The 115,343-nt window shown below is 59.4% G+C and carries 101 protein-coding genes and 2 tRNA genes (2 of these 103 cut by a window edge); 51 read left to right on the forward strand and 52 right to left on the reverse strand.

Features of this window, described 5'->3' with window-relative positions:
* The 5 genes from fis to ACP3TY_RS22305 form a co-directional block, all read left to right on the forward strand.
* Positions 1–54, forward strand: the 3' end of a protein-coding gene (gene fis / locus ACP3TY_RS22285) for a DNA-binding transcriptional regulator Fis (RefSeq protein ID WP_003221275.1). Its footprint begins 267 nt before the window's first position; the window shows 54 of its 321 coding nt (coding positions 268–321); the start codon falls outside the window, past its left edge; the stop codon is at positions 52–54.
* Positions 55–137: 83 nt separating this feature from the next.
* Positions 138–1,745 carry a bifunctional phosphoribosylaminoimidazolecarboxamide formyltransferase/IMP cyclohydrolase gene (gene purH / locus ACP3TY_RS22290; protein ID WP_053116902.1) on the forward strand — a complete coding sequence of 536 codons (1,608 nt, stop codon included), beginning with the start codon at positions 138–140 and terminating at the stop codon, positions 1,743–1,745.
* Positions 1,746–1,914: 169 nt separating this feature from the next.
* Positions 1,915–3,210, forward strand: a complete 1,296-nt coding sequence (gene purD / locus ACP3TY_RS22295; protein WP_426618501.1) for a phosphoribosylamine--glycine ligase — start codon at positions 1,915–1,917, stop codon at positions 3,208–3,210.
* Positions 3,211–3,309: 99 nt separating this feature from the next.
* A complete protein-coding gene (locus tag ACP3TY_RS22300) occupies positions 3,310–6,087 on the forward strand; it encodes a response regulator (RefSeq protein ID WP_426618502.1) in 2,778 nt (925 codons plus the stop codon).
* A 47-nt stretch (positions 6,088–6,134) separates the two neighbouring features.
* Positions 6,135–6,731 carry a MarC family protein gene (locus ACP3TY_RS22305; protein ID WP_400647980.1) on the forward strand — a complete coding sequence of 199 codons (597 nt, stop codon included), beginning with the start codon at positions 6,135–6,137 and terminating at the stop codon, positions 6,729–6,731.
* Between the two features lie 59 nt (positions 6,732–6,790).
* On the opposite strand, the gene cobJ is transcribed toward ACP3TY_RS22305, so the two are convergent.
* The 7 genes from cobJ to ACP3TY_RS22340 form a co-directional block, all read right to left on the reverse strand.
* Positions 6,791–8,491 (reverse strand): precorrin-3B C(17)-methyltransferase, encoded by a 1,701-nt coding sequence (cobJ, locus tag ACP3TY_RS22310; RefSeq protein ID WP_426618503.1) that lies wholly within the window; start codon positions 8,489–8,491, stop codon positions 6,791–6,793.
* The gene (locus tag ACP3TY_RS22315) at positions 8,491–9,225 is read right to left on the reverse strand and encodes a precorrin-2 C(20)-methyltransferase (protein ID WP_370872600.1); all 735 of its coding nucleotides are present in this window, start codon (positions 9,223–9,225) and stop codon (positions 8,491–8,493) included. Before ACP3TY_RS22315 ends, cobJ begins: the two co-directional genes overlap by 1 nt.
* Positions 9,222–9,848, reverse strand: coding sequence for a precorrin-8X methylmutase (locus ACP3TY_RS22320; protein ID WP_426618504.1), 627 nt, complete (start codon positions 9,846–9,848; stop codon positions 9,222–9,224). The genes ACP3TY_RS22315 and ACP3TY_RS22320 overlap by 4 nt, the downstream gene beginning before the upstream one ends.
* A complete protein-coding gene (gene cobG / locus ACP3TY_RS22325) occupies positions 9,841–11,139 on the reverse strand; it encodes a precorrin-3B synthase (RefSeq protein ID WP_426618505.1) in 1,299 nt (432 codons plus the stop codon). The genes ACP3TY_RS22320 and cobG overlap by 8 nt, the downstream gene beginning before the upstream one ends.
* Before the next feature lie 136 nt (positions 11,140–11,275).
* A complete protein-coding gene (locus tag ACP3TY_RS22330) occupies positions 11,276–11,932 on the reverse strand; it encodes a hypothetical protein (RefSeq protein ID WP_426618506.1) in 657 nt (218 codons plus the stop codon).
* 50 nt (positions 11,933–11,982) lie between these two features.
* Positions 11,983–12,801, reverse strand: coding sequence for a hypothetical protein (locus tag ACP3TY_RS22335; protein ID WP_426618507.1), 819 nt, complete (start codon positions 12,799–12,801; stop codon positions 11,983–11,985).
* A 146-nt stretch (positions 12,802–12,947) separates the two neighbouring features.
* On the reverse strand, positions 12,948–13,613 hold the full coding sequence (locus ACP3TY_RS22340) for a hypothetical protein (RefSeq protein ID WP_400647998.1): 666 nt from the start codon (positions 13,611–13,613) through the stop codon (positions 12,948–12,950).
* 229 nt (positions 13,614–13,842) lie between these two features.
* On the opposite strand from ACP3TY_RS22340, the gene cbiE reads away from it, so the two are divergent.
* From cbiE to ureC, 22 genes are all read left to right on the forward strand, one after another.
* A complete protein-coding gene (gene cbiE / locus ACP3TY_RS22345; protein ID WP_426618508.1) occupies positions 13,843–15,054 on the forward strand; it encodes a precorrin-6y C5,15-methyltransferase (decarboxylating) subunit CbiE in 1,212 nt (403 codons plus the stop codon).
* Complete coding sequence (locus tag ACP3TY_RS22350; RefSeq protein ID WP_426618509.1) at positions 15,047–15,778, forward strand: cobalt-precorrin-6A reductase; 732 nt, start codon at positions 15,047–15,049, stop codon at positions 15,776–15,778. The genes cbiE and ACP3TY_RS22350 overlap by 8 nt, the downstream gene beginning before the upstream one ends.
* Positions 15,779–16,037: 259 nt before the next feature.
* Complete coding sequence (locus ACP3TY_RS22355; RefSeq protein WP_426618510.1) at positions 16,038–16,436, forward strand: DUF2946 domain-containing protein; 399 nt, start codon at positions 16,038–16,040, stop codon at positions 16,434–16,436.
* Positions 16,437–16,484: 48 nt separating this feature from the next.
* Positions 16,485–16,964, forward strand: coding sequence for a copper chaperone PCu(A)C (locus tag ACP3TY_RS22360; RefSeq protein WP_426618511.1), 480 nt, complete (start codon positions 16,485–16,487; stop codon positions 16,962–16,964).
* Positions 16,965–16,985: 21 nt separating this feature from the next.
* Entirely contained in the window at positions 16,986–17,432 is a 447-nt protein-coding gene (locus ACP3TY_RS22365) for a DUF2946 domain-containing protein (protein WP_212544939.1), read from the forward strand.
* 84 nt (positions 17,433–17,516) lie between these two features.
* Positions 17,517–19,637: a TonB-dependent copper receptor gene (locus tag ACP3TY_RS22370; protein WP_426618512.1), complete on the forward strand. Its 2,121-nt coding sequence runs from the start codon at positions 17,517–17,519 to the stop codon at positions 19,635–19,637.
* Positions 19,638–19,738: 101 nt separating this feature from the next.
* On the forward strand, positions 19,739–21,118 hold the full coding sequence (locus ACP3TY_RS22375; protein ID WP_426618513.1) for a PepSY-associated TM helix domain-containing protein: 1,380 nt from the start codon (positions 19,739–19,741) through the stop codon (positions 21,116–21,118).
* A gap of 151 nt (positions 21,119–21,269) precedes the next feature.
* Positions 21,270–23,393, forward strand: a complete 2,124-nt coding sequence (locus tag ACP3TY_RS22380) for a TonB-dependent receptor (RefSeq protein WP_426618514.1) — start codon at positions 21,270–21,272, stop codon at positions 23,391–23,393.
* A gap of 223 nt (positions 23,394–23,616) precedes the next feature.
* A complete protein-coding gene (locus ACP3TY_RS22385) occupies positions 23,617–24,405 on the forward strand; it encodes an ABC transporter ATP-binding protein (RefSeq protein ID WP_426618515.1) in 789 nt (262 codons plus the stop codon).
* On the forward strand, positions 24,402–25,349 hold the full coding sequence (locus ACP3TY_RS22390) for an ABC transporter substrate-binding protein (protein WP_426618516.1): 948 nt from the start codon (positions 24,402–24,404) through the stop codon (positions 25,347–25,349). Before ACP3TY_RS22385 ends, ACP3TY_RS22390 begins: the two co-directional genes overlap by 4 nt.
* The gene (locus ACP3TY_RS22395; RefSeq protein ID WP_426618517.1) at positions 25,346–26,356 is read left to right on the forward strand and encodes a FecCD family ABC transporter permease; all 1,011 of its coding nucleotides are present in this window, start codon (positions 25,346–25,348) and stop codon (positions 26,354–26,356) included. The genes ACP3TY_RS22390 and ACP3TY_RS22395 overlap by 4 nt, the downstream gene beginning before the upstream one ends.
* A 356-nt stretch (positions 26,357–26,712) precedes the next feature.
* Complete coding sequence (gene urtA / locus ACP3TY_RS22400; protein WP_053116878.1) at positions 26,713–27,978, forward strand: urea ABC transporter substrate-binding protein; 1,266 nt, start codon at positions 26,713–26,715, stop codon at positions 27,976–27,978.
* 143 nt (positions 27,979–28,121) lie between these two features.
* A complete protein-coding gene (gene urtB / locus ACP3TY_RS22405) occupies positions 28,122–29,624 on the forward strand; it encodes an urea ABC transporter permease subunit UrtB (RefSeq protein ID WP_159813565.1) in 1,503 nt (500 codons plus the stop codon).
* Positions 29,624–30,703, forward strand: coding sequence for an urea ABC transporter permease subunit UrtC (gene urtC / locus ACP3TY_RS22410; RefSeq protein ID WP_159813567.1), 1,080 nt, complete (start codon positions 29,624–29,626; stop codon positions 30,701–30,703). Before urtB ends, urtC begins: the two co-directional genes overlap by 1 nt.
* Positions 30,700–31,569 carry an urea ABC transporter ATP-binding protein UrtD gene (gene urtD, locus ACP3TY_RS22415; RefSeq protein WP_008078129.1) on the forward strand — a complete coding sequence of 290 codons (870 nt, stop codon included), beginning with the start codon at positions 30,700–30,702 and terminating at the stop codon, positions 31,567–31,569. Before urtC ends, urtD begins: the two co-directional genes overlap by 4 nt.
* Positions 31,570–31,708: 139 nt before the next feature.
* A complete protein-coding gene (urtE, locus tag ACP3TY_RS22420; RefSeq protein ID WP_053116875.1) occupies positions 31,709–32,407 on the forward strand; it encodes an urea ABC transporter ATP-binding subunit UrtE in 699 nt (232 codons plus the stop codon).
* 43 nt (positions 32,408–32,450) lie between these two features.
* A complete protein-coding gene (locus ACP3TY_RS22425) occupies positions 32,451–33,290 on the forward strand; it encodes an urease accessory protein UreD (protein WP_426618518.1) in 840 nt (279 codons plus the stop codon).
* Positions 33,291–33,431: 141 nt separating this feature from the next.
* Positions 33,432–33,734 carry an urease subunit gamma gene (gene ureA, locus ACP3TY_RS22430; protein WP_008085431.1) on the forward strand — a complete coding sequence of 101 codons (303 nt, stop codon included), beginning with the start codon at positions 33,432–33,434 and terminating at the stop codon, positions 33,732–33,734.
* A gap of 9 nt (positions 33,735–33,743) precedes the next feature.
* A complete protein-coding gene (locus tag ACP3TY_RS22435; protein WP_053116840.1) occupies positions 33,744–34,277 on the forward strand; it encodes a GNAT family N-acetyltransferase in 534 nt (177 codons plus the stop codon).
* 5 nt (positions 34,278–34,282) lie between these two features.
* A complete protein-coding gene (locus ACP3TY_RS22440) occupies positions 34,283–34,816 on the forward strand; it encodes a GNAT family N-acetyltransferase (RefSeq protein ID WP_053116839.1) in 534 nt (177 codons plus the stop codon).
* Positions 34,816–35,121: an urease subunit beta gene (locus ACP3TY_RS22445; protein ID WP_212544928.1), complete on the forward strand. Its 306-nt coding sequence runs from the start codon at positions 34,816–34,818 to the stop codon at positions 35,119–35,121. Before ACP3TY_RS22440 ends, ACP3TY_RS22445 begins: the two co-directional genes overlap by 1 nt.
* Positions 35,122–35,277: 156 nt before the next feature.
* Entirely contained in the window at positions 35,278–36,978 is a 1,701-nt protein-coding gene (gene ureC, locus ACP3TY_RS22450; RefSeq protein ID WP_053116837.1) for an urease subunit alpha, read from the forward strand.
* 51 nt (positions 36,979–37,029) lie between these two features.
* Here the strand turns inward: ureC and ACP3TY_RS22455 are convergent, their stop codons facing one another.
* Positions 37,030–41,964 (reverse strand): dermonecrotic toxin domain-containing protein, encoded by a 4,935-nt coding sequence (locus tag ACP3TY_RS22455; RefSeq protein WP_426618519.1) that lies wholly within the window; start codon positions 41,962–41,964, stop codon positions 37,030–37,032.
* Positions 41,965–42,346: 382 nt separating this feature from the next.
* Between ACP3TY_RS22455 and ACP3TY_RS22460 the strand changes: the two genes are divergently transcribed.
* Positions 42,347–43,474 (forward strand): sensor histidine kinase, encoded by a 1,128-nt coding sequence (locus ACP3TY_RS22460; protein WP_426618520.1) that lies wholly within the window; start codon positions 42,347–42,349, stop codon positions 43,472–43,474.
* A gap of 121 nt (positions 43,475–43,595) precedes the next feature.
* On the opposite strand, the gene ACP3TY_RS22465 is transcribed toward ACP3TY_RS22460, so the two are convergent.
* The 3 genes from ACP3TY_RS22465 to ACP3TY_RS22475 all read right to left on the reverse strand — a co-directional run bounded on the left by ACP3TY_RS22465 (position 43,596) and on the right by ACP3TY_RS22475 (position 45,169).
* Positions 43,596–43,901 carry a chaperone modulator CbpM gene (locus ACP3TY_RS22465; protein ID WP_016984795.1) on the reverse strand — a complete coding sequence of 102 codons (306 nt, stop codon included), beginning with the start codon at positions 43,899–43,901 and terminating at the stop codon, positions 43,596–43,598.
* 23 nt (positions 43,902–43,924) lie between these two features.
* Positions 43,925–44,875: a DnaJ C-terminal domain-containing protein gene (locus ACP3TY_RS22470; protein ID WP_053116833.1), complete on the reverse strand. Its 951-nt coding sequence runs from the start codon at positions 44,873–44,875 to the stop codon at positions 43,925–43,927.
* Between the two features lie 78 nt (positions 44,876–44,953).
* Positions 44,954–45,169 carry a hypothetical protein gene (locus tag ACP3TY_RS22475; RefSeq protein WP_053116832.1) on the reverse strand — a complete coding sequence of 72 codons (216 nt, stop codon included), beginning with the start codon at positions 45,167–45,169 and terminating at the stop codon, positions 44,954–44,956.
* On the opposite strand from ACP3TY_RS22475, the gene ACP3TY_RS22480 reads away from it, so the two are divergent.
* On the forward strand, positions 45,168–46,436 hold the full coding sequence (locus ACP3TY_RS22480; protein ID WP_426618521.1) for an Hsp70 family protein: 1,269 nt from the start codon (positions 45,168–45,170) through the stop codon (positions 46,434–46,436). The genes ACP3TY_RS22475 and ACP3TY_RS22480 overlap by 2 nt on opposite strands.
* Positions 46,437–46,556: 120 nt before the next feature.
* On the opposite strand, the gene ACP3TY_RS22485 is transcribed toward ACP3TY_RS22480, so the two are convergent.
* The 3 genes from ACP3TY_RS22485 to ACP3TY_RS22495 all read right to left on the reverse strand — a co-directional run bounded on the left by ACP3TY_RS22485 (position 46,557) and on the right by ACP3TY_RS22495 (position 48,903).
* On the reverse strand, positions 46,557–47,570 hold the full coding sequence (locus ACP3TY_RS22485) for an AI-2E family transporter (protein WP_008084262.1): 1,014 nt from the start codon (positions 47,568–47,570) through the stop codon (positions 46,557–46,559).
* A gap of 169 nt (positions 47,571–47,739) precedes the next feature.
* A complete protein-coding gene (locus tag ACP3TY_RS22490) occupies positions 47,740–48,045 on the reverse strand; it encodes a PsiF family protein (protein ID WP_053116829.1) in 306 nt (101 codons plus the stop codon).
* Positions 48,046–48,108: 63 nt separating this feature from the next.
* Positions 48,109–48,903 carry an AraC family transcriptional regulator gene (locus ACP3TY_RS22495; RefSeq protein ID WP_426618522.1) on the reverse strand — a complete coding sequence of 265 codons (795 nt, stop codon included), beginning with the start codon at positions 48,901–48,903 and terminating at the stop codon, positions 48,109–48,111.
* 96 nt (positions 48,904–48,999) lie between these two features.
* Between ACP3TY_RS22495 and ACP3TY_RS22500 the strand changes: the two genes are divergently transcribed.
* Positions 49,000–49,887: a DMT family transporter gene (locus ACP3TY_RS22500; protein ID WP_426618523.1), complete on the forward strand. Its 888-nt coding sequence runs from the start codon at positions 49,000–49,002 to the stop codon at positions 49,885–49,887.
* A gap of 122 nt (positions 49,888–50,009) precedes the next feature.
* Here ACP3TY_RS22500 and ACP3TY_RS22505 read toward each other — a convergent pair whose 3' ends face one another.
* The 3 genes from ACP3TY_RS22505 to ACP3TY_RS22515 all read right to left on the reverse strand — a co-directional run bounded on the left by ACP3TY_RS22505 (position 50,010) and on the right by ACP3TY_RS22515 (position 51,924).
* Positions 50,010–50,888 carry an esterase/lipase family protein gene (locus tag ACP3TY_RS22505; RefSeq protein WP_426618524.1) on the reverse strand — a complete coding sequence of 293 codons (879 nt, stop codon included), beginning with the start codon at positions 50,886–50,888 and terminating at the stop codon, positions 50,010–50,012.
* A 91-nt stretch (positions 50,889–50,979) separates the two neighbouring features.
* The gene (locus tag ACP3TY_RS22510) at positions 50,980–51,285 is read right to left on the reverse strand and encodes a DMT family transporter (protein ID WP_053116824.1); all 306 of its coding nucleotides are present in this window, start codon (positions 51,283–51,285) and stop codon (positions 50,980–50,982) included.
* Positions 51,286–51,924 (reverse strand): FMN-dependent NADH-azoreductase, encoded by a 639-nt coding sequence (locus ACP3TY_RS22515; RefSeq protein ID WP_159815238.1) that lies wholly within the window; start codon positions 51,922–51,924, stop codon positions 51,286–51,288.
* Positions 51,925–52,033: 109 nt separating this feature from the next.
* Here ACP3TY_RS22515 and ACP3TY_RS22520 point away from each other — a divergent pair, with 109 nt between their 5' ends.
* On the forward strand, positions 52,034–52,963 hold the full coding sequence (locus ACP3TY_RS22520; RefSeq protein WP_426618525.1) for a LysR substrate-binding domain-containing protein: 930 nt from the start codon (positions 52,034–52,036) through the stop codon (positions 52,961–52,963).
* Positions 52,964–53,053: 90 nt separating this feature from the next.
* Positions 53,054–53,587: a ferritin-like domain-containing protein gene (locus tag ACP3TY_RS22525; protein ID WP_053116821.1), complete on the forward strand. Its 534-nt coding sequence runs from the start codon at positions 53,054–53,056 to the stop codon at positions 53,585–53,587.
* Positions 53,588–53,885: 298 nt separating this feature from the next.
* Here ACP3TY_RS22525 and ACP3TY_RS22530 read toward each other — a convergent pair whose 3' ends face one another.
* Entirely contained in the window at positions 53,886–55,961 is a 2,076-nt protein-coding gene (locus tag ACP3TY_RS22530; protein WP_282358888.1) for an AsmA family protein, read from the reverse strand.
* A gap of 385 nt (positions 55,962–56,346) precedes the next feature.
* Between ACP3TY_RS22530 and ACP3TY_RS22535 the strand changes: the two genes are divergently transcribed.
* The 7 genes from ACP3TY_RS22535 (at position 56,347) to ACP3TY_RS22565 (ending at position 61,509) form a co-directional block, all read left to right on the forward strand.
* Complete coding sequence (locus ACP3TY_RS22535) at positions 56,347–56,763, forward strand: hypothetical protein (protein WP_426618526.1); 417 nt, start codon at positions 56,347–56,349, stop codon at positions 56,761–56,763.
* Between the two features lie 169 nt (positions 56,764–56,932).
* On the forward strand, positions 56,933–57,565 hold the full coding sequence (locus ACP3TY_RS22540; RefSeq protein WP_053116818.1) for a TetR family transcriptional regulator: 633 nt from the start codon (positions 56,933–56,935) through the stop codon (positions 57,563–57,565).
* A 249-nt stretch (positions 57,566–57,814) separates the two neighbouring features.
* Positions 57,815–58,315, forward strand: a complete 501-nt coding sequence (gene ureE / locus ACP3TY_RS22545) for an urease accessory protein UreE (RefSeq protein WP_400648074.1) — start codon at positions 57,815–57,817, stop codon at positions 58,313–58,315.
* Positions 58,312–58,986, forward strand: a complete 675-nt coding sequence (locus ACP3TY_RS22550) for an urease accessory protein UreF (protein WP_426618527.1) — start codon at positions 58,312–58,314, stop codon at positions 58,984–58,986. The genes ureE and ACP3TY_RS22550 overlap by 4 nt, the downstream gene beginning before the upstream one ends.
* A gap of 11 nt (positions 58,987–58,997) precedes the next feature.
* Complete coding sequence (gene ureG, locus ACP3TY_RS22555; RefSeq protein WP_053116815.1) at positions 58,998–59,612, forward strand: urease accessory protein UreG; 615 nt, start codon at positions 58,998–59,000, stop codon at positions 59,610–59,612.
* Between the two features lie 27 nt (positions 59,613–59,639).
* Positions 59,640–60,212, forward strand: coding sequence for a HupE/UreJ family protein (locus ACP3TY_RS22560; protein WP_426618528.1), 573 nt, complete (start codon positions 59,640–59,642; stop codon positions 60,210–60,212).
* A 163-nt stretch (positions 60,213–60,375) separates the two neighbouring features.
* Complete coding sequence (locus ACP3TY_RS22565) at positions 60,376–61,509, forward strand: AGE family epimerase/isomerase (RefSeq protein WP_426618529.1); 1,134 nt, start codon at positions 60,376–60,378, stop codon at positions 61,507–61,509.
* 239 nt (positions 61,510–61,748) lie between these two features.
* Here the strand turns inward: ACP3TY_RS22565 and ACP3TY_RS22570 are convergent, their stop codons facing one another.
* The 9 genes from ACP3TY_RS22570 to amaB all read right to left on the reverse strand — a co-directional run bounded on the left by ACP3TY_RS22570 (position 61,749) and on the right by amaB (position 72,962).
* The gene (locus ACP3TY_RS22570) at positions 61,749–62,654 is read right to left on the reverse strand and encodes a cation diffusion facilitator family transporter (RefSeq protein WP_282358704.1); all 906 of its coding nucleotides are present in this window, start codon (positions 62,652–62,654) and stop codon (positions 61,749–61,751) included.
* A 175-nt stretch (positions 62,655–62,829) separates the two neighbouring features.
* A complete protein-coding gene (locus ACP3TY_RS22575; protein ID WP_426618530.1) occupies positions 62,830–63,594 on the reverse strand; it encodes an SDR family oxidoreductase in 765 nt (254 codons plus the stop codon).
* Positions 63,595–64,496: 902 nt separating this feature from the next.
* Positions 64,497–65,213, reverse strand: a complete 717-nt coding sequence (locus tag ACP3TY_RS22580; protein ID WP_053116799.1) for an ABC transporter ATP-binding protein — start codon at positions 65,211–65,213, stop codon at positions 64,497–64,499.
* Complete coding sequence (locus ACP3TY_RS22585) at positions 65,210–66,082, reverse strand: ABC transporter ATP-binding protein (protein WP_053116798.1); 873 nt, start codon at positions 66,080–66,082, stop codon at positions 65,210–65,212. Before ACP3TY_RS22585 ends, ACP3TY_RS22580 begins: the two co-directional genes overlap by 4 nt.
* On the reverse strand, positions 66,079–67,380 hold the full coding sequence (livM, locus tag ACP3TY_RS22590) for a high-affinity branched-chain amino acid ABC transporter permease LivM (RefSeq protein ID WP_426618531.1): 1,302 nt from the start codon (positions 67,378–67,380) through the stop codon (positions 66,079–66,081). Before livM ends, ACP3TY_RS22585 begins: the two co-directional genes overlap by 4 nt.
* Positions 67,381–67,383: 3 nt before the next feature.
* Positions 67,384–68,298 (reverse strand): ABC transporter permease subunit, encoded by a 915-nt coding sequence (locus ACP3TY_RS22595; RefSeq protein WP_053116796.1) that lies wholly within the window; start codon positions 68,296–68,298, stop codon positions 67,384–67,386.
* Between the two features lie 240 nt (positions 68,299–68,538).
* Entirely contained in the window at positions 68,539–69,672 is a 1,134-nt protein-coding gene (locus ACP3TY_RS22600; protein WP_053116795.1) for an ABC transporter substrate-binding protein, read from the reverse strand.
* A gap of 368 nt (positions 69,673–70,040) precedes the next feature.
* On the reverse strand, positions 70,041–71,324 hold the full coding sequence (gene amaA, locus ACP3TY_RS22605; RefSeq protein WP_053116794.1) for an L-pipecolate oxidase: 1,284 nt from the start codon (positions 71,322–71,324) through the stop codon (positions 70,041–70,043).
* A gap of 147 nt (positions 71,325–71,471) precedes the next feature.
* Entirely contained in the window at positions 71,472–72,962 is a 1,491-nt protein-coding gene (gene amaB, locus ACP3TY_RS22610; protein ID WP_426618532.1) for an L-piperidine-6-carboxylate dehydrogenase, read from the reverse strand.
* Between the two features lie 163 nt (positions 72,963–73,125).
* Here amaB and ACP3TY_RS22615 point away from each other — a divergent pair, with 163 nt between their 5' ends.
* Positions 73,126–74,025 (forward strand): LysR family transcriptional regulator, encoded by a 900-nt coding sequence (locus ACP3TY_RS22615; RefSeq protein WP_053116792.1) that lies wholly within the window; start codon positions 73,126–73,128, stop codon positions 74,023–74,025.
* Positions 74,026–74,107: 82 nt separating this feature from the next.
* Here ACP3TY_RS22615 and ACP3TY_RS22620 read toward each other — a convergent pair whose 3' ends face one another.
* On the reverse strand, positions 74,108–74,917 hold the full coding sequence (locus ACP3TY_RS22620; RefSeq protein WP_426618533.1) for a helix-turn-helix domain-containing protein: 810 nt from the start codon (positions 74,915–74,917) through the stop codon (positions 74,108–74,110).
* Between the two features lie 173 nt (positions 74,918–75,090).
* Between ACP3TY_RS22620 and ACP3TY_RS22625 the strand changes: the two genes are divergently transcribed.
* From ACP3TY_RS22625 to nadE, 5 genes are all read left to right on the forward strand, one after another.
* Positions 75,091–76,557: an alanine/glycine:cation symporter family protein gene (locus ACP3TY_RS22625; protein WP_426618534.1), complete on the forward strand. Its 1,467-nt coding sequence runs from the start codon at positions 75,091–75,093 to the stop codon at positions 76,555–76,557.
* A gap of 133 nt (positions 76,558–76,690) precedes the next feature.
* A complete protein-coding gene (locus ACP3TY_RS22630; RefSeq protein WP_053116789.1) occupies positions 76,691–76,960 on the forward strand; it encodes a hypothetical protein in 270 nt (89 codons plus the stop codon).
* Complete coding sequence (locus ACP3TY_RS22635; RefSeq protein WP_053116788.1) at positions 76,953–77,207, forward strand: hypothetical protein; 255 nt, start codon at positions 76,953–76,955, stop codon at positions 77,205–77,207. The genes ACP3TY_RS22630 and ACP3TY_RS22635 overlap by 8 nt, the downstream gene beginning before the upstream one ends.
* Before the next feature lie 49 nt (positions 77,208–77,256).
* Positions 77,257–78,480: a nicotinate phosphoribosyltransferase gene (gene pncB / locus ACP3TY_RS22640; RefSeq protein WP_053116787.1), complete on the forward strand. Its 1,224-nt coding sequence runs from the start codon at positions 77,257–77,259 to the stop codon at positions 78,478–78,480.
* 4 nt (positions 78,481–78,484) lie between these two features.
* Complete coding sequence (nadE, locus tag ACP3TY_RS22645; RefSeq protein WP_053116786.1) at positions 78,485–79,312, forward strand: ammonia-dependent NAD(+) synthetase; 828 nt, start codon at positions 78,485–78,487, stop codon at positions 79,310–79,312.
* 152 nt (positions 79,313–79,464) lie between these two features.
* On the opposite strand, the gene azu is transcribed toward nadE, so the two are convergent.
* On the reverse strand, positions 79,465–79,911 hold the full coding sequence (gene azu, locus ACP3TY_RS22650) for an azurin (RefSeq protein WP_426618535.1): 447 nt from the start codon (positions 79,909–79,911) through the stop codon (positions 79,465–79,467).
* Positions 79,912–80,251: 340 nt separating this feature from the next.
* Between azu and ACP3TY_RS22655 the strand changes: the two genes are divergently transcribed.
* Positions 80,252–80,839, forward strand: a complete 588-nt coding sequence (locus ACP3TY_RS22655; protein ID WP_053116783.1) for a TIGR00730 family Rossman fold protein — start codon at positions 80,252–80,254, stop codon at positions 80,837–80,839.
* Between the two features lie 67 nt (positions 80,840–80,906).
* The gene (locus tag ACP3TY_RS22660; protein ID WP_158836123.1) at positions 80,907–81,095 is read left to right on the forward strand and encodes a hypothetical protein; all 189 of its coding nucleotides are present in this window, start codon (positions 80,907–80,909) and stop codon (positions 81,093–81,095) included.
* Between the two features lie 209 nt (positions 81,096–81,304).
* Here ACP3TY_RS22660 and ACP3TY_RS22665 read toward each other — a convergent pair whose 3' ends face one another.
* The 11 genes from ACP3TY_RS22665 to rnr form a co-directional block, all read right to left on the reverse strand.
* The gene (locus ACP3TY_RS22665; protein WP_400648118.1) at positions 81,305–82,195 is read right to left on the reverse strand and encodes a transglutaminase family protein; all 891 of its coding nucleotides are present in this window, start codon (positions 82,193–82,195) and stop codon (positions 81,305–81,307) included.
* The gene (locus tag ACP3TY_RS22670; protein ID WP_426618536.1) at positions 82,195–84,681 is read right to left on the reverse strand and encodes a circularly permuted type 2 ATP-grasp protein; all 2,487 of its coding nucleotides are present in this window, start codon (positions 84,679–84,681) and stop codon (positions 82,195–82,197) included. The genes ACP3TY_RS22665 and ACP3TY_RS22670 overlap by 1 nt, the downstream gene beginning before the upstream one ends.
* A 70-nt stretch (positions 84,682–84,751) precedes the next feature.
* Entirely contained in the window at positions 84,752–88,045 is a 3,294-nt protein-coding gene (locus ACP3TY_RS22675) for a DUF2126 domain-containing protein (RefSeq protein WP_426618537.1), read from the reverse strand.
* Between the two features lie 278 nt (positions 88,046–88,323).
* Positions 88,324–90,636, reverse strand: a complete 2,313-nt coding sequence (locus ACP3TY_RS22680; RefSeq protein WP_426618538.1) for a YgiQ family radical SAM protein — start codon at positions 90,634–90,636, stop codon at positions 88,324–88,326.
* A 190-nt stretch (positions 90,637–90,826) separates the two neighbouring features.
* Entirely contained in the window at positions 90,827–92,224 is a 1,398-nt protein-coding gene (gene dnaB / locus ACP3TY_RS22685; RefSeq protein WP_053116810.1) for a replicative DNA helicase, read from the reverse strand.
* Between the two features lie 120 nt (positions 92,225–92,344).
* Positions 92,345–92,791 (reverse strand): 50S ribosomal protein L9, encoded by a 447-nt coding sequence (rplI, locus tag ACP3TY_RS22690; protein WP_042557398.1) that lies wholly within the window; start codon positions 92,789–92,791, stop codon positions 92,345–92,347.
* Positions 92,792–92,809: 18 nt separating this feature from the next.
* Positions 92,810–93,703, reverse strand: a complete 894-nt coding sequence (locus tag ACP3TY_RS22695; protein WP_212544907.1) for a hypothetical protein — start codon at positions 93,701–93,703, stop codon at positions 92,810–92,812.
* A gap of 36 nt (positions 93,704–93,739) precedes the next feature.
* A complete protein-coding gene (rpsR, locus tag ACP3TY_RS22700; RefSeq protein ID WP_002551829.1) occupies positions 93,740–93,970 on the reverse strand; it encodes a 30S ribosomal protein S18 in 231 nt (76 codons plus the stop codon).
* A gap of 28 nt (positions 93,971–93,998) precedes the next feature.
* Positions 93,999–94,421 carry a 30S ribosomal protein S6 gene (gene rpsF / locus ACP3TY_RS22705; protein WP_003217491.1) on the reverse strand — a complete coding sequence of 141 codons (423 nt, stop codon included), beginning with the start codon at positions 94,419–94,421 and terminating at the stop codon, positions 93,999–94,001.
* 276 nt (positions 94,422–94,697) lie between these two features.
* A complete protein-coding gene (gene rlmB / locus ACP3TY_RS22710; protein ID WP_008078316.1) occupies positions 94,698–95,462 on the reverse strand; it encodes a 23S rRNA (guanosine(2251)-2'-O)-methyltransferase RlmB in 765 nt (254 codons plus the stop codon).
* Positions 95,459–98,089 carry a ribonuclease R gene (gene rnr / locus ACP3TY_RS22715; protein ID WP_426618539.1) on the reverse strand — a complete coding sequence of 877 codons (2,631 nt, stop codon included), beginning with the start codon at positions 98,087–98,089 and terminating at the stop codon, positions 95,459–95,461. Before rnr ends, rlmB begins: the two co-directional genes overlap by 4 nt.
* A gap of 225 nt (positions 98,090–98,314) precedes the next feature.
* Here rnr and ACP3TY_RS22720 point away from each other — a divergent pair.
* From ACP3TY_RS22720 to ACP3TY_RS22735, 4 genes are all read left to right on the forward strand, one after another.
* Positions 98,315–98,401: transfer RNA gene (locus ACP3TY_RS22720), tRNA-Leu, on the forward strand.
* A 181-nt stretch (positions 98,402–98,582) separates the two neighbouring features.
* Positions 98,583–98,669: transfer RNA gene (locus tag ACP3TY_RS22725), tRNA-Leu, on the forward strand.
* A 292-nt stretch (positions 98,670–98,961) separates the two neighbouring features.
* Positions 98,962–99,972 carry an extracellular solute-binding protein gene (locus ACP3TY_RS22730; RefSeq protein ID WP_282356812.1) on the forward strand — a complete coding sequence of 337 codons (1,011 nt, stop codon included), beginning with the start codon at positions 98,962–98,964 and terminating at the stop codon, positions 99,970–99,972.
* Positions 99,972–101,537 carry an ABC transporter permease gene (locus tag ACP3TY_RS22735; RefSeq protein ID WP_426618540.1) on the forward strand — a complete coding sequence of 522 codons (1,566 nt, stop codon included), beginning with the start codon at positions 99,972–99,974 and terminating at the stop codon, positions 101,535–101,537. The genes ACP3TY_RS22730 and ACP3TY_RS22735 overlap by 1 nt, the downstream gene beginning before the upstream one ends.
* Before the next feature lie 71 nt (positions 101,538–101,608).
* Here ACP3TY_RS22735 and ACP3TY_RS22740 read toward each other — a convergent pair whose 3' ends face one another.
* The 12 genes from ACP3TY_RS22740 to ACP3TY_RS22795 form a co-directional block, all read right to left on the reverse strand.
* Complete coding sequence (locus ACP3TY_RS22740; RefSeq protein WP_159815251.1) at positions 101,609–103,543, reverse strand: methyl-accepting chemotaxis protein; 1,935 nt, start codon at positions 103,541–103,543, stop codon at positions 101,609–101,611.
* Positions 103,544–103,682: 139 nt separating this feature from the next.
* Positions 103,683–104,972: an adenylosuccinate synthase gene (locus tag ACP3TY_RS22745; protein ID WP_027921980.1), complete on the reverse strand. Its 1,290-nt coding sequence runs from the start codon at positions 104,970–104,972 to the stop codon at positions 103,683–103,685.
* 54 nt (positions 104,973–105,026) lie between these two features.
* On the reverse strand, positions 105,027–106,214 hold the full coding sequence (locus ACP3TY_RS22750) for an ATP phosphoribosyltransferase regulatory subunit (RefSeq protein WP_426618541.1): 1,188 nt from the start codon (positions 106,212–106,214) through the stop codon (positions 105,027–105,029).
* 313 nt (positions 106,215–106,527) lie between these two features.
* On the reverse strand, positions 106,528–107,397 hold the full coding sequence (gene hflC, locus ACP3TY_RS22755; protein WP_053116774.1) for a protease modulator HflC: 870 nt from the start codon (positions 107,395–107,397) through the stop codon (positions 106,528–106,530).
* Complete coding sequence (hflK, locus tag ACP3TY_RS22760) at positions 107,397–108,569, reverse strand: FtsH protease activity modulator HflK (RefSeq protein WP_053116773.1); 1,173 nt, start codon at positions 108,567–108,569, stop codon at positions 107,397–107,399. The genes hflC and hflK overlap by 1 nt, the downstream gene beginning before the upstream one ends.
* A 96-nt stretch (positions 108,570–108,665) precedes the next feature.
* Positions 108,666–109,967: a ribosome rescue GTPase HflX gene (gene hflX, locus ACP3TY_RS22765; protein WP_053116772.1), complete on the reverse strand. Its 1,302-nt coding sequence runs from the start codon at positions 109,965–109,967 to the stop codon at positions 108,666–108,668.
* A gap of 12 nt (positions 109,968–109,979) precedes the next feature.
* Complete coding sequence (hfq, locus tag ACP3TY_RS22770) at positions 109,980–110,240, reverse strand: RNA chaperone Hfq (RefSeq protein ID WP_007902656.1); 261 nt, start codon at positions 110,238–110,240, stop codon at positions 109,980–109,982.
* A gap of 95 nt (positions 110,241–110,335) precedes the next feature.
* Positions 110,336–111,307, reverse strand: coding sequence for a tRNA (adenosine(37)-N6)-dimethylallyltransferase MiaA (miaA, locus tag ACP3TY_RS22775; RefSeq protein ID WP_053116771.1), 972 nt, complete (start codon positions 111,305–111,307; stop codon positions 110,336–110,338).
* Entirely contained in the window at positions 111,307–113,208 is a 1,902-nt protein-coding gene (mutL, locus tag ACP3TY_RS22780; RefSeq protein ID WP_172680066.1) for a DNA mismatch repair endonuclease MutL, read from the reverse strand. Before mutL ends, miaA begins: the two co-directional genes overlap by 1 nt.
* An 8-nt stretch (positions 113,209–113,216) precedes the next feature.
* Positions 113,217–114,650: an N-acetylmuramoyl-L-alanine amidase gene (locus ACP3TY_RS22785; protein WP_218586048.1), complete on the reverse strand. Its 1,434-nt coding sequence runs from the start codon at positions 114,648–114,650 to the stop codon at positions 113,217–113,219.
* Between the two features lie 3 nt (positions 114,651–114,653).
* Complete coding sequence (gene tsaE, locus ACP3TY_RS22790; protein ID WP_053116768.1) at positions 114,654–115,124, reverse strand: tRNA (adenosine(37)-N6)-threonylcarbamoyltransferase complex ATPase subunit type 1 TsaE; 471 nt, start codon at positions 115,122–115,124, stop codon at positions 114,654–114,656.
* Positions 115,112–115,343, reverse strand: partial view of an NAD(P)H-hydrate dehydratase gene (locus ACP3TY_RS22795; RefSeq protein WP_426618542.1) — the 3' end only. It continues 1,268 nt past the right edge of the window; only the last 232 of its 1,500 coding nucleotides appear in the window; the start codon falls outside the window, past its right edge; it ends in the stop codon at positions 115,112–115,114. Before ACP3TY_RS22795 ends, tsaE begins: the two co-directional genes overlap by 13 nt.

The raw sequence follows: 115,343 nt of genomic DNA on the forward strand, positions 1-115,343 counted from the left end.
GGTCTCAACCGAGGCACGCTGCGCAAGAAACTCAAGCAGTACGATCTGCTGTAAGCATTCAATCAAACCAGAAAGGCGCCCGCGTAAAAAACGGTCGCCTTTTTTGCTGACTTCCTTTGCTTTTGATGGAAATTGAGATGACCGACCAGACTACCCGCCTGCCGATCCGCCGCGCCTTGATCAGCGTTTCCGACAAGACCGGGATCCTCGAATTCGCCAAGGAGCTTGAAGCTCTGGGCGTCGAGATCCTCTCCACCGGCGGAACGTTCAAGCTGCTGCGCGACAACGGTGTTGCCGCAGTGGAAGTCGCGGATTACACCGGTTTCGCCGAGATGATGGACGGTCGGGTGAAAACCCTGCACCCGAAAATCCACGGCGGCATCCTCGGTCGTCGCGGTATCGATGACGCGATCATGAACGAGCACGGCATCAAGCCGATCGATCTGGTTGCCGTTAACCTCTACCCGTTCGAAGCCACCATCAACAAGCCAGGTTGCGACCTGCCGACCGCGATCGAAAACATCGATATCGGCGGCCCGACCATGGTGCGTTCGGCAGCGAAAAACCACAAAGACGTCGCGATCGTGGTGAATGCCAGCGATTACGCCAGCGTGCTGGAAGGCCTCAAAGCCGGTGGCCTGACCTACGCTCAGCGCTTCGATCTGATGCTCAAAGCCTTCGAACACACCGCTGCCTACGACGGCATGATCGCCAACTACATGGGCACCGTGAATCAGGCCGCTGAAACCCTGAGCACCGAAGGCCGCAGCGAATTCCCGCGCACCTTCAACAGCCAGTTCATCAAGGCCCAGGAAATGCGCTACGGCGAGAACCCGCACCAGAGCGCGGCGTTCTACGTTGAAGCCAAACCCGCCGAAGTCGGCATCGCCACCGCGACCCAACTGCAAGGCAAAGAACTCTCGTACAACAACGTGGCCGACACCGACGCCGCGCTGGAATGCGTGAAGAGCTTCGTCAAACCCGCCTGCGTCATCGTCAAGCACGCCAACCCGTGCGGCGTGGCCGTCAGCCCGGACGCTGAAGGCGGCATCCGTCAGGCCTACGAACTGGCATACGCCACCGACACCGAGTCGGCGTTCGGCGGCATCATCGCCTTCAACCGTGAACTGGATGCCGAGACCGCCAAGGCGATCGTCGAGCGTCAGTTCGTTGAAGTGATCATCGCCCCAAGCGTCAGCGAAGAAGCCCGCGCCATTGTTGCGGCGAAAGCCAACGTGCGCCTGCTGGCCTGCGGCGAGTGGTCGGCTGACCGCGCTGCAGCGTGGGACTACAAGCGCGTCAACGGCGGCCTGCTGGTACAGAGCCGCGACATCGGCATGATCAGCGCCGATGACCTGAAAGTCGTGACCAAACGTGCGCCGACCGAGCAGGAAATCCACGACCTGATCTTCGCCTGGAAAGTTGCCAAATACGTTAAATCCAACGCCATCGTCTACGCCAAGAACCGTCAGACCATCGGTGTCGGCGCGGGCCAGATGAGCCGCGTAAACTCGGCGCGTATCGCTGCGATCAAGGCTGAGCACGCTGGTCTGCAAGTCGCCGGTTCGGTGATGGCCTCGGACGCGTTCTTCCCGTTCCGCGACGGTCTGGATAACGCAGCCAAGGTCGGTATCACTGCGGTGATCCAGCCGGGCGGCTCGATGCGTGACGCTGAAGTGATTGCCGCCGCTGACGAAGCCGGCATCGCTATGGTCTTCACCGGCATGCGCCACTTCCGTCACTGATTTTTCGCTCCCTCTGCATGCTGGAGTCATGTAGGAGCTGCCGCAGGCTGCGATCTTTTGATCTTGTCTTTTAAAAGAGCAACATCAAAAGATCGCAGCCTGCGGCAGCTCCTACAGGGTTTGAATGCTGAGGTCTGGTAGCGCCCCACAGTTTTTTGAGGTTTTTGAAATGAATGTTTTGATCATTGGCAGCGGTGGCCGTGAACACGCTCTGGCCTGGAAAGTGGCTCAGGATCCGCGCGTGCAGAAGGTTTTTGTTGCACCGGGCAACGCTGGCACCGCCATTGAAGCCAAGTGCGAAAACGTCGCCATCGACGTGCTGGCCCTTGAGCAACTGGCCGACTTCGCCGAGAAAAACGTTTCCCTGACCATCGTCGGCCCGGAAGTGCCGCTGGTGGCTGGCGTCGTTGACCTTTTCCGCTCGCGTGGTCTGGATTGCTTCGGCCCGACTGCCGGCGCTGCACAGCTGGAAGGCTCGAAAGCCTTCACCAAGGATTTCCTCGCCCGTCACAAGATCCCGACGGCCGACTACCAGAATTTCACCGAGATCGAGCCGGCCCTGGCTTATCTGCGTGAAAAAGGCGCACCGATCGTGATCAAGGCCGATGGCCTGGCCGCCGGTAAAGGCGTGATCGTCGCCATGACCCTGGCCGAAGCCGAAGACGCCGTGCGCGACATGCTCGCTGGCAACGCTTTCGGTGACGCCGGTTCGCGCGTGGTGATCGAAGAGTTCCTCGACGGCGAAGAAGCGTCGTTCATCGTCATGGTCGACGGCAAAAACGTGCTGCCGATGGCCACCAGCCAGGATCACAAACGTGTGGGCGACGGCGACAGCGGCCCGAACACGGGCGGCATGGGTGCTTACTCCCCTGCCCCGGTGGTCACTGCCGACGTGCACAAGCGCGTGATGGATCTGGTGATCTGGCCGACCGTGCGAGGCATGGCTGAGGAAGGCAACGTCTACACCGGTTTCCTTTATGCCGGTCTGATGATCGACAAGGCCGGTAACCCGAAAGTCATCGAGTTCAACTGCCGCTTCGGCGACCCGGAAACCCAACCGGTGATGCTGCGCCTGCAATCGAGCCTGGTGCTGTTGGTCGAAGCCGCGCTGGCGCAAGCGCTGGACAAGGTTGAAGCACAGTGGGATCCACGCCCGAGCGTCGGCATCGTGCTGGCCGCTGGCGGCTACCCGGGCGACTACGCCAAGGGCGCGGCGATCAACGGTCTCGACGCAGCGGCGAAGCTGGAAGGCAAAGTCTTCCACGCCGGTACTGCGCTGAAGGATGGCCAGGTTGTCACCGCCGGTGGTCGCGTACTCTGCGCCACTGCAATGGGCGCAAGCGTCGGTGAAGCGCAGCAGCAAGCGTACAAGCTGGCAGCAGCCATCGACTGGGAAGGCAGCTTCTACCGCAAGGACATTGGCTACCGCGCCATTGCCCGTGAACGTGGCGAAACCCAGGAATAAGCTGTTCATCAAGTCCGGCGAGGGATACCGTTCCTCGCCGGGCTGTTCCGCCGCGGCGCATCGTTATATTCTGGCATCAACCTACGAAGGGATTTCGCCGTGCGCTGGCTCAGGATTGCCATAAGCTTCACCGTCACGATGCTGACCTTGCTCTGCATGCTTCCGGCCCAGGCCGCACAAGGCAGTGGCTGGTCGGTATTGCTCGACGATCAGGGCAATCTGCAACTGAGCGACATCCGCTCCGCTCGCTATACCAATCAATTCAGCCCCATCGACCTTGAGCGCCTCACCGCGTCCGAGCCCGATGGTGCACTGTGGCTGCGCTTCAGACTGGCGCCGGGCAAGCACGAACAAGTGCTGCGCATCTTCGCCCCTGACCTGTCACAGCTCAGTCTTTACGTGCTCGACGGCGACCAGTTGATCGAGCAACGCAACACCGGCACCGAGCAACCGCAGGCCGAACGACCGTTGCCCAGCAGCGACTTCATGCTCGCCCTGCCGCAAAGCGACAAACCCCTCGACGTTTATTTACGGATGGTCTCCGACCATCAATTGCGTCCGCACATCACCCTGCAATCGGCCGTGATGAGCGCGGCCAATCAAAACCATTCGCTGATTTTCGGTTTGCTGTTCGGCTGCCTCGCCATGCTCCTGCTGCATAACGTGGTGCGTTACAGCTATTCGCGTTCACGCAGCAGCTTGTGGCTGGCGGTTTGCGAAGGTCTGCTGGGCCTGAGCCTGTTGCTGCTGCTCAATCTGCTCGGGCCCTGGCTGCCGAACTGGCACGCGATCCAGACACCGGGCGCTTATCTGGCGCTGCTGCTGACCGCACCCGCCGGTTTGATGTTTGCTTATCGCTTCTTCGGCCCCCTCGGCCCGCACCCGCTGAACAAGCTGCTGATGGCCGACATCCTGTTCATTGTCATCTGCAGCCTGCTGCTGTTGTTCGTCAATACACTGCCGCTGAACATCATCACCTACGCATTGGTGGCACTCGCCGGTCTGAGCATGTTGTTCGTCGGCGTCTATCACTGGCAAAAAGGTTATCGCCCGGCGCGCCTGTTCGTGGCGGCCATGGTGGTGTTCAACATCGGCACGCTGATTATTCTGCCGGCGCTGCTGGGACTGACACTGGTGTCGCCGCAAGGCTTGATCATGACGCTGATGGCGTTCATCTGCGTCAGCGGTCTGTTGATGAGCATCGCCCTCGGCGAACGTCAGCGCAGCATCACCGAGAGCCGTTTCAGCGTCAGCCGCGACCTCGCCGCGAGCAACGCCGAGATCAACGCCAAAGCCGAATTCCTCGCCAAGATCAGCCACGAAATCCGCACGCCGATGAACGGCGTGCTGGGCATGACCGAACTGCTGCTGGGCACGCCGCTGTCGGTCAAGCAACGCGACTACGTGCAAACCATCCACAGCGCCGGCAACGAGCTGCTGACATTGATCAACGAGATCCTCGACATCTCCAAACTCGAGTCAGGGCAGATTGAACTCGATGACGTGCAGTTCGACCTCAATGCGTTGATCGACGATTGCCTGAGCATCTACCGCGCTAAAGCCGAACAGCAGAACGTCGAACTGATCAGTTTCATCCAGCCGCAAGTCCCGCGCGTCATCAGCGGCGATCCGACCCGCTTGCGCCAGACCTTGCTCAGCCTGCTGGAAAACGCCCTGAAGAAAACCGAAGAAGGCGAAGTGCTGATCGTCGTCGCCCTCGACGAGCGCAGCACCAAACCGCGTCTGCGCATCGCCGTGCAGGACAGCGGCGCGCCGATGGAGCAGGAAGAACGCGATGCGCTGATGCACGCCGAACTGCACAGCAAGCATTTCCTCTCGGCGAATCGTCTGGGCGGCAATCTCGGGCTGGTCATCGCGCGGCAACTGATTCGTTTGATGCAGGGTGAATTCGGCATCAAGAGCGGCGCTACGCAGGGCAGCACGTTGTGGCTGACTTTGCCGCTGGATCCGGATCGTCTCGAACACCCGACCTCCGATCTCGACAGCCCACTGCAAGGCGCGCGCGTATTGGTGGTCGACGACAACGACACCTGCCGCAAAGTGCTGGTGCAGCAATGCAGCGCCTGGGGCTTGAATGTCAGCGCCGTGCCGTCGGGCAAGGAAGCGCTGGCCCTGCTGCGCACCAAAGCGCACCTGCGCGATTATTTCGATGTGGTGTTGCTCGATCAGAACATGCCCGGCATGACCGGCATGCAGCTCGCGGCGAAGATCAAGGAAGACCCGAGCCTCAATCACGACATTCTGCTGATCATGCTCACCGGCATCAGCAACGCGCCGAGCAAGATCATTGCGCGCAACTCGGGAATCAAACGCATTCTGGCCAAACCGGTGGCCGGCTACACCCTCAAGACCACGCTGGCGGACGAACTCAACCAGCGCAACAAAGGTCAGGTGGTGTTCCAGCCGCAAGTGGTCACCGCGGCCACGGCGGCGAAAGTGCCGAGCGATTTCCGCATCCTCGTCGCCGAAGACAACACGATTTCGACCAAAGTGATTCGCGGCATGCTCGGTAAACTCAACCTGCAACCGGACACCGCCAGCAACGGCGAAGAAGCCCTGCAGGCGATGAAAGCGCAGCGGTACGATCTGGTGCTGATGGACTGCGAAATGCCGATTCTCGATGGCTTCTCGGCGACGCAACAATTGCGCGCCTGGGAAGTCAGCAATCAGCGCATCCGCACGCCAATCGTCGCGCTGACCGCGCACATTCTTGCCGAACACAAAGAGCGCGCGCGTCAGGCCGGCATGGACGGGCACATGTCCAAACCGGTGGAATTGTCGCAGTTGCGCGAGTTGATCGAGCATTGGGTGGCTGAGCGTGATCAGCAGAATCGCGCGACAACCCAACCGTCGTAACGCCTGTTAGACTCCCCCACGACTACCCTCGCCAGTGAGCCAGCACCATGCTCCACGTGTTGTTCAGCGTTTACCTGAAGATGCTGGTGCTTTACAGCCCGTTCTTCGTGTTGTCGTGCTTCATTACCCTGACCCGTGGCTACTCGCGCAAGGAACAACGGCGCCTGGCCTGGAAAGTCGCCGCCGCCACGCTGATTTCCAGCGTCTTGCTGTACCTGTTTGGGCGAGTGATTTTCGATGTCTTCGGCATTACCGTGGATGCGTTCCGCATCGGCGCCGGCAGCGTGCTGTTTATCTCGGCACTGGGCATGGCGCAGGGCAAATCTGCGGTGCAGGCAGACAATGTCCAGCAGGACGTGACCATCGTGCCGCTGACCATCCCGATCACCGTCGGCCCCGGCACCATCGGTGCCCTGCTGGTCATGGGCGTGAGCCAGCCGCACTGGGACGACAAACTCACGGCGATTCTCAGCATCATTCTGGCCAGCTTCACGGTTGGCGTGGTGCTTTATCTGTCGAACCGCATCGAGCGAATTCTGGGTGATCAGGGTTTGCAGATTGTCAGCCGCTTGATGGGGCTATTTGTTTGCGCACTGGCGGCGCAAATCATCTTCACCGGGGTGAAAGGCTATCTGGTGCCCTGATCTGAATCCTTGGTAAACGCAGAAATAAAAAGCGGCTCCGTAGAGCCGCTTTTTTTGCATCAGCCTTTTGGCTTCTCGCCATACCAGCGCGGCGTGTAAACCCAATCACCCCCAGTTGCGCGAGGAAAGGTGCACGTGGTGGACGAACCGATCAGCACCATCGTGCGCATGTCCACCTGATCCGGTGTCAGCGCGCCCAATGTGGTGGTGCGCAATGTTTGCCCAGGCCGGCCAACATCCCGCCCCAACACCACTGGCGTTTCTGACGTGCGATGTTGTGCGACGATTTCCAGCGCTCGCCCCAACTGCCATGGCCGCGCCTTGGAAATAGGATTGTAGAACGCCAGCGCCAGATCCGCTTCCGCCGCGAGATCCAGACGTTTCTCGATAATCGACCACGGCTTGAGGTTGTCCGACAGCGACATCACGCAGAAGTCGTGCCCCAGCGGCGCACCGGCCTGTGCGGCGGTGGCCAGCGATGCGGAAACGCCGGGAAGAATTTCCAGATCGACGCTGTGCCACGAGGGATCATCCGACTCGTGCAGCGCTTCGAGCACCGCCGCTGCCATGGCGAACACGCCGGGATCGCCCGAAGAAACGACGATCACCGAACGGCCTTCGGCGGCCAGTCGGAAAGCGTGACGGGCGCGCTGCATTTCTTCGCGGTTGTCGGTGCAATGCTGCACTTGATCGTCGCGGAACGGGCCGGCCATGCGCACATAGGTTTCGTAGCCGAGCACATCGGTACAACGCGCCAGTTCGGCTTTGACGGCGGGAACCATCAGTTCGGCTGCGCCGGGGCCAAGACCGATGACGGCGAGACGACCGCGTGGGCGGCCGACATGAGCAACGTCCAGCGGCTGCTCGGCAATCGCGATGGCGAGGTTGTTTGCGGTCACGATGCTCGCTGAAGGTACGGCATTAAGTGCCAATGCTTCGAGATCAGTTTGCGCAGCGACAAACCGCAGCGGCACGCCCAGGTCAAGCGCTGCATCACGCAAGTTCGCCGAAGCCATTTGACTGTCAGCGGCGACCAGACACGCCAGCGATTGCAGCGCAATTTTTGCTTGCTGCAATGCTTTGCGAACGGCGCTCGGTAGATCGGCAACGTCGGCAGTGACCGCCACCGCCACACTGCGCGGATAAATCAGTAATTCGTTGGCGCTGACTTCACGCTCAGCACTGCTGACATGAATCGAACGCTGCGCCTGCGGATCTTCCTGCAGTTGCGCCTGATCCAGCCACGGCGCCTCGCCTTCAATACGCACGCTGTGCCCGGCTAGCAGGTCGGAGACAAAACGCTTGCCCAGTTCCAGATCGGCGAGCGCATAACCGCTCGGTGGATTGAGCAGGCAGGTGCCGAAACGCAATTCGCCACTGGTGGTGATTGCCGCCGTCACTTGCAGCCCGGCAGCGATTTCCCGCGCCATGACATTCACCCCGCCGAGGCCGCCGAGCAGCGGCACCACCGCGCTGCCATCTTCAGCCACTGCGAGCACGGCAGGTTCGGCGCCCTTCTCCAGCAACAGCGGCGCCAGTGTGCGGATGACAATGCCCGCAGCGCACAGGGCAATGATCGGCGTGTTGTGCTGATACAGATCGCGCAAGGTCGCGCCGAATTCCTGATAGCTGCAATCGGCGCCTTCAACGCGCCCGGCGAGGCCGTGGATCTGCGCCGCCGGATAGACCTGCTGAATGCGACGGGCCGTGGCCAGGCTGGCCTGACCGAGAATGACGATGGCGGGTGTGGAGTGAGTCATCAGCCCTGCCACCGTTCGCCCGGCACGATGATCAGCGAGAAGTACGGCGAGGACATCGGCTCGACCTGATCCATCGGCACGATCTTCTGATTGGCCATGGTCGCGCGCTCAACGTACAACGCACGCTCGGCCAGACCGAGTTCTTCCAGTACCTGACGCACTTTCGGGAAGTTGCGGCCCAGCTTCATGATCACAGCGGCGTCAGCATCGGCCAGACGTCGCTTCAATTCTTCATGGGGCAACACGCCGGAGAGCACCGACAAACTTTGATTGCGATACACCAACGGCGCGCCCAGCACCGAAGCGCCACCGAGCATCGAGCAAACGCCCGGCACCACTTGCGCTTCATAGCGCGTGGCGAGGCGATCGTGCAGGTACATGTAGGAGCCGTAGAAGAACGGATCACCTTCGCAAATCACCGCGACATCACGACCTGCATCGAGATGCGCGGCGACGGTTTCGGCGGCTTCATCGTAGAAATCGCTGATGACTTGTTCGTAAGAAAGCGGCGCCGGCAATGCTTCGGTAGTCACCGGATACACCAACGGCAGCAGGTTCTGCGCTTCTTGCAGGTGCGCTTCGATGATGCCGAACGCGTTGCCCTTTTTGCCCTTGGCGACGAAGTACGCAACCACTGGCGATTCGCGCAGCAAGCGCAGCGCTTTGACGGTAATCAGTTCCGGATCACCGGGGCCGACGCCCAGGCCAATCAAACGTCCTTTAGCCTGCATCATTCAATCTCCGTGGCGAGGGCATTGACGGCGGCGGCGGCCATGGCGCTGCCACCGAGGCGGCCTTGCATGATCACGAACGGCACGCCACGGCTGTCGGCGGCCAGTGCCGCTTTCGATTCGGCGGCGCCGACGAAACCGACCGGGAAGCCCAGAATCAGCGCCGGTTTTGGTGCGCCAGCGTCGAGCATTTCCAGCAGATAGAACAGCGCAGTCGGCGCGTTGCCGATCACCACCACACTGCCTTCAAGGTGCGGACGCCACAGTTCCAGCGCAGCGGCGGAACGAGTGTTGCCCAGCTCGCGCGCCAGCTCCGGCACGCTGTCGTCGCGCAAGGTGCAGATCACTTTGTTGTTGGCCGGCAGGCGCGCGCGGGTCACGCCTTCGGAGACCATTCGCGCATCACACAGAATCGGCGCACCGGCGGCCAGCGCCTCGCGCCCGGCCTTGCCCGCGCCTTCGGAAAATTGCAGACCGTCGATGGCCTCGACCATGCCGCAGGCGTGAATCACCCGCACCGCGAGTTTTTCCAGATCGGCCGGGATTCGCGCGAGGTTGGCTTCGCTGCGAATGATCGCGAAGGAGTTGCGATAGATCTCCTGACCGTCGCGGATGTAATCAAGCATCAAGGGGGCTCCGGGAGCGGGCGTCGAGCAAAATCGCGGCCGCTTCAATAGTAAAATTGCGTGCGTGCAACGCGCCGAAACCCGGCAGCGTTGCATCGCGAAAATAGAGGTCGTAATGACCGGGGCTGACCGCCAGCAACGTCACCGGCGCACGGTGCGCCGCGGCGCAGGAACGCGAGCAACCGGACAGGTGCACGCTGAGCGCCGAGGGCAGCAGCGTCGCCAGATGGCGGGCGTCCTGTTTGGTGTCGGCGAGGCCTTTGCCGCAGCCGTTGGAACCGGTGCAGGCGATCAGGCGCGACAGCGGTTGACTCGGCTCGGTCAGCAGGTTGAGTTGCTTGAGGCCTTGCAGCACCTCGGCGGCGTCAGTGATTTTGACGTCGGGTAGCAACAGGCTTTGCCACGGGGTGAAACGCAGGTGGCCGTTGCCGAACTGGCGAGCCAGTTGTGCAACACCGCGCAGCATTGTCGGATCGAGACGACCGAGCGCTGGTACGGCGCCGATGTACACCAAATCCGAGGTATTTTGCGGATGAACGCCGATGTGCAGATTGTCCGCTGCCGGCGGGCGCTGCCAATCGCTGACAGCTTGCAGGGTGACCCGCTGAGCGAGTTTTTCAAGAAACAGCTCAGGCGTCATTTCGCTGAGCAAATGGCGCATCCGCGTTTGCTCAGGGCGCGCCAGATCAAGGAACAATTCGAGCACCGCGACCACCTGCGCATGGCCGTTGTCCAGTGCCACCGCACCAAGCGCACGATCCGTCGGGCAGCCGGCCAGACCGAATGCCAGCAATGTCTCGCCGTCCCTTTTGAAGGCTGATAACCACAGATCATGCGGGTGTTCGAGCATCGCCAAGGCTTCAGCGCCGTCCAGTTGCACGGCGAACTTGGCGCTCAATTCATGAAAGCGCGGATGGTTTTGCAGGGTGTCGAGGATCTGTTCGGCGAGCGGACGAGTGTCGAATTGCATCTGCTGGTCGATCCCGGCAGCCGGGCTGAGCATCAGGTTGCGCACGTCGTCGCCGGCTGCGGATCGCGGGCCGAGGCCGGCAGCCAACAGGCTGTCGATCAATGCAGAGGACTGCGCGCCGATCCCGCGAATCTGCAGATTGGCGCGGTTGGTCGCCTCGATGGCGCCGCTGGCGAACTGTTGTGCCGCATCCGCCACCGCATCTGCCTGATCGGCGCTGAGCGAGCCACCGTTGAGTTTGATCCGACAAATCCCGCCATCCAATGCCTGAACGATACGCAGCAACCCCGGACAAGCCGAGGGGCGTATGGCAGTGGACATCGGGCGTTCGTTCAAGGGGCGAACCGGTTGCGAGGGAAAGGCGCGGTATTATGCCTGCTTTGTTCACCGGCATGAAAAGTCTGCCCGTCGGTTTTGCAAGACATATCCCTCGACGGGCATTGCCCTCGCGGGCATTTCAGGCCAACGCGATGATTTGCTCTTGGCGGCGCTCGCCCAGTAACGAGATAACCTTGGCCCGGGAAAAACCATAATCCTCGGGATCGATCAGCGCTTTGTAGCCTTCGACAAACACGCGGCCCTGGATATTTTTGTTATTGAAACGATGATAAAGCACATTATCGACGACGATTTCTGCAACTTCAAAAGACACGACCACAGTCGATACCGCTGTCCCGGAAGAAACAACGCCCAACATAAATCTGATGCAATTCCCCTCCAACAAAACATGTGGCTGGATACTCTGATTAGCCACCGCAGCGGAGACTTGCTTCAACTGCACCTCGATCGCTGAAGCGCACACGCGTGTGACCGTCGCGGGAATCCAGCTGTGCAGAAGTCTGGTTGCCAACTCCAACACGGTAAAGCTTTCAGGTAAAGGCGCCGGAAAATTTACGCCTGGGTTGTCCAGCAACAGGGCACCGGTGGCTCTCAATGCCATTTTATTAGCGTGGGCCCATGATTCAACGTCGCGGCCATCGGAAACTTTATGGGCGGCGACTGTTTGAGCATACAGCAGGGCATCAAGGCTATCGGATCGGTCTGCTGCGGATAATTCGTCCGCCACCAGAATGACCGCGCCGGCGCAGACGAAAGTTTTAAATCCTGTGTTCATTTTCAGCTTCCTGGAAAGCCAGAGACTCGCGTCTCTGGCTTTATTTAAACTCAGGCCTTCGTACCGAACTCATAGCTCAGCGCTCTTTCACGCTGCTCGGTCAGCGCTTTGACAATCAGCGGCTCGACCATCAAGTAATCCTCTTCATCCATGTGCATGGTGGCCGCGCCGTTATAGATTTCAACTGCCGAAGTGGCCCACTCGATAAACAACACTTTGGTCGGTTGTGCAGTGGCGAGGTATTGCACGGCTGCAACGGCCAGGGTAATGCCACCGTCGGTATCTTCCAGGGCACTGGACATGCAGAAGTTGCCACCTTCGGCTTTCTTCGAGTTGTTTTCAAAAAGCTTCAATGCTTCAGGCTCGTTCTTCAGTGCATCCATTGTTGCATCGGCGACAGTCGACAGTACCTTCAATGCTGTCTGGCCTTGGCCAATGGCTGCACCCACTGCCGCATGAATAATGGTCAAGGCAACATTGTCCATCGTGAGCTTTTGCGAAGAAGCACTGTAGCGATTATACGGCTGGCTGAAGGCGAACCATCCGGTCAATTTCATCAGTCGCATGAACTCGTTGTATCGCTGTTCTTTCTGACTGGCCGCCGGAAATTTGAGCAAGGCCACCAGGTCGGCATACATGTACGTATTCTTGACGATACGCTTGCTGCGCTTGGACATGCTCGCATCAAAACCTGCGATACCCGACCCCATGATGGCGGCGTTCAGTTCATCCTTGTCAATGGGCAAGTTCGCAGCGGCCCGAACGGTGCGCGCATGCATTACTGGTTGTGCCGCGACAAACTCATTGCACTCCGTAATTAATGCAACACGTTGAGCAGCAGAAGTTACCTGTTCATTTAATTCATTCATTACTATTGATTCCCTGCAATTATTTAAACGCCGTCTTGGCGTAAAACCAAATTAGCCCCACGTTTAAAATTAATCAACTTTCGTTCCATTCAATTCATTTCAGCTGTCACGCCAACACTAAAAATCGTTCCATCACCAGCCACGATTTAACGCGTCAGTTCAATTTCCGCCGTACGCATTTCAAGCACCGCTTCGCTTAACCGTGCGCGATACTCTTCCATCTGTCGCGGTTTGATTGCAAAGCGCCTGGACTGGATATCAAGTTGCGCACCGGTGTGCTGTACCGTCCAGAATAGATAATTCGAACTCCAGTCAGTTTGCAGAAAACGCACGTTGCTAATCACGATCTCCAACTCTTTTTGCGCATTGTATTGTGCTGGGGAAAAACGAAAGTCTGCCCATGCGCGCGCGCCATCGGATAACACATCGATTCCAGCCGGGCTAACCTCAAGTAACTGAAAGGTCTCTTTCATTGCGGCAATTTTTGATCGACTTATCAGCGTCGACACCGATTTCGCCCACTTGTCCAACAAGTTTCCCGTGAATTTTTTGTCGGCAACAATTACCGGTTCGTATTCCAACCCCCAGCCAACAGACCACAGGACGCCAGAGTAAAATTCGAACCATGCTGCAGGTTCATGTTTTCTGTTATGGCGTTGATCCGCTCTAAACTCCGCCCAGCGCATACTGTCTTTAATAAACCGTTGATCTGCCTTGGCCACACCCGAGAGAAACGACAGTAAATTGCCTCCCATTACGACTGAAGCACCGCCATCAGTCAAAGTACTTGCAGCCCGCTGTATCTCACTCATATCTACACTCCTGTATATTTAACGCACCTTGCTTGGCACTCATTATCACTGCCTGTTCATCTATAAACGGCAGTTCATTGCACTGAGAATAACAACCTCAAAACAATTCCAACAAAAGCAACTAAAACAATTAGTGTCCGTTCGCCAATTAACAGATTGAAAGCAGTCAGTTGGCAGCCATCGCGCTATCATGTCGCCGGATAATGGCAAGCACACGATTGAGGAAGGTATGGCCCCTTGGCTGACGGTTGTAGGCATCGCTGAAGATGGCTTTAAAGGCCTTGGTAAAAACGCCCGGCGCGCCCTGATGAACGCCTCGCGGATTATCGGTGGCCAACGCCAACTGGATTTACTGCCGGTGTGCATTCGCGGCGAACGCCAGTTGTGGCCGAGCCCGTTTTCTCTCGCGCCGGTGCTTGAGCAGCGCGGCGAAGCGGTCTGTGTGTTGGCCAGCGGCGATCCGATGTTCTATGGCGTCGGCGCCAGCCTGGCGCGGCAGGTGCCGAGTGATGAAATGCTGATTCTGCCCGCACCGTCGTCATGCTCGCTGGCGGCGGCAAGGCTGGGCTGGCCGTTGCAGGAAGTGAGCATCGTGTCGTTGGTGGCGCGGCCACTGGCAGCGCTCAATGCGCAGTTGTTCAGCGGCGTGCGGTTGCTGCTGTTGAGCAATGACGGACAGAGCCCGGCGGCGGTTGCTCAATTGCTGCGTGAACGCGGCTTTGGTTCGAGTCGCATGAGCGTGTTCGAACACTTGGGTGGCGATGCCGAGCAACGGATCGACGCCAGCGCCCACGACTGGAACCTTGCCTCGACTGCCGACCTCAACGTGATCGCCATCGAATGCCTCGCCGACGCCAACACGCCACGCTTGTCGCGCCTTGCCGGCCTGCCGGACTCGGCGTTCAAACATGACGGCCAACTGACCAAACGCGACGTGCGCGCCATCACCCTCGCCCGCCTCGCCCCGACGCCCGGTGAATTGCTTTGGGACGTCGGCGCCGGCAGCGGCTCGATCGGCATCGAATGGATGCGCGCACATCCGAGCTGCCGCGCGTTGGCCATCGAAGCCGATGACGGTCGTCAGCAATTGATCGAGCTCAACCGAGATGCGTTGGGCGTGCCCGGTTTGCAGTTGATTCGCGGCAAGGCTCCCCAAGCGCTGCAAGGTCTGGAGCGCCCGGATGCGATTTTCATCGGCGGCGGCGTCACCCGTGAGGGCGTGCTTGAAACGTGCTGGGAACGGCTCAAACCCGGCGGGCGTCTAGTGGCCAACGCCGTCACCCTGCAAAGTGAAGTCACCCTGATGAGCTGGCGCGAACGTTTCGGCGGTGAGCTGACGCGCATTCATGTCGCGCAGGCGCAGCCGCTGGGCGAGTTTGATACGTGGCGACAAGCGTTGCCGATCACTTTGCTTGATCTGGTTAAACCCTTCGATGCGTAAACGAATCCTGTTGCTCGGCGGCGTCACCGAAGCCCTCGCGATCGCCCGTACGCTGGGGCCGGAGCACATTTACAGCCTCGCCGGTGTCGGTCGTGTGCCGACCGATCTGATCTGTCAGGTGCGCGTCGGCGGTTATGGTGGTGCCGAAGGTCTGGCGCAATTTATTCGCGCCGAAGGCATCGACCTGCTGCTCGACGCCACGCACCCCTACGCCGCACAAATCAGCCAAAACGCCACCACCGCTGCGCATCTGACCGGCATCCCCTGCTGGGCCCTGCGCCGCCCGGCGTGGCAGCCGCAAGCGGGCGATGACTGGCGCGAAGTCAGCGACTGGGCGGAGCTGATCAATGCCCTCAAACCATTCCGTCGTCCGCTGTTTACCCTTGGCCGAGAACCATTGCAGCACCTCGACGAAATCCCCGCCGAGCAATTCTGGACACTGCGCGCCCTTGACGTTTATCCCGGCAATGAGCGCTGCGAAGTCATCGGCGCACGCGGGCCGTTTCTGCTCGACGATGAACGCGCCTTGTTCGAACGCCGGCAGATCGATGTGCTGATCAGCAAAAACAGCGGCAGCACCGCCACCGAGCCGAAACTGGAAGTGGCGCGCGAGCGTGGAGTGCCGGTGCTGGTGTTGAAGCGGCCGGTGTTGCCGGGGGTTGATAGGGAGTTTGGGTCGGCGTCTGAAGTCCTCGCGGCCCTCACGACTGAAGGCCTGGTTTGAAAGGTTAGAAACCTTGAGGACGCCTTCGCGGGCAAGCCCGCTCCCACAGGGTTCGCGGCGTTCGCATTTTCTGCGTACGCCATCAATCACTGTGGGAGCGAGCTTGCTCGCGAAGGCGGCCTGACTGGCGTCGCGATTCGCAACCGCTACACTCTTTGAAAAACGCTGCGACACCAAACCGCACGACGCTTTTTTACTTATCGGCCCTGATCAGGCTAAATAGCCCGCGCCTGATCGCCCACCCAAATGGATCTCTCCCATGAACCGACAACGGCTAGCATTTGCCTGGATCGCCTGCTTTGCAGTGCTGTTCAACATGCTCGCCATGCCGATGACGGGGGCGATAGCGCAGGCGGCCAATTCACCGGCCGAACAGTTGCTGTGGAGCAGTTTCTGCACCGGCAGCGGGACGAAGATGGTCGCGATCAACATCGGTTCCCCCGAGCAGAAGGCGCCGGCCAACGACACGCATTCCAACATGCAGCATTGCTGGTGTTGCTCGGGTTCTGCGCCATTGGTGGCGTTGCCGGGCCATTCGCCGCAGCTGTATTTCGCCCGCTATGAAAGCAATCACAGCGTCGCGCCGCTCTCACTGCAAACCCCTACTCCGCGCCAGCAATGGCCGAGCCTCAATCCCCGCGCCTCTCCTCTGGTTTGATTTGTTCTCGCAATTGACCTGCGTTTCAAATCGTTCTGGAGAACTGCCATGTTGAACAAACTCATCGTCATCGCTGCGCTGTTGCTGCCCGCGTGCTTCGCCAATGCCCACGAATACAAGGCTGGCGAGATTGAAATCGCCCACCCGTGGTCGCAGGAATTGCCGCCGAATGCGCCGACCGTTGCGGCGTATTTCGTGATTCACAATGGCGGTAAAACGGCTGACCGCTTGCTCAGCGTCGTCTCGCCGATCGCCCCCGAAGCGCAGTTGCATGAGCATGTGATGCAGGGCGATCTGATGAAGATGCAGCAGGTGCCGAGCGTGGAAATCCCTGCTGGCGGCAACGTGATATTTGCGCCGATGGCCTATCACGTGATGCTGCTCAACCCGACTGATCGCAGCCTGCTCACGGACGGCAAGCAATTCCCGCTGACGCTGCATTTCGAGAAGGCCGGCGACGTCACCGTCGAAGTTTCGGTGCAGAAGAAGCCCCCGGAAACCACGCAGGCTCACGCGCACGCTCAGTAAGCCTTCCGGCAGATTCCGCCCATGCGCCCGCTGAGCGCCAGGCCCTCCGCGCCACGCCGTCAGACTGAACACCTGACTCGCGGCAGCTGGATCGCCCTGTTCGCCATGTTGATGATCTTCATCGGCCCACTGATTTCTCAGTCGATGCCGATGGATCAGCACGCCTCGACCTCCCTGCCAATGAGCATGGACATGTCGATGGACATGCCGGGGATGGATCACTCCGGACACGACGCGAAACCCAGCGCCGAACACTGCCCGCCACAATCCTCGCACCACGTGCTGTGGGAAAAATGCGGCTATTGCAGCCTGCTGTTCAATTGCCCGGCACTGACCGGCGGCGGCGATTTCGTCGCCTTCAACATCCCGCCACTCAACACTTTCACTCCGCCCTCCCCGCGCCTGGGCCACGCCCGGCAAACCTTCTTCCCCGGCGCCCGCAGCCGCGCACCACCCATCGCAGCGTAAACACGCACCTTTGATTGCACACGGTTGAGAAGACAGCTTCAGGCTGCCGGCCGTGTCGTTTACGACTGTTTGATGGAAATTGTCATGTCCAGGTTTGCTGCTGTTTCACGCTCGGGTTCCGCCCCGGCGTCCTTCGCTTTGAACGAATCACGGATTCGTTTCAGGCACGCTAGCGCCGTCCTTTGCGGCGTCCTGCTGTCCCCGTTGGTGTTGGCCGATGATCACACCGGCCACAACGAAGAACTGAGTCCAACGGTGATCACCGCGATCGCGCCGAGCTCACCGCTGACCATCGTTACCAACCCAAAAGATCCACGCCAACCAGTGCCGGCGAGTGACGGCGGCGATTATCTGAAAACCATTCCGGGTTTTGCGCTGGTGCGCAATGGCGGCACCAACGGCGATCCGGTATTGCGCGGCATGTTCGGCTCGCGTCTGAATATCCTCACCAACGGCAGCATGCTGCTCGGCGCTTGCCCCGGCCGGATGGACGCGCCGACCTCGTACATCTCGCCGGAAACCTACGACAAACTCACCGTGATCAAAGGCCCGCAAACCGTGCTTTACGGCCCGGGCGCCTCGGCGGGCACAGTGTTGTTTGATCGTGAACCGGAGAGCTTCGGCGAACTCGGCACGCGGGTGAACGCCAGCGTTCTGGCCGGTTCTCACGGACGCTTCGACAAGGTTGTCGACGCAGCTGCCGGTGGCCCGTTGGGTTACGTGCGGGTGATCGGCAACACCGCGCATTCCGACGATTACCGCGACGGCAACAACGACATCGTCGCCTCGCGCTACGACAAGTGGAACGGCGACGTCGCGGTCGGCTGGACGCCGGATGCCGACACCCTGATCGAACTCACCGCCGGTAAGGGCGACGGCGAAGCGCGCTACGCTGGGCGCGGCATGGACGGCTCGCAATTCCTGCGTGAAAGCCTCGGCCTGCGTTTCGAAAAATCCAACATCACCGACGTGCTGGAGAAACTCGAAGCGCAGGTCTACTACAACTACGCCGACCACGTGATGGACAACTACACGCTGCGCACGCCGTCCGGCACCGGGATGATGGCCGGGCCCATGGCGTCCAACGTCGACCGCCGCACCCTCGGTGCGCGGATCAAAGCGACCTGGCGTTGGGCCGACATTCAACTGATCACCGGCCTCGACGCGCAGACCAACGAGCATCGCCAGCGCAGTTCAATGGGCGTCGACACCTACAAAGATCTGCCCTACACCAAGGACGCCGATTTCCATAACTACGGCGTGTTCAGTGAAATGACCTGGTACGCCGCCGACCGCGATCGGCTGATCACCGGCGCCCGCGTCGACCGCGCCTCGGCCAAGGATTATCGGCAAACCAGCGGTTCGGGAATGATGACCCGCCCCAATCCGACCGCCGACGACACCCGCGCCGACACCCTGCCCAGCGGCTTCGTGCGCTACGAGCATGACCTCGCTGGCAGCCCGACCACGCTCTACGCCGGCCTCGGTCACGCGCAGCGCTTTCCGGATTACTGGGAGCTGTTCTCGGCGAGCAGCGGCCCGGTCGGTTCGCTCAACGCGTTCGATTCGATCAAACCGGAGAAAACCACGCAGTTCGATTTCGGCGTGAACTACAAGAGCGCCGATCTGGAAGCCTGGGCCTCGGGCTACATCGGCGTGGTGCGCGATTACATCCTCTTCGATTACACCCCGGGAATGATGGGCATGAGCACCTCGCGCGCCGAGAACATCGACGCGCGAATCATGGGCGGTGAACTCGGTGCCGCGTATCAACTCACCGACAACTGGAAGACCGATGCGACCCTGGCCTACGCCTGGGGCAAGAACAGCAGCGACGGTTCGGCCCTGCCGCAAATGCCGCCGCTGGATGCACGCTTCGGTCTGACCTATACCAAAGACAACTGGAGCGCCGGCGCACTGTGGAGGGTGGTTGCTGCGCAAAACCGTATCGACCAGAACAAGGGCAACGTGGTCGGCAAGGATTACGACAAGAGTTCGGGCTTCGGCGTGTTCTCACTCAACGGTGCCTACCGGATCAACAAAAACTGGAAGGTCAGCAGCGGCGTCGACAACCTGTTCGGCAAGGCTTACGCCGAACACCTGAACCTGGCGGGCAACGCCGGATTCGGCTACCCGGCCAACGACCCGCAAGCCATCAACGAACCGGGGCGCACGCTCTGGACCAAGGTGGACATGAGTTTCTAAAAAGAAAGTCAAAAGATCGCAGCCCGCATGTACCCCTGTAGGAGCTGCCGAAGGCTGCGATCTCTTGATCTAAAAAAAATTCGCCCAGCGGAGCACACGTGATGAATCAGCCCAAACCGAATTTCTACAACCTCGCCTGGCGTTGGCATTTTTACGCCGGGCTCTTCGTCGCCCCTTTCATGGTGATGCTGGCCCTGACCGGCATGATTTACCTGTTCAAACCGCAACTCGATTCATTGATGTACAGCAGCCTGCTCAACGTCCCCGCCGGTCATCACAGCGTCCCGGCCGATGACTTGCTGCAACGGGTAAAAAGCGCTTATCCACAAGGCCAGGTCACCCAATACCTGCCGCCGGTCAACGCCGAACGCAGCGCGCAATTTGTGGTGACCAACGCCGGTCACGAACTCAATGTGTTCGTCGACCCGTACCACGGCGACATCCTCGGCGAACAAGACGCCAAGCAAAACCTGCAAGCCATCGCCCGCGCGATTCACGGCGAATTGATGATCGGCACCGTCGGTGACCGTCTCATCGAAATGGCCGCCGGTTGGGGCGTGGTGTTAGTGGTGTCCGGGTTGTTCCTGTGGTGGCCGCGCGGTCAGGCCGCAGGCATTTTGTGGCCTCGGCTGAACAGTCGCGGTCGTGTGTTGTGGCGGGATCTGCACGCGGTCACCGGGTTCTGGGGCGCGACATTGCTGCTGGTGATGCTGCTCAGCGGCATGACCTGGACCGGTTTCTGGGGCAAGCAATACGCGCAAGTGTGGAACGTGTTCCCGGCAGCGATGTGGGACAACGTGCCGACCTCCGATGTTGAAGCGCGAACCCTGAACAGCGCCACCCGCCAGACCGTGCCTTGGGCAATGGAAAACACGCCGATGCCGATGTCCGGCGACCACGCCGAACACATGGCCCACGGCGGCGCCAACGCTGGCCCGGCGGCACCGAGCATCAGCCTGCAAGACGTGCAAAACATCGCCACCGCGCGCAAGGTCGAACCGGGTTACAGCATCACCCTGCCGACCACCGCCACCGGCGTGCTCACCATCGCCGTGTTCGCCGACGATCCGCGCAACGACGCCACCCTGCACGTCGACCAATACACCGGCAAAGTCCTCGCCGATGTGCGTTTCGAACAATACGGCACGGTTGCCCGCGCCACCGAAATCGGCGTGATGCTCCACGAAGGCAAGATGTTCGGCACCTTCAATCAGATCGTCGTGTTGCTGATCTGCCTGATGATTCTGCTCAGTGCCGTCAGCGGTGTGGTGATCTGGTGGAAGCGTCGGCCACAGGGCAAATTCGGCGTGCCACCGCTGCGGCATGACCTGCCGAAATGGAAAACCGGCGTGGTCATCATGCTCGCGCTGGCGGTGATTTTTCCGCTGGTGGGCGCTTCGCTGGTGGTGGTGTGGTTGCTGGATCGACTGCTGCTGTCGCGGTTTGGTCGCCAACCTGAATCTGCCTCAACTTCATCATGAAGCAGGCGAGATGCGCGATTTAGACAGCTCTATAGACTGCCGGGGCTTATATGCCGGCAATTTTTAGTGTTACTGTATAACGCGAATTTGCCATTCTGCCCACGACCACAAGTCGTGGGCTTTTCATTTGATGAAGTGATTCACCGTACCGATGAACAAGTACCTCTTGTCCAGCCTCTGCCTGTTCGCCATGAACAATGCCCACGCCGACAGCGCCCCCCTGACGTTGCCCACCGGCACCATCAGCGCGCCCGCCGTTGACGATGCAACCGTCAGCCTCACCACGCCGACCACCGCCGGTTCGCGGCTGAACCTCAGCGCCATGCAAACCCCGGCCAGCGTTGAAAGCCTCAGCGGCGAGCAAGTCCGCGCACGCGGCGATCGCAGCGTGCAGGACGCGGTGTCGCGCAGCACTGGCATCAGCCGCACCGGGACGCCGGGCGATGGCGGCACATCGTTGCAGGCGCGCGGTTTCACCGGGCAGAGTTCGGTGATGCAGTTGTATGACGGCAACCGCATGTACACCGGCATGGGCACCGTCACGTTCCCGGTCGACACTTGGTCGGTGGAGCGTGTCGATGTGCTGCGTGGCCCGGCGTCGGTGTTGTACGGCGAAGGCGCGACCGGCGCAGTGGTCAACGTTATTCCGAAGAAGCCATTCGAGGGCGACATCGAAAATCATCTGCGCGTCGGTTACGGCTCTTACGACAGCCAACAGCAGGCCTTCGACAGCGGCGGTTCACTGAGCGATACGTTGAGCTATCGCCTCAATCTCAATCGTCTGCGCAGCAACGGCTGGATCGATCGCGGCGACGCCTCCAGCGACTTCATCAGCGCCGCCCTGCGCTGGCAGGCCAGCGAAGATCTGGCGTTTACCCTCGCCCACGATTACGGCGATCAGCGCCCGCAAAACTACTTCGGCACGCCGTTGATCAATGGCCATTTGCAGGACAGTTTGCGCAACAAAAACTACAACGTGCGCGACGACAAACAGCACTACAACGATCAGTGGACGCGTCTGACCAGCGACTGGCAGATCAACGACTCGGTCAGCGCCAGCAACGAGCTGTATTACCTCAAGGCCCAGCGCCGCTGGCAGAACGCCGAGAACTACAACTTCGACGCGGGCAGGCAGCAACTCAGTCGCAGCGGTTATTTCGGCATCGGCCATAAACAAGAACAGGTTGGCGACCGTCAGACCTTCACCTTCAAACACTCGCTGTTCGGCCTCGACAGCCAGACCGTCAGCGGCGTCGAGTACAACCGCATCCGCTTCCAGCTCAACAGCAACTCGCCGTTCAACGACGTGTTGCCGAACGGCCAGGCCGTGGATCTGTATCACCCGCAAGCTGGCACTTTCGAGAGCGCCGACCCTTATCGCGATCAGTTCGACAGCACCACCAAACAGATGTCGGTGTTCGCCGAGAACCGCACGCAACTGAGTGAGCGCTGGTCGCTGGTGACCGGTGTGCGCCGCGATTACGTGCACGTCGATCGCAATAATCTGCTCGATGGCAGTCAGAGCGACAAGACCCTGACCGGCAACAACTGGAAGGCCGGGCTGGTGTTTGCGTTGACGCCGGACACCTCGTTCTACGGCCAGATGGCGACCAGCACCGACGGTATTGGCGGGCTGATTTCTCTGAGCCCGAGCCAGCAGCAGTACGATCTGTCGACGGCACGCCAGACTGAAGTCGGCATGAAGCAGTTGTTCTGGGATCAGCGCGGCGAGTTCACCTTGGCGGCGTATCGCATCGTCAAGAAAAAGCTGCTGACCGATGATCCGGGCAACCCGACGCTCAAGCAGCAGGTGGGTCAGCAGTCGTCTAACGGTCTGGAAGCGAGCCTCGATCTGCAACTGCCGCATGCCTGGCAACTGCAAGCGAACGCGGCGATCGTGAAGGCCAAGTACGACGATTTCTCGGAGGTGGTGAACGGCCAGACGCTGTCGTATAACGGCAATCGTCCGGTGGACGTACCAAGGCGTACGGCCAACCTTTGGTTGAACAAAGCGCTCAGCGATGATCTCAAGGCCGGCGCCGGTGTGCGGTATGTTGATGCGCGTTACGCCGACATGACCAACCGCAACGAGCTGCCGAGTTACACCGTGGTCGATGCGACGTTGTCGTGGCAAGCGCTGCGCAACACGACGCTGGGCTTGCAGGTGAACAACCTGTTTGACCGCCGGTATGCGCAAAGCCAATACAATGAGGGGCAGCAGTGGATCCTTGGCGAACCGCGCTCGTTTTTTGTCAGCGCTGATTACACCTTTTGATTGAAAAGCCTTGCCCTCACCCTAGCCCTCTCCCAGAGGTAGAGGGGACTGACCGAGGTGTTTGGGCAAGTTGCACCGACTTGAAATACCGAGTCGAACTCAGGGTTTGAACAGCATGAAGATCGGCTCCCTTTCCCCCTCTACCCCTTGGGGGAGAGGGTTGGGGTGAGGGGGAAAAAATCTCACTGAACCACCACAATCATCGACATCACACCGGACCCGCATGACCTCACTCACCCTCACCGACCTCGCTTGGACACCGCTGGGCCACGGCCACTGTCATCACCAGTTCCAGCTGCGTGACGCCTCGTTGCAGGTGGCCGCCGGTGAGTTCGTCGGGTTGATCGGCCCCAACGGCAGCGGCAAAACCAGTCTGCTGCGCTGTGCCTATCGCTTCAGCGCGCCGGAAAGCGGTGAGGTCAGACTTGATCACCACAACGTCTGGAAACAATCCTCACGCTGGTGCGCGCAACGCATCGCCGTGGTCTTGCAGGAATTCCCCGATGCCTTCGGCCTGACCGTCGAAGAAGTCGTCGCCATGGGCCGCTCGCCGCACAAACGTCTGTTCGACGGTGACACCCGGGAAGACCGCGATCTGGCCACTCAGGCCCTTAAATCCGTCGGCCTCGATGGCTTCGAAGACCACGCCTTCGCCACCCTCTCCGGCGGTGAAAAGCAGCGAGTGATTCTCGCCCGCGCCCTGACTCAACAACCGCAACTGCTGATCCTCGACGAGCCGACCAATCACCTCGACCCGCGCTATCAGCTCGAATTGCTGCAACTGGTCAAACGCCTGAACATCGGCACCCTCGCCAGCATCCACGACTTGAATCTGGCCGCCGCGTTCTGCGACCGTTTGTACGTGATCGATCACGGCCGCATCGTCGCCAGCGGCACGCCGCAAGAAGTCCTCACTGAACAATTGCTGCGCGAGGTGTTTGGCGTCGAGGCGTTGATCGACGCGCATCCCCTCCACGGCTACCCGCGAATCACCTGGATAACCCGACCATGACCCTGCGTTCCCTGCTTTGCGTCGCTCTTCTGTTGTGCAGTGCCGAGGCGTTGGCCGAAGCGACCAAATACCCGCTGACCGTGCACAGCTGCAACCGCGACGTGACCTTCAAGGAAGCGCCGAAACACGCAGTCAGCCACGATATCAACATGACCCAGATGATGCTCGCCCTCGGCCTCAAATCGCGGATGGCCGGTTACAGCGGCGTCAGTGGCTGGAAGTCGGTGACACCCGAGATGCAATCGCTGCTCGACGGTTTGCCGGAGCTCGCGGCGAAGTACCCGTCGGTGGAAACCCTGCTCAACGCCAACGTCGATTTCTTCTTCGCCGGTTGGGATTACGGCATGCGCGTCGGCGGCGACCTGACGCCGCAAACCCTGCAACCGCTGGGCATCAATGTCTACGAGTTGACCGAGTCCTGCGCTTTCGTGATGAAGCGCCCGGCGGCGACGCTGGAGGACACTTACAACGACCTGCGCAACCTCGGCAAAATCTTCGACGTGCAGGATCGCGCCAATGCCTTGATCGCCGACATGCAGGCGCAAGTCGCTGCCGTGCGCAAAGACCTGCCAGCAGAAAAGCCGCGTGTGTTCCTTTATGACAGCGGCGAAGACCGCGCGATGACCTCTGGCCGCCTCGGCATGCCGCAAGCGCTGATCGATGCGGCGGGCGGGCGCAATATTCTCGATGACGTCGACGCGAGCTGGACGCGGGTCAACTGGGAAACCGTGGTCGAGCACAATCCACAGGTGATCGTGATCGTCGACTACAGCGAAATCACCGCAGATCAGAAAATCCAGTTCCTGCTCGATAACCAAGCGCTGCAATCGGTCGATGCGATCAAGAACCAACGCTTCATCGTCATTCCGTATGTGCAGGCCACGCCGGGCATCGACAACGTGTTGGCCGTTGAAACCCTGGCCAAAGGTTTCCACGGCGAATGATCAACCGTCGCTATGCCTTGCTGCTGCTCGCCCTCGGCGCCGTGTTGCTGGTGTCGTGCGTGGTCTCGCTCGGCTTCGGCCCGGCGCGGGTGCCGGTGGACGTGGTGTGGCGGATTTTGCTGCACAAGGCCTTCGGTGTTGGCGAGGTGAACTGGAGCGCCGGACAGGAACATATCGTCTGGCTGATCCGCGTGCCGCGCATGCTCCTCGGCGCGCTGGTCGGTGCCGGGCTGGCGCTGATCGGCGCGGTGCTGCAAGCGGTGACGCGCAATCCGCTGGCCGATCCGCATCTGCTCGGCGTCACCTCCGGGGCCACGCTGGGCGCGGTGATTGTGGTGCTGCATGTCGGCGAAATTGTCGGGCTGCTGACCTTGCCGATCGCCGCGTTCATCGGCGCGCTGTTGAGCATGCTGGTGGTGCTGGCGATTGCCAGTCGCCATGGCCGGCTCGACAGTGACCGCTTGCTGCTGTGTGGCGTGGCGGTGTCGTTCGTGATGATGGCGATCGCCAATCTGCTGCTGTTCATGGGCGACCACCGCGCCAGTTCGGCGGTGATGTTCTGGATGCTCGGCGGCCTCGGGCTGGCGCGCTGGGAGTTGCTCGCGGTGCCAGCGGCCAGCGTGCTGCTCGGGTTGATGTTGCTGCTGGGCATGGCGCGACCGTTGAACGCATTGATGGCCGGCGAGCAGACCGCCGTGACCCTCGGTTTGAATGCGCGCGCGGTGCGTTTGCGGGTGTTCGTCATCGCCTCGTTGATGACCGGTGTGCTGGTATCGATCAGCGGCTCGATCGGTTTTGTCGGGCTGATGGTGCCGCACATCGCGCGGCGCCTGGTCGGTGCCGAGCATCGGCGTTTGCTGCCGGCGTGCGTGCTGCTTGGCAGCATCTTTCTGGTCTGGGTCGATGTCGCAGCGCGCACGTTGATCGCGCCGGAAGACTTGCCGATCGGCATCGCCACTGCTGCCATCGGCGGCCTCTTCTTCATCGGCCTGATGCGCCGCCGCTGACCCTCCACAGATTTCTCCTCCCTGTAGGAGCTGCCGAAGGCTGCGATCTTTTGATCTTTGGACGCGGAGCGTCCACGGCTGCATTCCCACGCAGAGCGTGGGAACGATCAAGAGCAAGATCAAAAGATCGCAGCCTTCGGCAGCTCCTACACATGATTTTTCGCGCCCCAAAGTGGCGCGACCGCATGCACCAACGCGCCCTGCGCGTCCCTTCGTGGTGCAGCGCAAAACCGCGCAAGCGCTCTAACACGACATTTTCCTGCCTGAACCCGACCGGGCACAGCCCTTGCAAAACAGCCTTCAGTCGTCCGCATCTGCCAACCAAAAAAACTTCAAATGTTCATGGAGATCGCACAATGAAGCGTCGCAGTTTGATCAAGGCTTTCACACTCACGGCATCGATTGCCGCGATGGGCATGACCTGGACTGTCCAGGCCGCCGAGACCATCAAGGTCGGGATTCTGCATTCGTTGTCCGGCACCATGGCGATCTCCGAAACGTCGCTCAAAGACATGGCGCTAATGACCATCGACGAGATCAACGCCAAGGGCGGCGTCAACGGCAAGATGCTTGAGCCGGTCGTGGTTGACCCGGCATCGAACTGGCCGCTGTTCGCCGAGAAAGGCCGGCAGTTGCTGACCCAGGACAAGGTCGCCGTGGTGTTCGGCTGCTGGACTTCCGTGTCACGTAAATCGGTGTTGCCGGTGTTCGAAGAGCTCAACGGTCTGCTGTTCTACCCGGTGCAATACGAAGGCGAAGAGATGTCGCCGAACGTCTTCTACACCGGCGCCGCGCCGAACCAGCAAGCGATCCCGGCGGTGGAATATTTGATGAGCGAAGAAGGCGGCAGCGCCAAGCGCTACTTCCTGCTCGGCACCGACTACGTCTACCCGCGCACCACCAACAAAATCCTCCGTTCGTTCCTGCATTCCAAAGGTGTGGCCGACAAGGACATCGAAGAGGTCTACACGCCGTTCGGTCACAGCGACTATCAAACCATCGTCGCCAACATCAAAAAATTCTCGGCCGGTGGCAAGACTGCGGTCATCTCGACCGTCAACGGCGACTCCAACGTGCCGTTCTATAAAGAACTGGCCAACCAGGGTTTGAAAGCCACCGACGTACCAGTCGTGGCGTTCTCGGTCGGCGAAGAAGAACTGCGCGGCATCGACACCAAACCACTGGTGGGCAACCTCGCGGCGTGGAACTACTTCGAATCCGTCGAGAACCCGGCGAACAAGAAATTCGTCGCTGACTGGAAAGCCTACGCGAAGAAACACAACCTGCCGGGCGCGGACAAAGCCGTGACCAACGACCCGATGGAAGCCACTTACGTCGGTATCCACATGTGGGCTCAGGCGGTTGAGAAAGCCAAATCCACTGACGTCGACAAAGTACGTGAAGCGCTGGCCGGGCAGACCTTTGCGGCGCCATCGGGCTACACGCTGACCATGGACAAGACCAACCACCACCTGCACAAACCGGTGATGATCGGCGAGATTCAGGCCGATGGTCAGTTCAACGTCGTGTGGCAGACCGAAGGGCCGATCCGTGCGCAACCGTGGAGCCCGTTCATTCAGGGCAACGACAAGAAGCCGGATTATGCGGTGAAGAGCAACTGAGTTATCCCGCTCAACCTGATCGTTCCCACGCTCTGCGTGGGCATGCCTCAACGGACGCTCTGCGTCCGCTTTGGGGACGCGGAGCGTCCCGGGCTGCATTCCCACGCGGAGCGTGGGAACGATCACTACGCAAGGCCACGCATATGCGCACTGCCATACACCGCTTGCTTCTCGCCATCGCACTGTTGCTGCCAATGCTGGCCCACGCCGGCGATGCCGAAGACTTCGTCGCGGCCAATCCCGTGCAACAGGCCAAGCTCCTCGAAACCTGGGCCGCGCAGCCCGATCCGGCGCGTATCGAACTGATCAACGCCCTGCAACAAGGCGAGTTGACCATCGATGGCCAGCCAAAAACCCTGCGGTTGAACAATCGCCTGCGAGGTCTGATCGACACCGCGATGGCCAGCCATCAATTGCTCGCCGCCGACGCCAAAATCCGTCTGACTGCCGCGCAGCAATTGCAGAAAAGCGCGAAACCCGCGCAGCTGAAATTCCTCGACCAGCAACTCGCTGGCGAAAAAGATGACAGCGTCCACGCCGCCCTGAGCCTGGCGCTGGCCAATCTGCAACTGGTCGACACTGACCCCGCCGTGCGCCTCGCCGCCGTGCGATTGCTCGGCGAAACCGGCGATCCACTGGCCCGTACGCGCCTCGAAGGTTTGCTCGAACCCGGCGTCGAAGCTGATGCCACGGTGCGCACCGCCGCCGAAACCAGCCTTGCCCAGGTCAAACGCAAACTGCTGATCGGCGAGATCCTCGGTCAGGCCTTCAGCGGCATGTCCCTCGGTTCGATTCTGTTGTTGGCCGCGCTCGGTCTGGCCATCACCTTCGGCCTTCTCGGCGTGATCAACATGGCCCACGGCGAGATGTTGATGCTCGGCGCCTACTCGACCTACGTGGTGCAGTTGATGTTCCAGCGCTACGCACCGCAAGCCATCGAGTTTTATCCGTTGATCGCATTGCCGGTGGCGTTCTTCGTTACCGCCGCAATCGGCATGGCACTGGAGCGCACGGTGATTCGTCACCTCTACGGCCGCCCACTGGAAACATTGCTCGCCACGTGGGGCATCAGCCTGATGCTGATTCAACTGGTGCGCCTGTTGTTCGGCGCGCAGAACGTTGAAGTCGCCAACCCGGCGTGGCTGTCCGGCGGTATTCAAGTGCTGCCGAATCTGGTGCTGCCGTACAACCGCATCGTCATTATCGCTTTCGCACTGTTCGTGGTGGTGCTGACGTGGCTGCTGCTGAACAAAACCCGCCTCGGTCTCAACGTTCGCGCCGTCACCCAGAACCGCAACATGGCGGCTTGCTGCGGCGTGCCGACCGGTCGTGTCGACATGCTCGCTTTCGGTCTCGGCTCGGGCATCGCCGGCCTCGGCGGCGTGGCGCTGAGCCAGATCGGCAACGTCGGCCCCGACCTCGGTCAGAGCTACATCATCGACTCGTTCCTGGTGGTGGTGCTCGGCGGCGTTGGCCAATTGGCCGGCAGCGTGCTCGCAGCATTCGGCCTGGGCATCGCCAACAAGATTCTCGAACCGCAGATCGGTGCGGTGCTCGGCAAGATCCTGATCCTCGCGCTGATCATTCTGTTTATCCAGAAACGTCCGCAAGGCCTCTTCGCACTGAAAGGACGGGTGATCGACTGATGAACCAGCCTCTGTTAGTCACGGCCACGCAAAAGGCCGGGCCGAAAGTCACCATTGCCATCGGTGCGGTAATCCTCGCCCTGCTGATCGCCCTGCCGCTGCTGTCGTTGTTGTCGCCCGACAATGCGCTGCACATCTCGGCGTACACGCTGACGCTGGTCGGCAAAATCCTCTGTTACGCCATCGTCGCGCTGGCACTGGATCTGGTCTGGGGTTACGCCGGTTTGCTCTCGCTAGGCCACGGTCTGTTCTTCGCCCTTGGCGGTTATGCGATGGGCATGTACCTGATGCGTCAGGCTGCCGGCGATGGTCTGCCGGCGTTCATGACCTTCCTGTCGTGGAGCGAATTGCCGTGGTACTGGACCGGCACCAGCAGCTTCGTCTGGGCGATGTGTCTGGTGGTGTTGGCGCCGGGTTTGCTGGCGCTGGTGTTCGGTTTCTTCGCCTTCCGTTCGCGGATCAAAGGCGTGTATTTCTCGATCATGACCCAGGCCCTGACCTTCGCCGGCATGCTCCTGTTTTTCCGCAACGAGACCGGGTTCGGCGGCAACAATGGTTTCACCAATTTCCGCACGATTCTCGGTTTCGGCATCACTGAACCGGGCACCCGCGCGGTGCTGTTTCTGGCCACGGTGTTGCTGCTGGTGGCGAGCCTGTTCATCGGCTGGCGCCTGGCGCAGAGCAAGTTTGGCCGCGTGCTGACGGCATTGCGTGATGCGGAAAACCGCTTGATGTTCTGTGGCTACGACCCGCGCGGTTTCAAGTTGTTCGTGTGGGTGTTGAGTGCGGTGTTGTGTGGTCTGGCCGGTGCGTTGTATGTGCCGCAAGTCGGGATCATCAACCCGAGCGAAATGTCGCCGACCAACTCGATTGAAGCGGCGGTTTGGGTTGCCCTTGGCGGGCGCGGCACACTGATCGGCCCGTTGCTCGGTGCCGGGGTGGTCAACGGCATGAAGAGCTGGTTCACCGTGGCGTTCCCGGAATACTGGCTGTTCTTCCTCGGCGCGTTGTTCATCGTCGTGACGCTGTACCTGCCCAAAGGCGTAATCGGCCTGCTGAAGAAACGAGGTGAACAATGAGAGTCACAGCGAGCGCTGAATTCATGTTGGAACCAGCCTTTTTTCCCGTCGAACCGAACAAGGACGCCGGCACCAGCCGCGACTCGATCGGCCTCGGTCAACGCGTCGGCCCGGGCCTCGACACGCGTCACGGCACCATCCTCACACTGGAAGACATCAGCGTCAGCTTCGATGGCTTTCGCGCACTGAACAATCTGAATCTGTACATCGGCGTCGGCGAGTTGCGCTGCATCATCGGCCCCAACGGTGCGGGCAAGACCACGCTGATGGACGTGATCACCGGCAAGACTCGCCCGAGTCACGGCAAGGCGTGGTTTGGCGAAACGCTGGATCTGACACAAATGAGCGAAGTGCAAATCGCTCAGGCCGGCATCGGTCGCAAGTTTCAGAAGCCGACAGTGTTCGAGGCTTTGAGCGTGTTTGAAAACCTTGAACTGGCGCAGAAAACCGACAAGTCGGTCTGGGCCAGTTTGCGTGCGCGGTTAAGTGGTGAGCAGAAGGATCGCATCAGCGAAGTGCTGGAGACGATTCGCCTGACCACCTCGGTCAATCGCCCGGCAGGGTTGTTGTCCCACGGGCAGAAGCAGTTTCTCGAGATCGGCATGTTGCTGATGCAGGATCCGCAATTGCTCCTGCTCGATGAGCCGGTGGCGGGGATGACCGATGCGGAAACCGAGTTTACCGCTGAGTTGTTCAAGAGTCTGGCGGGCAAGCATTCGCTGATGGTGGTGGAGCATGACATGGGGTTTGTCGGCTCGATTGCTGACCATGTGACCGTGTTGCACCAGGGCAGCGTGCTGGCGGAAGGCTCGCTTGAGCAAGTGCAGGAAAACGAGCGCGTGATCGAGGTTTACCTCGGCCGCTAAGGTTTGCGAATAGATCGTTCCCACGCTCTGCGTGGGAATGCCGCCATGGACGCTCTGCGTCCGCCGTTATGTGACGCGGAGCGTCACGGGATGCGTTCCCACGCAGAGCGTGGGAACGATCACCGGGGAGATTTTGGACATGCTGCAAGTCGACAAGCTGCACCAGTACTACGGCGGTAGCCACATCCTGCGCGGTCTCTCGTTCGACGTGAAAGTCGGCGAAGTCACCTGCCTGCTCGGGCGCAACGGCGTCGGCAAAACCACCCTGCTCAAATGCCTGATGGGCCTGCTGCCCGCCAAAGAAGGCGCAGTGAATTGGGAAGGCAAACCGATCACCACGTTCAAGCCGCATCAACGCGTTCACGCCGGAATCGCTTACGTGCCGCAAGGTCGGGAAATCTTCGGCCGCCTGACCGTTGAGGAAAATCTGTTGATGGGCCTGTCGCGGTTTCCCGGCAGTGAAGCCAAAGAAGTGCCAAGTTTCATTTATGAATTGTTCCCGGTGCTGCTACAAATGAAGCAGCGTCGCGGCGGTGACCTCTCCGGCGGTCAGCAACAGCAATTGGCGATTGGTCGCGCATTGGCCAGCCGTCCGCGTTTACTGATCCTCGATGAGCCCACCGAAGGCATTCAACCCTCGGTGATCAAGGAGATCGGCGCGGTGATCAAGAAACTCGCGGCGCGCGGCGACATGGCGATTTTGCTGGTCGAGCAGTTCTACGACTTCGCGGCGGAGCTGGCCGATCAGTACCTGGTGATGTCCCGGGGCGAGATCGTGCAGCAGGGTCGCGGCGAAAATATGGAGGCCGAAGGCGTGCGCGGGCTGGTCACGATCTAAGGCAACGATCTAATCTGTAGCTTCCTAACGATAATTACAAACCATGAATTCGACTGTTTCACCTGCCCTGTTTACCCCGAGCTGGCACGCCGAGCTGGAACTCGCTTACGCCCGTTTCGGCGATTGCACACGTCCGGTTCAGCGCCGGCACCTCGGCCCGCTGCGCGTGCAAAAGCACCTGTACGCCGAAGGCCCCGAGGTCTGCCAGCACATCATCGTCCACCCGCCAGGCGGGATTGCTGGCGGTGATCGCCTCGACATCAGCGTGCGCATCGAGCAACAGGCCTGGGCGCAGATCACCAGCCCAGGCGCGGCCAAGTGGTATCGCGCCGGTGGCCCGGCTTATCAGAAACTCGACTTTAAAGTGGCGGCCGGCGCGACGCTGGAATGGCTGCCGCAGGAAACCATCGTCTACAGCGCCGCCCAGGCTGAACTGAGCACTTCGATTGATCTTGAAGGTGACGCGCGGTTGTTTTATTGGGACGTGGTGGCGTTGGGTCGTCCGGCCAGTGGCGAGCGTTTTGATCGCGGGCATTTTCAGGCGCATCTGGATATCCGCCGCGACGGCCGATTGCTCTGGCATGAGCGCCAGCGCATTGTCGGTGACGACGGTTTGCTTGATTCGCCGATCGGGCTGGATGGTCATCCGGTGTTTGCGACGTTGTTGGTCACCGGTGAGATTGATGCTGAATTGCTGGAGCGTTGTCGTTCGCTGGGGCATGACGTGCGCGGGGATTTGACGCAATTGCCCGGCCTGTTGGTGGCTCGGTGTCTGGCTAACGAAGCATTGCTCGCCCGTGCGTGGCTGATCGATTTATGGCGCTTGCTACGCCCGGTGCTGCTGGACCGCGAAGCCCAGCCACCCCGAATCTGGAACACCTGAAATGCATTCCCCTGTAGGAGCTGCCGCAGGCTGCGATCTTTTGATCTTGTTTTTAAAGATCAAGATCAAAAGATCGCAGCCTTCGGCAGCTCCTGCAGGGTGTACGACATCATTTTTAACTGCCGATATTGGATTCCCACAATGGACCTGACCCCACGCGAAAAAGACAAGCTGCTGATCTTCACCGCCGGCCTCGTCGCCGAGCGGCGTTTGGCGCGCGGCGTGAAACTCAATTACCCGGAAGCCATGGCCTACATCTCCGCTGCGCTGCTCGAAGGCGCGCGTGACGGTCGGACAGTGGCCGAGTTGATGCACTTCGGCACTACCCTGCTCAGCCGCGAACAAGTGATGGAAGGCATCCCGGAAATGATCCCGGAGATTCAGGTCGAAGCGACGTTCCCCGACGGCACCAAACTGGTCACCGTCCACCAACCGATCGTCTGAGGCCGCGCCATGACTTACTCCATTCGCGACGCCGTTCACGCCGATCTGCCGGCGATCCGCGACATCTACAACGACGCCGTGCTCAACACCACGGCGATCTGGAATGAACAAGCCGTCGACCTCGGCAACCGCCAGGCGTGGTTCAGCGCGCGTCAGGCACAGGCCTATCCGATTCTGGTGATCGTCGACGCCGACAACACTGTGCTCGGCTACGCTTCGTTCGGTGACTGGCGGCCGTTCGACGGTTTCCGCCACACCGTCGAGCACTCGGTGTATGTGCGCAGCGACCAACGCGGCAACGGCCTCGGCCCGCAACTGATGACTGTGCTGATCGAACGGGCGAAGACCTGCGACAAGCACGTGATGGTCGCCGCCATCGAAAGCGGCAACGCTGCTTCGATTCGTCTGCACGAGCGCGCCGGATTCATCACCACCGGGCAGATGCCGCAAGTCGGCACCAAGTTCGGTCGCTGGCTCGACCTGACATTCATGCAACTGACCCTCAATCCTGGCGCGGAGCCGCCTGAAACCATCAAGGAGTGACACCGATGAACGCCGCCCAACTGCGCCGCGTCAATGCTGAAAGTTTTGCCCACTACCGTCAGGGCCTGATCGATTTGCTGCTCGACGCAGTGGGTTATGGCGCCAGCGTCGGTTTCATGGCCGACCTCGATGCGGTGCAGGCGCGCGCATATTTCGATGAGGTTCAGGACAACGTCAACAAGGGCAGCGTGCTGCTCTGGGTGGTGGTCAAAGACGAAGAAGTGCTGGCCAGTGTGCAGCTGGGTCTGTGTCAGAAGGCCAACGGTTTGAACCGCGCCGAGGTGCAAAAACTGCTGGTGCGCGAAGACGCGCGGCGTCGCGGCCTCGGTCAGCAATTGATGAGCGCGCTGGAACTCGAAGCGCCGAAGCACAAGCGCGGCATGCTCTACCTCGACACCGAAGCGGGCTCGCCCGCCGAAAATTTCTATCAGGCATTGGGTTACACCCGCGCGGGTGCCATCCCCGATTACGCCTGCGACCCGAACGGCACCTATCGGCCGACCGCCCTCTATTACAAGATTCTGCAAGGAGCCCAGTGATGATTCCTGGCGAGTACCAGATCCAGCCCGGCGACATCGAACTCAACGTCGATCGCCGCACCATCAGCCTGAAAGTCGCCAACAGCGGCGACCGGCCGATTCAGGTGGGGTCGCACTATCACTTTTTTGAAACCAACGACGCGCTGGCGTTTGACCGCGCAGCCAGCCGTGGCATGCGCCTGAATATTCCTGCGGGGACGGCGGTGCGTTTTGAGCCGGGGCAGAGTCGTGAGGTTGAGTTGGTGGATTATGCGGGGCATCGGCGGGTGTTTGGGTTTGCCGGACGAATCATGGGTGATCTCTGACATCTGCGTGCACCGCTGCCCCTCACCCCAGCCCTTTCCCGAGGGAGAGGGAGCCGATCACCGATAGCCGACCCACCGCGAACAGTCCCCTCTCCCTCTGGGAGAGGGCTAGGGTGAGGGTCTATGGCTCACCACTATTTTCCTGAAGGACGCCGCATGAAGATTTCCCGTCAAGCCTACGCCGACATGTTCGGCCCCACCGTCGGCGACAAGGTGCGCCTGGCCGATACAGAGCTGTGGATCGAGGTCGAAAAAGACTTCACCACCTACGGCGAAGAAGTGAAATTCGGTGGCGGCAAAGTCATCCGCGACGGCCAGGGCCAGAGCCAATTGCTGGCCGCCGAAGTCGTCGACACGCTGATCACCAACGCGCTGATCATCGACCACTGGGGCATCGTCAAAGCCGACGTCGGCCTCAAGGATGGGCGCATCGCCGCGATCGGCAAGGCCGGTAACCCGGACGTGCAGCCCAACGTGACCATCGCCATCGGCGCCGGCACCGAAGTCATCGCCGGTGAAGGCATGATCCTCACCGCCGGTGGCATCGACACGCACATCCACTTCATCTGCCCACAGCAAATCGAAGAGGCGCTGATGAGCGGCGTTACCACCATGATCGGCGGCGGCACCGGCCCGGCCACGGGCACCAACGCCACAACGTGCACATCGGGCCCTTGGCACCTGGCTCGCATGCTTCAGGCCGCCGACGCCTTCCCGATGAACATCGGCCTCACCGGCAAGGGCAACGCCAGCCTGCCGGAACCGCTGATCGAGCAGGTCAAGGCCGGCGCCATCGGCCTCAAGTTGCACGAAGACTGGGGCACCACCCCGGCGAGCATCGACAACTGCCTGACCGTCGCCGACCAGTTCGACGTGCAGGTGGCGATCCACACCGACACCCTCAACGAATCCGGTTTCGTCGAAACCACCCTTGGCGCATTCAAGGGTCGCACCATCCACACCTACCACACCGAAGGTGCCGGTGGCGGTCACGCGCCGGACATCATCAAGGCCTGCGGTTTCCCCAACGTGCTGCCGAGCTCGACCAACCCGACCCGACCGTTTACGCGCAACACCATCGACGAACACCTCGACATGTTGATGGTCTGCCACCACCTCGACCCGAGCATTGCCGAAGACGTCGCGTTCGCCGAAAGCCGCATCCGTCGCGAAACGATTGCCGCCGAAGACATCCTTCACGACCTCGGCGCGTTCTCGATGATCAGCTCCGACAGTCAAGCCATGGGCCGCGTCGGCGAAGTCATCACGCGCACCTGGCAGACCGCCGACAAAATGAAAAAACAGCGCGGCCCACTGCCGCAGGACGGCGCAGGCAACGATAACTTCCGCGCCAAACGCTACATCGCCAAGTACACGATCAACCCGGCGATCACCCATGGCATCAGCCACGAAGTCGGCTCGATTGAAGTCGGCAAATGGGCCGACCTGGTGCTCTGGCGTCCGGCGTTTTTCGGCGTGAAACCAACGTTGATTCTCAAGGGTGGTGCGATTGCCGCCAGTTTGATGGGCGACGCCAACGCTTCGATTCCGACGCCGCAACCGGTGCACTACCGCCCGATGTTCGCCAGTTACGGTGGCTCGCTGCACGCCACCAGCCTGACCTTCATCAGCCAGGCTGCACACGACGCCGGGTTGCCCGAAGCGCTGGGCTTGAAGAAAAAAATCGCTGTGGTCAAAGGTTGTCGCGATGTGCAGAAAACCGATCTGATCCACAACGATTACCTGCCGAACATCGACGTCGACCCGCAGACGTATCAGGTCAAGGCCGACGGCGTATTGCTATGGTGTGAACCGGCGGAAACGCTGCCGATGGCGCAGCGTTACTTTCTGTTTTAAGCCACAGCAGCAAAAAAAAGCCTGGAGGCGTTATCGCGCCTCCAGGCCTGTTTACGGTTTCACCGTGAACGGCGGATAAACCGTCTGCAGCTTCGCCCGATCTATCGCTTTTTGCGTCAGGGTTTTCTCCAGCGTTTGCAACGCTTCAAATTGCGCCATATCGTCCTCATCCTTGAGCGACAGCAGCAGTTCATCGAACTCTTTGCGATAAGTACGCTTGAGGAAGCGCTGCCACAAGGGCTGTTCAAGAATCCGTGGCGCCAGCAGTTCACCTTCCTCCAAGGCGATCACTCGCTGATAAGCGTCCTCGATCATCTGCTCAGTGACCCCGGCGATTTTTCGGAACAACATTCCGCGTGATTGCCACGGTAAATCCAGTCGTTCCGCCAGATCGGTCATATAGGCCAGATGAACCTCTACTTCATCGATGGTGCCGGTAACACCGTCAGCGTTTTCGCGACGGAAGGTCTCCCCCGCTTTCAAACGATCCGCCACCCGTTGTCGGGCGATCTGAGCCAATTCATCGAGCCGTGATTTGCCACGGGCCAACGCGACGAGTTCGGCCTCCACCAGATCGGTATTGATCAGCCCGTACGCTTCGTGAATCAGTACCTCGACGCCCATAGCATTGAAAAACTGCGCGCCGGCATCGGCACAGGTAGTGGATGCAACGGCCTCGGCGAAAATCTTCTCGCGCAGCAGGGTGTTCTCGTTCATGGCGAAGATCATTCGCCAGACCTTGGCGGTAAGGTCGGTTCTGTAGCCGAGATCGGCGGCCCGGAAATCGGCGGAAGCGGTCAGTTTGCGCAACTCGTTAAAAAAGGGTTCCGAGCCGAACTCGTCCTCAACCTCGTCCCAGAATGGCTGATAGGCATTCCATTGCGCCTCGGTGATACCGACATCCCAGAGCGAGCTGTCGATGGTACCCCGCGACGGATACGGGCGGTCGGGGTCGAGCCCGACAGACTCAATGTACTGTTTGAGCTTTTCGAGATTCTCCGCAGACAAATGGAAAACGTCACGACTGACATTCGTGCGCGCGATCAATTCGGCATACACCGAACCCGGCGCGACCTCTGGAAGCTCGCTGATCTGGTTAAAGCGCAAATCCAGATACAGGTTACGCGGGCGTTGTCTGGCAAACAGGCCGATGGGCCAGGTATCGATGCCAGTGCTGTCCAGCGTCAGTATCAACAACGCCGGCATCTGACTGATGTCCGGCACCCGTCCAAGCGGATTGCCATCCAGTTTCAGCACATGCAACCGGCTCATCGCCCGCAGCCGCGCAGCACTTTCGGCCGTCAATGCGATCTGGTTATCCGAGAGCGTCAGCACACGCAAGTAAGGCATGTGGCTGATGACTTCGGGCAAGTCGCTCAAGCGGTTCTTCCACAGATCGAGATCGCGCAACTGGCGGAAGCTACCCAGAAAATCTTGCTGATCACTTAATAGCTGGCCATTTTGCAGGCTCAATGAGGTGACATGGTCGAAACTGGCGCTGAGCCGGGGCATGCGCAGTAAATGACGATCCATTGGCACGCCGTTCAGGTTCAACGCCTGCGCCCGGATGATCCCGGGGGCCGGGGGCCCGAGTGGCCCGGTACGTTGCCAACATTGACGAAGCAGGTGGTAGACCTTGTTGCGCGACGTCCACTCCGCCACGCCTTCGGGGCTGAAACGGTAGGCAAGGCTCATATCATTCAACCAGCGCTGAAAGGCCAGGTTGAACGTACTGAACTCGCGCTCGAGCGCCGCAATACGCTGGCCCACTACGTTTTCGCCAAAACTGTTGAGCATCGTTTCCACCTCTGCATCGGTGAAGGCGGGATACAACGAGCCAATGCGCCGCTGGAAACCCGACCACCCTTGAGGGCGCATCGGATAACCCTGCATGCCGCCACGCAGGCGCATGTTTTCCGGATCGTAAGCCGGCTTGCGCAGCGGGTTGTCCAACAGAACTTTCTCGAACTGTGCATGGCTCAGCGGTGAACGCTGAATGGCCTGTTTGAGCAATTCACCCTGAGTGATTTCGTAACCCAGTGCCTGACGCTGCGCATCGGGCAACGCATGCAGTACAGCGCTGTAGATATTTTCTGCGCCGTGCAAATGCAGCCCCTGGTCATCGCGCGCACTGAACAGACCGTTCTCATCAACGATCAATACTTTGCGGATTGGTGCATCCGGCGCTCCAACGCTGGATTGAAGCGGGCCAGTGAACGACAGCTCACGAACTTCAATGCGCACCTCTGACAACCAGCCCGGCAGGCTCTCCATCGAGCACAACGCCAATCGACGGCTGTCGGCATTTTCCAGGTGTTCGAGATAAAGGCCTTCGTAGGCACGATTCAGTCGAACCCTGCCGCCTGCGGCACGCAGTTGCTGACGCAGCTTGAGCGTAATTTGCCCGCTCTCTTCAAAGACCCGCACATTTTGCGGATCCGCCTCCTTGAGCACTTGTTCGATCACAATGCACGGCAGGTCGGGATAATCGCTTTGCAACCTGCGCGCACGGAAATCAGCAGAGACATCAGACGTTTTGTACTGCGACTCGAACACCCGCGAACTGCGTTTGCTCGCTCGCAGCGCCAATGCTTCGCGCAATGCCTGAACGCGTACGATCTTGTTGGTGGAGATGGCACGGCCAAGTAATGCTTCTGTTTCCGTTTCGCTCAGAAAATCCAGCACCCGAGTTTCAAATCTACCAGTCTGCAATTCTTCTTGAGTGATAGTCAGTGTGTCGGTTGGCGTGGCGGTGGAACTGCCATAGGTGACCGCTGCCCGGTCAGTCGGCAACGGGTCTTTCAGCGTGATGGCTTTTGTCTCGGGCCAGTGCGGGAGTTCCGTCACCAACCCCGGCAAATAACCGGTCAGATGGTTGCTGACATGGCCACTGCGGATCTGCTCGCCAAACCGACTGATCGAGACGTAAAGATCGAAACGATTCAGAGTATCGGTCAACAATGCGGGTGGCAGCTCGTGCTCTACATGCAGCCGGCGCAGCACGTCTTCTTCGATGCCGCTGACCTTTATAACTCGCTCCAGCGCCGGCTCGCTGAACGTCGCGGCCAGCGGGTTGAGTCGGCGCAATAGTTGTGTTTTTTCCCATTCGAGGGGCTGCTCCACTTCGCTTTTCCAGGCACCCGCACCATTGTGTTCAATCGTCGGCGCATAAGCGTCGGCGCGGGTCGGGTGTTGCAGACGGAAACGGCCATTCAGCGGATCTTCTTTCACCACATATTGCTTACCCTCCAGGTGCAGAACCCGCTTGCCTTGATGTGGATACAAACCCGATTCATCAGCAAAGTTTCCCTCAGCCAACGCGAGCTTGTGCTCGTAAGGCGCGAGATCAGGGTTCCACATTTTTTTGCTGCCATCTGCCAAAGCAACTGCTTTGAGCTTGTCGATAAACGGCGAGGGTTTGATCGCGACTGGGCTTTTGGGCAAAACATGCCCGGCACTCATCAGCGCCAATTGCGCAAAGTTGAGGATGACGCTGTTGATGTGCGCGCAAGCCTCTTCTTTGTCGCCATGACTCCAGTCTTCGATGCCCTCGGCAAACTCTGCCAACAATTGCGCGACCATCACGCCGAGCATCACCTCGCCCACGCCGGGCACTAACATTACGGCGAAGTTGAAAACGTTCCAGCCGACGTCCAGGTAACTGAGCAGTCGGTTCCAGCGGGTTTTCGCGTCTTCGTCGCCCGTAGGCACCGCGACCACGCGTGCATCACTGATCGCCTTGTCACGCTTGCGAAGGAACAGATGCTCCCAAATATCGTCCTGAATCGGCACGGTAATGGGCTCGGCATCGGGATTTTCAACCGCTGTTTCCCGCCACCACGGCCCCATGTCCAGAGGTTCGCGCTGGTGCCATGTGATTTCCTTGAGACGCTCATTGACGCGCCTGAAGAATTTCGGCTGGTCTTTTTGTGCGACAAATCTGCTGAAAAACTGCTGATACGATTGACCAAGCAGTTGCGTCGCCAACGCTTTCATGAAGACCGTCAGCGAAGCATATTCTTTTAGCGGCTTGACCGGATCTTCGGGAATGTAGGCAATCAACGGCCCGGTCAGAATACTTTGATCATAGAAATCATTACGCCGTGAAATCTCATCGGTCAGAGCGCCCGGCCCATTGGCAAATACATCACTTAGAACTTTATATTTCTCATACAGGTTGTCGTTTAACCCGGGGATACGTCTCGACCAATCGAACAGGAACTGAAGCTCTTCCGGGATTAACCCCAACAGAAACTTTTCTGTTTCGCTTTTTTCCGCCACGGCGCTGAAAAGTACAATCCCTGACAACTCCATGCCCATCAGCCGCAGGCGATGGGTTTGCAGCGGGCGATCGTGAAAGTTGATGCGGGGTTGCCCATTGAGCACATCGCTGACGACCGCTTGACCATGAATGCTCAGATCGCCGTTCATGCCGGCAATCGACGCAGCCACTTCAAATGCCGATTTCTCGGCCGCCACCGATTGCATCCTTAGAGTCGATCGCTTGTCCGCCTCGTCAGGCAGCAACAATGCCTTGAGATGTCGCTGGTACTGCGCGCCGATGTCCAGCGAGCGACAAAGGCTGGCGAACTCGCCGACCGTAATCGCATGCTGCACCGGTGCGCCATCAGCGTCAGCGACGTACACACCGGAGCCGCTGCGAAAGTAGCCGGCAACCGTCTCGGCCTGCTCGAAATTATGCAGCGCCGCGGCAAGCAAGGACGAGTGTCGAGATCGCGTTGCACCGCGGTCGATGCCGAAGATAATTTTGTCCGGGACGTACAGCCTGAGCATCGCCTGGTCGACATCCAGATCAATGTTCATCTGGTTTTTCAGTGCCTGGGTCAGCAAAGGTCGGGCGAAGTCTTCGATGTTCTGTTGGAGCGTATTCAACGTCGAATCGACTTCACGCTGATTTCGCCAATGTGCATCGACCTGTTGTTTCAAAAGTTTGCGCCCCGCCAGCGGCCATGACGCCAACGACACTGCAACATTCAGATTTGCTTCAAGTGCTTGAAGCCGATGGGGCGGCGCTTGTGTTATCGCATCGGGGATAAGCGCGGTTATTACGGCGTGGTGCGGGCCATTATTTATCGGCAAATTATTCGTTGGAGCATCCATTTTCACAATCTCGTCATCCAGTAACCTGGGCTCAGATTACGGATGACAAGAAAAAACAAAAAACCAAAATACTGCTCAACAACGCGCTGAAAAACCCATAACTGCACAGTAATTGAAGAGCCGAAAATACATATGTACCGCACCCAAAAAAATACCCCGGGAGCCGGGCATCAGCGGGGGTGTAATTCTCGCCAGAGGGGCTAATATTCGAATCGCCGTCCATCGATTCATGCTCAGGTAACCGCTCATGCGTCTTTCCGAGTTCATCGTGTGCAACGTGGATCCCATCGTCGCGGAGTGGGAGCAGTTCGCCGCCACCATCACGCCCGCTGCCGAGTACATGGACGCCGAAGGATTGCGTGACCACGCCAAAGCCATTTTGCTGGCTGCCGCTCGTGACATGAACAAACCGCAAAGTCCCGACGAACAGGCTGCCAAAGCCAAGGGCGACGGCCCGGAGAAAACCCCAAGCCTCGATCAGGCCGGCGCCAGCCATGGTGAATTGCGCCACACTGTCGGTTTTGATCTGGTGCAGATGACCTCGGAGTTTCGTCATTTGCGCGCCTGCGTGATCCGTCGCTGGGTCGACAGCCTCGAAGCACCGGACATGACCTACTTTCAGGACATGATTCGTTTCAATGAAGCCATCGATGAAGCATTGGCCGAATCGACGGCGGCCTACGCAGAACAGGTCAATCGTTCGCGGGACATCTTTCTGGCGATTCTCGGCCACGACCTGCGCGCGCCGCTGCAGGCGGTGAGCATGTCCACCGAATTACTGTTGCGCAAAGCCACGCTCGAAGGCGATGCGCTGGCCTGCGCCCACAACATCAAGCGCGGCGCCCGGCACATGGCGGCGATGGTCAGTGATTTGCTGGAGCTGGTGCGCAGTCGTCTAGGTAAAGGTCTGCCGATCGAACCGGCCCCGATGGATCTGGCCGAGGCGGCGCGGGCGGCGATTGCCGAGGCGTGTGCCGGCAACCCGAATTGCTCGCCGGTTTTGCACATTGACGGTGATACCCGAGGTGTGTGGGACGCGGGGCGCATTGATCAACTGCTGCAAAACCTGATCGGCAATGCGCTGCAGCATGGATCGAACACGCAACAGGTGACGCTGACCCTGCAGGATGAGGCGGACGCGGTGTGCCTGTCGGTGCATAACTTCGGCACGCCGATTCCGGAGGATGCCTTAGGGACAATTTTCGATCCGCTGGTGCGCAGCGCCGATGAAGAACTGGGGCAGCCTTCGACCAGTCTCGGATTGGGCCTGTTTATTGTCAGGGAAGTGGTTAATGCCCATGGCGGGACGATTGAAGTCAGCTCGAGTGAGGCTGACGGCACGCGGTTTAGCGTAGTGTTACCGAGGCGGGTTTAATCAACGATACCGCGTTATCGTTCTTCGCGAGCAGGCTCGCTCCCACAGGGAAATGCATTCCAAATGTGGGAGCGAGCCTGCTCGCGAAGAGGCCCGATCAGCCAATACACATCCTTCAGAATTACTCGACCACAAGCCGCCCCAACCGCTGCCGCAACATGCGGTTCTCGGCGCGCAATTCGCGAACCTCTTCCAGCAGATCCAGCGCCAGCGCGACGCCCTCCCACTCCAGTTCCAGGTCGCGCCGCAACTTGGCGGCGCGCTTGGCCAGGGCCAGTTCGTAGTCGGTGAAGCGCCATTCCCGGGGCTGCGCGCCCTGAGGTTCGAGGATGCCGTGTTCGACGATTTCGATCACGTAGACGTCCGACAGATCGGCCGCCTCACAGAATTCTGCCAGGTCCAGTTGAACGATCAGGGGGCTGCTCATGATGGGCTACTCCGTCGTCGAATTTAGAAGTTCTCTCGCGGATTGAAGGCGGCTTTGTTCGCCAGTTCCTGCCACAGCGCTTTGACCTCGTCATCGGACGCTTTCGGCATCACCGCTTTGAGCTGCACAAACAGGAAACCGCGTTCGCCAGCCTTGTTTTTCAGACCGTGTCCTTTGGCGCGCATGCGCTGGCCATTCTGACTGCCGGCCGGCACCTTGAGGTTGATCTTGCCGGTCAGGGTCGGCACGGCCACTTCGGTGCCCAGCGCCAGCTCCCACGGTGCCAGCGGCAGCGTGATGATCAGGTTGTCGCCTTCGACATCGAATTTCGGGTGCGGCGCAAAACGAATGGTCAGGTACAGATCGCCATTCGCCCCGCCACCGGCGCCCGGTGCGCCCTGGCCTTTAAGGCGGATACGCTCGCCGTCGGTCACGCCCGCCGGAATCTTCACGTTCAGGCTCTTCGTGGTGTTGCTGACGTGCTGGCCGTTGGCGTTGTATTGCGGCACCTGGAAGGTGACTTTCTTCGACTCGTTCGACAGCGTCTCCTCGAGGAAGATCGGCAGTTCCATTTCCACGTCTTGCCCTCGGCGCCCTGCACTGCGTTGTTGCCGACCTTCACCGCCACCGAAACCGGGGCCGCGATTGCCGAAGATCGAACTGAAAAAGTCCGAGAAGTCGCCGGTGTCCTGACCGCCGCCACCAAAGCCGCCACGGCTCTGCCAGCCCGGTGGCCCCTGGAACGGCTGACCGTGCTGGCCATAACGACGCAGCTCGTCGTACTCGGCACGTTTGTCGGCGCTTTTCAGCGCTTCATAGGCTTCCGACGCGTCCTTAAATTTCTCTTCGGCGTCTTTTTCCTTGCTGACATCGGGGTGGTATTTGCGCGCCAGCTTGCGATAGGCCGCCTTGATTGCCTTGTCGTCTGCTGTCGGCTCCACGCCGAGGATCTTGTAATAGTCTTTGAAGTCCATTGAAGGAATCACCATCCGTTATCGATTTCGCGCCGTTGCCAAGCATGCGCCGATTCGCGCGTGCCAGGTTGACCGATCTCAAAGTTGTGACCGGGTGGCGCAGCAGAAGTTTATCGGCAGTGGACGGCGGTTCTTGTGACCGCCGGTGGTTCTGCCGGCCCATGCCAGCAAGTTTGGGGCGAAGCTGCGATTTTCAACCAGTTTAGTCGCGAAATAGCTGATGACCGGCCTTCGATTCTGGCGCGCACTGACATACACTGCGCGGCCGTTTTTTTGACCGGAACCGAAAGACATGAAAGACGCCTCTCCAGCCCGTGCCTGCGGCATCGACTTCGGCACGTCCAACTCCACCGTCGGCTGGCTGCGCCCCGGCATGGAAACGATGATCGCGCTGGAAGACGACAAGATCACCCTGCCGTCGGTGGTCTTCTTCAACATCGAGGAACGCCGCCCGGTTTACGGTCGTCTGGCGCTGCACGAGTACCTGGAAGGCTATGAAGGCCGACTGATGCGCTCGTTGAAAAGCCTGCTCGGTTCCAAGCTGATCAAGCACGACACCAGCGTTCTCGGCACGGCGATGCCGTTCAAGGACTTGCTCGGCCTGTTTATCGGTCAGTTGAAGAGCCGCGCCGAAACTGCCGCTGGTCGGGAATTCGAGCAAGTGGTGCTGGGTCGTCCGGTGTTCTTCGTCGATGACGATCCGCTGGCTGACCAGGAAGCTGAAGACACTTTGGTCGACGTAGCCAAAAAGATCGGTTTCAAGGAAGTGTCGTTCCAGTACGAACCAATCGCTGCGGCCTTCGACTACGAGTCGACCATCGAAAAAGAAGAGCTGGTGCTGATCGTCGACATCGGCGGTGGTACCTCTGACTTCTCGCTGGTGCGCCTGTCGCCCGAGCGTCGCGGTTTCGATAACCGTCACGACGACATCCTCGCCACTGGTGGCGTGCACATCGGCGGTACCGACTTCGACAAACAGCTGAGCTTGCAAGGCCTGATGCCGCTGTTCGGCTACGGCAGCCGGATGAAGAGCGGCGCCTACATGCCAACCAGCCACCACATGAACCTGGCGACCTGGCACACCATCAACTCGGTGTATTCGCAGAAATCCAGCCTGGCGCTGGGCAGCATGCGATACGACATCGAAGACACCGGCGGTATCGATCGCCTGTTCAAGTTGATCGAACAACGCGCCGGCCACTGGTTGGCGATGGAAGTCGAAGAAACCAAGATCCAGCTGACCCACACCGACAGTCGCCATGTGCCGCTGGATCGAATCGAGGCCGGGTTGAGCGTGGAACTGAGCCGCGCGCTGTTTGAATCGGCGATCGATGCGCTGCTGGAGCGGGTACGCGGCAGTGTTACGCAGCTGTTGAACGATGCCGGAGTGGCGGTCGATCAGGTCGATACGGTGTTCTTCACGGGTGGTTCGAGCGGGATTCCGGCGCTGCGCAACAGCGTCTCGGCAATGCTGCCGAATGCGCGGCATGTTGAAGGGAATATCTTTGGCAGCATTGGTAGTGGTTTGGCGATTGAAGCCCGCAAACGCTATGGCGTTTAACGGCAGCTGCAAGCTTTAAGCGGCAAGCGGCAAGCGGCAAGTAAGAGCAAAAGCAAGAGCCTCTGCGGCTCTGGCTTCTGCTTTTACTTGTAGCTTGAAGCTTGCAACTCGAAGCTGCTGTTAAACCATCCCACCCAGCTTCAACTCACTCTTCAAATACGCGTAATAAATCGGCCCCGCCACCACCCCCGGCAGGCCGAACGCGGCCTCGAACACCAGCATCGCCAGCAGCAACTCCCACGACTTGGCACTGATCTGCCCGCCGACAATGCGCGCATTCAGGAAGTATTCGAGCTTGTGGATAACGATCAGATAACCCAACGCCGCCACCGCCACCCAGATCGACAGCGACAGGCCGACGATGGTGATCAGCGTGTTGGAAATCAGATTGCCGATCACCGGCAGCAGACCGAGCAGGAAGGTCAGCACGATCAGGGTTTTGGTCAACGGCAGCTTCACGCCGAACATCGGCAGGATCACCGCGAGGAAGATCCCGGTGAAGAAGGTGTTGAGCAAGGCGATCTTGATCTGCGCGAAGACGATATTGCGAAACGCTTGAACCAGCAGGTGCAGACGGTCGAACAGCGCCGCCGCCAGCGGTTTGCGTTTGGTGACGTCCGGCACGCGCTGCAGGGCGATGATCGCGCCGAGCACCATGCCGATCAGCAGCGTCACGAACATGTGCGCGGCGTCTTTACCGACCAGTTGCAGTTCGGAGAGATGCTTGCTCAGCCATTCGCCGATCGCTACACGGAATTCACCGGCACTAGCGGGCAGATAGGCGTCGATGAACGGCGGCAATTGCCCGCGCGCACGATCAACCACGCCCATGAATTTATCCAGTGAGGCACCGGGGTTTTCCGCTTCGTGCAGCAGGAAACTGATCGCACCAGCAAAGAGCAGCGCCAGCACACTGACCACCAACGTCCCCAGCAACGCCACCGCCAGCCAGCGCGCGCGGCGGCCTTCGATCAGCCGTTGCAGTTGCGGGGTGAGCATGTTGACCAGCTCGAACACCAACAAGCCGGCGAGCAGGCTCGGCAACAAGCGCAGCGGCAGCACCAGCAGCAAACCGCCGAAAATGATGATGCAACTGACCCAGAACACTACATGACGCTCAGAAAACGTTGGCATACAGCCTCAAAACGAACGGCGTAAAAGGATGGGCAGTCTGCCAGCGTTCCGGCGCCGAAGCGAGTACAGGCCCGGGTGCCTCGTCGCGCCGAAAAGATCGCAGCCTGCGGCAGCTCCTACAGGATCGCGGTCTCAGGTAGGAGCTGCCGCAGGCTGCGATCTTTTGCTCTTATTTTTTCTTCAGGCAATCACTCATAAACGCCTTGCGCGCATCGCCGGTCAGCGCTTTGGTTTTCGCATCGGCGTTACAGGTGGTCATTTTTTGCTGCTGCGGGGTCAGTTGCTTGCCGTCGTTAGCCGCAGGCGTTGCCTTGAGGCAAGTACTCATGAAGGTTTTGCGCTCATCGCCCTTGAGGCTCTTGGCGGTCGCATCGGCATTGCAGGTGGTCATTTTGTTTTGCTGCGCCGTGGCGGCGAAGCCCTGGGAACACAGGAGCAAACCAATCATCAACAAAGGCACACGCAACATCTTCATGGAGTTTTCTCCTTGTCGCCGCACCGATGGGTGCGGCCTCTGCAGGAGTGTAGTCAAAGCTTGTTACACCTTCCTGCCTTCCCAGTGGCTGCGTCGATACTGCTCCGGCGTGCAGCCCGCCTGTCGCGCAAACATGGCGATAAACGCCGAGCCACTGCTATAGCCAAGATCAAAGGCTATTTCCTGAACGCTACGCTGACCCTCCAACGCTTCGATCGCCGCAAGGTAACGCAGACGCTGACGCCACTCGCCGAAACTCATCCCCAGTTCCCGTACAAACTGACGCGCCAACGTGCGCTCACTGACATGCACTTGCGCCGCCCAATGCGCCAGCGGCTGGTTGTTGCCAGGCTCGGCCTGCAACGCTTCGAGGATCGCCAGCAAACCCGGGCTGCTCGCGTAGGGCAGATAACACTCGTGCACCGGCGCCTGTTGCAGTTGATCAACCAACACCTGCGCCAGTCGTTGATCGGCATCGAGTTGAGGAATTTTCACATCGCGTGCGGCGAAGTCCTTGAGAATCGCTTTGAGAATGTCGCTGATCGCCAGCGTGCAGGCGCGTCGGGGCAGATCGGCGCAAACCTTGGGATCCAGACACACCGCGCGATAGTTGACCGGTTGATGGCTGTAAAAACTGTGCTCGACCTGCGGCGGCACCCACACCGCGTACTGCGGCGGCGACATGAAGCGACTGCCGTCGACGTCCATGTGCAGCACGCCGTGCGCCGCGTATTCCAGCGTGCCCCAAGGATGGCGGTGCGGCGCGGCGAATTCGTGGGTGTTGAAATCGGCATAACGGAAGTACACCGCCGACGGCAGCTCGCTGAAATCCAGTAGATCGATGTGTTTACTGTTCATGCTGTCCGGTTTCAGAGGCAGGTTGTCCGGTTCGAAGTATAGGCCTGCATCCAGACAAGGGATAATTGCGACTCATCAACGTACTGGTTTCAACTCATGCAATACGCGTTTCCGCTGCTGGCGATTTTTATCTGGGCCGGCAATACCGTGATCAACAAACTGGCGGTCGGGGCGATTTTCCCCGCCGAGATCGGTTTCTATCGCTGGCTGCTCGCCGGGTTGTTGTTCACGCCGTTCATGCTCAAAGCGGTGATCGCGCACTGGCCGCAGATTCGTCCGAACCTGGGCAAGATTTTTGTCCTCGGTGTGCTGGGTATGGCGGTGTATCAGAGCCTCGCTTACTTCGCCGCAACCCTGACCACCGCGACCAACATGGGCATCATTTTGTCGCTGATGCCTTTGATGTCGCTGGCCATGGCAATCATCAGCCTCGGTCAACGTCTGACCGCCGGTGCGCTGGTCGGCGCGGTGCTGTCGTTTGCTGGCGTGCTGGTGGTGGTGTCGTCGGGCAGCCTTGGCGCGTTGCTGCAACACGGCCTGAACATGGGCGATGCGATGATGTTGATCGCGACGCTGGCTTACGCGATTTACAGCACGCTGCTGAAGAAATGGCAGCTGCGCTTACCGCCGCTGGTGTTGCTGTATTTGCAGGTGCTGGTGGCGATTGTCGTGTTGTTTCCGCTGTACGTCGCTTCGCCGAAAACCGGTTTGACCCTGCAGAACACTCCGCTGGTGTTGTATGCGTGCCTGCTGGCTTCTATGGTTGCGCCGTTGGCGTGGATGCAGGCGGTGCAACGCCTGGGGCCGAGCCGGACGACGTTGTTCTTTAATTTGCTGCCATTGATTACTGCGCTGATTGCGGCGGTGGTGTTGAAGGAGCAGTTGGCGATGTATCACTTGGTGGGCGGGTTGCTGACGTTGGGTGGGGTGATACTTTCTGAGCGTTGGACCACCGTGCTAGGCCATCGAATCAGCGTTGCCTGATGGAAAAGATCGCAGCCTGCGGCAGCTCCTACAGGTTGGGTGTCGGACACAAATTATGTGAACGCCTCAACATCATGTAGGAGCTGCCGCAGGCTGCGATCTTTTGATCTTGTTGTTCGCCCCTAAAGCCCCGCTGCCTCAAGGCGTGCCGCGTGCTCAACAAACAACCGCACCGGATCCGCGCCCTTGCCCACCAGCCCCAGCGACTGGTTAACAATGTCGAAATGATCCAGCGGATAATCATCGCCAATCACCGTGCCAAGGTGCGAGCTGTACCGCCCGACCATCCCGTCGCACTGCCCCGGCTCGCGCACAAAGGTTTTCGCGAACAAGCGACAACTGCGATTGGTTCCGTCAAACAGATTGCCGCCGCGATCGGTCTTGCCCGGCTGCAACGTCCCCGACCACGAGTAATAACGCACGCCGTTAACCTCTTCCGGCCCATGCCCGCCCCAGGTTTGCGGCAAGCCCTGTGGATAACGCTGGTTGAACAGCGCCACGCCCGCGGTGGTCAGCGAATGGTGCGAAGCATGGATATCCACCGGAAATCCCGGCCCGCGATAACCGGTCTCCAGCACCGCCATCAGCCACCCGAAAAGCCGTAGCAACGCCTCAAGCAGACGCCCCTTGGCGCTGTCCGCCGGGTAATGTTTTTCCAGATAATCCGCCAGCTCCGACCCATGATTGGGACCCGCCACCGACGTGACCGACGCCACCAGATCCGGGCGTTTCGCCGCGGCATAGCGCGCCGTCAACGAGCCCTGACTGTGGCCGAACAGGTTGACCTTCTGCGCGCCGGTCTCGCGCAAGATTTCGTCGATACGCGCGAGCAGTTGCTCGCCCCGCACCTCAGTCGAATTGAGCGGCGACACCTGAACCGCGAACACCGTCGCACCACCACGGCGCAAGGCTTTGATGATTCCGTACCAATACGGATAGAGCACTAAACGTACAAACCCGAGCATGCCCGGAACCAGCACCAGCGGATAACGCGTGGACATGGGCAAACATCCTTGTGGTCGGTGAGTGGATGCAAGGCCTGCAAAACGCCCGCCAAGCATCCTCCCTGATGATGACAACTCATCGACCAGCCTACTTCAGGCCCACCACCCCCGCCACAATCAGCCCCACCGACAGCAGTTTGACCAGCGTCAGGCTCTCGCCGAGCAAGGCAAAACCGAGGAACACCGTGCCCAGCGAGCCGATGGCCGTCCAGATCGGATAAGCAATACTCACCGGCAACTCGCGCATCGCCAAAGTCAGAAAGTAAATCCCGCCGATCGCCGCGATCACCGTGATCAGCGACGGCCACAGCCGGGTGAAACCTTCGGCGTACTTCATGCCCATGGCGAAGGTGACTTCAAAACCGGCAGCGATCAGCAGGAACACCCAGGCCACCTAGAACTCCCGGGCAAGGTCGAGCAAACGCTGCTCGGCCTCGGCCACCGACACCGCGAAGTTGCGTTCGGCGGATTCTTCACCTTCGGCGGCGACCACGCTGACATCGTTGATGCCGATGAAACCCAGCGCCGTGCGCAGCCATGGATCGGCGTGGTTCAGCGCTTCCAGTTCGCCACCGGGGCCGAAGCCGAATCCGCCGCGACTGGTGACGATCAAGGCTTTCTTGCCCTGTAACAGCGGCGTGTATTGGGCGACGCCGTTGTCCAGCGTGTGATCGAAGGTCAGGCCCAACCGCACGATCTGATCGACCCAGGCCTTGAGCCCGCTGGGTACGTTGAAGTTGTACATCGGCGTGGAAATCAGCAGCAGATCATGATCGAACAATTCGCCGACCAGTTGATCGCTGAGCGCCAGATCGGCCTGCATCGACAGAGGCCGGTTGTCGGGCTCGGGGTAAAACGCTGCGGCGACGAACGCTTCGTTGACTGCCGGAATCAATGCCCGCCCGACTTCACGGCGAGTGACTTGAGCCTGCGGATGGCGCACCTGCCAGGCGCTGAGAAAACTTTCCGCCAGACGGCGCGAAGTGGAACGATCACCACGGGGACTGGCATGCAGCACAAGAATCTTGCTCATCTGTACATTCTCCGGACTAGAATCAAACGGCTTGTGGCTTCCAGCTTGAAGCTCGCCATTACGTCTAAACAAATGAGCAAAAATCAGTCGGGATGAATTGATTTCATCCGTGGAGTTTTCAATGTTCGCCTCGCTGCCGCTGACCGCCCTGCGCGCTTTCGAATCTGCTTCACGTTTGTTGAGCTTTAAAGCGGCCGCCGAAGAGTTGTCGGTGACGCCGACGGCGATTTCCCATCAGATTCGTGCGTTGGAGGACTGGCTCGGGCTTGCTCTGTTCGAACGCCTGCCGCGCCAAGTACGCCTGACCGAGGGTGGCCAGCGATTGTTTCGCAGCCTGCACGGCGCGTTGCTGGAAGTGGCGCAAAGCGTCGACACCCTGCGCCCGCAACGCAGCGTCAGCAGCCTGACGTTGTCGACCACGGCCGCGTTTGCAGCGTTATGGCTGGTGCCGCGTCTCGGGCGTTTTTATGCGCAGCATCCGAACATCAACGTGCGCCTCGATACCCACTGCGAGGTCATCGATTTGCATCAGGACGCCAGCGTCGATCTGGTGCTGCGTTACAGCCTCGACGACTATCCGAACCTGTATGGCTTGTGCCTGTTCGATGAATCCTTCGGCGTCTACGGCTCACCGGAGCAAGTGGCACTGGCCGCGCGGCGCACGCCAACATTGATCAGCGTGCATTGGCATAACTCGAAGCTCTACGCCCATGGCTGGCAAGCGTGGTGCGCAAAGGCTGGCGAAAACTGGCTCAAACAGTCGCCGGCGAACCGCGAGTACGACGAAGAACATTACGCCCTGCAAGCGGCGATCGCCGGGCAAGGCCTGGTGCTGGCGAGCAATATTCTGGTCTCGGAAAGTGTCGCCAGTGGTCTGCTGGTGCCTTACAAAGCCGACGTTGTGGTGGATGGCGCCGGGTATAGCGCGTTGTGTGTGCCGGGCCGCGAACGACATCCGCCGGTGCGCGCATTTTTTGCGTGGTTGCGCGAGGAGGCGGCGTTGTCGGGGCTGACGCCGAGGACGCCGCAAATTGCATAAAACTTTTTGCTTCGCTCATGACTCACAACTTGGGTAGCGACCACGGCCGCAGAACGTGGCGCCCATCGGATTAGCCTCCTGGAGATCGAAATGAGCGACGACCTGCATCTGTCAGATGTTCAAACACTGCGCGAACGTGCGCGCCAACACGTCGAGAACGGTGCTGTAACTGAAGGCTACAGCGCTGACCGTGAGGAGGTGCTGCGCTTGCTCAACGAATCGCTGGCCACCGAACTGGTCTGCGTGTTGCGCTACAAGCGCCACTATTTCATGGCCAACGGCGTTAAAGCCCATGTGGCTGCCGAAGAATTTCTCGAGCACGCCACCCAGGAAGCCGAGCACGCCGACCGTCTGGCCGAGCGCATCGTGCAATTGGGCGGCGAGCCTGAGTTCAATCCCGACCTGCTGTCGAAAATGTCCCACGCGCAATACGTGGCAGGGAACACCCTCAAAGAGATGGTTTACGAGGATCTGGTCGCTGAGCGGATCGCTATCGACAGCTACCGCGAGATCATTCAGTACATCGGCGAGAAAGACCCGACCACACGGCGCATCTTCGAAGACATCCTCGCGCAGGAAGAAGAGCACGCCGATGACATGGCCGACATCCTGAACGACCTCTAAACCCGATAAATCGCCTTCGCGAGCAGGCTCGCTCCCACATTTGAAATGCATTCCAATGTAGGAGCGAGCCTGCTCGCGAAGAGGCCGCAACAAAAGCACAAAGATCGCAGCCTTCGGCAGCTCCTACATGAGAATGCATTAACTGATCGTTCCCACGCTCCGCGTGGGAATGCAGCCCGGCACGCTCTCCGTGCCTTTTTAATGCCGAACGCGGAGCGTCCGTAGAGGCGTTCCCACGCAGAGCGTGGGAACGATCGGCGTAGGAGCTGCCGAAGGCTGCGATCTTTTGATCTTGCCCTTATTTAGTGGGTTTAACCGTTACCGGGGCTTTCCCTTCCTTCATCTGCTCCAGCAGGGGCGCACACTGATTCGGCTCGCCACCACTCGGCGCCACCAACGCCAGCAACCCCGCCGCCGGTGCCGCAATCACGCCTAATGCCACCATCCCCGCACCGCGCAACAGCAACGGCACTGGTTTAACCCCGGCGTCCGGCTTGATGAACTTGCCGCGCACGTACAGCGGCGAACGCAGGGAAATCAAACGCCAGCCCTTCGATTCCGGGGTCACCGTCAGATCCAGTTGCTCGGTGGCCATGTTCGCCGTGCCATCGATATAAATGATCGCGTTCTCGGTATCGAAAACAAACAGCTGCGTCGTCGCCAGACCGGTTTTGATGTCAAAGTCCGCCGCCGCACAGTTGATCTTCACTTCCTTGTCGCCAAAGATCTTGCCGACCACGTAGTTGCCGACGTTAAGCCCGGCCAGCTCCATCAATTCACGGCTGATCGCGCCGTCGTTGATCAACATCTTCAACTTGCCGTTGGCGCCGCCCAGCAATTTCGCCACCGAGTTGCCGCGACCGCTGATATCGGCGTCGCCATTCAGCTCACCGAAACTGGTCTTCATCGGTTCAAAGGTCGGGAACAACTCTTTGAGCTTGAAGCGGCGCGCGGTGAGTTTGGCCTGGCCTTCCATCGGTTCGGTGCGGCCGTTGAGACGGATTTGTGCATCGAGATTGCCGCCAGCGACGCCGAAGCGCAGCGGCTGCAAGCTCAGTTCGCCGTCGTTGAGCACCAGATGCGTATAGAGGTCATTGAACGGCAGCTTCTCGCTGTGGACGATGCGCTTGCCGGTGAACTCGACGTCGGCATCCATCGCGCGCCAGCGGTCGGTCTTGAACTCCTCGACCGGCAGCACTTTATCCGCCGGTTGCTTGCTGTCGCCGCCACGGGCCTTTTGCTTGTCATTCGAATCCGCGCCGATCAGCGGCGCAAGGTCGGCGAATAGCAGTTGATTGGAAACCAGCGCACCGCTGAGTTTTGGTCGCGGCTGGGTAGCGGCGTAAGTCAGGTCGCCATGGATGTCGCTGTTGCCGATCTTGCCGTTGAATTTTTCGTAGGTGAATTTCGCTCCAGCGGCGTCATGCAGCTTGGCGATCAAATGACCGTCGGTGGAATACGGTGGCGTATCGGGCAACGTGACGCCGGTCAGCGGATAGAGATTGCCGAGGCTGTCGCCGGCCAGTTTCAGGCGCAGATCAAGGGCACCGAGATTCATCGGGTCGGTCAGGGTGCCGGCCAGTTCGATGCGGGTGTCGCCGATCTTCGCCTGGGCTTGCAGCGGAAACGGTTTGCTCGCGTCCTGCAAGGCCAGCAAGCCGCCAATCTTGCCCTGGCCAGTAAGGTTCTGGCCGTGGTATTGGCCTTTGACCTTGAGCGCAAACGCGTAGTCCTGCGGCGCGCCGCCCTTGTCCTGCGCGGTTTTCGCCGCTTTGTCGCCAACGATGTCGCTGTACGGAATCGGCTTGCCCAGCGGATCGATCAGCACATCGAGATTGGTTTTCAGGGTCTGGTCATCGAGGGTGACGTGACCCTTGTCGAAACCGATGGCGCCGATGTCGACCACCCAGCTCGACGGTTCAGCATTCGGATCCTTGGGATCAAACTTGAACACCCAGTTGGCGCGACCATCCGCCAGCCGTTGCAGATCGGCGTTGGGCTCGGTCAGGTCGATTCGCGGAATCACCACGCGTTGCGCCAGCAGCGCCAGTGGCGAGATGCGCAGTTCGACACGTTTGAGGGTGACCATCTGCGGTTTCTTCGACCAGTCCGGATTGCCCAGGCTCAAATCCTCGGCAACCACATGCGGCCACGGCACCCAGGCGCGCCAGCCGCCTTCATCCGGCTCGCGCTGCCAGATCACCGCGAGGTTGCCATTGATGGCAAACGGTCGGTGCAGTTCTTCCGAGACTTTGGCGTTGAGCGGCGGTTTGATCCGGTTCCAGTCGAAGAACACGATGATCAATACCAGCACGGCCAGTAGCAGCACGAGGATGGCGAAGGTCCAGCTGAAGATTTTTCCAGTGCGCGTCATGCACAAAACTCCTGATCACGACCCCTCACCCAAAACACGGTGAAAGGCTGAAACGGCGGGCCAAAGCGGCCCCTATGAAAACTGTGACTGGCAAAAGGCCCGCAGGTTTAACCGAAAAGCCGATTAAGACGGAAAAACCCGGGCGAATTCTGACCGATCAGTCGAACAGCGTTACCGCGACCCGCACTTTTGCGAGGCGCGAGTGGGTCGAAAATACCCACCTCGGTGCAAAACCGATGCTCTGAAAGGCCCGATCTAGAGCCTCCCGCCAGAACAATCAATTCTGTTGATTATTACCATTGCGTTTATGAACTTTTATATCGACTTATCGAGAGTAGCATTGCCCTCGTACCCACTTTATCGCCCTCCCAAGGAGCAACCCATCATGAAACGCCAATTACTGCTTAGCCTTACCCTCTCGATGCTGGCCAGCACTGCTTTCGCTCTGCCTGCCGCCGAACAAGCCACGCCACAAGTAAAAACCAGCTACTCGGTGTTCAGCCAGACCGTTGCTGCCGACGGCTCCGACCACACCAAAGGCTCCCTCGCTGAAGACGGCTACGACAAAACTCCACAGGGTCAAGCTGTAGCAGAAGGCGGTCGTGATCGCCTGGAAGAAAAAGGTCTGGTCGAAGATGGCTACGACAAAACCCCTCAAGGTCAGGCTGTCGCCGAAAACGGTCGCAACCGCCTCGAAGAAAAAGGCCTGGTTGAAGACGGCTACGACAAAACCCCACAAGGCCAGGCTGTTGCCGAAGGTGGTGGTGATCGTGTGATCGAACGCAACAGCGCTGTGAGCTGAGCCCATGGTGGCCCAGAAAAAAAGCCCAATCGACGGATTGGGCTTTTGACTTTTCAGGCCCCGGTAAAACATCCCGCAAAAATCCCCGCTGCACCGTCCTGCCGTTCGACGCCGATAAAGCCGATTTGCTAGAGTGCGGCGCTTGTCCCGCCGAAGAACACACTCTGCGATGCTGCCCCGCGCCGAACAGAAGCAACAGACCCGCAACGCCTTGATGGACGCTGCCCGCCACCTGATGGAAAGCGGCCGAGGATTCGGCAGCCTGAGCCTGCGCGAAGTGACCAAAACCGCCGGGATCGTGCCCACCGGTTTCTACCGGCATTTTGCCGATATGGACGAACTGGGTTTGGTGCTGGTCAGCGAAGTCGGTCAGACCTTCCGCGAAACCATCCGCCTGGTACGCCACAACGAATTCGTCATGGGCGGCATTATCGATGCCTCGGTGCGGATCTTTCTCGATGTGGTCAGCGCTAATCGCTCGCAATTTCTGTTTCTCGCCCGCGAGCAATACGGTGGTTCGCTGCCGGTGCGGCAAGCCATTGGTCGGTTGCGCGAAAACATCAGCTCCGACCTTGCATCGGATCTGACGATGATGCCCAAGCTCCAGCATCTCGATGCCGATGGCCTGAGTGTGATGGCTGATCTGATCGTCAAATCGGTGTTCGCCACCCTCCCCGACATCATCGACCCGCCCGCCGAAGCGCTGCCGGAGCATCTGACGCCACAGGCGAAGATCACTCAGCAGCTGCGTTTTATCTTTATCGGCCTGAAGCATTGGCAGGGCCTGGGCAGTACCGAGTAAAGATCAAGAGATCGCAGCCTTCGGCAGCTCCTACAGAGATTGCGTTTCATGTAGGAGCTGCCGAAGGCTGCGATCTTTTTTTGCCCGCTGCAAATTGGTGCATGTAAAAACCTTCATGCACCAAAACCTTCCAAATCCCCGCAACATCTTGAAACATCCAGTGCGCTCCGACAGGGATTTCCTACATCTCGTCCGATTGGCAAGCCCCTTGCTCTAGAGCAACCATTGTCCATAGCTGGAAGTTTCCCGATGCTGGTGATTCACCGCAGAATCGACCCTCAACCCGTCTGGGCCGCCGAGTTGCACCTGACCTTCGAAGCGCGGAGCAAAAGCCGTCTGCGCTGTTTCAGTGCTGAAGGTGAAGACGTCGGGTTGTTTTTGGAGCGCGGTCAGCCGCCGCTGTATGACGGCGAATGCCTACAGGCTGAAGACGGCCGCATCGTCCGCGTCTGCGCCCGCCCCGAGCAGTTGCTGCACGTCACCTGCGCCAGCGCCTTCGAACTGACCCGTGCCGCTTATCACCTCGGTAACCGCCATGTCGCCCTGCAGGTCGGTGACGGCTGGCTGCGCCTGCTCGACGATTACGTACTCAAGGCGATGCTCGAACAATTGGGCGCGCAGGTTTCAGCCATCGAAGCACCGTTCCAGCCGGAACATGGTGCTTATGGCGGCGGCCACCACCATTCACGACACGGCGACGAAGACTTCAACTACGCGCCGAAACTCCATCAGTTCGGCGTCCGCCTGTGAATCCGGCCTGGGCGCTGCTGCGCCTGGCCAGTCCGCAGTTGCCGATTGGCGGCTACAGCTATTCGCAAGGCCTGGAAATGGCGGTGGATAACGGCCGGGTGAAAAACCCGGACGACGCCCGCCGCTGGATCAGTGACCAGTTGCTGCTGAATCTGTCGCGCTTTGAGGCGCCATTGTTGCTCGCGCATTGCCAGGCAGCGGCGGATGAAAACTGGAGCGAGTTGCTGATCCTCTGTGAAAGCCATCGCGCCAGCCGCGAGACCCGCGAGTTGCATCTGGAGAGCCGGCAGATGGGCTACTCGTTGCAGCAATTGCTCAACGGTTTGCCGGAGCTCGACGCGCCTGCCCGTGATTTTCTCGATCAACGCACTGAACCGCATCTGGCCTTGTGCTGGGCGCTGGCTGCACGCGCCTGGGGCATCAGCCCGCAAGACGCCCTCGCCGCGTGGCTGTGGAGTTGGCTGGAAAACCAGCTCGCGGTGCTGATGAAAACCCTGCCGCTGGGCCAGCAAGCCGCCCAGCGCCTGACCAGCGAATTGCTGCCGTTACTGCAACAGGCACAGCAGGACGCGACCCGAATCAATCCCGAACACATCGGCAGCGCCGCGTTCGGCCTGTCCCTGGCGTGCATGGCCCACGAGCGCCAGTACAGCCGCCTCTTTCGCTCCTAGGAGAAACATTCATGAACACACAACCTCTGCGCGTCGGCATCGGCGGCCCGGTCGGTTCCGGCAAAACCGCGTTGACCCTGGCCCTGTGTCTGGCCCTGCGTGAGCGCTACAACCTCGCCGTGGTCACCAACGATATCTACACCCGCGAAGATGCCGATTTCCTCGTGCGCAATGAAGCCCTCGCGCCGGAGCGGATCATCGGCGTGGAAACCGGCGGCTGCCCGCACACGGCAATCCGCGAAGACGCCTCGATCAACCTTGAAGCGGTCGATCAACTGAACCGGCGCTTCCCGGGGCTCGATCTGATTCTCGTCGAGTCGGGCGGCGATAACCTGTCGGCGACGTTCAGCCCGGAACTGTCCGACCTGACCATTTACGTGATCGACGTTTCCGCCGGCGACAAGCTGCCTCGCAAGGGCGGGCCGGGGATCTGCAAATCCGATCTGCTGGTGATCAACAAGATCGACCTGGCGCCGCTGGTGGGCGCCTCGCTGGAAATGATGGACAGCGACACCAAACGCATGCGCAACGGCAAGCCGTTCGTCTTCAGCAACCAGAAAACCGGTCAGGGTCTGGAAGCCATCATCGCCTTCATCGAACGCCAGGGCCTGCTGACCGCAGCCTGATTTAGTTATCAACAAGGAAGCTTATTCATGACACTTAAACGCATTCTCGGCGCGGTTGCGCTGCTGCTGACCCCGGCGCTGGCCTTCGCCCACCCGGGCCACGGCGACAGTGGTTTGATCGCCGGTATCAGCCACCCGATTGGTGGCCTCGACCACTTGTTGGCGATGGTTGCCGTCGGTTTGTGGGCGGCGCAGCAACAAGGCGCGGCACGCTGGGCGCTGCCGTGCACGTTTGTCGGCACCATGCTGATTGGCGGCCTGCTCGGGTTTGAAGGGCTGGAACTGCCGGCGCTGGAAAGCGGGATTGCTGCGTCGGTGCTGGCGCTGGGTCTGGCGGTGGCATTGGCCGTGCGTCCGCCGTTGATGATGGCGGTGCTGGCGACGGCGGTGTTTGCGTTGTTCCATGGTGTGGCACATGGCTTGGAATTGCCTGATATGAGTAACCCGTGGGCGTATGCGGCGGGTTTTGTGGCGGCTACGGCGGTGTTGCATGCGGCGGGTTATGCGCTGGTGCGTTTTCTGCCTCAGGCTGCTGCGCCGTTGGTTCGTCTTGCAGGTGCGGCTTCGGCAATCACCGGCGCCTGGCTGCTGGCCGGCTAAACGGCTGATCTCCTGTAGGAGCTGCCGCAGGCTGCGATCTTTTGACTTTATAAAGCCAGATCAACAGATCGCAGCCTGCGGCAGCTCCTACAGGGTCGTCACCCAACCGATGCTCTCTGCTACCATGTCGCGCAATCGCCCCAGCCCGTGACGACGCCCGCCCATGCCCCACGCTTCCCGCTCCACCTCCCTGCCTGAATTGACCGCCCTGTTCGGCGCTGTGCAACAGCACTTCGTCAACGTGATCGTGCCCCTCTGGCAAGGCCCGGGCTGGAACGCCGACATGGCGTTGCCCTATGAGGCGCTGGACGCCACGCATCAACCCTTGCCACCGCAACGCTACCGAGCGATGGCCTGCGCGCGGCAGTTGTATCTGTTCTCCAGTCTGATCGGGGTTGTGGATAACGCTGACGTTCGCGCGGCGGCGCTGTTCCGCTCCTTGCAACGGCACTTTCACGATGCCGACCACGGCGGCTGGTTCTACAGCATCGATGCGCAGGGCAAGCCGCTGGATCAGCGCAAGGATCTCTACACCCACGCCTTCATCCTTTTTGCCTGCGCGCACTACTGGGGCAAATCCGGCGATCCGCTGGTCGAGTCGACGCTGAATGCGGCGCTGGAAATCATTGGCCGGCGCTTTGCCACCGGTGATGGGTTGTACGAGGCGTGCCTGAATCGCGACTGGATCACCCTGGAAACCGGCCCGCTGCAAAACCCGTTGATGCACCTGGCCGAAGCGTTCCTCGCCACGCTCGCCGTTCGCGAAGATGCCCAGACCCAAACCGCGTTGCTGGAGTTATGCACAGCCATGCACAAGCGCTTCGTCGATCCGCAACATGGCGTGTTGATGGAGAAACCGCTGGGGGCTGTGGATAACTGGTACGAGCCGGGGCATCAGTTCGAATGGTATTTCCTGCTCGAGTCGTCGCCGTTGCTGCGCGGCTCGAAACTGCATGCGGCGCTGGATCGCGCGTTTGCGTTTACTGAGCAGCATGGCGTGGAACAGCCGTCAGGCGCGGTGCGGGCGATGCTCGATCTGCGGCAGGATGGGCAGCCGAAGGATTCGACTCAACGAATCTGGGCGCAGGCGGAATATTTGCGCGCGCTGACGTTGCGTCAGGGCAGCGAGGCGGTGGTGTTGCGTCAGTTGCAGGCGTTGCAGCAGCGGTTTCTGCATGCGGGTGGCTGGCATGAATGCCGGGATGAGCAGGGTGAGGTGAGTCGCAAGGACATGCCTTCGACCACGCCGTATCACCTTGCGACGTGCTATAGCGGCCTGGATGAATATTTGCGCTGATCTCATGGCAAAACAGATTTACTGGGTGGAAGAGATCTACTGTGGCGAGGGGATTTATCCCCGATGGGGCGCGTAGCGGCCCTGAAAAAAGAGCGGGGCTGCTGCGCAGCCCATCGGGGATAAATCCCCTCGCCACAATAAATCCCCTCGCCACAATAAATCCCTTCTCTACAGTAAATCCCTTCTCTACCTAAATCCCCTGCATCACAAATCTATTCTCAACAGCAATCAGGGTTACATCAGGCAATCCACTTCTTGTCGCCGGTAAAGCTGATAGTCAGCCACCGCGCTGCATCCGGCTTGCCCAGCTTCGCCGAAATTTCCTCGCGCAACGCGTCCAGCTGCCCGACATGGCTCAGTGCATAGTCCGCCGGCAACACCACATGAATCTCGATAAACCGCGCCCGTCCGTGCTTCTGCACGTACGACACGTAATCGTCGAAACCATGCTCAGCCTTCGCCTCTTCCATCACCTGACGCACCTGATCATCCAGCGTGTCGGGGGCGATGCCCAATACATCGCGTAACGCCGGCCCAAGAATCTTGAACGCCGGCGGCAACATGGTCAGCGCCAGCACGATCAGGATCAGCGGGTCGACATACACCGCCCACTGCCCATAACCCTGGGATTTGAGCAGCAGTGCCGCGAGGAAACTGATCAACAGGCCTACGGACAGCATCGCGTCCACCAGCCAGCTGATGTTGTCGAACTGGATCAGGGTCGATTTGAGCTTGCGGTTACGCTGTCGGACGTAGAAGAAATAGGCGAACTCGACCACGGTAAACACGGCGGCGTAGATGATCACCAAGCCCAACTCGATCTCGCGACCACCGTTGATGATGCCAAACACACCGTTGAGAAACGCATAGATCGCGATCAACAGCAGGAAACTGCCTTCGATCAGCAGCACCATCGGCTCCAGATGCCAGAAACCGAACTGGAAGCGGTGATTGCTTTCCTTGGCGATCAACTTGGCAGTGATCAGCATCAGGACTTTGATGAAGGTAGCGATCAGCGAGAAAAAACCATCAAAAAGGATGGATTGCGAACCAGAAACAAAACCGGTGACGATCCCGGCGATCGCCACGGCGAACATCAGAATGGTCGATTGTTTGAGCAGCGACTGCTCACCTCGGTTACTCACTTTGACTCCTCGAAAAACCTGGAAAACCGCGGGGTGCGGTTGGGTTGTTGCGAGGGGAGTTTACCTTATCGCCGTGTTTTGGCCGATTTGGCCTCATCGCGGGCAAGCCTTGCTCCTACACCATCGTACAAATCCGTAGGAGCAAAGCTTGCTCGCGAAGAACGATAACGCGGTGTCAGGCCTTGTTACGCTCAATCGCAAAGCCAGCCCAGGTCTGGCTCACCGGCATCAACTCCAGGCTGTTGATGTTGATGTGCGCCGGCGTATTCATCACCCAGAAAATCGTCTCGGCGATGTCCTGCGGCTGGATCGGCTCGGCACCGGCGTAGGTCGCGTTGTAACGCTCCTGATCGCCGGCAAAACGCACCAGCGAGAACTCGCTCTCGCACAGCCCCGGCTCGATGTTGCTGACGCGCACGCCGGTGCCCTGCAAGTCGCAACGCAGGTTCAACGAAAACTGCTTAACGAACGCCTTGGTCGCGCCGTAGATATGGCTGCCCGGGTACGGGTAGTTACCAGCGATCGAACCGAGGTTAACGATGCCAGCGCCACGGCCATGGGCGATCAAACGCGGCAGCAGCAAACGCGTGGCGTACATCAGGCCTTTGACGTTGGTGTCGACCATGGTGTCCCAGTCGTCCAGATCGCACTTCGGCGCAGGATCAACGCCCAGCGCCAGACCGGCGTTGTTGATCAGGCCATGCAGCTTGGCGAACGATGGCGGCAGATTGGCTATCGCCTCCTCCATTGCCTTGCGATCACGCACGTCGAGCACCAGACCGTGCACTTCGGTCTGCTTCGACAATTCGGCGCACAGTGCATTAAGGCGTTCTTCACGACGGCCGGTCAGCACCAGTTTCCAGCCAGCCTCGGCGAAACGACGGGCGCAGGCTTCACCAAAACCGGACGTTGCGCCGGTGATAAACAGGGTGTTGGACATCGTGTTCTCCTTGATTCGGCTACCGAGGCAGCCCTTGGAATAGAAAATCAGCCAGCAGCATGCCCGGCCCGCGAATATCGGGCAACCACCGCCTCCGTGTAGGAGCTGCCGAAGGCTGCGATCTTTTGATCTTGAAAAACAACATCAAAAGATCGCAGCCTTCGGCAGCTCCTACATGATCGAACAAAAAATGATCAACCGTAGGAACGCCATACAGGGCGTGGCCTGTAGCCATGTGCGCGCATGTTATCCACAGTCCCTTCCACAGTTTCCGGGGGCAAGTGGAAACGCGCAAAGCCGCGCCGTACAAGGCTTTGCGGGGGAAATAGAAAGTTTTTTGCTTGACCCTGAAGCGGCAGATGTGCGGGACATGGCATTTTGCACGACCAAGCGGTCGACACAGTGATTGCGCGAGGCCAGCAATTACGCTGCTTAGCGAGGTCTTTCCAGAGTTTAATCACAGACTTATCCACAGGCAGGCGCACTTCATATCGACTGCGATATCAGCCTTATAAAAAGGTTGACATTGGCGCCTCTCGCTCAGGCAAAAGCGTCTGATCAAAAAACAACCACACCTTTGCAAGCCACGGCTTACAAGGCCTGCAGCCAGATACACCCACGTTATTCACAGCCAGCTCCACAGCAAACGGGGACAAGTCAAAACTGTGGAAAAACAGCCATTTGCAGCGTCTTTATGTCGAGCTTTGGTAGCTTGCCGGATTTGTTTTCCACAATTTGACGGAACAATCGTTTTCCCTGTAGGAGCTGCCGCAGGCTGCGATCTTTTGATGTTGTTTTTTAAGATCAAAAGATCGCAGCCTGCGGCAGCTCCTACAGGGAATTGTGGGTAAAAAGAAGCCCCGGGACTTGCGTCGCCGGGGCTGTGTATAACGTGCGAAGAATCAGTGCCCGCCCAGATAGGCGTTACGCACCTCCTCATTCACCAGCAACTCTTTGCCGGTACCGGTCAGGCGAATCTCGCCGTTAACCATCACATACGCCCGATCCGACAGCTTCAGCGCATGGTTGGCGTTCTGCTCGACCAGGAAAATCGTCATCCCGGTTTTCGCCAATTCCCGCAGGGTCGCGAAAATCTGCTTCACCACGATCGGCGCGAGGCCCAGGCTCGGTTCATCGAGCAGCAACAACTTCGGCCGGCTCATCAACGCCCGGGCAATCGCGAGCATCTGTTGCTCACCACCGGACATGGTCATCGCCCGCTGCGTCCGCCGCTCTTCCAGTCGCGGGAACAGCGCGAACATGCGCTGCATGTCCTCTTTAGCGTACTTGTCGCCAATCGGGATGGTGCCCATCAACAGGTTTTCCTCGACGGTCATGTCAGGGAACACCCGCCGACCTTCCGGCGACTGCGCGATGCCATTGGAAGCGATGTAGTGCGAGGACTTCTGGGTGATGTCGACGCCTTGATAAATGATCTGCCCGCCAGCTGCCCTTGGCTGGCCGAAGATCGACATCAACAGTGTCGACTTGCCGGCACCGTTGGAGCCGATCAGGCTGACGGTTTCCCCCTCGTTGATCTGCAGCGAAACACCTTTGAGCGCCTGGATCGGTCCGTAGAACACGTCGAGGTTTTTGAGTTCGAGGATCGGTTGCGTCATACCAGTTCCTCTTCGTCGGCGCCGAGATACGCCGCAATCACTTTCGGATCATTTCGAATCGCTTCAGGCCCGCCTTCGGCGATGACGATGCCGTGATCCAGCACCACGATGTGGTCGGAAATACTCATTACCATGCCCATGTCGTGTTCGATCAGCACCACGGTCAGATCGTGCTCGTCGCGCAGCAGCCGGATCATCGCGCTCAGCGCTTCGGTTTCCTGTGGGTTGAGGCCGGCGGCCGGTTCGTCGAGGCAGATGATCTGCGGCCGCGTGCACATGGCCCGGGCAATCTCCAGACGGCGTTGCTGACCGTAGGAAAGTTCACCGGCGAGACGGTTGGCGCAGTCAACCAGATCGACCACTTCCAGCCAGTAGAAGGCAACGTCCAGTGCGTCGCTTTCAGCCTTGCGGTAGCCCTTGGTGTTGAGGATGCCGGCGAGCATGTTGCGGTTGACCCACATGTGTTGGGCCACCAGCAGGTTTTCCAGCACCGACATTTCCTTGAACAGACGAATGTTCTGGAATGTCCGCGCCAGCCCCGCACGGTTCACCAGGTGCGTGCCACCGAACATCTTGTAGTACATGCGACTGAGGAAGGATTTCGGCGAAACGAAATCCGACGCTTTGAACGACTCGCCCAACAACTGTATGACGTTGGTCTGCTGGCCGCGCACGTTGAGCTCGATCTTGCCGCCGGAGGCTTTGTAGAAACCGGTCAGGCAGTTGAACACCGTGGTTTTGCCAGCGCCGTTAGGGCCGATCAAGGCGAAGATCGAGTTGCGTTTGACCTTCAGGCTGACATCGCTCAAGGCCTTGATGCCACCGAAATGCATCATCAGTTTTTCAACAGAGAGTACGACTTCACTCATGGCGCAGTCCTCTCATAGTGAATGGCACCTTTGCGTGGAGTGACCCCGGTACGGCTGATGCGGATCAGCCCGCGTGGTCGCCAGATCATCATCAACACCATCAGGATGCCGAACAGCAGCACGCGATATTCAGCGAAGCCGCGCAGCAGTTCCGGGGCGACGGTGAGTACGAAGGCTGCGATCACTACGCCGATGGTCGAGCCCATGCCGCCGAGGACGACGATGGCCAGGATCAGTGCCGATTCGAAGAAAGTGAACGAGGTCGGGTTAACGAAACCTTGATAGGTGGCGAAAAACACACCGGCCAGACCTGCCGTCGACGCGCCAATGGTGAACGCCGATAGCTTGACCAGCACGTGGTTGAGGCCCATCGAACGGCAGGCGATTTCGTCTTCACGCAAGGCTTCCCAGGCACGGCCGACCGGCATCTTCACCAAACGGTGTTTGATGTACAGCACAGCCAAAACCACGAGGAACAACACCGCGTAGATGAAGTAGTACTTCACGTCCGGGTTGTAGGCGATGCCGAAGAACTCATGGAACGGCACCCCGCCATCCTTCGCCCGTTTGCCGAACTCCAGACCGAAGAACGTCGGCAGTGGCGCCGGCATGCCGTTCGGGCCGCCAGTCAGCGACAACCAGTTGTTGAGGATCAGGCGAATGATTTCACCGAAGCCCAGGGTCACGATCGCCAGATAGTCGCCGTGCAGGCGCAGTACCGGAAAACCGAGGATGCAGCCGGCAAGGCCCGCAGTGATCGCCGCCAGCGGCAGCACCGTCCAGAAGCCCAGACCGAGGTACTGATAACCGAGCGCCAGACCGTAGGCGCCGATGGCATAAAACGCCACGTAACCGAGGTCGAGCAGACCGGCCAGACCGACCACGATGTTCAGCCCCAACCCCAGCAGCACGTAGATCAACCCGAGGATGACCACGCCCAGCAAATAGGAGTTGGAAACAAACGGCACGATGACGGCCAGCACAATCAGCAGCGGGATGATCCAGCGCAGGCTTGATTTGTGATCGGCCGGCAGCACATGCACACCCGACCCGGTGCTCTCGAAGCTGTCGAGAATTTTCAGGCCTTTGGGGGTTTGCAAGAACAGGCTGAGGGCAAACCGGCCGATCATGACAACGCCAATGATCCACGCCACACGGGTCGATTCGAGGTTGAAGCTGTAACCGTCGAGGACGACGCCGACAATCGGCCCGAATACGATCAGGGCAATGAGGCCGGCAAGAACCGCCTCAACCAGACTTTTTTTGAAATCGATGGTTTTTTTAGTGGTTGAAGACATCGCTTACACCTTCGACACAAGAGGACGGCCCAACAGGCCCTGCGGCCGGAAGACCAGAACAAGTACGAGCAGCGAGAAGCTGAACACGTCTTTGTAGTCGGAGTTGACCAGGCCGGAGAACAGCGACTCGGAAATCCCGAGAATGATCCCGCCGAGCATCGCACCGGGCAGAGAGCCGATACCGCCGAGCACCGCAGCAGTGAATGCCTTGATGCCGATGATGAAGCCGGCATAGAAGTCGAACGTGCCGTAGTTCATGGTGATCAACACACCGGCCAATGCCGCCATGGCGGCACCGATGATGAACACGTAAGAGATCACGCGGTCGGTGTTGATCCCCAGAATCGAGGCCATTTTGCGGTCTTGCTGAGTCGCACGGCACATGCGCCCGAGCTTGGTGTACTTGATGATGTAGGTCAGTACGCCCATGCCGACGAACGCGGCCACCAGAATGAAGACTTTGGTGTAAGTCAGTTGCACGAAACCGGTGCCGATGTCGACACGCCACGCGCCAGTCAGCAAGGTTGGCACGCCTTGTTGTTTCGCGCCTTGAGCGATCTGTGCGTAGTTTTGCAGAATTAGGGAGATACCGATGGCGCTGATCAGCGGTGCCAGTCGGGTGGAGTTGCGCAGGGGTTTGTAAGCGACTCGCTCAATGACCCAGCCATACACCGCCGTGACGACGATGGTGAAGATCAGTGTGCCGAGCATCAGCAGCGGGAAAGATTCGATACCGAAGTAAGCCAGCAGAGCCAGACTGATTGCCGCCAGGTAAGCAGAAATCATGTAAACCTCGCCGTGGGCGAAGTTGATCATGCCGATGATGCCGTAGACCATTGTGTAGCCGATGGCGATCAGGCCATAGACCGACCCGAGGGTCAGACCGTTGACCAGTTGCTGCAGGAAAATACCATCCATAACGCAATCTCACGCAGTGAGAACCTGCACGCCTGTGGACGTGCGGCTCTTCTAGGGAAAATACAGATTTACGTCGGAGCAATGTCAGCCACGATTCACCCGTCACCACCGCCCCCTGTAGGAGTGAGCCTGCTCGCGATAGCGGATTAACATTCAACACATGTGTTGCCTGTAACTCCGTCATCGCGAGCAGGCTCACTCCTACAAAGGAACGGTGGGATCAACTGATCGCGTCAGCCCTTACTTCTGTTTTTCCAGCTGGTGATATTTGCCGTCCTTGTCCCACTGGTAAACCACGTAGTCGGAGACTTTCAGGTCGCCCTTCGAGTCCCAGGCTTTTTCGCCCATGACGGTTTTCACCGGATTTTTCTTCAGCCAGGCAGCCGCTTCTTCGCCCTTGTTGGACTTGGCGCCGTTGAAGGCTGCGGCCAGGGTTTGTACCGAAGCGTAGGCGTACAGGGTGTAGCCCTCGGGCTCGGTGCCGGCCTTGCGGAACGCGTCTACCACTGCCTTGCTCTCTGGCAGCATGCGTGGGTCGGCACCGAAGGTCATCAGCACGCCATCCACGAATTGCGGGCCACCCGCGGTGGTTACCAGTTCATCGGTCACAATGCCGTCATCGGACATGAACTTGACGTCTTTCAGGCCTTGCTCACGCAGTTGACGAACCAGCGGACCGGCTTCCGGGTGCAGACCACCGAAGTAGACGACATCGGCGCCAGCGCCACGGATTTTGGTGACGATGGTACTGAAGTCTTTTTCGCCACGGGTCAGGCCTTCATACAACACTGGGGTCACGCCACGCTTGACCAGTTGTGCCTTGGTGGCATCCGCCAGGCCTTGGCCGTAGGTGTCTTTGTCGTGCAACACAACGACTTTTTTACCCTTGAGCACGTCGACAATGTAGTCGCCGGCAACGATGCCTTGCTGGTCGTCACGCCCGCACATACGGAACATGGCGCTGAGGCCGCGCTCGGTCACTTGCGGGTTGGTGGAACCCGGGGTGATCGCGATTACGCCGGCTTCGTCGTAGATTTCCGAGGCTGGAATGGTGGAAGACGAGCAGAAGTGGCCGACCACGCCAGCGACTTTCTGATTGACCAGATCCTTGGCGACCGTTACCGCTTGTTTCGGTTCGCAGGCGTCATCGCCTTTGACCAGAACGATTTTTTCCCCGTTGACGCCGCCTGCCGCGTTGACCGAGTCGGCCGCCGCTTGTGCACCCTTCATGTACTGCTCGCCAAATGCCGCGTTGGCGCCCGTCATTGGACCCGCTACACCGATTTTGATATCAGCCTGAGCAAACGCAGAAACACCCAACGCAGTAGCCACTGCGAGGGCCAGAAAGCCTTTCTTGTAAAACGTCTGGGACATGAGGTGGTGCTCCAAGGTTTTTTTTAGTTGGCACTGCGACTTCACTTCACTGAATGCGCAGAGCAAGGGCCGTGCCATCGGTTTTTTATTCTTCAAAAAGTCGCTGCTTTCTTGTTATTTCGACTGTTTCGTTCCCATTTTCATTGGGCGTGCAACCGTCTAAACCGCGGAAGGTGAAACCATTTATTTTTTCAGGCGCAACCCGCATGCGCCATCATTGCAACCGCGGCACCAAACGACGTGCAACCAGCCTGTAACAGCCCGCGTCACCGAACTGCACACTGCTGGTGCGGGACTGCTACAACCCGCACCATTACAGGCTAGTCGCTGCATCGAAAAGCGCCGCTTCCGGCAACATAATTCAACACTCAAATCACGATGCGCAGGCACTGGCCCGCGTGATACAGCGAGAACCCGGCCTCGTACAGGCAACTGCGCAAGCCCACGCCCGCCAAGGGCTGCATCGGTGCAAAGGGAATTGGCAGGGCCTCGGCATTGCCGTTGCACAAGTAATCGGCGAAGGCTTTGCCGACCACCGTGCCAGTGGTGACGCCACGGCCGTTATAGCCCGTGACAGCGACCAGCCCCGGTGCCGGTTCGAAGAGACGCATCAGGTGATCGGGCGTAAACGCGATGCGCCCGGTCCAGGTGCATTCCCATTCGACGGGTTTCAGTTGCGGGAAGTAATGCTGCTGCACCCGATCGGCCCAGGCCTTGAGAAACCAGGCCGGTTTTTGATTACCGTTGCCGAGGCTGCCGAGCAATAGCCGCCCTTCTTTATCGCGGCGGATGCTGCTCAACACCTGGCGGGTATCCCACGAGCCTTGCCCACCCGGAAGAATCTCCTGCGCAGCGTCTTCGGTCAGCGGTACCGAAGCGACCTGATAGTAATAACCGGGGAAGAAATTGCGTTTGAGTTCCGTCCAGTCGCCCTCGGTGTAGGCGTTGGAGGCGATGACCACTTGTTCGGCGAGCACCGAACCGTGCTCGGTTTGCACCGACCATTTCGCGCCCTGACGCTCGAGTCGAGTGACCGGTGAATGGTCGAACATCTGCCCGCCGAGGCCGAGCACCGCGTTCGCCAGCCCGGTGACATAAGCCATCGGATTGAGCGTGCCGGCGCGACGATCGAGCAACGCGGCGGCGATTTTTTGCGTCCCGGTGGCTTGTTCGCAAGCCTTGCCGGTGAGTAGCTCGACCGGTGCGCCGCGACGTTTCCATTGTTGCTCGCGACTGCGCAGATCGGCCTCGCCTTTGGCGTTATGCGCCATGTGCAGCGTGCCTTCGCGGCGCAATTGGCAATCGATGTTGTACTTGTCCACAAGGCTGAACACCAGCGCGGGCGCGGCCCCGAGCATGCGATTGAGCTGACTGCCGACCGCTTCGCCGAAACCGGCTTCGATCTCGTCCGGTGGAATCCACATGCCGGCGTTGACCAGCCCGACGTTGCGCCCGGAACCGCCGTGGCCAGCGCGATGCGCTTCCAGCACGCAGACGCTTTTGCCCTGTTCCAACAGATGCAGCGCCGCCGACAACCCGGTAAACCCGGCGCCGATCACGCAGACATCGACTTTGACTTCACCCTTGAGCGCCGTGTTATCCGGCCTTTGCGGCGTAAGTTTTTCCCACAGACATTCTTCGCGTAACGGCATTGCCAGACTCCAACAGAAACCTAACCAAATGCGCTTGTGGGGCCGCCAAAAGATCGCAGCCTTCGGCAGCTCCTACAAAACCGCAGCCTGGCGCCACCTATGTAGGAGCTGCCGAAGGCTGCGATCTTTTCAGCTTTTCCTCCATCCTCAGTCGAACGTAATGCCCTGCGCCAGCGGCAACTCCAGCGAGTAGTTCACGGTATTGGTCTGGCGGCGCATGTACCCGCGCCAGGCATCCGAACCCGATTCACGACCACCGCCGGTCTCCTTCTCACCACCAAACGCACCACCAATCTCCGCACCGCTCGGGCCGATGTTGACGTTGGCGATCCCGCAATCACTGCCCACCGCCGACATGAATTGCTCAGCCTCGCGCACATCAGTGGTGAAGATGCACGACGATAACCCTTGCGGTACCGCGTTGTTCAGGCGCAGTGCTTCCTGGAAATCTTTGTAACCAACCACGTACAGAATCGGCGCGAAGGTTTCGCTGCACACCACATCGCTCTGCTCCGGCATTTCAATAATCGCCGGCGACACGTAGTAAGCATTCGGGAACTGATCTTCCAATTGGCGCTTGCCGCCAAACACCCGACCGCCCTCGCTCAACGCCTGCTCCAGCGCGTCCTGCATGTTTTCGAAGCTGTGCTTGTCGATCAGCGGGCCGACCAGATTGCCTTCCAGCGGATGGCCGATGCGCACTTTCGAGTACGCGGCTTTCAGGCGGGTGACGATTTCTTCTTTGACCGACTCATGGGCGATCAAGCGACGCAGCGTGGTGCAGCGCTGGCCGGCGGTACCGACGGCGCTGAACAGAATCGCGCGCACCGCCATGTCCAGATCAGCGCTTGGGCCGAGGATCATCGCGTTGTTGCCGCCCAACTCCAGAATGCTGCGGGCAAAACGCGCGGCGACTTTCGGCGCCACTTCACGGCCCATGCGCGTGCTGCCGGTGGCGCTGATCAGGGCGACACGCGGGTCATCGACCAACGCTTCGCCGGCATCGCGACCACCGATGATCACTTGGCAAAGATTCGCCGGTGCATCGGTAAAATTCTTCACCACACGGTCGAACAGCGCTTGGCAGGCCAGTGCGGTCAGCGGGGTTTTCTCCGACGGCTTCCACACCACCGGGTTGCCGCAGACCAGCGCCAGCGTGGTGTTCCACGCCCACACCGCGACCGGGAAGTTGAACGCGCTGATCACACCGACCACGCCCAGCGGATGCCAGGTTTCACGCATGTGGTGGCCCGGACGCTCGGAAGCGATGGTCAAACCGTACAACTGACGGGACAGGCCGACGGCGAAATCGCAGATGTCGATCATCTCCTGCACTTCGCCCAAACCTTCCTGAGTGATTTTGCCCGCCTCCCACGAAACCAGTTCGCCGAGATCGGCCTTGTATTCACGCAACACTTCGCCGAACTGACGCACCAGCTCGCCGCGACGCGGGGCCGGAATCTTGCGCCATTGCTCGAACGCATGATCTGCGCGACTGATGTGCTGCTCGACTTCGGCCGGGCCTTCCCAGTTCACGGCGGCAATGCGGCTGCCATCAATCGGCGAATGCACCGGCACTTTGCCGTTCTGATAAAGGGCCGGGTTCACACCAAGACGATCAAGCAATGCGGCAACCATGGGTCACTCCTCAAGCAAAAAACTGAATGTGTGCGGTCGCCACTTCACGACCGGGCAGGCCATTAGTTGTAGCTTCACAATGGCGAGGCAACAAACGACCTTTACGCGAGATATCATTCCGTTTATTCATGCTGAGCATAGAAAGACAAGAAAAGGATCGGCCATGCTGAACAAACGCCACTTGCCCTCGATCACCGCCCTGCAATGCTTCGAGGCCGTGACCCGGCACCTGAGCTTCACCCGCGCCGCCGAGGAACTGAACCTGACCCAGAGTGCGGTGAGCAAGCAGGTCGCGCAGCTTGAGGAATTGTTACAACACTTGTTGTTCCTCCGCGTGCGCCGACGTTTGCAGATGACCCCGGCCGGGGATTTGTACTTGGTGGAAGTACGAAAAATCCTCACGCAGGTGGAGATGTCGACCCATTACCTGCGTTCCTACGGCGGCGAGACCGAAGTCCTACGCGTATCGACCCCGTCGACCTTCGGCGCGCGTTGGCTGGTGCCGCGCCTGAAAGGCTGGCGTTTGCGCCATCCGTCAATTCATCTGGATTTGTGCAACGAGCAAGAGGCCGATGATTTACTGCAAGGGCGCAGTGATCTGGCTTTCTATTACGGTCAAGGCTCGCGACCGGGGACTGAATGCCTGAAGTTGTTCAGTGAAGAATTGGTGCCGGTGTGCGCTCCGAGCAGCCTGCCGGATACGCCGTTCACTGATCCGACGCAACTCACCGATCTGGTCTTGCTGCAAAATGCCTCACGCCCACAGGCGTGGCACGACTGGTTCGACAGTCAGGGCTACCAGACCGAACACAGCTATCACGGGCCACGTTTTGAAACCTTTTATATGTGCATTCGCGCCGCACAGGTGGGTTGTGGCGTGGCGCTGTTGCCAAGGTTTCTGGTGGAAGAGGAATTGGCCGACGGCAAACTGGTCATTCCCTGGCAGCATGCGATGCCGAGCACTGACGCGTACTATCTGGCGTACCCGGAGCACGCGGCGGAAGTGCCCAAGGTGCGGGATTTCGTCAAATGGATGCTCGAGCAGATTGACAATCCCCTGTAGGAGTTGCCGAAGGCTGCGATCTTTTGATCTTCAAAACCAACATCAAAAGATCGCAGCCTTCGGCAGCTCCTACGAAAATTTGTCATACGATCACAAACAGGCCATCCACAACCTGAGCCTGGGCGAGACGCGCACGCAGATCGGCATCAATGGCGCAATCATCAGGGTTGTACAACCGGACACGACGATAGGCTGCGGCCCGATCAATTTCCTGCCCCAAATATTCCCAGACCACCCTTGAACAGGAAGGCGCGCGATGATCAGCAGCCGAAACGCCAAGCTTCAATCCATTTAACCGTGTAATGCAGCTTTTGAAACTTGGGATGAGAATAGTTTGACTGATTTCGTTTGAAGTCAGCGATTCATAATCTACGAAAAAAAGGCGATCTCGCAGGTAATAAGCAACACCTTTATATCGATATCGTTCAAACCCACCTTCTACTCCAGACATCTGTAACTGCTCATTTCGCTCATACACTATGTCATCGCCTTCTTCCCGCACATGCACAAGCGAACACAGAATGGAACCCGGTTCAGTCATCGCATGGTAGTACTCGTGGTAATACCCCGTGTGAGCCTTCAGTTCTGGTGAGGATTGTTTGCGCAGGTGTTTCAAAACTCTTTGTGAGACTGTTTCTTCATCGAAGAGCTTGGCTTTGCTGGTTTTTACGCCAATCAATGCAATGAACTGCTCGCTTGGCAGGCGCATTTCAAATTCTTCCACACCAAAAAAATCGCAAATCCGCTTGAGGTTAAAAGGTGCGGGCATACTATTCCCACAAAGATACTTATTAAACTGCCCACGATTAATACGAACCTTCCTACAGACCTCTGCGACAGATCTGTAGTGACTACACAGAAACCTCAAGTTTGCGGAAAAAAATTCACACATAAATCACTCAGCAAGGAACCCAGGAGAACTCACCATAGCAGCAACCAGCATCACATTTGAGCAACTTGCGAAATTGCATCGGATGAAATATGGCTGGATATTACGACTCCTGAAAGGCTTCAGGACTGGCGACACCATTAATTCGCCAGCACTAACAAAGCAAGGAGCTTGGAATGCTAGACATCATCAACGACTTTCTGTCAGGTAAGGTATTAATACCTTTAGTGCTTGGCCTGGGAAGCTACTTCACTGTCCGATCCGGATTTGTTCAGTTGAGGTATTTCCCCCATATGTTTGGCGTATTACTCGGCAGTTGGCGCGGCAACAGCCATCACTTGAGTTCATTTCAGGCGCTTATGCTCAGCCTTGCCGGGCGAGTCGGCACGGGAAATATCGTCGGTGTCGGGATCGCGGTAAGCATGGGCGGGCCCGGCGCAGTGTTCTGGATGTGGATGACTGCTCTTCTGGGTATGTCGAGCAGTTTCTTCGAATGTACGCTGGGACAACTCTATAAGCGTAGCGATGGCAAAGGCCTCTACCGAGGGGGCCCGTCCTGGTACATCCAGCACGGTCTGGACAAGCGCTGGCTCGGCATGATCGCAGCCGTACTATTGCTGGTGACTTTTGGGTTTGCGATCAACGGCCTCGAATCGCATGCGGTATCGCATTCACTAAAAGATGCGTTTGGCGTGGCGCCGATCTGGTCAGGGCTCGGACTTGCGCTGTTGCTGGGGGTCGTTTTCATTGGCGGGATAAAGCGCATAGCGGCAGTTGCTGACCTTCTGGTACCTATTAAAGTTCTCGCCTACATCAGCGTGACGGCCTACGTAATGGTTCTGCAGTTCGACCAGGTTCCGGCGATGCTCATGACCATTATCAACAGCGCGTTCGGGCTGGATCAGGCCTTTGGCGGGCTGGTGGGCAGCGCAATCATCATGGGGGTGAGACGCGGAGTGTTCTCCAACGAGGCAGGACTGGGAAGCGCTCCAAATGTCGCATCAGTAGCGAAGATCGGCCACCCCGTTGCACAAGGCGTCGTACAAGCCCTGAGTGTCTTCATCGATACATTCATAATCTGCACGTGTACCGCGCTACTGATTTTGCTATCGGGTTTCTACACACCAGGATTTGAAGGTGACGGGATTGCGCTGGCACAAAATTCGCTCGCCGCCGTCGTTGGGGAATGGGGACGGATGTTTATCAGCGTCGTGCTTGCGCTCTTCGTATTCACGGCGATGCTTTACAACTATTACCTGGGAGAAAACAGCTTGCGGTTCATCTTGAGTGAGCCTCGAAAGACGCTGCTCTTGTACCGTGCACTGGTATTGATATTAGTGTACTGGGGCTCCGTCGAAGACCTGTCCACTGTTCTGGCGTTTGCAGACATCACCATGACGCTGCTCGCGCTTGTTAACCTGGTAGCGATGTTCTTGCTCTTCAACATCAGCATGCGTGTTGTGCGCGACTATGACGAACAACGCCGTGCCGGAATCAAGAAGCCTATTTTCGATTCAAGCAAATTCCCGGATCTGGACATTGATCTTTTGGCTTGGCCGCCGGGATATAGCTGCCCAGACATAAACACTCATAGCGAGAAGGTTATTTCTTCGAGCACCAGTAAACAGACTGCCAAACGTTAAACAGAACATGCAAAGTCATTAAATCAATTAACGGCTTTGCAGCTACTACATCAAACCCACCTAAAAATAAACCCTCAAGAACCCTGCTTTCTTCGAGCCGTCACGCCCAGAACAAACAGAAGGAGTTTATCCCATGAATCGCTTTTACCCCCTCAAAGCCAATGCAACTGATACGCCGACATACTTCATAGACTCACATGCCACGCCCAATCAGTTATTTGAAGATGCCTGTTTCAGAATCCGCGCTTCCGCAGGTCTTTTGGAGGCCTTCACATTAGTCACCCTCAAGGGCACCAACGATTCTGATTTTTATAAACTAATACTTCCAGCGTACGTGCTACTTCAGGACGGCGTCGACACACTGGAACAGATCACCTTCAAAGGAGGCGTCATTCATGTATAAAATCGTAACCCAAGAAATGCTCAGAGCTGCTTTGGTTAAAGCAGTTGAAATCAATCTGATACCCAAACACTCCCTGCTGGCCGATTATTTAAAAAGCGGGGCACAACTCGAACAAGTCATTCAAGCTGCACTTGAGGCGCAACCGAAAATAGCTAAATTTTGTGGACTGAGATGCATGGCCTCAGAGGATCTTTCACCCGAGAGCAAAAAAGCGCTGGCAATCCCCACCACTGATATGCGCCACTAGCGCCATTGATTTTTACCGCGCCACAGCGCGGCGCACCTGGAGACCGTTTATGAGCGAGAGTGTGTTTGCCGATCGCATCGTGCAGAACCTGCTCGACACCGACTTCTACAAACTGACGATGATGCAGGCGGTGCTGCACAACTACCCCAACGTTGAAGTCGAATGGGAATTCCGTTGCCGCAACAGCGAGGATCTGCGCCCGTACCTGGCCGAGATCCGCTATCAGATCGAGCGTCTGGCCGAACTGAGCCTGAGCGCCGATCAACTGAATTTCCTTGAGCGTATCTCTTTCCTGAAACCGGACTTCCTGCGATTCCTCGGTCTGTTCCGCTTCAACCTGCGCTACGTGCACACCGGCATCGAGAACGGCGAGCTGTTCATCCGCCTGCGCGGGCCGTGGCTGCATGTGATCCTCTACGAAGTGCCGCTGCTGGCGATCGTCAGCGAAGTGCGCAACCGCTATCGCTACCGCGAAACCGTGCTCGAACAGGCGCGCGAGCAGCTCTACCGCAAATTCGACTGGCTGACCGCCAACGCCTCGGCCGACGAATTGTCGCAACTGCAAGTAGCCGATTTCGGCACCCGCCGCCGGTTTTCTTACCGTGTGCAGGAAGAAGTGGTGAACGTGCTCAAGCACGATTTCCCCGGGCGTTTCGTCGGCACCAGCAACGTACACCTGTCGCGCGAACTCGACATGAAACCACTGGGCACCATGGCCCACGAATGGATCATGGCCCACCAGCAACTCGGCCCACGGTTGATCGACAGCCAGATCGCCGCGCTCGACTGTTGGGTGCGTGAGTACCGGGGTTTGCTGGGGATCGCCCTCACCGACTGCATTACCACCGATGCGTTTCTCGGCGATTTCGATCTGTTCTTCGCCAAGCTGTTCGACGGTTTACGCCACGACTCCGGGGATCCGGTGGTGTGGGGCGAAAAATGCATCGCGCATTACCACAAGCTCGGCATCGACCCGATGAGCAAGACGCTGGTGTTCTCCGACAGCCTGACCTTGCCCAAGTCGCTGGAGATCTTCCGCGCGCTGCACGGCCGGATCAACGTCAGCTTCGGCATTGGCACCAACCTCACCTGTGACATTCCGGGTGTCGAACCGATGAGCATCGTGCTTAAAATGACTGCCTGCAACGGCCAACCGGTGGCGAAGATCTCCGACGAGCCAGGCAAGTCCCACTGCAAAGACCCGAATTTCGTCGCCTACTTGCGACACGTGTTCCAGGTTCCTGCCGATTCCAGTTCATCTAGCAAGGAGTGAATTCATGCAAGCCGTACAGCGTGAGATTGCTGAACAGCTCAAAGTGCAACCGCCGTTCGCTGACTACAAAGCCCTGCAGGCCGAAGTCGCCCGGCGCATCGCCTTTATTCAGGATTGTCTGGTCAATTCCGGGCTCAAGACGCTGGTGCTCGGCATCAGCGGCGGCGTCGATTCGCTGACCGCAGGCCTGTTGGCCCAGCGCGCGATGCGTGAGCTGCGCGACCAGACCGGCGATAACAGCTACAAATTCATCGCCGTGCGCCTGCCGTACGAAACTCAGTTCGACGAGCATGACGCCCAAGCCTCGGTGGATTTCATCGCCCCGGACGAACGCCACACCGTCAACATCGGCCCGGCCGTGAAGTCGCTGGCCAGCGAAGTCGCCGCGTTCGAAGGCAAACACGCAGTATCGGTGGACTTCGTGCTCGGCAACACCAAGGCGCGGATGCGCATGGTCGCCCAATACACCATCGCCGGCGCAGCGCACGGTCTGGTGATCGGCACCGACCACGCGGCGGAAGCGGTGATGGGCTTCTTCACCAAATTCGGCGACGGCGCCTGCGATCTGGCACCGCTGAGCGGTCTGGTGAAAAATCAGGTGCGCGCGATTGCCCGCAGCTTTGGTGCGCCGGAGTCGCTGGTGGAGAAAGTGCCGACGGCGGATCTTGAAGATTTGTCGCCGGGCAAACCGGACGAAGCGTCGCATGGCGTGACGTATGCCGAAATCGATGCGTTTCTGCACGGCGAGCCGGTGCGCGAGGAAGCCTTCAAAATCATCGTCGACACCTACAACAAAACCCATCACAAACGTGTGATGCCATTCGCCCCATAAGTCGCGACGGAGCCTGTAGGAGCTGTCGAGTGAAACGAGGCTGCGATCTTTTGATCTTGATCTTCAAAACCAGATCAAAAGATCGCAGCCTTCGGCAGCTCCTACAAAAACAAAAAAGCGTCCCTTGGGACGCTTTTTTTATGCCTACCCCATTACTTAACAGTAATGGTGCCTTTCATCATCGAGATGTGGCCTGGGAACGAGCAGAAGAAGCCGTATTTTTCAGCGGCGTTCAGCTTCGATACGTCGAAGGTCAACGAGTCGGTTTCTTTGGCGCCGATGATTTTGGTGTGGGCGATTACGCGAGCGTCGCTTTCTTTCAGGTAGTTCTTGTCAATGCCGGCGGCCAGACCATCGGTAGCGATTGGCTGCATGTCAGCTTCTTTGCTGATCACCAGGTTATGGCCCATGACGTTCTTCGGCAGGCTGCCGGAGTGGGTCAGTTCGACGGTGAAGGTTTTGCAGCTCTTGTCGATCACGATTTCCTTGGTGTTGAAGGACATCTGATCGGTGGAGTCAACGGTGGTTTTGCACTCGGCAGCCATCAATTGGCTGCTGGCCAGCGCCAGCAGGGATACCGCAACAACTTTGGAAAACATGGTGAATCTCCAAGGCAGGGTTAACAAAAACACTAATGGTGGAAAGACTGCCTGAAATCTTCGCAAGTTCCTATGACTTGCGTCAAAAATTGTATACAACTTTCAGGCTATGACACTCATCGACACAATCTAACGGCCAGAATTCCCGCCCCGCCCTATGATCGGCGCATCTACTGAAACGGAGTGCCTGTCATGTTCTTTAACGGTCTGTTGTGCAGTTTGCTCGCCGCCTACGCCTGTGGCGCCAGCGGTACCTTTGAAACACCGGAACGCGAAGTTTAGCCCTTGGATCGAGGCGTGCCAGCCATTACCCTGTGTCGGATTGACCCAGGAGAAAAGCATGTCTCTGAAATCCGTTTGTGTATTTTGCGGTGCCAACGCCGGTACTGATCCGGCTTACACCGAAGCTGCCGTTGCGTTAGGCAGAGCGCTCGCCGAGCGTAAGCTGACGCTGGTTTACGGCGGTGGCGCCGTAGGTTTGATGGGGATTGTCGCCGACGCCGCACTGGCCGCTGGTGGCGAAGTGATCGGCATCATTCCGCAGAGCCTGATGGACAAGGAAATCGGTCACAAAAGTCTGACGCGCCTAGAAGTGGTCGACGGCATGCACGCGCGCAAGGCGCGGATGGCGGAGCTCAGCGATGCGTTTATCGCCCTGCCCGGCGGCCTCGGCACGCTGGAAGAATTGTTTGAAGTCTGGACCTGGGGCCAGCTCGGCTATCACGGCAAACCGCTGGGACTGCTCGAAGTGAACGGTTTTTACAGCAAACTCACTGCTTTTCTTGACCACATCGTCGGCGAAGGCTTCGTTCGCGCGCCACACCGTGACATGCTGCAAGTGAGCGAATCGCCGCAAACGCTGCTCGATGCCCTGGATAACTGGAAGCCGACCGTCACGCCAAAGTGGGTCGATCAAAAACCCGGTTAACCCTCGGACGTCGATACAGGGCAGAATACGCGCCGCTCAACCTCACCTTCGACCTAGAGGAACGCCCATGGCCAAACCCAATTACTCCTTCGCCAAACGTCAACGCGACTTGGCAAAGGAACAGAAGAAAGAGGAAAAGCTTCAGCGCAAGAAGCAAACCGCTGAAGAAGCAGCACTGAACCCTGAGGGTGAAGTGGCAACGGAAGATGATGTTGATGCAACCGAAGCACCGAAAGATCAGGCGCCTGACGCCTGAACCCCACCGGGTTTGATGATCGAATCAGACCCTGCGGATTTGTGACGGGGCTGGCGGTTTCACTGCCGGCCCTCACAGCCCCACTTGCCGAAACACCCCAATTCCCCTTGTAGGAGTGAGCCTGCTCGCGATAGCGGTGTGCCAGTTGAAATATTTGCTGCTGACACACCGCTATCGCGAGCAGGCTCACTCCTACAGTTTGATCTGCGTTAATCCAGTGGCATTACGGTGACGCGCACTTCCGGATCGTGGTTGCCGCCGCCGAGGATTACCCCGCGTAGCGGCGAAACATCTGAGAAGTCCCTGCCCCACGCCAAAGTGATGTGCTCCAGCGCCGGCTGCACGTTATTGGTCGGATCGAAATCCACCCAGCCCAGCACCGGGCAAAACACCGACACCCACGCATGCGACGCATCGGCGCCGATCAGGCGTGGCTGCCCCGGTGGCGGCTGAGTCAGCAGATAACCACTGACATAACGCGCAGCCAAACCTCGCGAGCGCACACACGCCAGCATCAAGTGCGCGAAGTCCTGACATACCCCGCGCCGCCGCTCCAGCACTTCTACCAGCGGCGTCGCCACTTGGGTCGCTTCGGCATCGAAGGTGAATTCACTGAAAATCTTCTGCATCAACGCCTGCACACCGAGCATCAATGGCTGCCCCGCAGGGAAACAACTTTGCGAGAACTCGACGAAGCTGCGCTTCAAATGCACATACGGTGACTGAAAGCGGTATCGACACGCCTCAAGTATCTCGGCGGACAACGGCAGACTGCTGTAGGTCAGCGCATCGCGGGTCTGCTCCCACGCCGGCGACTGCTTAAAATCCAGCACCGGCCGCGCCAGCACTTCCACCGTCAGCCGCGCGTTGACCTGCAATTCATCATGCGGGCGCTCGAACGCCAGTCGGGTTAGCGGATTACCGAACACATCCAGCTCATCGCGGCGCGCCGTCGGCTCCGGACTGATCAGCAATTTTTGTTCGGTGCAGCGCTGCCAAGTGCACTCGCGCGGCCATAGATGTGCCAATTGCTGCGCCAGCGACACCGGGCTGTCGTAGTGGTAACAGGTGTCGTGGAGGATCTGGTAATGCGCGCTCATCAGACGGACACCGTGCGTTGGCTGACATCATCGACGTGAGCGAAATGGCGCAGGGCCAGACGATCCGATACTTGCCCGCTGGCCTCAGCAATCTCTTGCAGCAGATCCGCCAGACCATTGAGCGCGGCGCGCACGCTGGTGTCACCGAACAGCGGATTTTCCAGACAGCCCAGATCGAAACGCGCCAAACGCTCGACCAATTGCGGCAATCCTGCCTCCCGCGGCGCACCAAAATCCTCGTTCAGGCGTTTCAACGTGCGCGTCACCAGTTTCAGCTGGAACAACACCGCGTGCGGGTTCTGCTCATCCAGCAGCAACAGATCCAGCACCGGGATCAATTGCGCCACCGCCAGATACCTTGAGCGATAGGTGATGCTGCTGTTACCCAGTTCCAGTAGCCATTCCAGCCCCGACTGATCGAAAGCGCCGGCGCCGCGCAAAAATGCCGCGAGACTGCTGCTGAGAAATTGCAGACGTTCGATGCGCCGGCCAATCATCAGAAATCGCCAACCCTCATCGCGGGTCATGTCGTCGAGGGCGAACCCAGACAGCGCCGCCAGCGACATCACCAGTCGGTTGAGAAAATCCAGCAACTCGCCGAAGTCCGGCTCGTCGGTATCCAGCTCCATCGCTTCGCGCTGCAACTCGACCAGCGCCTGCCAGTTCTCCCGCGAAAGTTTGCCGCGCACCTGCGAAGCCGCCCACTGCAAGCGTTGCAGGTTGGAGCGCAGGCTGAATGACCAGTCGTCACCCAGCAGGGCAGACAGCAGCCGCTCCGGCAATTCGCCTTCGTCCGGCAACAGCGCCAGCCGTTCGCCAAGATCGACAGCGGCCTGCAACGCTTGCGGGTCATCGCCGTCGACATACCGCGCGAGCATGATGCGCAGCAAGCGCGCACTGTCGTCGCAGCGCTCGCAATAACGGCCGAACCAGAACAGGTTTTCCACCACCCGCGACGGCAAATAGGGATCGCGGCGGACGAGGTCATGTACGCCGACATTGCGCTGAGTTTTCCACTGCTCACCGCTCGGCGGTCGTTCGCCCAGCACCCAGGTGTCCTTGCTCGCGCCGCCGCGCTGCATCGACACCACTTCGGCATCGGCCTCGGCGGCCACTCGGGTCAGGCCACCGGGCAGCACGCGATAACCGTCGCGACTGGCCACGGCATACATGCGCATGCCGATCGCACGGGGTTGCAGTTGTCCGCTTTCAGCCTGCCAGATAGGCGCGTGGGACAGCTGAGCCAATTCTTGCGCGACGTAGGCGTAAGGGCGCGCCTGCATGCGCTCGGCCAGCGCCTGTCGCTGTTTTTCACTCAAATCACGACCAAACACGGGTGCGAAGGTTTGCGAGGGAAACGCTGGTTTGATCAACAGTTCCGGAAGTTTCTCCAACGCCTGCGCCAACACCGGCGCCTCGCCACACCACCACGTGGCAATCGATGGCAGGATCAGTTCTTCGCCGAACAGGTATTGATTGATCTTCGGCAGAAACCCCAGCAACCCCGGCGATTCCAGCACGCCGCTACCCAACGCATTAGTCACCAGCACACGGCCCTGACGCACGGCTTCAAGCAATCCGGGCACGCCGAGTGCCGAGTCCGTGCGCAGCTCCAGCGGGTCGCAGAAATCGTCGTCGAGCCGCCGCATGATCGCGTGTACCCGACGCAGGCCGCTGAGGGTTTTCAGGTAGACCGTGGCATCGCGCACGGTCAGATCGCCGCCCTCGACCAGCGGATAACCGAGCTGGCGAGCCAGGTACAAATGTTCGAAATAGCTTTCGTTGAAACGCCCAGGCGTGAGCAACACGATCAGCGGCGCGTCATCGTCGCAGGGCGCCTGACGGGCAATGGTTTCCTGCAACGTACGAAAAAAACCGGCCAGATGCTGCACCTTCAGGTCGCGGTACAACTCGGGGAAAGCACGGGAAACGATGGTGCGGTTTTCCAGCGCATAACCGGCACCCGATGGCGCCTGAGTACGATCGGCAGTGACCCACCAGCGGCCGTCCGGCGTGCGCGCCAGATCCACCGCGTAGAGATGCAGGAAAGCCCCTTCCGGTGGCGCAATGCCCTGACACGGCCAGAGAAAATTGTTGTGGCCGAAGACCAGTTCCGCCGGCAGCAACCCCTCACTGATCAGCTTTTGTGGGCCATAAAGATCCGCCAGCACAGCATTGAGCAGACGCGCCCGCTGAGCGATCCCCGCCGACAACTGCTGCCATTCATCCGCCGCAATCACATGGGGCAGCAGATCCAGTTCCCACGGCCGATCCGCGCCTTTGGGGTCGGCATAGACGTTATAGGTGACGCCGTTTTCCTGAATCTGCCGCGCCAGCAACGCTTGCCGCTGCAGCAACTGCGCCGGGCTGCTGCGCTGCAACTGATCGAACAGCCGCTGCCAATGCGGGCGCACCGCTCCACTGCCGTCGAGCAGTTCGTGATAAGTGCCCGCCGTGAGCGGGTAGCGGTCTAGCAGGTCAGGCATGGAAAGCTCGGCAGACAGCAAGGAACGGTCAGACTAACGCAGGCACATGACGCCCGGATATACGAAAAATCTAAGCGTCGCGTACGATTTGGAAACGTCGTAAATCGATTGTCATCGGTAGCTCGTCAGTGATTTCCACCTTCGGTATAGGAAGTTTCCCTGGCGTGTGTCCGACGCGGAAGAATCGCGCCATACGCCGGCTCTCCGCTTCGTTAGCGTTAACCGGCAGCGTCTCGTAATTACGCCCGCCGGGATGCGCGACGTGGTACTGACAACCGCCCAGTGATCGACCCATCCAGGTGTCGAGCAGGTCGAACACCAGCGGTGCATGTACGGGTATCGTCGGTTGCAGGCAGTTGGCCGGTTGCCAGGCGCGGTAACGCACACCGGCGACGAATTCACCGACGCGCCCGGTCGGGTGCAACGGTACCGCGATGCCATTACAGGTCAGCAGATAACGCTGCGGCGGCAGCCCTTTGATCTTGACCTGCAAGCGCTCCAGCGATGAATCGACATAGCGCACCGTGCCGCCCGCCGCGCCCTCCTCGCCCAACACATGCCACGGTTCCAGCGCCTGACGCAGTTCCAGTTCGATGCCATTGACGGCGTAATCGCCGACCTTGGGAAAACGAAACTCCAGATGCGCCGCGAACCATTCCGCCCGCAGTGGATAACCGGCACTGTTCAGTTCGACGATGACGTCTGCGAAGTCCTGCTCGATAAAGTGCGGCAGCAGGAAGCGATCGTGCAGTTCGGTGCCCCAGCGCGCCAGTTTCGTTGGCGCATAAGGTTCGCGCCAGAACCGTGCGACCAGCGCCCGCAGCAATAATTGTTGAGCGAGGCTCATGCGCGCGTGGGGCGGCATTTCGAACGCGCGCAATTCCAGCAAGCCGAGACGCCCGGTGGCGCCGTCGGGCGAATACAGTTTGTCGATGCAGAATTCGGCACGGTGGGTGTTGCCGGTGACGTCGATCAGCAAGTTGCGCAGCAATCGATCGACCAGCCACGGCGCGCATTCCTCGCCCGGTTCCGGCATCTGCGCGAAAGCGATTTCCAGCTCATACAGCGCGTCATTGCGTGCCTCGTCGACGCGCGGCGCCTGTGAGGTCGGGCCGATGAACAATCCGGAAAACAGGTACGACAGCGATGGATGGTTGTGCCAGTAACTGATCAGGCTGCGCAGCAGATCCGGACGTCGCAGAAACGGTGAATCCGCCGGCGTCGCGCCGCCGAGCACAAAGTGATTGCCGCCGCCGGTACCGGTGTGGCGGCCGTCGATCATGAATTTCTCGGTGGTCAGGCGGGTTTGCCGCGCTTCTTCATAGAGGAACTCGGTGCGCTCGACCAACTCGTCCCATGTCGCCGAGGGCTGCACGTTGACCTCGATCACGCCCGGATCGGGGGTGATGCGGAAGTTGCTCAGGCGTTGATCGCTAGGCGGCTCGTAGCCTTCCAGCAAGACCGGACAATGCAGTTCTTCGGCGGTGGCCTCGATCGCCGCGACCAGTTCCAGATAATCTTCGACCCGCTCCAGCGGTGGCATGAACAGGTACAAACGCCCTTCGCGGGCTTCGGCACAGAACGCGGTGCGGGTCAGCCAATCGGCGGATTCGTCGATTTTTGGCGTGCGCTCATCAGACGTCGCCGGTTCGCCGTGAAGGTTGAGTTGGGTGGTTTGCGGCAGCTCGGGAAAATCCTGATTTGGATCCTGTGGATGAATAAACGGGTACTCGGCGGCTTTCACCCACGGCTGCGAACCGAGCGGCAGGCGATAACCCAGCGGTGAATCACCCGGCACCAAGCGGCAATGCTCGTCTCGCAGGAACCAGCGGCCGCTTTGCCATTGATCGCCCTTGGCTGTGCGCGCCAGAGGCAGCACTTGGCCGATCACCTTGTTCAGGCCCTGACTGAAGACTTTGCGCAGGCGTGCGCGCTCCAGCGGCTCCTCCAGACGCGAGTCTTCGGCGCTGACGTTGCTCGGCAACGTGCCCTCGCGCCACAGGTAATAGAAGTTGTCCTCGTAGGCCGGGAACACAAAACGTGTAGGCAATTTCAGGCGTTCGGCGACACTGGCCAGAAAACGCCCGGCCAATTCACCTGTGGCGCCGTAATCCTGCTGCTCGTCAGCGATCAGCGCATCGTTGTGCCAGACCGGCACGCCGTCGCGGCGCCAGTAGCAATTGAGCGACCAGCGCGGCAGTTGTTCGCCCGGATACCACTTGCCCTGACCGAAATGCACCAGGCCCTTCGGTGCGTAGTGTTTGCGCATGCGCTGGAACAATTCCGCAGAGAGACGGCGCTTGTCCTCGCCCAATGCAGCGGTGTTCCACTCGGCGCCGTCCGGGTCATCGATGGACACGAACGTCGGCTCGCCGCCCATGGTCAGGCGCACGTCATCGGCTAACAGGTCAGCATCGATCTGCCGACCCAGCGCTTGAATCGCCAGCCATTGCTCATCGGTGTAGGGCTTGGTGACGCGCGGCGCCTCCCAGATTCGCTCCACCGACATTTCGTGGCTGAACACGCATTCGCAGGGTTCGACCAAGCCACTGATCGGCGCCGCCGAGGACGGATCGGGACTACAGGCCAACGGAATATGCCCTTCACCGGCGAACAACCCTGACGTCGCATCAAGGCCGATCCAGCCGGCGCCCGGCAAATACACTTCGCACCAGGCGTGCAGGTCGGTGAAATCCACTTCAGTGCCGGACGGGCCGTCGAGGCTTTTCACATCGGCGGTTAGTTGAATCAAGTAACCGGAAACAAACCGCGCGGCCAAGCCAAGGTTACGCAGCAGTTGCACCAGCAACCACGCCGAGTCGCGGCAGGAGCCGGAAGCATGTTCGAGAGTGTGCTCCGGGGTTTGCACGCCCGGTTCCATGCGGATCAGGTAGCCGATGTCTTCGCTGAGGCGCTGGTTGAGTGCGACGAGGAAGTCCACCGCTGGCAGCGGCGTGCGGTCGATGGCGTCCAGATAGGCTCTGAATTTTGGCGTCAGTGGCAGGGTTTCGAGATACGGCGCTAACTCTTTGCGTTCGTCCGGGGCGTAGGCAAAAGGGATTTTCTCGGCGTAGGGCTCAAGGAAAAAATCGAAGGGATTGAACACGGCCATTTCGGCCAGCAGATCGACTTCAATGCGCAACTCATCGGTTTTTTCCGGGAAGACCAGCCGCGCGAGGTAATTGCCCTGTGGGTCTTGCTGCCAGTTGATAAAATGCTGCTCGGGCGAGACTTTCAGCGCATACGACAAAATCCGCGTGCGACTGTGGGCAGCCGGGCGCAGGCGAACGATCTGCGGGCCGAGTTCGACAGCGCGGTCGTAGCGGTAATGCGTGACGTGATGCAATGCGACATGAATCGACACGGCGTGCCTCCTGCGAGCCTAAGCGTATTCGAAAGCGCGCAAGACTTATGCCATGCAGAGGCTTGGGCGCTTTCCCGGAATGCTTAGGGCAGTACAGCACCAAAATCGGGCGATGCGGGGAAATGGTTAGGCGAAGTTGCGCCTAAATGTGGCGAAGATCAAAAAATCGCAGCCTGCGGCAGCTCCTACAGGGAAACGCGAATCCCACTGTAGGAGCTGCCGCAGGCTGCGATCTTTTGACTCAAAAAAAAACGCCAACCCGAAGGTTGGCGTTTGCTTTAGCGCGGTACGACCGGCTTGCGGGTCGGTTTCGGCCCTTTGCCTTTCGCGGCGTCTTTACGCTCTTTCGCAGCCTGTTGGTTGCGGGCAAATGCCGCCGCCTTGGCCTGCTCACGCTTGTCCCACGGATTACCACCATCACTGGCACGCGGCGGCAGACCGGTGTGCTGGGTGAGGATCTTGGTGGTCTTCTCTTTGCCTTCTTTCGCCACTTTATGGCTGCCAGCAGGCGTCGAGTTCTTGCGACGGGCGCTCTGGTAGCTGTCGGTGGTCGGCTGGTGCGTCGGGATCAGTTGATCCTTGCCCGAACCGATCAGGTCGCCGCGACCCATGCGGATCAGCGCTTCACGCAGCATCGGCCAGCCTTTCGGGTCGTGATAACGCAAGAACGCCTTGTGCAGACGACGCTGCTCTTCGCTCTTGACGATGGTCACGCCGTCACTCTTGTAAGTGACCTTGCGCAGCGGGTTCTTGCCCGAGTGGTACATCGCGGTGGCGGTGGCCATCGGCGACGGGTAGAACGCTTGCACCTGGTCGGCGCGGAAGCCGTTGCCCTTGAGCCACAGGGCCAGGTTCATCATGTCTTCGTCGGTGGTGCCCGGGTGGGCGGCGATGAAGTACGGAATCAGGTACTGCTCTTTGGCCGCTTCCTTGGTGTACTTCTCGAACATGCGCTTGAACTTGTCATAGCTGCCGATGCCCGGTTTCATCATCTGGTTGAGCGGACCTTCCTCGGTGTGTTCCGGGGCGATCTTCAGGTAACCGCCGACGTGGTGGGTCACCAGCTCTTTGACGTACTCCGGCGACTCGACCGCGAGGTCGTAGCGCAGGCCGGAAGCAATCAGAATTTTCTTCACGCCCGGCAAGGCACGGGCGCTGCGGTACAGCTGAATCAGCGACGAGTGGTCGGTGTTCAGGTTCGGGCAGATGCCCGGGAATACGCAGGACGGCTTGCGGCACGCGGATTCGATTTCCGGCGTTTTGCAGGCGATACGGTACATGTTCGCGGTCGGGCCACCGAGGTCGGAGATGACGCCGGTGAAGCCTGGCACCTTGTCGCGGATCTCTTCGATCTCGCGAATGATCGACTCTTCGGAACGGTTCTGGATGATCCGGCCTTCGTGCTCGGTGATCGAGCAGAAGGTGCAGCCACCGAAGCAGCCCCGCATGATGTTCACCGAGAAACGGATCATGTCGTAGGCCGGGATTTTCTCCTTGCCGTACGCCGGGTGCGGAACACGTGCGTAAGGCATGCCGAACACGTAGTCCATTTCTTCGGTGGTCATCGGAATCGGCGGCGGGTTGAACCAGACGTCGACTTCGCCATGCTTCTGTACCAGCGCGCGGGCGTTGCCCGGGTTGGTTTCGAGGTGAAGCACGCGATTGGCGTGGGCATAAAGCACCGCATCACCGCGGACTTTTTCCATCGACGGCAAGCGGATCACGGTCTTGTCACGAGTCATGCGCGGGCTGGCCAGAATCTGTACAACCTTGGCTTCCTGCGGATCGTCGACCGGGCCCTTTTCCTGTTCAATGGCGCAGGCCTGGGTGTCCTGGGTGTTCACGTACGGGTTGATGATCTTGTCGACCTTGCCCGGACGGTCAATGCGCGTCGAGTCAACTTCGTACCAGCCTTGCGGCGTGTCACGACGAATGAACGCGGTGCCGCGCACGTCGGTAATGTCTTCGATCTTGTGACCGTAGGACAGACGCTGGGCGACTTCGACAATCGCGCGCTCGGCGTTGCCGTACAGCAGAATGTCGGCGCAGGCGTCGATCAGGATCGAGTTACGCACGCGATCCTGCCAGTAGTCGTAATGGGCGATGCGGCGCAGGGAGGCTTCGATGCCACCAAGAACGATCGGCACATTTTTGTAGGCTTCCTTGCAGCGCTGGCTGTAGACCAGGCTCGCGCGATCCGGACGTTTGCCGGCCATACCGCCCGGGGTATAGGCGTCGTCGGAACGGATTTTTTTGTCGGCGGTGTAGCGGTTGATCATCGAGTCCATGTTGCCGGCCGCGACGCCGAAGAACAGGTTCGGCTCGCCGAGCTTCATGAAGTCGTCTTTGGACTGCCAGTTTGGCTGGGCGATGATCCCGACGCGGAAGCCTTGTGACTCCAGCAGCCGGCCGATGATCGCCATGCCGAACGACGGGTGATCGACGTAGGCATCACCGGTGACGATGATGATGTCGCAGGAATCCCAGCCAAGCTGATCCATCTCCTCCCTGCTCATCGGCAGGAATGGCGCTGGCCCGAAACATTCGGCCCAGTACTTTGGATAGTCAAATAACGGCTTGGCTGCTTGCATGTCGATAACCGGTGTTGGCTTTCATTGAATTTCGCGGGCGCGGAATATAGCACAAATTTTGACCAATTCCGACGGCTGTGGTCGGAAATTGTGCCGACCCCATTCGCGAGCAGGCTCGCTCCCACATTTGAACGCATTCCAAATGTGGGAGCGAGCCTGCTCGCGAAGAGGCCAGATCAGGCGACGAAGATTACTCGTCGTCGTCGAAGTTATAGCTGCCCGGCGCAAGGTTTTCGAAACGGGTGTACTTACCGATAAACGCCAGGCGGATAAAGCCGATTGGCCCGTTCCGCTGCTTGCCGATAATGATTTCGGCGATGCCTTTATGCTCGGTCTCCGGGTGATACACCTCGTCGCGGTACACGAACATGATCACGTCAGCATCCTGCTCGATTGCTCCGGATTCCCGGAGGTCGGAGTTGATCGGGCGTTTGTTCGGCCGCTGCTCGAGGGAACGGTTGAGCTGCGACAGCGCCACCACCGGGCAGTTGAATTCTTTGGCCAGGGCTTTCAAGGAACGCGAGATTTCAGAAATCTCGTTGGTGCGGTTGTCGCCGCCGGAACCCGGAATCTGCATCAATTGCAGGTAGTCGATCATGATCAGACCGATGTCACCGTGCTCACGCGCCAGACGCCGGGTTCGCGCACGCATTTCCGACGGGCTGATACCGGCGGTGTCGTCGATGAACAGCTTGCGGTCATTGAGCAGGTTGACCGCCGAGGTCAGTCGCGGCCAGTCGTCATCTTCTAGCTGACCGGAACGCACCTTGGTCTGGTCGATGCGGCCCAGCGACGAGAGCATACGCATGACCAGCGATTCGCCTGGCATCTCGAGGGAGTACACCAGCACGGCCTTGTCGCTGCGCAGTACGGCGTTTTCCACCAGGTTCATCGCGAAGGTGGTTTTACCCATCGACGGACGACCGGCGACGATGATCAAGTCAGCCGGCTGCAGGCCGCTGGTCTTCTCGTCGAGGTCGGTGTAGCCGGTGGACAGGCCGGTAATCGCGTTGTCGGTGTTGAACAGTGTGTCGATGCGGTCGATTGCCTTGGTCAGCAAATCGTTCACGCCTACCGGGCCACCGGTTTTCGGCCGGGCCTCGGCAATTGCAAAGATCTGACGCTCGGCTTCGTCGAGGATTTCCTCGGCGGTGCGCCCTTCCGGATTGAAGGCGCTGTCGGCGATCTCGGTGCTGATGCCGATCAGTTGGCGCAACGTCGCACGCTGGCGGACGATCTGCGCATACGCCTTGATGTTGGCGACGGACGGTGTGTTTTTCGCCAGTTCGCCGAGGTAACCGAGGCCGCCCACCTGCGAGGTCTGACCTTCCTTGTCCAATTGCTCGGCAAGGGTCACGACGTCGATCGGCGAGTTCTGATCGGCCAGCTTGGCGATCGCACGGAAGATCAGGCGGTGGTCATGTCGATAGAAATCACCGTCGGAGACTTGATCGAGCACGCGTTCCCAGGCGTTGTTGTCCAGCATCAGACCACCGAGGACAGCCTGTTCGGCTTCGATGGAATGCGGCGGCACCTTCAGGGCAGCGGTTTGCAGATCGTATTGCTCGGGAGCGGAGATATCGTTCATGGCCACTTGAGTTTGGTTGAAAATCAGGAATTGCAGAAAGACAAAGGGCACGACCTGTAAACAGGATCGTGCCCGATGTTAACCGTCTGACGGGCAAGCCGCCAGCCGATCAGGTGTTGCTTAAGCTGCTACCACGACAACGCGTACGGTGGCTTCAACTTCGGCGTGCAGGTGCACAGCCACGTCGAATTCACCTACGTTGCGGATGGTGCCGTTCGGCAGACGAACTTCGCTCTTCTGCACTTCAACGCCGGAGGCGGTCAGTGCGTCAGCGATGTCGTGAGTACCGATCGAACCGAACAGCTTGCCTTCGTCGCCAGCGGTGGCAGTGATGGTCACTTCCAGCTCGGCCAGTTGGGCAGCACGGCTTTCAGCCGATGCTTTACGGTCTGCAGCAGCTTTTTCCAGCTCGGCACGACGCTCTTCGAACGCAGCGATGTTCGCTGGGGTCGCGGCGGTAGCTTTGCCGTAAGGCAGCAGGTAGTTACGACCGTAACCGGCCTTAACGTTTACTTTGTCACCCAGGTTGCCCAGGTTGGTGACTTTTTCCAGAAGGATCAGTTGCATGTGAAAATCCTCTAACTTTTAACCTTCACCGTTCGCGCTGTCGGTGTCTTTCGACACGTGACGACCGCGAAAATCAATCAGGCTGTCGACAATGGCCAAAACCACGAGCAACGGATAGATCAGCTGCATGAACAGCAACAGCGTGACGTACAACCCCACCAGCCAGAAACCGGCCAGTCGCTTCTGCCCAACCAGCCCGTGAATCAAGGCAAGTCCGGCGAACACCAGCGGTACACTGCACAACGGCGTCAACATGGCCATCTGTGCACCGAGATTCGGGCCCAGAAGCATCAACGCCAGCAGTAACATCGCCGGCCCCAGCGGGATCCGTATGGCGCGAAACTCGCGACCAAAACCACCCGGGTTGTACAACAACGCCTGCCAATGACGCCCGACAATCAGGCTCAGCACGCTGACGATCTGCAACAACGCCGCAATCAGTCCGGTCAGGACTGGTGCAATCAGGGACGCGAAACGCGCTTGCTCATCGACCGACAATTGCTTGTAGGTCTCACCGAGAAGCGCGGGCATTACCTTGATAAGGGCCTGCGCGAGCATCTCGATCTGGGCAGCAAACGCCGCCCCGAGCACCACCGAAAACACCACTCCTATTGCCACGCTGGCCAGCAGCGTACGAACCCAGGACTCACTTGCGCGCAAAATCAACGCAAGCCCCGAAGACCCCAGCAGCACCAGAAGTGCCCGTGGATCATCGGCATACAACCACCAGACCAAGGCCGGCAGCAGTCCCAGCAACAGAACACCGAGGGCGTCTGTCAATCCGCGCCGCAGCAGCACAAGGCTCCCGGCGGCGGCACCCAACCAATACAACAACGGCAATGTTGCACATCCGGCCACTACGAGAGTGGCCTGCATGCGGCCGCGCATGATGAACTCAGCTAAGGCACGCATGCATTCAATCCTTTGCTACTTGTCGACTGCCCGGTCTCAGCGGCCGTGGCTGTCGGTGTAGGCCAGCAGGGCCAGGAAGCGGGCGCGCTTGATAGCGGTGGCCAGCTGACGCTGATAACGAGCTTTGGTACCGGTGATGCGGCTTGGAACGATTTTGCCGGTCTCGGATACGTAGGCTTTCAGAGTGTTGAGATCTTTGTAATCGATCTCCTTCACGTCTTCAGCGGTGAAGCGGCAGAATTTACGACGACGGAAGAAACGTGCCATTTGATAGGCTCCTTAAAAGGTCCGTGGATTACTCGTCAGCGTTATCGCTGTTGTCGCTGTCATCACTATCAGCGCTTTCAGCGCCTTCGTGCTCAGGACGGTCGCGACGCTCACGGCGCTCACTGCGGTTTTCTTCAGCCTTGAGCATCTCGGATTGGCCGGTAACGGCTTCTTCGCGACGGATGACCAGGTTACGGATCACTGCATCGTTGTAGCGGAAGTTGTCTTCCAGCTCGGCCAGGGCCTTGCCAGTGCACTCAACGTTCAGCATCACGTAGTGAGCCTTGTGAACATTGTTGATTGCGTAGGCCAGTTGACGACGGCCCCAATCTTCCAGACGGTGGATTTTGCCGCCGTCTTCTTCGATCAGCTTGGTGTAACGCTCAACCATGCCGCCGACTTGCTCGCTTTGATCCGGGTGGACCAAAAAGATGATTTCGTAATGACGCATGAATGCTCCTTACGGGTTGTAGCCTGCCGCTCAAAAACGGTCAGACAAGGAGTGAATGACACTTATGGACTTGCTGGCGCGGGGCACATGCGTGCCTGCCGTCACAGCAAGGGGCGCAATTGTAGAGAAGGGACAGAAGAGGTGCAAGGCAATTGGTGATTATTTGAACAATCACCAATGAACACCTGCAGGAGCTGCCGAAGGCTGCGATCTTTTGATTTTGTTTTTAAAGACAAGATCAAAAGATCGCAGCCTGCGGCAGCTCCTACAGGGGGCTTATTTCTTGGCAGCAGGCTTGGCTTTTACGCCGCGCTGACGCTGGGCTTCGAACAGGCAGACGCCCGTCGCAACCGAGACGTTGAGGCTGCTGACGCTACCGGCCATCGGCAGCTTCACCAGATAGTCGCAGTGTTCGCGGGTCAGGCGACGCATGCCTTTGCCTTCGGCGCCCATGATCAGAATGGTCGGGCCCGTCAGATCCTGGTCGTAGATGCTGACTTCAGCTTCGCCTGCTGTGCCGACAACCCACAGACCGCGCTGCTGAAGCTTTTCCAGGGTGCGCGCAAGGTTGGTCACGGCCACCAACGGAATCACTTCCGCCGCGCCGCAGGCCACTTTACGCACGACCGGTGTCAGGGTTGCCGACTTGTCTTTCGGCACGATCACCGCCAGCGCACCGGCCGCATCGGCCGAACGCAGGCAGGCGCCGAGGTTGTGCGGATCGGTCACGCCGTCAAGCACCAGCAGCAACGGTGCGCCGTCAGTGCGATCGAGCAGCTCGTCGAGCATCGCTTCGCCCCAGACCTGGCTCGGGCTGACTTCCGCGACCACGCCTTGGTGAACGCCTTCAACCCAAGCGTCCATTTCGCGGCGCTCGGCCTGACCAACCTGGACACGATTCTCGTTGGCCAGCTCAACCAGCGTCTGCACGCGCGGATCGTTGCGGCTTTCAGCCAGCCAGATCTGCTTGACGCGCTTCGGGTGGTGACGCAGCAACGCTTCTACCGCGTGAACGCCGTAGATTTTTTCCAACTGACTCATGACTTCGCCTTCGGTTTACGTGCCCCGCCACTTTTGGCTGGAGCAGAACCCGCTTTTGGCGGGCCTTTACGATGTTTGCTCGGTTTTGCTGGCTTGCCGCCGGAGGCCTTTTCAGGCGCCGACCGCCCGGTCTTTCCCCCAGGCGCCGCTTTACCACCGTTTTTGGCGTCGGAAAGCAGAGCCTTCTTCATTTCACGGCTTTTACGCAGCTCGGCGTTTTTCGCCACAGCGTCGCTTGGACGATAGGCTTCGGGAGCTTTCTCTTTCGCTGGACGGCGACCTGCGGTTTTTGCAGGAGCCGCTTCGGCTTTTTCTTTCGCGGCTGGCGCGGCAGTTTCAGCACCACGCTTTTTGCGACCGATCGGCGCGCTGATGGTTTTTTCGGCCATCTCGAAGTCGATCTTGCGCTCGTCGAGGTCAACGCGCATGACGCGCACTTCAACGGTATCGCCGAGACGGAAGCTACGACCGGTGCGCTCGCCCGCCAAGCGGTGATGCACAGGATCGAAGTGGTAGTAATCGCCCGGCAGCGCGGTGACGTGCACCAGGCCTTCGACGTAGATATCAGTCAGTTCGACGAACAGACCAAAACCGGTCACGGCAGTGATCACGCCAGGGAACGACTCGCCCACGCGATCCTTCATGAACTCGCACTTGAGCCAGTTCACCACGTCGCGGGTCGCTTCGTCGGCACGGCGCTCGCTCATCGAGCATTGCTCGCCGAGTTGCTCCAGCGCCGCTTCGTCGTACGGATAGATACGCGCTTTCGGAATGGTCATCGCACCGGCACGGCGAACGTGCGGGGTGTCCTGTTTCGAATGGATCACGCTGCGGATTGCGCGGTGCGTGAGCAAATCCGGGTAACGACGGATCGGCGAAGTGAAGTGGGTATAGGCTTCGTAATTCAGGCCGAAGTGGCCCTGATTGTCAGCGCTGTACACCGCTTGGCTCAGCGAACGCAGCATTACAGTCTGGATCAGGTGGAAATCCGGACGATCCTTGATGCTCGCCAGCAATGCCTGGTAGTCCTTCGGCGACGGGCCGTCCTTGCCCTTATGCAGGGACAGACCGAGCTCGCCGAGGAAGGCGCGTAGTTTTTCCAGACGCTCCGGTGGCGGGCCGTCGTGGACGCGGTACAGCGCAGGAATTTCGTGCTTCTTGAGGAATTCGGCGGTGGCCACGTTGGCCGCCAGCATGCATTCTTCGATCAGCTTGTGCGCATCGTTACGGGTGGTCGGACGGATTTCGGCAATCTTGCGCTCGGTACCGAAGATGATTCGGGTTTCCTGCGTTTCGAAATCGATCGCGCCACGTACGTGACGAGCCGCCAGCAGAACCTTGTACAGCGCATAAAGCTGCTTGAGGTGCGGCAGAACGTCGTTGTACTCACCGCGAAGCTGACGCGCCTCGGTGACTTTCGGCGTTTCCAGCATCGCGCTGACTTTGTTGTAAGTCAGGCGAGCGTGGGAATGGATCACCGCCTCATAGAAGCAGTAGTCGGTCATTTCGCCGGACTTGGAGATGGTCATCTCGCAAACCATGGCCAGACGATCGACGTGCGGGTTCAGCGAGCAGAGGCCGTTGGACAGTTGCTCAGGCAGCATCGGCACAACACGCTCGGGGAAGTACACCGAGTTGCCGCGCACTTGCGCTTCGTTGTCCAGCGCCGAACCGATTTTCACGTAGCTGGAAACGTCGGCAATCGCCACGTACAACTTCCAGCCGCCGGAGAACAGGCGCAGCTTGCCCGGTTTGGCTTCGCAATAAACCGCATCGTCGAAGTCGCGGGCATCTTCGCCGTCGATGGTGACGAACGGCAGATGGCGCAGGTCAACGCGCTTCTCTTTGTCTTTCTCTTCGACTTCCGGCTTGAGCTTGGCGGCTTCTTTCAGTACGGCTTCGGGCCAGACGTGCGGAATGTCGTAAGTGCGCAGGGCAACATCGATTTCCATGCCCGGCGCCATGTAGTTGCCGACCACTTCGACCACATCGCCTTGCGGCTGAAAGCGCGGCGTTGGCCAGTGGGTGATTTTCACCTCGACGAACTGACCGATCTGCGCGTTGGCGTTACGGCCCGGCGTGACCAGCACTTCTTGCTGGATCTTCGGATTGTCGGCAACGACGAAACCGATGCCGCCTTCTTCGAAGTAGCGACCGACGATGGTTTCGTGAGCACGCGAAACCACTTCGACGATCACGCCTTCGCGGCGACCGCGACGGTCAAGACCGGAAACACGGGCCAGCGCACGGTCACCGTCGAACACCAGACGCATTTGCGCCGGGCTCATGAACAAGTCGTCGCTGCCGTCGTCCGGCACCAGGAAGCCGAAACCGTCACGGTGACCGCTGATGCGACCGAGGATCAGGTCGAGCTTGTCGACCGGCGCGTACGTGCCGCGGCGGGTGTAGATCAGTTGAGCGTCGCGCTCCATGGCGCGCAGGCGGCGGCGCAGGGCTTCGATCTGGTCTTCTGTGGTCAGACCAAACTCTTCGACCAGTTGCTCGCGGGCAGCAGGCGAACCCCGATCGGCGAGATGCGCCAGGATCAGTTCGCGACTAGGAATAGGGTTTTCATATTTTTCCGCTTCACGAGCGGCCTCGGGATCGAGGGACTGCCAATCGGCCATTAGAGAGTTTTCACCTTGTCTATATGCGGGTTAGTTTGGCATAGGCGCCATGAAACGGGAAATTTCCGCTTCTATAAGGCGCGTATCCGGGGCTGTAGCGTTGCTTGAAAGCCGTTTTGACCACCGCCGGTAAAAAAAATCATGTTTTTTGCTGAGAGGGGTTTACAGTTAAAAAGACGCTCCGTATAGTGCGCGCCATCGACGACGCACAGCGTTGCCGATACTGCCCAGATGGTGAAATTGGTAGACACGCCAGCTTCAGGTGCTGGTGACCGCAAGGTCGTGGAAGTTCGAGTCTTCTTCTGGGCACCAATTTAGAGTTTGAGACTAGATCAGTTTCAAGACTCACACAAAAACCCGCGAAAGCGGGTTTTTTGCATTCTAAGGAACGCTTTTGTTAAAACCGATTTATTAAAATTAAATCAGGGGTTTACAGATCAAAAAGCGCTCCGTATAGTGCGCCACATCAACAGCGGCAACGCTAGCGATGATTGCCCAGATGGTGAAATTGGTAGACACGCCAGCTTCAGGTGCTGGTGACCGCAAGGTCGTGGAAGTTCGAGTCTTCTTCTGGGCACCAATTCAAATTCAAGGTTACGGCCTTGGATTTCACAAAAACCCGCGAAAGCGGGTTTTTGCGTTTCTGGCTTCCCGAAATCTTGATATCTCCATGTAGGAGCTGCCGAAGGCTGCGATCTTTTGATCTTGTTTTTCCAAAGAGCAAGATCAAAAGATCGCAGCCTTCGGCAGCTCCTACGGTTCAACGAAGACGTCGTATCAGAGCTGGCGGCCTCTCGCAAGGCGCACTTGAGAAACAATATCGTTTATCATTGTTGCAAGTTTTTGCAATGCGACAGTGAGGAACCCTGCGAATGACGTTTCGAAATACCCTGCGCCGAGGCCTGACCTTCACCCTTCTCGGCCTGGCGCTCGCCACTCCCCTCACCCAGGCTGCCGATGCGGTTTCCCTGACTCTCTATAACGGCCAGCACAAGGAAGTCGGCGACGCGATCGCCAAAGCCTTCGAAGCCAAGACCGGCATTCACGTCAATGTCCGCAAAGGCAGCAGCAACCAGCTCGCCAGCCAGGTCATCGAAGAAGGCGACCGCTCCCCCGCCGACGTGATCTACACCGAAGAATCGCCGCCGCTGAACAATCTCGGCGAACTCGGCCTGCTGGCGAAAACCGATGACGCCACTTTGGCTGTGCTCCCGGAAAAATATGTAGCCGGCAACGGCACCTGGATCGGCGTCACAGCGCGCGTTCGCGTGGTTGCCTACAACCCGAAACTGGTCGATGAAAAAGACCTGCCGAAATCGGTGATGGAATTCTCCGATCCGAAGTGGCAAGGCAAAGTCGGTTTCGTACCAACCAGCGGCGCGTTCCAGGAACAAGCCGTAGCGATCATCAAGCTGCACGGTCGTGACGCTGCCGAAGAATGGCTGACTGGCCTGCGCGCATTCGGCAAAACCTACAGCAACAACATGGTTGCCCTGAAAGCTGTGGAAAACGGCGAAGTCGCCACCGTACTGGTGAACAACTACTACTGGTTCGCCCTGCAGCGCGAGAAAGGCCAACTCGACTCGAAACTGCATTACTTCACCGGCGGCGACGTCGGCGGCTTGATCACCGTGTCCAGTGCTGCCGTGCTGAAATCCAGCAAGCATCCCAAAGAAGCTCAACAATTCCTTGCCTACATGGCCAGCGAAGAAGGTCAGCGCGTGATCACTCAGACCACTGCCGAATACCCGCTGCACAAAGGCATGGAATCGGATCGCGGGCTCAAGCCGTTCAGCGAGCTGGAAGCGCCGAACGTAACGCCGGCCGATCTGGGCAATGCCGAAGAAGCGCTGGAACTGGAACGTGAAGTTGGCTTGAACTGATGGCCGCATCGTTATCCGCCCCCGCCGCGCGCGGGGGTTACGTACCAAAGCGTAAGCGGCCGTCGATCTGGCTGGTGCTGCCAGTGTTGCTGCTGGTGGTGCTCAGCCTTTTGCCGCTCGCCTACGTCGGACTGAAAGCCTGGCAGGCCGGTTGGGCCGAGGCGCTGCACTTGCTGTGGCGCCCGTATGTGTTCGGCCTGCTGCGCAATACGCTGGCATTGATGGTCGGCGTGACGATTACCTGCGGCGTGATCGGCCTGTCGCTGGCGTGGCTGCTGGAACGCAGCAATCTGCCGGGGCGGCGCCTGTGGGGCGTGATTCTGTGCCTGCCGTTCGCGGTGCCGGCGTTTGTCAGCAGCTTCACCTGGGTCTCCTTGAGTGCGCAGTTCGAAGGGCTCGGCGGGGCGATTCTGGTGATGAGCCTGTCGAAGTATCCGCTGATCTTTCTGCCGGTAGCGGCAACCCTGCGCAATCTCGATCCCTCCCTTGAAGAATCCGCGCGCACCCTCGGGCAGAATCGCTGGGGGGTGTTTTTCCGCGTCACCCTGCCGCTGCTCTGGCCGTCGCTACTGGCCGGTTCGCTGCTGATTGCCTTGCACATGCTGGTGGAGTTCGGCGCGCTGTCGATCATCGGCCTGCAAACGTTCACTACCGCGATCTATCAACAGTTCGAGCTGGAATTCAGTAACGCCAACGCAGCGATGCTTTCTGCGGTGCTGCTGGCGCTGTGTCTGTTGCTGTTGTGGCTGGAACTGCGCGTGCGTGGCAAAGGCCGGCATGTGCGCACCGGGCAAGGCGCGGCGCGTCAGGCTGAGCAGGTTCGGCTGGGGCCATGGGCCACGGTCGGTCAGTTGTATTGCCTGATGCTGGCGATTGTCGGCAGCGGGATTCCACTGGGCATGCTGGCCTACTGGCTCGCGGTCGGTTCGTCGGCAGCGTTTCCGGTGGCGGCGATTACTGAAGCATTGCTGTCGTCACTGGCACTGTCGCTCGGTGGCGCGGCGCTGTGCCTGGTACTGGCGGTGCCGGTCGGGTTGTTAGTGGTGCGTTACAAGGGCCAACTGGCGATCTGGGCCGAACGCCTGCCATATCTCTTACACGCGTTGCCGGGCTTGGTGATTGCGCTGACGCTGGTGTATTTCGCCCTGCATTACGTGCCGGCGCTGTACCAGACTTCGGGGTTGTTGCTGATCGCTTATGCACTGCTGTTTCTGCCGCTGGCGCAGGCACCGATTCGTACTGCACTGAACAAGGCTGCGCCGCAGCTTGAAGAGGCGGCACGGACGCTGGGCGCTTCGTCTTTCACGGCGTTTTGCCGGGTGACGTTGCCGATTATTTTCCCGGCATTGGGCGCGGCGTTTGCGCTGGTGTTTCTCGATGCGATGAAGGAATTGACGGCGACGCTGCTGCTGAGTCCGACCGGGCTTAACACGCTAGCGACTGAGGTCTGGGCGCATACCGCGAATGTCGAGTTTGCGGCGGCGGCGCCTTATGCGGCGTTGTTGATTTTGGTGTCCGGCTTGCCGGTGTATCTGCTGACGACCCGGATGTATCTGAGCCGCTAAAAGATCGCAGCCTGCGGCAGCTCCTACAGGAGATTAATGTAGGAGCTGCCGCAGGCTGCGATCTTTTGATCCTAAGCCCTGAACTGCCCCAGACTCGCCTTCAACTGCGCCGCCAAACCATCCAACACCTTGCCACTCGCCGTGGTTTCCACCACTGCCTGCGCCGCTTTCTCGGCCTGCGCATGAATCGTCTCGACCCGCCCACGCACCGCTTGCGCACCCTGCGCCTGATGCGCCGCTGCCTGCGTCGCCAGACCAATCGCCGCATGCACCTGCTCAACCGAGGCCTGCACCGATTGCTGCAAGCGCGCACTGTCGCGCAACACCAGCAAGCCTTCGCTAGCCTGACGCCCAGCCTGGCCAATCGCCTCGACCGCCTCACGCGCACCCTGCTGCAAAGCAACAATGTGCGCCTGAATATCGCCGGTAGAGCTTTGCGTCTTGCTCGCCAACGCACGCACCTCATCCGCCACTACCGCGAACCCACGCCCGGTTTCACCCGCGCGCGCTGCTTCAATTGCCGCGTTCAGTGCCAGCAAATTGGTCTGCTCGGCGATCCCGTGGATCACCGTCAGCACCACTTCAATCTGTTCACTCTGCTGCGCCAGTCGCTGAATGACCTTCGCTCCGGTGTCGACCTGTCCCGCCAACGCCTCAATCAAGCCGCCGACCTTGGCCGATGTGCGCGTGTTCTCATCAGTGGCCTGACGAATATCCACCACCTGCTTCAACGCCGCCTGCATCGCATGGCTTTCAGACTGTGCCTCGTCGGCCATTTGCGACAGTGCGCGCAGACTCTCCGCCACTTCATCACGCTGCATCCCGGCCGCTGCATCAGCTCCGGCATTGCGTAGAGTCATCGCGCCGATTTCCACGCCGGTACGCTGGGCGACATCGCCCGCCTCGCGCACGATCGGCTGCAACTTATCGACAAAGCGATTGACCGCCGAGGCCATGTCGCCGATTTCGTCTTTGCTGTTGATCTGCACACGCTTGGTCAGATCGCCCTCGCCCGCTGCCAGATCATCCATCGCGGCATTGAGCATCTTCAGGCGATTGACCACGCGATGGCCCAACACCACGGCCAGCAACAGCAGCACGCCGCAGCCGACCAGCGCCAGGCCCAGACCGATTCTCCAGCGCAGCGTCGCCGCTGCTTCTTGCACGGTGCTGGCGGTATTGGCTTTCATTTCAGCAGCGGTGGATTGCGCCGATTGCAGACGCGCCTGCATGGCTTTTGCGCTATCGGCGGCGGCACCTTGAAGACTGTCGCCGACCAGTTGATCGCTGCTGGCGATCAGCGCCGAGAAACGTTTGTCCAGCGCGGCCAGATCGGTTTCCACTGACGCCGTGGAAACACCCATCAGCACCTTGCCGATTTCCACGCCGTTGGGATTGATCGAGGCTTCAAGGTAGTAAACGGATGGGTCGTTTTTCGCCGCATCCAGCACTTTATCCAGCGCACGCTCGCCTTGGCCTTTTTCCAGCAAGGCCTTGTTGATCGGGTTTTCGCGGTTGAGATAACGGGTCAGGTGCTGGCCGGTGGCATCGTCGTACACCACAAACAGCACATTGGGATTGCGCTGGGCACGACGAGCGAACTCGGAGAGGGTCGGCACGTCGCTGTCCCACATCGCGCGCGGCGCAACGGAGGCGAGCAGTTGCGCCATGTCATTGGCCGAGTCCTTGAGGTCTTTTTCCAGAGTCGCACGCAGCTGTGCCTGCTCATCCTTCAGACGCGTGGACAAACCGGCGGTCAAGCGCTGGCGGGTGCTGCTGGAAAGGTTGTCCAGGCTCGACGTGACTTCACGTCCGGCCTGCTCTAGTTCACCAGAGAGTTTCTGGCTGTCGGCACCTAGGCGCACGGCCAGATCGGCTTCCAGCGCCGTGACGGTGCTCCGTGTCAGGGCGACGGCCACCAGCACTTGCACCAAAAGGGCGATACCAAGGGTAACGAATACCGGGCGCAACAAACGGCTTTGTAACAGTGAGAGAACGGCCGACACTGTGAATACCTCTACTTCTGACGCCATTAATTTGATGGCACTCTTGTAGGAAGTTTCACAGCAAAGGTCATGCCGTCCGACAGGCATAAACGACAAAGGCCCCGATTAAGGGGCCTTTGTTTTTTACATCAACGACTTATCAAGCAAACGGATGACGCAGAACGATGGTTTCGTTGCGATCCGGGCCCGTCGAAATAATGTCGATCGGTGCGCCGATCAACTCTTCAACGCGCTTGATGTAGGCACGAGCGTTAGCCGGCAGCTCTTCCAGGGTTTTGGCACCCACGGTCGATTCAGTCCAGCCCGGCACTTCTTCGTACACAGGCTGCAGGCCTACGTAGCTGTCAGCGTCGGTCGGAGCAACGGCGTTGCCCTGTGCGTCTTTGTAGCCGACGCAGATGTTGATGGTTTCCAGACCATCGAGTACGTCCAGCTTGGTCAGGCAGATGCCCGAGATGCTGTTCACATCGATAGCGCGACGCAGGATAACGGCGTCGAACCAGCCGCAACGACGGGCACGGCCGGTGGTAGCGCCGAACTCGTGACCTTGCTTGGCCAGGTGCGCGCCGACTTCGTCGAACAGCTCAGTCGGGAACGGGCCCGAACCGACGCGAGTGGTGTAAGCCTTGGTGATGCCCAGGATGTAGTCCAGGAACATCGGGCCAACGCCCGAACCAGTCGCCACGCCACCGGCGGTGGTGTTGGAGCTGGTCACGTACGGGTAGGTGCCGTGGTCGATGTCGAGCAACGAACCCTGGGCGCCTTCGAACATGATGTCTTTGCCGGCGCGACGCAGGTCGTGCAGCTCGGCAGTCACGTCGAGCATCAACGGCTTGAGCAGCTCAGCGTATTCCTTGCACTCGGCCAGAGTCTTTTCAAACTCGATCGCCGGCTCTTTGTAGTAACCGACCAGCATGAAGTTGTGGTAATCCACCAGTTCACGCAGCTTGTCTTCGAAGCGCGGCATGTTCAGCAGGTCGCCAACACGCAGGCCACGACGAGCGACCTTGTCTTCGTACGCCGGGCCGATGCCGCGACCGGTAGTACCGATCTTCAACTCGCCACGGGCCTTTTCACGAGCCTGATCCAGCGCTACGTGGAAGGACAGGATCAGCGGGCAGGACGGGCTGATACGCAGACGCTCGCGCACCGGTACGCCTTTCTCTTCCAGCTTGGTGATCTCGCGCAGCAGGGCGTCAGGTGCAACCACCACGCCGTTGCCGATCAGGCACTGCACGCCTTCGCGCAGCACGCCCGACGGGATCAGGTGCAAAACGGTTTTTTCGCCGTCGATCACCAGGGTGTGACCAGCGTTGTGGCCACCTTGGTAGCGCACTACGGCGGCAGCATGTTCGGTCAGCAGATCAACGATCTTGCCTTTGCCCTCATCACCCCATTGGGTGCCCAGGACTACGACATTCTTACCCATAACACTTGTCCTCATTCGCGCAAACTTGGTGCCGGCGATGGCCGGCAGGAAAACTCAAGAAGCCAGTGGCGAAACTTGCCAAAGCCCGTTCTGCTGAATCAATTGCCGGTCGCAGTCCGCATCACGGGCGGCGGCCAAAGGTTGTCCAGGCAACGCCTGAACGACACGCTGACCCTCACTGCGCAACTGGCAAACCTGCTGCCAGAGTGCCGCATCCGTACTGTCAGGCATCCAGATACCGCCAGACGGTAGCTCGATCTCAGCACGCCCCAGGGTCACCAGGGTTTTCAAATCGGTGGAAAAGCCTGTCGCCGGACGGGCGCGACCAAAGTCGGCGCCGATGTCGTCGTAGCGACCGCCCTGAGCGATGGACTGGCCAACGCCCGGTACGAACACCGCGAACACCACACCGGTGTGGTAGTGGTAGCCACGCAGCTCGCCCAGATCGAAGTACAGCGGCAGCTCCGGGAAGCGCGCCGACAGACGCTCGGCGATCGCCAGCAAATCTTCCAGTGCTGCCAGAACCGGCGCCGGCGCATTGGCCAGACGCTCGCGGGCAGCGCTCAACACTTCACGGCCGCCGCACAGATCAACCAGCGCACGCAGCATGCCGGACAGATCGGCCGGCAGACCTTCGGTCAAGGTAATGACCTCGTCGATGGCCTTGCGTTGCAGGGCATCGAACAACTTCTGCTCGACTTCACCAGACAGACCGGCGGCACGCGCCAGACCACGGTAAATGCCGACATGGCCTAGATCCATGTGCACATCCGGCACATCGGCCAGTTGCAGCATGGCCAACATCAGGCTGATCACTTCAACATCGCTGCTCGGGCTGGCGTCGCCGTACAACTCGGCGCCCAACTGAATCGGGCTGCGCGAGGACGACAATGCACGCGGTTGCGCATGCAGCACGCTGCCGGCGTAGCACAGACGGCTCGGGCCTTCGCGACGCAGGGTGTGCGCATCGATGCGCGCCACTTGCGGCGTGATGTCCGCCCGGAAACCCATCTGCCGGCCCGATTGCGGGTCGATGACCTTGAAGGTACGCAGATCCAGATCCTGGCCCGCGCCGGTCAGCAGGGATTCCAGGTACTCGATATGGGGAGTCACGACAAACTCGTAACCCCAGCTCTGGAACAGATCCAACACCTGACGACGCGCGACTTCAATGCGCGCCGCCTCCGGTGGCAGTACTTCTTCGATGCCATCTGGCAGCAGCCAGCGGTCTACCGTTGCCATTACGCCATTCCCCTTTGATCCGGGCGGCCAGCACGAGGGCGAGCCTTGAGTGAAGCAGAAAATGACCAGTCCGTTCAAAACGCACGCGCATGAACGACGCAGCGAAAGGCCTGTCAGCGGCTTCGCCCATCACTTTCCTCGAAAAACGGTCGGGTCATTCAACCCGATGCCTGCAACAAAAAACAGCAATCAAACGTGCAGACGCAAAAAAGCCGGGAATTTCCCGGCTGCCGCATCATACACACGTTTTCCGAAAGGATCACCCCGCCCGAGGTTTTAGCCGCCGGGCGGAATGATTCAGGTCAACGTCGTATCAAGGCTTGGACTTTTCCAGGTAGCGGAAGAAGTCACTGCTTGGGTCGAGGACCAGGACGTCGGATTTGTTCGCGAAGCTTTCACGGTAGGCGCGCAGGCTACGGTAGAAACCGTAGAACTCCTGATCCTGACCGTAGGCCTTGGAGTAGATCGCAGCAGCCTGGGCGTCACCGTCACCGCGAACCTCTTCGGATTCACGATAGGCTTCAGCCAGCAGCACGCGGCGTTGACGATCGGCGTCGGCACGGATGCCTTCTGCCAGCTCGTTACCCTTGGCGCGGTGCTCGCGAGCTTCACGCTCACGCTCGGTGCTCATACGTTCGAACACGCTGCGGTTTACTTCTTTCGGCAGATCGATGGTTTTGACCCGGACATCGATAACTTCGATACCCAGCTCTTTTTCCGCCATCGAGTTCAGCGATGCGGTGATGTCAGCCATCAGTGCATCACGCTCACCCGACACCACTTCGTGCAGGGTGCGCTTACCGAACTGGTCACGCAGACCGGATTCCAGTCGGCGGGACAGACGCTCGTCGGCGATTTGCTTGAGGCCGGAAGTTGCGGTGTAGAAGCGCTCGGCATCTTTCACGCGCCACTTGGCGTAGGCATCGACCATCACGGCTTTCTTTTCCAGGGTCAGGAAGCGCTGTGTCGGTGCATCCAGCGTCATCAGACGTGCGTCGAATTTACGCACCTGGTTAACGTAAGGCACTTTCACATGCAGGCCCGGCTGAACATCAGCCTGAACCACGCGACCGAATTGCAGCAGCACCGCACGCTCGGTCTGAGCGACGATGTAGAAGCAGTTCCAGCCCACCAGTAGCACAACGACGCCAACGATCAGGGCGATCAGCGATTTATTGCTCATCAGCGGGTCTCCCTTGTGCGCGTCTGCGGCAGGTCAGTGACGTGCGGCGCGGCATCCGTGTTGTTGCTGGCAGCGGCCGAACCGGTGACCGGCGCATTGCTGCCCGAGCTGTTCTGAATCATTTTGTCCAACGGCAGGTACAACAGGTTGCTCTGGCCGTTTTTGTTACCGGTCACGAGTACCTTGCTGGTGTTGCTGAAGACTTCCTGCATGGTGTCCAGGTACAGACGCTCGCGGGTGACTTCAGGTGCCTTGCGATACTCGGCGACCAGTTTGGTGAAGCGATCCGCCTCACCCTTGGCACGCGAGACCGTTTCGTCACGGTAACCGTTGGCATCTTCGATGATGCGCTGGGCCTGACCACGGGCTTCCGGCACGACGCCGTTGGCGTAGGTTTCAGCCTGGTTGCGCGAACGCTGCTCGTCTTCACGGGCGCGGATCACGTCATCGAAGGCTTCCTGCACTTCACGCGGGGCTGCCGCGTTCTGTACGTTGACCTGAGTCACAGTGATACCGGTGCGGTAAGTATCGAGGAAGCGTTGCAGACGCTCCTTGATTTCGCTGGCCATCAATTCACGACCTTCGGTCAGCACCTGATCCATGGCGGTCGAACCCACCACGTGGCGCAGGGCGCTGTCGGTCGCATGTTGCAGGCTGATTTCCGGCTGATCGACGTTCAGCACGAAGTCCTGCAGGTTGCTGATCTTGTACTGCACGGTCAGCGGCACTTCGACGATGTTCTCGTCTTCGGTGAGCATCTGGCCCTGCTTGGTGTACGCACGCTCACGCGTTACGTTTTCCATGTACTTCTTGTCGATCGGCGGCAGGTAGATGTTCAGGCCCGGGCCAACAGTCTCGTAGTACTTGCCGAAGCGCAGCACCACGGCCTGCTCCTGCTCGTCGACCACATAGACCGCGCTGTACAGCCAGATAGCCGCCAGCACGACGAGGACGATGCCGATCAGACCGCCGAAGCCGCCACGGCTTTTGCCGGAACCCCCGCCGTCATCACCGCGTTTTTTACCACCACCGAACAACCCGTTCAGGCTTTCCTGCAGCTTTCGGAAGGCCTCGTCGAGATCTGGTGGCCCCTTGCGGTCGCCGTTATTGCGGCGTTTGCCACCCCAAGGATCCTGATTATTCGAGTTGCCACCCGGCTCATTCCAAGCCATAGCGCTCTCCATCTGATAAAGCAAAGACGCACCCACGGCGCGCCGACCAATGCTACAGAATGCCTGCCGTCACGGCACAACCGCTTCTTCAGGCTTTTATTGCAAAGTGTGTTGCTCGATGAATTCCATCGGCTGCAATCCTTCGCGGCTTACCAGTCGATTCAGCTCGACCCGGGGCAAACGAACGGCCAGCAAACTGATGCCTTCTTCGTCGTGTTCTTCTTTCTGTACCGCACCAAGTTCGAAAAACTGCGCACGCAGTCGGGCGAATCGTTGCGGCAAGCGCAGGGTACCGACAAACAAATCACTGCCGAGCAATTCGGCGATGGCTTGTTCAAGCAATTCCAGACCACTGCCATCACGCGCCGAAAGCCAGACCCGCTGGGGCTTGCCGTTTTCGTCGCGCTGGATTTGTGGCTCAACGCCTTCAAGCAAATCGAGTTTGTTATAGACCTCGAGGATCGGCAAGTCCTGGGCACCAATCTCGCCCAGCACCACCATCACCTGCTCGATCTGCAACATGCGATCCGGTTCTGCTGCATCGATCACGTGCAACAGCAGATCGGAGTTGCTCGACTCTTCGAGGGTAGACCGAAATGCTTCAACCAGCTTGTGCGGCAAGTGACGAATGAAGCCCACCGTGTCCGCCAGAACGATCGGCCCCAGGTCGTCAATGTCGAGACGGCGCAGGGTCGGATCCAGCGTGGCGAACAATTGGTCGGCCGCGTAGACGTCGGATTTCGTCACGTTGTTGAAGAGTGTGGATTTGCCGGCGTTGGTGTATCCCACCAGAGAAACGGTCGGGATATCCGCGCGGGAACGGCCGCGACGCGATTGCTCGCGCTGGCTGCGCACCTTCTCGAGCCGGCCCTTGATCTGGCGCAGGCGAACCCGCAGCAAACGGCGGTCGGTTTCGAGTTGGGTTTCACCCGGGCCACGCATGCCGATACCGCCACCTTGACGCTCAAGGTGAGTCCAGCCACGAACCAGGCGGGTGCTCATGTGGTCAAGCTGGGCCAGTTCGACCTGGAGCTTGCCTTCATGGGTACGGGCGCGTTGGGCGAAAATATCGAGAATCAGGCCGGTACGGTCGATCACGCGACACTCGAAAACACGTTCGAGGTTACGTTCCTGACTGGGCGTGAGGATGTGATTGAAGATCACCAGATCGGCTTCTTCAGCTTTGACCAGGTCGCGCAATTCCTCGACCTTGCCGCTGCCAATCAGGTATTTGGCGGTTGGCCGATGACGCGGCACGTTAAAAAACGCAACGGTCTCGGCGCCGGCCGAATTAGCCAATTCCTGAAACTCCTGCGGATCTTCGCGCGCCTCAGGGTCCTGTCCATCCAAGTGAACGAGGATTACTCGCTCACCACCACCGTGGCGCTCAAAGAACAAAGGAGACTCCTATCAGGCGTTACCTGGCTCAGCGTCACCTGCTTCGGATTCGGTTGCGCTAGGCAGACGAATTGGACGAACCGGCACTACTGTCGAGATAGCGTGTTTGTAAACCATCTGGCTCACGGTGTTTTTCAGCAGGATCACGAACTGGTCGAACGACTCGATCGTGCCTTGCAGTTTGATACCGTTGACCAGGTAGATGGAAACCCCAACTTTCTCTTTACGTAAAGTATTCAAGTAAGGGTCTTGTAGCGAATGCCCTTTTGACATGTGCCGCACTCCTTTAAGGATTCAATAATAAAAAATAGGTAATTCAGATGGCTTTAGCCGCCACACCCCCAAGGATAGACGGCAATTGCAAGGACTCAGCTCAATATGGAGATGGTCCCAAGGTATTTCAAGGCGCGTGGCAGATTGTCGCAATCAAGACTGTCCAGCCAGTGTAGATCTTCCCAGCTGCGCAGCCAGGTGAACTGGCGTTTAGCTAATTGGCGCGTGGCGATGATGCCGCGCTCCTGCATGTCGGCCAACGTCAGCTTGCCATCCAGGTAATCCCAGACTTGGCGGTAGCCTACCGCACGTATAGACGGCAACCCTGAATGCAGGTCACTTCTTTTACGCAGGGCTACGACCTCGTCGATGAATCCCTGTTCCAACATAATTGTGAATCTTTGTTTAATGCGCTCGTGCAGTACCTGGCGGTTTGCCGGGGCAATGGCCAAGTTCGCGACAGTATAGGGCAATTGTTGCAGTCCCGAAGCGGCGGCTTCAGTACTTTGCGCAGATTGTTGTGCGCGCAGGGCAGTCATGCTCTGACCGCTGACTCGATAGACTTCCAGTGCCCGACTCAAGCGCTGCGGATCGTTCGGATGAATCCGCGCCGCCGACACCGGGTCGATGACCGCCAATTGGTCGTGCAGGGCTTGCCAGCCAAGGCGTGCAGCCTCTTCCTCGATCTGCGCGCGCACCTCGGGATCAGCCGCCGGCATCTCGGCCAACCCTTCCACCAGCGCCTTGTAATAGAGCATGGTGCCGCCGACCAGCAGCGGAATTTTTCCGCGTGCGGTGATTTCCGCCATCGCTTGCAACGCATCGCGACGGAAATCCGCCGCCGAATACGCTTCCGCCGGATCGAGAATGTCGATCAAGCGGTGCGGATGTTCGGCCAGCAGTTCTTTGGAAGGTTTGGCAGTGCCGATGTCCATACCGCGATAGACCAGCGCCGAATCGACACTGATCAACTCGCACGGCAGCACCTTGGTCAGCTCGATGGCCAGATCAGTCTTGCCCGCAGCGGTCGGGCCCATCAGAAAAATCGCTGGAGGGAGCTGGCTCATCAACGACCGCGCAGGAACAGTTTGTCCAGATCGTCCAGGCCCAATTGGGTCCAGGTCGGTCGGCCATGGTTGCATTGACCGCTGCGCTCGGTGTTTTCCATATCACGCAGCAGGCCGTTCATTTCCGGCAGGGCCAGACGCCGGTTGGCGCGGATCGCGCCGTGGCAGGCCATGGTGCCGAGCAGTTCGTTCAGGTGCGCCTGAATCCGGTCGCTGGTGCCGTACTCCATCAAGTCCGAGAGTACATCGCCGACCAAGCGGTTGGCTTCGGCTTGCTTCAACAACGCTGGAATTTGGCGGATCGCCAGAGTTTCCGGGCCCAGTCGCTGCAGTTCAAAGCCCAGACGTTGAAACCATGCGGCGTGCTCTTCAGCACAATCGGCTTCGCGCTGACTGACTGCCAACGACTCTGGCACCAGCAATGGCTGGCCGCTCAAGCCTTCGCTGGCCATGGCGATCTTCAGGCGCTCGTACATGATCCGCTCGTGCGCGGCGTGCATGTCCACCAGCACCAGCCCTTGAGCGTTCTCGGACAAAATGTAGATGCCTTTGAGCTGCGCCAGCGCGTAACCCAGCGGCGGAATGTCTTCCTGCCCGGCCGGCAGCGCATTGGCGTTGGCTTCAGGCAACGGCGCAAAAAACTCGCGATACGCAGCCTGCGCCTCGGCAGCCGGCGGCATGCCCGACTGCGGGCGCGGCGTGTATTGATACTGATAAGCGCCGCCAGCGCTGGCACCGGACGACGTGTTAAACGCCGGTTGTGCCTGCGGTTGCTCGAGCAGCGCATTGGCAGCCAGACGCATTTCGCCTTGCGGGCCGAACTCGCCGGCATCGAGGCCGGATGGGCGAACGACGGCGGTGGTGACGGAGCCGGCCAGTTGATCTTCCGGCCGCACATCGCCCAACGCGCGGTGCAACGTGCCGTAAAGGAAGTCATGCACCATGCGCCCGTCACGGAAGCGCACTTCGTGTTTGGTCGGATGGACGTTGACGTCGACTGCCGCCGGATCAACTTCGAAAAACAGCGCAAACGTCGGGTGACGGCCGTTGAACAGCACGTCGCGATAGGCCTGACGCACCGCGTGGGCGACCAGTTTGTCGCGCACGGCCCGGCCATTCACAAAGAAATACTGTAAATCCGCCTGGCTACGGTTGAAGGTCGGCAAACCGACCCAGCCCCACAAGTGCAGGCCGTTGCGCTCGATCTCGATCGGCAGCGCCTGCTCAAGGAAACCCGAGCCGCAAATCGCCGCTACACGCCGTGCGCGGGCCGCATCATCGTGGGCCTCGTGCAGGCTGAGAATGGTTTTACCGTTGTGGCGCAGATGAAAAGCCACGTCGAAACGCGCCAGCGCCAGACGCTTGATCACTTCTTGCAGGTGATCGAATTCGGTTTTTTCGGTCTTGAGAAATTTGCGCCGCGCCGGGGTGTTGAAGAACAGATCACGAACTTCCACCGAGGTGCCGATCGGGTGGGCCGCCGGTTGAACACGCGGCGCCATGTCGCGACCTTCGGTTTCAACTTGCCAGGCCTGTTCGGCATCGCGGGTACGCGAAGTCAGGGTCAGCCGCGCCACGGAGCTGATCGACGCCAGTGCCTCACCCCGGAAACCGAGGCTCATCACTTGCTCTAGGTCTTCGAGGTTGCGGATCTTGCTGGTGGCGTGACGGGCCAGCGCCAGCGGCAGGTCATCGGCGGAAATACCGCTGCCGTCATCACGGACGCGCAGCAGCTTGACGCCGCCCTGCTCGACATCGACATCGATGCGTTTGGCGCCGGAGTCGAGGCTGTTTTCCAGCAACTCCTTGATCACCGAGGCCGGACGTTCAACCACCTCACCGGCGGCAATCTGGTTCGCCAGCCGTGGGCTGAGCAGTTCGATGCGCGCGGCAGCGTTCAGCACTTCGTTCATTCTTTGGACGCCAGTTCGGTGCCAGGAATGGTCAGGTGCTGGCCGACTTTCAGCTCATCACTTTTCAGATTGTTCGCGCTGCGCAATGTGGCCGGCGACACCTGATAACGCACGCCGATCATTGCCAGGGTTTCACCCGGGCCGACGCGATGATCGCGCGGGCCTTGGGCGATTTTTCCGGAATCACGCAGCCAGGCGATGTAAGTGCCCGGTGGTGGATTCTGCTGGAAGAACTGGCGCACGCCGCTGCTGATCGAACGCGCCAGCGCTTGCTGGTGGCTTGAGGCCGAGAGCTTGTTCGCTTCGTTGGCGTTGGAGATAAACCCGGTTTCGACCAGGATCGACGGGATGTCCGGCGACTTCAACACCATGAACCCGGCTTGTTCCACCCGCTGTTTGTGCAACGGCGTGACGCGGCCGATGTTGGTCAGGACTTTCTGGCCGACGTTGAGGCTGGAGGTCAGCGAGGCGGTCATCGACAGGTCGAGCAACACGCCCGCGAGCATGCGGTCTTTATCGTCGAGGCTGACGTTGCCGGCACCACCGATCAAGTCGGAACGGTTTTCGCTGTCGGCCAGCCAACGCGCAGTCTCCGAGGTTGCGCCGCGATCAGACAGGGCAAACACCGAGGCGCCGAAGGCTGCCGCAGACGGCGCGGCGTCGGCGTGGATCGACACGAACAGATCGGCGCCTTTTTTGCGGGCGATTTCGGTACGGCCACGCAACGGGATGAAGTAGTCGCCCGTACGGGTCAGTTCGGCGCGGAAGCCTTTCATGCCGTTGACCTGACGTTGCAGTTCGCGGGCGATCTGCAGCACCACGTCTTTCTCACGCTGCCCGCGCGAACCGGACGCGCCCGGGTCTTCGCCACCGTGGCCGGCGTCGATCACCACAATAATGTCGCGCTTGCCGGCCGGGGCTGGCGGCAACTTGATCGCCGGTTCTGTCGGGGTGACCGGCACTGCCGGTATGGTCGCGACCGAAGGGGTCGGCGCAGGTGTTGGAGCGGGTTCGGCGTCGGCTGCGTTGTCGAACAGATCGACCACCAGACGGTTGCCATACTGCCCGTTCGGCGCCAGCGAGAAGCTTTTTGGCGTGACGGCTTTTTTCAGGTCGATGACCACGCGCAGGTCGGTCGGCGTGCGTTGTGCCGAGCGCATGGCGGTGATCGGGGTGTTCGCGGTCTGCAATTTCAGCGGCGCACCTAATGTGGCGCCATTGATGTCGATCACCAGCCGATCCGGAGCGGTCAGGGTGAAGACACTGTGCTGCACCGGGCCGCTCAGGTCGAAGACCAGTCGCGTGTTATCCGGCGCTCGCCACAAGCGCACGCTGTTGACCTTTGAATCGGCCACAGCGTTGACGGTTACTGCCATCAACAACAGTCCAACGGCAGCCACCAACGCGCGAAAGCGCATACCTAACCCCATCATTTAATTGGATTCCAATGCCAAAGCGGCACACCAGGCCTCGCCACGCGAGCCCTGGGATAAAATTTTCAGCGAACGCCCGCTGTCTTGCGGGCTAATGGTAATGGTCAGGTCAGGCTTTGGCAAAAAGCCTGCACCTTTATCGGGCCACTCGATCAGGCACAGCGCATCGTCTTCGAAGTAATCGCGGATGCCGAGAAACTCCAGCTCTTCCGGATCGACCAATCGATACAGGTCGAAGTGGAAGGCGCGGACGTCACCGATCTCGTAGGGCTCGACCAATGTGAAGGTCGGACTTTTTACCGAGCCAACGTGGCCCAGGCCACGAATGATGCCCCGCGACAGCGTGGTTTTGCCCATCCCGAGGTTGCCTTCCAGAAAAATCAGGCCGTGGCCCTGGGTCACGCGGGCGATCCGTGCGCCAAAGTCGCTCATGGCCTGTTCATCGGCCAGGTACAGGGTTACTTCAGACACGGTGCTTGCTCCTCCAACAACTGACGAATGGCTGGAATCAGATCACTGGCCGCCAGCCCACGGCCCAATTTGCCTTGTTGCGCCCCGGCGTTGGCGTGCAGCCACACGGCCAGACACGCGGCGTCGAAACTTTGCATTCCCTGCGCCAGCAACGCGCCGGTCAAACCGGCCAGCACATCGCCCAACCCGGCCGTCGCCATCGCCGGGTGGCCCTGATGA

Origin of the sequence: Pseudomonas rustica (assembly GCF_049959085.1) — a bacterium.
In the GTDB taxonomy this organism is placed as follows: domain Bacteria; phylum Pseudomonadota; class Gammaproteobacteria; order Pseudomonadales; family Pseudomonadaceae; genus Aquipseudomonas; species Aquipseudomonas rustica.

What these genes read in the sequence shown, in the direction of transcription:
- purH (WP_053116902.1), top strand. Translation starts at nt 138, where the DNA reads ATGACCGACCAGACTACCCGCCTGCCGATCCGCCGCGCCTTGATCAGC.
- purD (WP_426618501.1), top strand. Translation starts at nt 1,915, where the DNA reads ATGAATGTTTTGATCATTGGCAGCGGTGGCCGTGAACACGCTCTGGCC.
- ACP3TY_RS22305 (WP_400647980.1), top strand. Translation starts at nt 6,135, where the DNA reads ATGCTCCACGTGTTGTTCAGCGTTTACCTGAAGATGCTGGTGCTTTAC.
- cobJ (WP_426618503.1), bottom strand. Translation starts at nt 8,491, where the DNA reads ATGACTCACTCCACACCCGCCATCGTCATTCTCGGTCAGGCCAGCCTG.
- ACP3TY_RS22315 (WP_370872600.1), bottom strand. Translation starts at nt 9,225, where the DNA reads ATGATGCAGGCTAAAGGACGTTTGATTGGCCTGGGCGTCGGCCCCGGT.
- ACP3TY_RS22320 (WP_426618504.1), bottom strand. Translation starts at nt 9,848, where the DNA reads ATGCTTGATTACATCCGCGACGGTCAGGAGATCTATCGCAACTCCTTC.
- cobG (WP_426618505.1), bottom strand. Translation starts at nt 11,139, where the DNA reads ATGTCCACTGCCATACGCCCCTCGGCTTGTCCGGGGTTGCTGCGTATC.
- ACP3TY_RS22330 (WP_426618506.1), bottom strand. Translation starts at nt 11,932, where the DNA reads ATGAACACAGGATTTAAAACTTTCGTCTGCGCCGGCGCGGTCATTCTG.
- ACP3TY_RS22335 (WP_426618507.1), bottom strand. Translation starts at nt 12,801, where the DNA reads ATGAATGAATTAAATGAACAGGTAACTTCTGCTGCTCAACGTGTTGCA.
- ACP3TY_RS22340 (WP_400647998.1), bottom strand. Translation starts at nt 13,613, where the DNA reads ATGAGTGAGATACAGCGGGCTGCAAGTACTTTGACTGATGGCGGTGCT.
- cbiE (WP_426618508.1), top strand. Translation starts at nt 13,843, where the DNA reads ATGGCCCCTTGGCTGACGGTTGTAGGCATCGCTGAAGATGGCTTTAAA.
- ACP3TY_RS22350 (WP_426618509.1), top strand. Translation starts at nt 15,047, where the DNA reads ATGCGTAAACGAATCCTGTTGCTCGGCGGCGTCACCGAAGCCCTCGCG.
- ACP3TY_RS22355 (WP_426618510.1), top strand. Translation starts at nt 16,038, where the DNA reads ATGAACCGACAACGGCTAGCATTTGCCTGGATCGCCTGCTTTGCAGTG.
- ACP3TY_RS22360 (WP_426618511.1), top strand. Translation starts at nt 16,485, where the DNA reads ATGTTGAACAAACTCATCGTCATCGCTGCGCTGTTGCTGCCCGCGTGC.
- ACP3TY_RS22365 (WP_212544939.1), top strand. Translation starts at nt 16,986, where the DNA reads ATGCGCCCGCTGAGCGCCAGGCCCTCCGCGCCACGCCGTCAGACTGAA.
- ACP3TY_RS22370 (WP_426618512.1), top strand. Translation starts at nt 17,517, where the DNA reads ATGTCCAGGTTTGCTGCTGTTTCACGCTCGGGTTCCGCCCCGGCGTCC.
- ACP3TY_RS22375 (WP_426618513.1), top strand. Translation starts at nt 19,739, where the DNA reads ATGAATCAGCCCAAACCGAATTTCTACAACCTCGCCTGGCGTTGGCAT.
- ACP3TY_RS22380 (WP_426618514.1), top strand. Translation starts at nt 21,270, where the DNA reads ATGAACAAGTACCTCTTGTCCAGCCTCTGCCTGTTCGCCATGAACAAT.
- ACP3TY_RS22385 (WP_426618515.1), top strand. Translation starts at nt 23,617, where the DNA reads ATGACCTCACTCACCCTCACCGACCTCGCTTGGACACCGCTGGGCCAC.
- ACP3TY_RS22390 (WP_426618516.1), top strand. Translation starts at nt 24,402, where the DNA reads ATGACCCTGCGTTCCCTGCTTTGCGTCGCTCTTCTGTTGTGCAGTGCC.
- ACP3TY_RS22395 (WP_426618517.1), top strand. Translation starts at nt 25,346, where the DNA reads ATGATCAACCGTCGCTATGCCTTGCTGCTGCTCGCCCTCGGCGCCGTG.
- urtA (WP_053116878.1), top strand. Translation starts at nt 26,713, where the DNA reads ATGAAGCGTCGCAGTTTGATCAAGGCTTTCACACTCACGGCATCGATT.
- urtB (WP_159813565.1), top strand. Translation starts at nt 28,122, where the DNA reads ATGCGCACTGCCATACACCGCTTGCTTCTCGCCATCGCACTGTTGCTG.
- urtC (WP_159813567.1), top strand. Translation starts at nt 29,624, where the DNA reads ATGAACCAGCCTCTGTTAGTCACGGCCACGCAAAAGGCCGGGCCGAAA.
- urtD (WP_008078129.1), top strand. Translation starts at nt 30,700, where the DNA reads ATGAGAGTCACAGCGAGCGCTGAATTCATGTTGGAACCAGCCTTTTTT.
- urtE (WP_053116875.1), top strand. Translation starts at nt 31,709, where the DNA reads ATGCTGCAAGTCGACAAGCTGCACCAGTACTACGGCGGTAGCCACATC.
- ACP3TY_RS22425 (WP_426618518.1), top strand. Translation starts at nt 32,451, where the DNA reads ATGAATTCGACTGTTTCACCTGCCCTGTTTACCCCGAGCTGGCACGCC.
- ureA (WP_008085431.1), top strand. Translation starts at nt 33,432, where the DNA reads ATGGACCTGACCCCACGCGAAAAAGACAAGCTGCTGATCTTCACCGCC.
- ACP3TY_RS22435 (WP_053116840.1), top strand. Translation starts at nt 33,744, where the DNA reads ATGACTTACTCCATTCGCGACGCCGTTCACGCCGATCTGCCGGCGATC.
- ACP3TY_RS22440 (WP_053116839.1), top strand. Translation starts at nt 34,283, where the DNA reads ATGAACGCCGCCCAACTGCGCCGCGTCAATGCTGAAAGTTTTGCCCAC.
- ACP3TY_RS22445 (WP_212544928.1), top strand. Translation starts at nt 34,816, where the DNA reads ATGATTCCTGGCGAGTACCAGATCCAGCCCGGCGACATCGAACTCAAC.
- ureC (WP_053116837.1), top strand. Translation starts at nt 35,278, where the DNA reads ATGAAGATTTCCCGTCAAGCCTACGCCGACATGTTCGGCCCCACCGTC.
- ACP3TY_RS22460 (WP_426618520.1), top strand. Translation starts at nt 42,347, where the DNA reads ATGCGTCTTTCCGAGTTCATCGTGTGCAACGTGGATCCCATCGTCGCG.
- ACP3TY_RS22465 (WP_016984795.1), bottom strand. Translation starts at nt 43,901, where the DNA reads ATGAGCAGCCCCCTGATCGTTCAACTGGACCTGGCAGAATTCTGTGAG.
- ACP3TY_RS22470 (WP_053116833.1), bottom strand. Translation starts at nt 44,875, where the DNA reads ATGGACTTCAAAGACTATTACAAGATCCTCGGCGTGGAGCCGACAGCA.
- ACP3TY_RS22480 (WP_426618521.1), top strand. Translation starts at nt 45,168, where the DNA reads ATGAAAGACGCCTCTCCAGCCCGTGCCTGCGGCATCGACTTCGGCACG.
- ACP3TY_RS22475 (WP_053116832.1), bottom strand. Translation starts at nt 45,169, where the DNA reads ATGTCTTTCGGTTCCGGTCAAAAAAACGGCCGCGCAGTGTATGTCAGT.
- ACP3TY_RS22485 (WP_008084262.1), bottom strand. Translation starts at nt 47,570, where the DNA reads ATGCCAACGTTTTCTGAGCGTCATGTAGTGTTCTGGGTCAGTTGCATC.
- ACP3TY_RS22490 (WP_053116829.1), bottom strand. Translation starts at nt 48,045, where the DNA reads ATGAAGATGTTGCGTGTGCCTTTGTTGATGATTGGTTTGCTCCTGTGT.
- ACP3TY_RS22495 (WP_426618522.1), bottom strand. Translation starts at nt 48,903, where the DNA reads ATGAACAGTAAACACATCGATCTACTGGATTTCAGCGAGCTGCCGTCG.
- ACP3TY_RS22500 (WP_426618523.1), top strand. Translation starts at nt 49,000, where the DNA reads ATGCAATACGCGTTTCCGCTGCTGGCGATTTTTATCTGGGCCGGCAAT.
- ACP3TY_RS22505 (WP_426618524.1), bottom strand. Translation starts at nt 50,888, where the DNA reads ATGTCCACGCGTTATCCGCTGGTGCTGGTTCCGGGCATGCTCGGGTTT.
- ACP3TY_RS22515 (WP_159815238.1), bottom strand. Translation starts at nt 51,924, where the DNA reads ATGAGCAAGATTCTTGTGCTGCATGCCAGTCCCCGTGGTGATCGTTCC.
- ACP3TY_RS22525 (WP_053116821.1), top strand. Translation starts at nt 53,054, where the DNA reads ATGAGCGACGACCTGCATCTGTCAGATGTTCAAACACTGCGCGAACGT.
- ACP3TY_RS22530 (WP_282358888.1), bottom strand. Translation starts at nt 55,961, where the DNA reads ATGACGCGCACTGGAAAAATCTTCAGCTGGACCTTCGCCATCCTCGTG.
- ACP3TY_RS22535 (WP_426618526.1), top strand. Translation starts at nt 56,347, where the DNA reads ATGAAACGCCAATTACTGCTTAGCCTTACCCTCTCGATGCTGGCCAGC.
- ACP3TY_RS22540 (WP_053116818.1), top strand. Translation starts at nt 56,933, where the DNA reads ATGCTGCCCCGCGCCGAACAGAAGCAACAGACCCGCAACGCCTTGATG.
- ureE (WP_400648074.1), top strand. Translation starts at nt 57,815, where the DNA reads ATGCTGGTGATTCACCGCAGAATCGACCCTCAACCCGTCTGGGCCGCC.
- ureG (WP_053116815.1), top strand. Translation starts at nt 58,998, where the DNA reads ATGAACACACAACCTCTGCGCGTCGGCATCGGCGGCCCGGTCGGTTCC.
- ACP3TY_RS22560 (WP_426618528.1), top strand. Translation starts at nt 59,640, where the DNA reads ATGACACTTAAACGCATTCTCGGCGCGGTTGCGCTGCTGCTGACCCCG.
- ACP3TY_RS22565 (WP_426618529.1), top strand. Translation starts at nt 60,376, where the DNA reads ATGCCCCACGCTTCCCGCTCCACCTCCCTGCCTGAATTGACCGCCCTG.
- ACP3TY_RS22575 (WP_426618530.1), bottom strand. Translation starts at nt 63,594, where the DNA reads ATGTCCAACACCCTGTTTATCACCGGCGCAACGTCCGGTTTTGGTGAA.
- ACP3TY_RS22580 (WP_053116799.1), bottom strand. Translation starts at nt 65,213, where the DNA reads ATGACGCAACCGATCCTCGAACTCAAAAACCTCGACGTGTTCTACGGA.
- ACP3TY_RS22585 (WP_053116798.1), bottom strand. Translation starts at nt 66,082, where the DNA reads ATGAGTGAAGTCGTACTCTCTGTTGAAAAACTGATGATGCATTTCGGT.
- livM (WP_426618531.1), bottom strand. Translation starts at nt 67,380, where the DNA reads ATGTCTTCAACCACTAAAAAAACCATCGATTTCAAAAAAAGTCTGGTT.
- ACP3TY_RS22595 (WP_053116796.1), bottom strand. Translation starts at nt 68,298, where the DNA reads ATGGATGGTATTTTCCTGCAGCAACTGGTCAACGGTCTGACCCTCGGG.
- ACP3TY_RS22600 (WP_053116795.1), bottom strand. Translation starts at nt 69,672, where the DNA reads ATGTCCCAGACGTTTTACAAGAAAGGCTTTCTGGCCCTCGCAGTGGCT.
- amaA (WP_053116794.1), bottom strand. Translation starts at nt 71,324, where the DNA reads ATGCCGTTACGCGAAGAATGTCTGTGGGAAAAACTTACGCCGCAAAGG.
- amaB (WP_426618532.1), bottom strand. Translation starts at nt 72,962, where the DNA reads ATGGTTGCCGCATTGCTTGATCGTCTTGGTGTGAACCCGGCCCTTTAT.
- ACP3TY_RS22615 (WP_053116792.1), top strand. Translation starts at nt 73,126, where the DNA reads ATGCTGAACAAACGCCACTTGCCCTCGATCACCGCCCTGCAATGCTTC.
- ACP3TY_RS22620 (WP_426618533.1), bottom strand. Translation starts at nt 74,917, where the DNA reads ATGTGTGAATTTTTTTCCGCAAACTTGAGGTTTCTGTGTAGTCACTAC.
- ACP3TY_RS22625 (WP_426618534.1), top strand. Translation starts at nt 75,091, where the DNA reads ATGCTAGACATCATCAACGACTTTCTGTCAGGTAAGGTATTAATACCT.
- ACP3TY_RS22630 (WP_053116789.1), top strand. Translation starts at nt 76,691, where the DNA reads ATGAATCGCTTTTACCCCCTCAAAGCCAATGCAACTGATACGCCGACA.
- ACP3TY_RS22635 (WP_053116788.1), top strand. Translation starts at nt 76,953, where the DNA reads ATGTATAAAATCGTAACCCAAGAAATGCTCAGAGCTGCTTTGGTTAAA.
- pncB (WP_053116787.1), top strand. Translation starts at nt 77,257, where the DNA reads ATGAGCGAGAGTGTGTTTGCCGATCGCATCGTGCAGAACCTGCTCGAC.
- nadE (WP_053116786.1), top strand. Translation starts at nt 78,485, where the DNA reads ATGCAAGCCGTACAGCGTGAGATTGCTGAACAGCTCAAAGTGCAACCG.
- azu (WP_426618535.1), bottom strand. Translation starts at nt 79,911, where the DNA reads ATGTTTTCCAAAGTTGTTGCGGTATCCCTGCTGGCGCTGGCCAGCAGC.
- ACP3TY_RS22655 (WP_053116783.1), top strand. Translation starts at nt 80,252, where the DNA reads ATGTCTCTGAAATCCGTTTGTGTATTTTGCGGTGCCAACGCCGGTACT.
- ACP3TY_RS22660 (WP_158836123.1), top strand. Translation starts at nt 80,907, where the DNA reads ATGGCCAAACCCAATTACTCCTTCGCCAAACGTCAACGCGACTTGGCA.
- ACP3TY_RS22665 (WP_400648118.1), bottom strand. Translation starts at nt 82,195, where the DNA reads ATGAGCGCGCATTACCAGATCCTCCACGACACCTGTTACCACTACGAC.
- ACP3TY_RS22670 (WP_426618536.1), bottom strand. Translation starts at nt 84,681, where the DNA reads ATGCCTGACCTGCTAGACCGCTACCCGCTCACGGCGGGCACTTATCAC.
- ACP3TY_RS22680 (WP_426618538.1), bottom strand. Translation starts at nt 90,636, where the DNA reads ATGCAAGCAGCCAAGCCGTTATTTGACTATCCAAAGTACTGGGCCGAA.
- dnaB (WP_053116810.1), bottom strand. Translation starts at nt 92,224, where the DNA reads ATGAACGATATCTCCGCTCCCGAGCAATACGATCTGCAAACCGCTGCC.
- rplI (WP_042557398.1), bottom strand. Translation starts at nt 92,791, where the DNA reads ATGCAACTGATCCTTCTGGAAAAAGTCACCAACCTGGGCAACCTGGGT.
- ACP3TY_RS22695 (WP_212544907.1), bottom strand. Translation starts at nt 93,703, where the DNA reads ATGCGTGCCTTAGCTGAGTTCATCATGCGCGGCCGCATGCAGGCCACT.
- rpsR (WP_002551829.1), bottom strand. Translation starts at nt 93,970, where the DNA reads ATGGCACGTTTCTTCCGTCGTCGTAAATTCTGCCGCTTCACCGCTGAA.
- rpsF (WP_003217491.1), bottom strand. Translation starts at nt 94,421, where the DNA reads ATGCGTCATTACGAAATCATCTTTTTGGTCCACCCGGATCAAAGCGAG.
- rlmB (WP_008078316.1), bottom strand. Translation starts at nt 95,462, where the DNA reads ATGAGTCAGTTGGAAAAAATCTACGGCGTTCACGCGGTAGAAGCGTTG.
- rnr (WP_426618539.1), bottom strand. Translation starts at nt 98,089, where the DNA reads ATGGCCGATTGGCAGTCCCTCGATCCCGAGGCCGCTCGTGAAGCGGAA.
- ACP3TY_RS22730 (WP_282356812.1), top strand. Translation starts at nt 98,962, where the DNA reads ATGACGTTTCGAAATACCCTGCGCCGAGGCCTGACCTTCACCCTTCTC.
- ACP3TY_RS22735 (WP_426618540.1), top strand. Translation starts at nt 99,972, where the DNA reads ATGGCCGCATCGTTATCCGCCCCCGCCGCGCGCGGGGGTTACGTACCA.
- ACP3TY_RS22745 (WP_027921980.1), bottom strand. Translation starts at nt 104,972, where the DNA reads ATGGGTAAGAATGTCGTAGTCCTGGGCACCCAATGGGGTGATGAGGGC.
- ACP3TY_RS22750 (WP_426618541.1), bottom strand. Translation starts at nt 106,214, where the DNA reads ATGGCAACGGTAGACCGCTGGCTGCTGCCAGATGGCATCGAAGAAGTA.
- hflC (WP_053116774.1), bottom strand. Translation starts at nt 107,397, where the DNA reads ATGAGCAATAAATCGCTGATCGCCCTGATCGTTGGCGTCGTTGTGCTA.
- hflK (WP_053116773.1), bottom strand. Translation starts at nt 108,569, where the DNA reads ATGGCTTGGAATGAGCCGGGTGGCAACTCGAATAATCAGGATCCTTGG.
- hfq (WP_007902656.1), bottom strand. Translation starts at nt 110,240, where the DNA reads ATGTCAAAAGGGCATTCGCTACAAGACCCTTACTTGAATACTTTACGT.
- miaA (WP_053116771.1), bottom strand. Translation starts at nt 111,307, where the DNA reads ATGAGCCAGCTCCCTCCAGCGATTTTTCTGATGGGCCCGACCGCTGCG.
- ACP3TY_RS22785 (WP_218586048.1), bottom strand. Translation starts at nt 114,650, where the DNA reads ATGGGGTTAGGTATGCGCTTTCGCGCGTTGGTGGCTGCCGTTGGACTG.